Origin of the sequence: Maribacter aquimarinus, assembly GCF_047345505.1 — a bacterium.
Classification (GTDB): domain Bacteria; phylum Bacteroidota; class Bacteroidia; order Flavobacteriales; family Flavobacteriaceae; genus Maribacter.
Genome location: NZ_JBLFEO010000003.1, coordinates 1 through 115,343, shown reverse-complemented (window position 1 = coordinate 115,343; position 115,343 = coordinate 1). Strand labels below are relative to the sequence as shown.

Sequence of the window (115,343 nt, the reverse complement as noted above, 5' to 3'; positions counted from 1 at the left end):
ACCAAGGTTACGGGCCCTTTGCCCATATTGCTTATGAAAACAAAAGCCCTGTTGTTGGTATTTCTTTTTGGCCTTTTTCCCCTGGTGCATGCCCATATTGGAGCCCTTCCGGAAAGTGATGGCAACAAGCCCTTCATTGTGGTGCTGGACGCCGGTCATGGCGGCCACGATCCCGGAAATTTGGGCAATGGCTATCTGGAAAAGAACATTGCCCTGAACATTGTGCTCCAAGCGGGCGCCATCTTGGAAAAGAACCCCAACATTAAGGTCATTTATACCAGAAAGGACGACACTTTTGTAAATCTGTACAAGCGGGGCGAAATAGCCAACAAGGCCAACGCCGATCTCTTCGTTTCCGTGCACTGTGACTCCCACACCTCGGATGCGCACGGGGCCGGCACCTTCGTTTTGGGACTTCACGCCAACAAACAGAACTTTGAAATTGCCAAAAAGGAGAACTCCGTGATCTATTTGGAAGACAATTATGAGACCCGCTACGCGGATTATGACATCAATTCCCCAGAATCCGTCATTGGCCTTACCATCATGCAAGAGGAGTTCTTGGACCAGAGCATTGCCCTGGCAAAAATGATACAGGACAATTTCTCGGGCAAGTTGAAACGCAACGACCGAAAGGTGAAACAAGCCGGTTTCATTGTGTTGCACCAAACCTTTATGCCCAGCGTTTTGGTGGAATGTGGCTTCTTGACCAATAAGCAAGAGGGTGCCTACCTCAATTCTGCCAAGGGACAGGCAGAAATGGCAACCGCCATTGCAGATGCCATTAAAAAGTACCACCAGAGTGTGGCCCCCACCGAAGCAACCCCAGTAGCGGAAAATGCCCCGCCCAGCAAGCAGGAGCCCGAAAAGGACAAAGCGCCCAAGATGCCCACGGAAGAAGTTGTGGAGGTCGTGGAAAAGGTCAAGGCCAACGTGCCGGAAGAAAAGGGGGCCAAAGAGACGCCCGTGGAGGACGAAAAAGGAAAGATAGCGGCGGTAGTGGTGCAACAAAAGCAAAGCCCTGCCGGGGAAGCGGCCTCCGTAGTTCCGGAAGACTATACCTTTAAGGTACAACTTTTGGCCAGCAGTCGGGACCTTTCCTTGGTGCCCAACAACTTCAACGGACTGGGAAATATTTCAAAGGAGCCCTACAAGAACATGTTTCGCTACCTGTACGGTGAGACCAAGTCTTACAAGGCGGCAGAAAAGTTAAAGGCCAGCGCAGCGCTAAAAGGCTATACCACCGCCTATATCGTTGCTTATAAGGAAGGGAATCGAGTCCCAGTGCCTGAGGCTTTGAAATAGGCCCATCCGCGGCAAGGGGCGTGTTGTTTTTAATTTCTAACTTTGTTCATCATTCAAAATAAGTCCATTTGAAACTATCTAGGGAAATCAAGACCGGAATCATTGTAGTTGGAGGCATCCTATTGTTCATCATGGGCTTTAGCTATTTAAAATCCTCCCCTCTCTTTGATGACAGTAAAATATTGTACGCCGTGTACCCCGATGTTGGCGGGCTGCAAGCGGGCACGGTGGTCTCCATAAACGGATTTGGGGTGGGCAAAGTGAGCAACATCCGGTTTTTGGACAGCAAGGGGAACCTGGTGGTGACCTTCTCCGTGAACAGTGATTTCAGTTTTTCCAGAAACAGCACCGTAGAACTATATGACACCGGTATCATTGGAGGCAAGGGACTGCAGATCATACCCATTTTTGACAACGGCGCCGAGGCGGTTTCCGGAGATACCCTGAAGACCTCCACACGCCCAGGGCTCACCGAGTTGGCCCAGCAGGAACTTACCCCGATCATAAAAACATTCGAATCCGTTATGACCGATGCCGATTCCGTGTTGATCAACGTGAACCGGGTACTGGACGATGAAACAAAATTGGAGCTGCAACAGGCGGTCAAGGGGCTGAACGAACTTATGGGCACCCTAAACGGAAGTGCTTTGGTGTTGAATAGGTTAATGGCCAACAACGAACAAAAATTGGACAGCTCCATGACCCATTTTGAGCACCTCACGGCCAACTTTGCAAAATTGTCCGATTCCCTGAACAATGCCGGCCTTGGCCGCACCTTGGCCAGCTTGGAAAGCACCATTGCCAATGTGGACCAACTCATGGCCAAAATGGAACGGGGAGAAGGCACCCTGGGCAAGCTAATGAACAATGAAGAGCTCTACACCAACCTGAGCAGCGCCTCCCGTGAACTGGATTTGTTGCTGCAAGATTTTAGGTTGAACCCCAAACGTTATGTCAATGTTTCGGTTTTTGGGAAGAAGCAGCAAGAATATGAACTGCCGGAAGACGACCCAGCCCAAAAATTAGAAGAATGATCATGGAATACCTGCCCAACATCCTCTTTGTGGCCCTGCTCGTGGTGGCCATAGGATACTTTGCCCGTAACGTAAAAAAACTAAGGAGAAACATTCTTTTGGGCAAACAGGTGGATGTTTCCCAAAACAAGGGCCAGCGATGGAAAAATATGGTTATGATCGCTTTGGGCCAGCAAAAGATGGTGGTGCGCCCCATAGCAGGACTGTTGCACATTGTGGTCTATGTGGGTTTTGTGATCATTAACATTGAGGTTTTGGAAATTGTGATCGATGGTGTCTTTGGCACGCATCGGGTCTTTGCCGGTCTCGGTGCCCCGTACGATGTGCTCATAGGCTCTTTCGAGGTTTTGGCCCTCCTGGTCATTGTAACCGTGGTGGCCTTTTGGGTACGGAGAAATGTCATAAAATTGAAACGCTTTTTTAAGCCCGAAATGCAAGGGTGGCCCAAAAAGGACGGAAACCTGATCCTGTACATTGAACTTATTTTAATGGGGCTGTTCTTGACCATGAACGCGGCAGACCAGCAGTTGCAGCAAATGGGCGCGGAGCACTACGTGCAGGCCGGCGCGTTTCCCGTGAGCAGCCACATTGCCCCATTGTTAGACGGGATGTCCCAGCAGGCTCTCATTGTCCTGGAGCGTTCCGCCTGGTGGCTCCACATTGCCGGGATCCTGTTTTTTTTGAACTACCTGTATTATTCAAAGCACCTGCACATCCTATTGGCCTTTCCCAACACCTACTACGGCAAACTGGAGCCTCAAGGGCAGTTCAGGAACCTGGAAGCCGTTACCAATGAGGTGAAGTTGATGATGGACCCCGATGTCGACCCTTTTGCCGCACCCGCCGAAGATGCAACGGAACCAGGGAAGTTTGGCGCATCGGATGTGCAGGACCTGAACTGGGTACAGCTCTTGAACGCATATACCTGTACCGAATGTGGGCGTTGCACAAGTGAGTGCCCGGCCAACCAGACCGGCAAGAAGCTATCGCCCAGAAAGATCATGATGGACACCCGTGACCGACTGGAGGAAGTGGGCCGGAACATGGATGCCAACAACGGTGTGTTCCAAGAAGACGGCAAGCAGCTTTTGGACGACTACATTACCCGGGAGGAACTCTGGGCCTGCACTACCTGCAACGCCTGTGTGGAAGCCTGTCCGGTGAGCATAGACCCCTTGGCCATCATCATGGACATGCGCCAGTATTTGGTAATGGAGCAGAGTGCGGCGCCCTCTGAGCTCAACAACATGATGGGCAATGTGGAAAACAACGGGGCACCATGGCCCTTTAACCAAATGGACCGCCTCAACTGGGCCAAAGAATCATAACCCTTACCTATGGCAGAACAAATGAACGTACCCACCATGGCAGAGATGTTTGCCGCGGGCCAATCTCCCGAAGTGCTTTTTTGGGTGGGCTGCGCCGGCAGTTTCGACGATCGGGCCAAAAAGATCACCAAGGCTTTTGTGAAAATCCTGAACAAGGCCCAAGTGTCCTTCGCCGTTTTGGGAACCGAAGAGAGCTGTAGCGGCGATCCCGCAAAAAGGGCGGGCAACGAGTTTTTGTTTCAGATGCAGGCCGTGACCAATATAGAGGTAATGAATGCCTATGGGGTAAAGAAGGTGGTAACCGCCTGTCCCCACTGCTTCAATACCTTGAAGAACGAATATCCCGGTCTGGGGGGCACCTATGAAGTGGTGCACCATACCCAATTTTTAAAACAATTGCTAACCGAGGGGCGCATTGCCATGGAGGGCGGCAGTTTTAAGGGCAAGCGCATCACCTTTCACGACCCCTGCTACTTGGGAAGGGCCAACGGCGTCTATGAGGCCCCCCGTGACCTCATTAGAAAGCTGGATGCCGAGTTGGTGGAGATGAAGAGCTGCAAGCAGCGCGGGCTATGTTGTGGTGCCGGCGGGGCACAGATGTTCAAGGAGGCAGAGCAAGGAAACAAGGAAGTGAACACAGAAAGAACCGAACAGGCCTTGGAGACCCAGCCCGAGATCATTGCCGCTGGCTGTCCCTTTTGCAACACCATGATGACCGATGGGGTGAAAAACAAGGAGAAAGAGGGCAGCATTGCCGTAATGGACGTGGCAGAACTCATAGCCCAGGCCGAAGATCTTTAACGAGTAAGAAAAAACGAGAACCGTGTTAGTGACATTCAATAGTTTGCCCAGCGAGGCCAGAGTGTGGATATACCAGTGCAACAGGACTTTGACCGAAACTGAATTGAGCGAGATAGATGTGGCCCTCAAGGATTTCTTGTCCCATTGGACGGCCCACGGTGCAGATCTAAAAGCGGGATTTGAAATTAGGTACAAACGTTTCTTGGTCATTGGCCTGGACCAAAGCGGACAAGCGGCCACCGGGTGTTCCATAGATGCCTCGGTACATTTTATCCAGGCCTTGGAAAAAAAATACGACGTTCTGCTTTTGGACAAAATGAACGTATCCTACAAGCAAGGGGAGTACATTGCCTACAAGCCCTTGATAGACTTCAAAAAGATGGCCAGGCAAAAGGCCATTTCTGCAAAAACCGTGGTCTTCAACAATTTGGTGGCCACCAAGGGAGAGTACCAAGAGCACTGGGAGGTGCCGGCCTCCGAAAGCTGGCACGCCCGTTTCCTGTAGCCCCCAATCGCTTCAAAAGCATTGGTTTTTCTATGTTTTGTCGTCGAAATGCAATATTTTTCCACTTCCTAAGTTATCCCCATACACAAGAAAAAATATGCGCTACATCCTTGTTTTTGTCTTATTTTTTGTCTTTCCACCTAGCACAACTGCCCAAGACCCCCTTGTTGCCCCGGACAGTTTGGCGCAAGCACAATGGGTACATTCAAAATACGGTTCAATGACCTTGGATGAAAAGTTGGGCCAGTTGTTCATGGTGATGGCAAACTCCAACAGTGAAACCACCGGTGTACAGTACATAAAAAAGCTGATCCGGGAGGAGCATTTGGGCGGCATCATCTTTTCCAAGGGCGGCCCGGTAAGACAGGCCAAACTTACCAATGCCTTTCAGGAACTCGCCAAAACACCCTTGATGATCGCAATGGACGCCGAATGGGGCCTGGCCATGCGCCTGGATTCCACCTATGCCTTTCCCTGGAACATGACCCTGGGCGCCATCCAGGACAATGCCGTGGTGGAAAAGGTGGGGAGGCAAATAGGCCGGCACGCCAAGAGGTTGGGGGTCCACATAAATTTTGCCCCAGTGGTGGACATAAACACTGATCCCAATAATCCGATCATAGGGAACAGGTCCTTTGGGGAGAGCCGCGAACTGGTGAGCGCAAAGGGCATCGCTTTTATGAAGGGGCTCCAGGCCGAGGGCATTTTAACCAGTGGCAAGCATTTTCCAGGGCACGGAGACACCGCGGTGGACTCCCATCACGACCTGCCCATTATCCCGTTCTCCAAAAAAAGGTTGGACAGTTTGGAACTCTATCCCTTTAAACAGCTCATTGGTTCCGGGTTGGAGAGCGTCATGGTGGCCCATTTGGAAGTGCCCGGTCTGGAGCTCCAAAAAGGGCTTCCCTCCTCACTTTCCGAACAGATCATATCCAGTGTGCTCCAGGAAGAAATGCAGTTTAAGGGCTTGGTTTTCACCGACGCCCTGAACATGAAAGGCGCCACCGATTTTGGGTCGGACGGGGAAGTGGCCTTGAGAGCCTTTATGGCCGGCAACGATATGCTGCTCATGCCCAAGGATGTCATTGCCGCAAAGAGAAGTCTTGAAAAGGCATATGCTTCCGGAAAGATATCCGAGCGGAGATTGGCCCGGTCCGTCAAGAAGATTTTGATGGCAAAGTACAAGGCGGGACTCCATGATCACAAGCCCATAGCACTGGAGAATTTGTATGCAGATCTTAATTCAAGGGATGACGACTTGATCTATGAGGAGGCCATGGAGCATGCCGTTACCGTGGTTAAGAACAACCTGAACCTGCTGGGGCTGAAAAATTTGGAGAACAAGAAGATCGCCTATGTGAAATTTGGCAACGCCCCGCACGACACTTTTTTGAACACGCTGAACAAGTACACCAGTGTTACCGAGGTACGAGGGGCCAATTTGGCGGTGTTGAAAAAGAATCTGGCCAATTACAATTTGGTCATTGTTGGGCATCATAAGAGCAATGACAGTCCGTGGAAATCCTATAAGTTCACCCAGACGGAACTTGGTTGGCTAAAAGGACTGGCAGACGATCGCGGCACCAACTTGGTGCTCTGTGTTTTTACAAGGCCTTATGCCCTGTCCCAGATCACTTCTTTCCAGAACATAGACGCCGTGGTCATGGGGTATCAAAACAGTGATCTGGCCCAACAGAAAACCGCCGAACTGCTCTTTGGTGCCATACCTGCCCAGGGAAAACTTCCCATATCCATCAAGGGGCAATTTCCCCTGGGAACCGGCATGGAACTAAAGTCCCTGAAGCGTTTGGGCTACAGTATTCCAGAGCGCGTGGGCATGGATTCCAACCGGTTGGCCAAAGTGGATCGATTGGTGAACAATGGGCTGGACAGCCTTATGTTTCCCAGCGCCCAGGTCCTTGTGGCGCGAAAAGGGAAGGTGGTGTACAACAAGAATTTTGGCTCGCCCACATACACATCCCAGGAAAGGGTAGGCAGTTCACATATCTATGATTTGGCCTCGCTGACCAAGATTTTGGCCACCTTGCCCATGCTGATGAAAATGGAGGAGGAGGGTAAGATAGACTTGGCCAATACCTTTGAGGAATTGGTTCCGGATTATTCCAATACCGAGATCAAGAACGTAACGGTGCTCAAGGCCCTTTCGCACTACGGCAGGCTGCCTGCTTGGATTCCCTTTTACATACGGACCCTGGACAAGGAGCGCAAACCCTCCAAGGAATTCTACAGGACACAGCCCACCCCTGGGTTTTCCACAAAAGTGGCAGACAACCTATACTTGACCGACGCCTACAGGGATTCCATTTACAACAGGATCGGACGGCAAGATTTAAAATCCAACAGGTATCGTTACAGTGATGTGCCCTATTACGTCATGAAGAAGTACGTGGAGGACAGCTATGGTAGTGGATTGGACCACCTCATTAGCGAATTTCTTTACAAGCCCCTTGGCGCCAATTTTACCACATACAATCCCTTGGAAAAGTTTCCAAGAAGTCAAATTGTGCCCAGTGAGGAGGACAATTATTACCGTTACCAGACCGTTCAGGGCTACGTGCATGACATGGGAGCGGCGATGCAGGGCGGAGTGGGCGGCCATGCCGGCCTTTTCAGTAATGCCAATGATGTGGCCAAGATCATGCAGATGTACCTACAGGACGGCTATTACGGGGGGCGTAGGTTTTTTGGCCCCCGTACCGTAAAAAAATTCAACACCTGTTATTTTTGTGACAAGAACGTGCGCCGCGGTGTGGGCTTTGATAAGCCCCAGTTGGAACACAGTGGGCCAACTTGTGGCTGTGTCTCCCGCAAGAGTTTTGGGCACAGTGGTTTCACGGGCACCTATACCTGGGCAGACCCAGAGGAGGAAATTGTCTATGTTTTTCTCTCCAACAGAACCTACCCCACGGCGTCCAATACCACCCTGGTAAAATCGGGCCTTAGAACCCGAATCCAAAAGGCCATATACGATTCCATTATAAATTAATGCGTAGCTTTGGGCGCATGAAAATAGCCATTGTTTGTTATCCCACCTTTGGGGGAAGCGGTGTAGTGGCCACGGAGCTTGGCATTGCTTTGGCCAAGCGTGGCCATGAAGTACATTTCGTAACCTACAAACAGCCCGTGAGGTTGGGGCTGTTGGGGAACAACATCCACTTTCATGAGGTGCATGTTCCCGAATACCCCTTGTTCAAGTACCAGCCCTATGAACTGGCCTTGTCCAGCAAATTGGTGGACACCATAAAAATGAACGGTATAGAGCTGCTGCACGTGCACTACGCCATTCCCCACGCTTATGCGGGCTATATGGCCAAAAAAATGTTGGAGGAGGAAGGCATCTATGTGCCCATGATCACCACCCTGCACGGTACGGACATTACCCTGGTGGGAAAGCACCCTTTTTACAGACCCGCGGTAACCTTCAGCATCAACCAGTCAGACGTGGTCACCTCTGTTTCCGAGAACTTGAAACAACGCACCAAGGAGATATTCAACATTACCAAGGAGATCGAGGTGATTCCCAATTTTATTGACAAAGAAAAATATGACCATTCCTTTACGGATTGCCAACGTTCCAACATGGCCAAGGAAGAAGAACGGATCGTTACCCACATAAGCAATTTTAGAAAAGTTAAACGGATTCCGGATGTCTTGCAGGTTTTTTATCGCATACAAAAAGAAGTGCCCGCCAAATTGGTCATGGTGGGTGAGGGGCCCGAAAAGGAGGCAGCCGAGCTCTTGTGTGAAACCTTGAACATCTCGGATAAGGTGCTTTTTTTGGGCAACAGCAATGAAATAGATAAGATCCTATGCTTCTCCGATCTGTTTCTCTTACCGTCAGAATCGGAAAGTTTTGGTTTGGCGGCCCTTGAGGCAATGATCAACAGGGTGGCGGTTATTTCCAGCAATACGGGCGGTATTCCAGAAGTGAACATTCACGGCACCACCGGATACCTTAGTGATGTTGGTGATGTGGACGCCATGGCCAAGAACGCCATAAAGATCCTATCCAATGACGCCGTTTTGTCCCAGTTTAAGGAAAATGCGGCCCGTGAGGCAAAGAAGTTCGATATTCTGCGCGTGCTGCCGCTTTATGAGGCGATCTACCATAAAGCGTATGCGGGCAGGTTTAAAACGGTATAGGCTTTAACAAATCGGTCCCAGATGTAAAAGAGCTTCGGTTTGGCCTGACCTTGTTGGTTTTCAACCACTTCATTGCGCAAAAGGCCTTGTATGGAGGGTTCTTTGAATGCAGTTTTTTCCTTATTTCGGCATAAATTATCTTCATAAAACCCCGAATTTTTTAGTTAATCCGATTTTTGTCCGTTTTTGGCGAAATATCGGTTCAATTATATCCATTGGAGCGTTTTAAGTCCTAAATTTGGCCACTGGGAAGAACATCTTTTTGTAAGTTCAACCCGACCCTTAATCAAGATATTGCAACCAACTTAACCACTAAAATAATTGGAAACTAAAACTTTAGATAAAATTTGGTTATCTTCTCCCCATATGGGAGGATCCGAGCAAGCGTATGTGAAAGAAGCCTTTGACACCAATTGGATAGCACCCTTGGGTCCCAATGTCAATGGTTTTGAAAGTGCCATAGCGAATTATTTGGGCAATGGGGTGCATGTGGGCGCCCTGAGTTCCGGCACCGCTGCCATACACCTGGGCCTTGAGATTTTGGGGGTTTCCCCGGGAGACGAGGTCATTTGCCAAAGTTTTACCTTTTCCGGCTCTGCCAATCCCATAGCTTACTTGGGCGCAACGCCGGTGTTTGTGGACAGCGAGGCAAATACTTGGAACATCTGCCCCAAAATGTTGGAGGAGGCCATTGTGGACCGGATCCAGAATCACAGAAAACCAAAGGCCATTATTGCCGTTCACCTCTATGGAATGCCCTACGACGTGGATGGTGTTAACGCAGTGGCCCAAAAATACGATATTCCCGTGCTCGAAGATAGTGCCGAAGCGCTCGGCAGCACGTACAAGGGACAAAACTGTGGCAGTCTTGCCGAAATTTCCATACTTTCATTTAACGGAAACAAGATCATCACCACTTCTGGTGGAGGTGCCTTGGTGGCCAAAAACCACGAACATGTGGCCAAGGCCATACACCTTTCTACCCAGGCCAGGGATGAAGCACCGCACTACCAGCATTCCAAGATAGGTTACAATTATAGGATGAGCAATGTGCTGGCGGGCATAGGGCGCGGGCAAATGGAAGTGTTGGACCAGCGTGTGGCCTCAAGAAGGGCCAACCATGAGCACTACCTAAATGCACTGGGCGGTTTAGATGGGATCGAGTTTCTCTTGGAGCCGCCAAATGTGACCAGCAACCGCTGGCTGTCCTGCATATTGACCCCCTCTTTTGAGGTCCGCGAAAAACTCCGTTTGGCCATGCAGGAAGAAATGATCGAATCCCGGCCTTTGTGGAAGCCCATGCACATGCAACCCGTGTTCAAGGATTGTCCCAAGTACACCAACGGCACTTCCGAAGAGCTTTTTTATCGCGGATTGTGCCTGCCCAGTGGTTCCAATTTAACCCAGGCCGACCTTGATCGCGTTGTTGCCATAATAAAAAAGACGTACTGATATGATTCAAAAATACATAACCTACGGAGCGCAGCGTTATGCTTCCAAGTGGTTGGTGTTGGTCATTGACATCCTACTGGTTGCTTTTTCCCTTGTGCTTTCCTATTTGATCCGTTTTAACCTTACTCTTAACTTTGAGGTGCACCAACTCGTGGTGCAGCTGCCTGTTGTTACCGGTGCAGCTTTGATCGCCTTTCTTATCGTGGGCTCCTACAAGGGTGTTGTGAGGCATACTGGTGTACGGGATGTTTACAACATTTTCAACGCTGTTTGTCTGTCCAGTATCTTGGTCATTTTTCTGGTGATCGGAAACCGCCAACTGGGTTATTTGGGCGATTTTTCCATTCCCATTTCCATCATCATCATCAATAGCCTGATAAGCTTTATGCTGCTTACGGCCGCTCGCTATGTTTTCAAGGCACTTTACGATCAAATCACCGGGGGCATCTCCATTACCAAGAATGTGCTCATTTACGGGGCCGGGGATTCAGGGATACTAACCTATGGTGCCTTGAGCAACCATGCCAAGAGCGATGCCAAGGTGGTAGGCTATATTGACAATGACAATAAGAAAGTGGGCAAGAACATCAATGGGGTGCCCGTGTTTTCTGATAGTGTACTGCAAAAGGGCTTTATTGACAAAAACAATATTTCCGAGGTTATTTTTTCCATTCAAAATATTGAAAGTAAGGCTTTAAGAGCCAAGGTTGAGGGGTTGGTGGATTTGCCCATAGCGGTTAAGATCGTTCCGCCCATTGAAGATTGGATCAACGGGGAGCTCAAGGTCTCCCAGATCAAGAATGTCCAAATAGAGGACTTGCTCGATCGTGCGCCCATACAGATAAAGAACAGTAAGATAGAAGTGGAGCTCCTGAACAAGAGCATCTTGGTCACCGGGGGCGCGGGATCTATTGGAAGCGAAATAGTTAGGCAGATCTGTAATTATTCCTACAAGTCGCTCATTGTGATCGACCAGGCAGAATCGGCCCTATATGATTTGCAGCAAGAGCTCAAACAGAATGGTTTCCACAACTTTATCCCCTTGGTGGGCGATATTCGGGACAAAAACAGAATGAATCAGATTTTTGCCGAGTATGAACCCGACATGGTCTTTCATGCCGCGGCCTACAAGCACGTTCCTTTGATGGAATACAATGCGTATGAGGCCATAAAGATCAATATTGCCGGAACCAAGACCATAGCCGACCTATCTGTGGTGCACGGGGTTTCAAAATTTGTTTTCGTATCCACGGACAAGGCCGTGAACCCCACCAATGTCATGGGGGCCAGCAAACGCATAGCCGAAATGTACATTGGCTGCATGCAACAAGAAAACAAGACAAAATTCATAACCACTCGGTTTGGGAATGTGCTGGGATCCAACGGTTCTGTCATCCCGCTATTTAGAAAGCAGATCGAGAACGGTGGTCCCTTGACCTTGACGCACAAGGACATTACCCGCTATTTCATGACCATTCCGGAAGCTTCCCAATTGGTGTTGGAGGCCGGGGCAATGGGCAAGGGCGGGGAGATCTTTATTTTTGATATGGGCGAATCTGTTAAAATATTCGATTTGGCCAAGAACATGATCAAACTTTCCGGATTGCGCTATCCTGAGGACATTGATATCAAAATCACCGGTCTGCGCCCGGGCGAAAAATTGTATGAGGAACTGCTGGCCAACGGAGAGAATACCATGGAGACCTACCACAAAAAGATAAAGATCAGTAAGGTTCGGGAGTTGGATTACCCTAAAATACGCTCTAAAATAGACGAACTCTGCATTACCAATATGTTCTTTAACGGAAATACCGTAAAGATCATGAAACAGATTGTGCCCGAGTACGTTTCAAACAACTCGGACCTATGTGCCTTGGACAAGAAACAAGACAACGGAGGGCAAAAAGAAAATAAGACCAACCTCAAGATTGTGCAGTCTTGAATTTTTAGTAATCTTGCACTTTTAAAATTGTAATCATTTTATTATCCCTTTTTTATGAAAAATGTCTTTAGATTGATCGTCCTTGGCGCTGTGTTGGCCTCATGCGTGTCCAAACAAGAAGTGGTTTATTTTCAGGATGCCAAAGACTATGAGACCATAGTAAGCGATAATAGCAGTGTTAACAAGTTTAAGGTGGATGATGTGGTGAGTATTCACGTCTCCACTCTAAATCCCGAGGCAAGTTTACCTTTTAACCTTTACAGGGGCGGACAAGAGGGGGAGATCAGGCCGGAACAAATAGACTATATTGTGAATAAGGAAGGTGAAATAAACTTTCCAGTATTGGGAAACATCAAGATTTTGGGACTTAGCCCAGAAGAGACCAAAGCCTTGTTGAAGGAGAAGCTCTCACCATACCTTAAGAACCCCATTATAAACATTAGGTTAAAAAATTTCACCGTGACCGTATTGGGTCAGGTAAAAAAACCGGGGACCTACCCTGTGAACGGGGAGCAGATCACGATCTTGGAAGCGCTTGGCCTGGCCAATGACCTTGATATAAAGGGTATGCGAAACAACGTACTCGTCATAAGGGACTTTAATGGTACCAAGGTTTACTACAGAATAGACTTGACCACAAAAGAATCCTTGAGCTCACCGGTTTACTATTTAACCCAAAATGATGTGGTGTATGTAGAGCCAAATCAATCTGCCATTAAGACATCTGCTCTGGACAACCGGGCATCCATAGCCGTCTCAATTGCTTCCGTTCTCATTACATCCACCGTTCTTTTGGTGACTAGACCCAATCGCTAAAATGAGCCCCAAAAGGGATTGAAATTGTGACTCACTGTTTGATCTTTAGTACCACAAATTGCTTAACAATCATAGAAAATGAGTAGCTTTTCTCAGGCAGGCAACGATTTAAGTGCCGTTTTAAAGACATATACCAAACATTGGAAATGGTTTGTGTTGTGCGGCTTTTTAGGAATGGTGATGGCGTTTGTTTATCTGCGCTATGCCACTCCAGAGTATGAAATTCAGGCCAAAATCCATATTTTGGATGACAAGAACGCCTCCTCTGAGCTGGCAGCCTTTAGCGATTTGGATATCTTGGGCGTGGGAGGGTCCAATAAAGTCGAGGATGAAATAGAAATACTGAACTCACGCTCCAATTTTTTGGAGGTGGTGGAGGAACTTAAGCTAAATATTAAGTTTAGGGTTATTGGAAAAGTAAAGAGTACCGAGATTTACAGGCAGCGCCCGTTTAATTTAAATTTCATTGTCAGTGATTCCATAATAAATGAGTCAAGGCTCTCTTTCTTTGTGGAGATCTTGGATGCCAATTCCTTTGGATTGCGATATGAAGAGGATGATCCGGTCATGAAATATTCTTTTGGAACCAACATTGAATCTCCCATTGGAAATATTGTCTTGACCCCAAATCTTGAGTATTTGGAAGCTTACCGGGGCAAATTGCTGCAAATTGATATCCTCCCGGTGTTCGCAGTTGCCAAAGGTTATCAAGCAGCGGTACTCATTCAATCCGTAAACGACAAGTCCAACATCATAAATTTATTGTTGAATGATCCAATTCCTGCCAGGGGCTTGGACGTGCTCAATGGTTTGATCAGGGTCTATAATGAAAATGCCATTGAGGACAAGCGCATAATTGCGGATCGGACTTCTGATTTTATCGATGACCGCATTAAGGAAATTTCCCGAGAATTGAGCAGTGTGGATCAGAGTGCCCAAGATTTCAAAACCGAAAGAGGTGTCACCGACATAGTGAATGAATCCAACATAGCCCTTAACCTCAGTGCCTCGAGCAGACAACAACTCGAAAATGCAAGAACACAACTGAACATCGCTGGAGGTATGAAAGAATACCTTAAAGAAGAGGGAGGTTTTGAAGTGCTCCCATCAAATGTTGGACTTGCGGATCCGAGCATTGCAAACGCCACCGCAAGGTATAATGAATTGGCTCTTGAAAGAAAACGTTTATTGAAAAGCGCGGACTCCCAGAACCCGGTCATTGTAAACTTGGACCAAGAGCTGTCTGGCCTTAAACAAACCATATCCTCAAGTTTGTCCGGTATAGAGAGAAACTTGGGAATGGAGGTTAACAACCTGTCCAGTCAGTTGTCCCGAATAAACTCAAAGATTTATTCTGCACCCAGCACCACAAGGGGGCTAAGGGACATTGAACGGCAACAACAGACAACAGAGTCTTTGTTCTTGTACCTATTGCAAAAAAGGGAAGAGTCCCAAATAACAATGGCCTCCAGTTCGCCAAAGTCCAAGATTATTGACAATGCCTATATGACTTCCCAGAACCCGGTTAAGCCTAAGAGAACAAGCGTTTATTTGGCTTTTCTTATCCTGGGTCTGTTGGTGCCCTTTGGCGTGGTTTATGTCAATGATTTAATGGACACTAAAATACACAACAAACATTCCCTGGAAAGCATTTCAAAAGATGTGCCCGTTCTAGGGGAACTTCCCAGTCTTGGTAAAAAGGATAAAAAGTTGATCATTAAGGACGATCGCTCCGTATTGGCAGAGGCCTTGCGAATATTGCGCACCAATTTGGATTATCTTATAAAGACCAAGAAAGTTGGTGATACCGGAAATAAGAACAACGTGGTTTTTATTACCTCCAGTGTGCCCGGGGAAGGAAAAACATTCATCTCCACAAACCTGGCAATGATCTTGGCCAGTACCAACAAAAAAGTACTCCTCATTGGTGCAGACATACGAAATCCAAAATTTTATACCTTTTTTACAGGCGGTGATATAGATAAGATGAAAAGACCGGAGCGGAACAAGGACGCCGGCCTCACCGAATACATCTTTGATGAAAAAATTCAGGCAGAGGACATTATAAACCCCATGTTGGTGCACCACAACACCATAGATGTCATCTATTCTGGCAAGATCCCGCCCAACCCAGCAGAGCTTTTAATGAGTGAAAGGGTAGGGGAACTTATTTCAAGTATGTCCCAAATGTACGATTACGTCATCGTGGATACGGCACCAATGATGGTGGTGAGCGATACCTTGCTGATCAGCCAGCATGCCGATCATATTGTGTACGTTACCAGAGCCGGCGTAACCGAGAAGAATGCCATTGAGTTTCCCTTGCAGCTACTTGATGAGGGCAAGGTGAAAAACATATCCTTTGTGGTGAACGATGTAAGTTTGGACAATCTTGGCTACGGAGGCAAGTACGGTTATGGGTACAGTAAGACCACCAAAAAATGGTGGAAGTTCTCCTAACCTCATTTAACCAATGGGAGGTTACGTTTAGTGGCAACGGAACAACTGTCTGGAGGGGCCATCGACCCTGATGCGTCCCATATATCACCTTGACCGCCTTGGTTCATCCCGCCTGGGATGTTTAATGTTCCAAGCCATCGTCAAACCTGCAGCACCCCCATGTTAAAAGGTTTTTCCAAGGGCGCATGGTTGGCTGCGGAGATGCCCAAGGACAGCCATTTTCTTGTTTCCAAGGGGTCTATGATGGCATCGGTCCAAAGACGCGCCGCCGCATAGTACGGTGATACTTGATCGTCATAGCGTTTTTTTATCTTGTTGTACAGTTCTTTTTCCTTGGTCTCCGTTATGGTCTCTCCCTTTTTCTTGAGCGAGGCGGTTTCAATTTGCAAGAGTACCTTGGCGGCCGAGTTGCCGCTCATAACGGCGAGTTCTGCGCTGGGCCAGGCCACAATGAGACGCGGGTCATAGGCTTTCCCGCACATGGCATAGTTTCCCGCGCCGTAACTGTTGCCAATGATCACCGTAAACTTGGGCACAACGGAATTGCTGACCGCATTCACCATTTTTGCGCCATCTTTTATGATGCCTCCGTGCTCACTTTTACTGCCCACCATAAATCCGGTGACATCCTGCAGAAAGACCAATGGAATTTTCTTCTGGTTGCAATTGGCAATGAAGCGCGTGGCCTTGTCCGCCGAATCTGAATAAATGACGCCGCCAAACTGCATTTCCCCTTTTTTGGTCTTCACCACTTTCCGGTGGTTGGCCACGATGCCCACGGCCCAACCGTCTATCCGGGCATACCCGGTAATGATGGTCTTTCCGTAACCGGCCTTGTACTCTTCAAAATCCGAGTTGTCCACCAAGCGCTCTACTATGGCCATCATATCATACTGTTCAGAACGGGACTTTGGCAATATGCCGTAGATATCCTCCTCCTTTTTCCTGGGCGCCCGCGGTTCTGAGCGGCTAAAACCGGCTTTTGTAGCATCTCCCATTTTGTCCATAAGGTTCTTTATGGTATTCAGGGCATGGGCGTCATCCTTGGCTTTATAGTCGGTTACCCCGCTGATCTCGCAATGGGTGGTGGCACCTCCCAAGGTTTCATTGTCCACCTGTTCTCCAATGGCCGCCTTTACCAGGTAACTGCCCGCCAAAAAGATGCTCCCGGTCTTTTCCACGATCAAGGCTTCATCGCTCATAATGGGCAGGTAGGCCCCGCCCGCCACACAACTGCCCATTACCGCTGCTATCTGGGTAATGCCCATACTGCTCATGATGGCATTGTTTCTGAAGATACGGCCAAAATGCTCCTTGTCCGGAAAAATCTCATCTTGCATGGGCAAATAAACGCCAGCACTGTCCACCAGGTAAATGATGGGCAATCTGTTTTCAATGGCCAGTTCTTGGGCGCGCAGATTTTTTTTGGCGGTAATGGGAAACCACGCCCCGGCCTTTACGGTGGCATCGTTGGCCACCACAATGCATTGTTTCCCGGATACGTACCCCATTTTCACCACCACGCCGCCCGAGGGGCATCCGCCGTGTTCCCCGTACATTCCGTCTCCCACAAGGGCTCCCACTTCAACGGCCTCTTTGTCCTTGTCCAAGAGATGGTCTATACGCTCACGGGCCGTCATCTTGCCCTGTGCGTGCTGTTTTTCAATCTTGCCCTTGCCACCGCCCAGGCTTACCTTGGCCAAGCGCCTTTTAAGGTCGGATAGCATCATTCTGTTGGCATCTTCGTTCTGATTGAATTTTAGGTCCATTTTACTCTGGGTTTACGGGTGTTAAAGATAAGGATGAAAATTGATTACATTTGGGTTTATTGGAACGTAAAGAATGGAGACATGATCAGATGGGGAATAGCCGGAACGGGCAAAATTGCACACAGCTTCGCCAACGACCTTGCCCTTTGTGATGGGAACAAGTTAATGGCGGTAGGATCAAGGAGCCAAGAAAGGGCAGATCTTTTTGGGAAGGAATTCAAAGTGCCCCATTGCTACCCGGGTTATGATGCCCTTTTTGAAAGCAAAGAGGTGGATGTGGTGTACGTGGCCACACCACACACCTTTCACAAAACAATGAGCATCGGGGCCATACGTGGGGGCAAGCATGTCCTGTGCGAAAAGCCCTTGGGGATGAACGTTGAAGAGGTGAAGGAAATGCTGGCGGTGGCCAAGGAGAACAACGTTTTTTTGATGGAGGCCCTATGGTCCCGCTTTAACCCGGCCATACGCCGGGCCATGGAACTGGTGGAACAGGGAACCATTGGAACCATTGGACATTTGTATGCAGATTTCGCTTTCTTCGCCCTGGACCGCGATGAACGGGGGCGCCTCTTAAATCCTGATTTGGGTGGGGGTTCCCTGTTGGACATCGGTATTTACCCCATATTTTTGAGCTACCTTTTTTTGGGAATGCCCAAGGAGATCCTGGCCACTTCCAAGTTTCACGGAACGGGTGCGGAGATTCAGACGGCAATGACTTTTGTGTACCCGGAAGCTTTTGCATCCCTGTACAGCGGTCTCAGTTCCCATTCCAAAATGGAGGCCATCATTGGGGGCAGTAAGGGAACCTTGTGCATAAAACCCAGATGGCATGAGGCCACGGCACTGGAGTTGTATCTCAACGGGGAGAAACAGGAGATCGGGGCAACCAAACGGGGCAGGGGCTATGTGCACGAAATCTTGGAAGTGCAGCGATGTTTGCAAAACGGGAAAGTACAGAGCAATTTGTGGACGCATGACAACAGTCTTGAACTCTGTACGTTGCTGGATAAGGTAAGGAAGATGGCCGGAATTGAATTTCCAGAGGCATGATAATTCTCAAAAAAAAGGGGCCGGGTGTTAAAAATTTACGATATTTGAAATTACACCAAATTCAACTGATATGGGCATGAACAAGAATACCGTGCTGGCATGGGCCACCTTTATCATGATATGCGTGGGCTGTGCCTTGATCGCCCTGGGCGCCTTTAGATATGACGATGTGGCCGGTTGGGGCTTTGCCTCCGTGGGCATTGGTTTCTTTGCCATTGCATGGGTTTTCAATGCCTTAAAGGGGCGGGTATGATGTAAGGATAAGGGAGCGAAACCGCTTTGGTGCAAAGTGGTTTTAGAGCTTGCCCCGGTCTTTTAGCTGTCTCCATTGCCTCCCGTCCGTGCATTGAAACCAGATCAAAATCTTAACCACACTTTTTTGGGCTTTGATTGAAAAGGCCACTAATTTAGCAGCAAACTTCTAAACACCAATTTTCCATGTCCGACGATAAAAAGGTCATTTTTTCAATGTCAGGGGTCACCAAGACGTTTAAAAGCGCCAACACCCCAGTTTTAAAGAACATTTACCTCAGTTTCTTTTACGGAGCCAAAATTGGTATTCTGGGCCTCAATGGTTCCGGGAAGTCCACCTTGTTGAAAATCATTGCGGGGGTGGACAAGAATTTTCAGGGAGATGTGGTTTTTTCACCAGGCTACAAAGTGGGCTACCTGGAACAGGAGCCTCAATTGGATGGCGACAAGACCGTGCTGGAAGTGGTAAAGGAAGGCGTTGCGGAAACCGTTGCCGTCTTGGACGAGTACAATAAGATCAACGATATGTTCGGTCTTCCCGAGGTGTACGAAGATGCAGACAAGATGCAGAAGCTCATGGACAAGCAGGCGGTGCTTCAGGACAAGATCGATGCCAGCAATGCCTGGGAGCTGGACACCAAATTGGAGATTGCCATGGATGCCCTGCGCACCCCCGAGCCAGATAAGAAGATCGCTGTGCTCTCGGGCGGTGAACGGCGACGCGTGGCCCTTTGCCGCTTGCTTTTGCAGGAGCCCGAGATCTTGTTGCTGGACGAGCCCACCAACCACTTGGATGCAGAGTCCGTGCATTGGTTGGAGCACCATTTGGCGCAGTACAAGGGCACCGTCATTGCGGTGACCCATGACCGCTACTTTCTGGACAACGTGGCCGGATGGATCTTGGAACTGGACCGTGGGGAGGGCATTCCCTGGAAGGGGAACTATTCCTCTTGGCTGGATCAGAAGTCCAAGCGTTTAGCACAGGAATCCAAAACGGCCTCCAAAAGGCAAAAAACACTGGAGCGGGAGTTGGAGTGGGTACGCCAGGGCGCCAAGGGCCGCCAGACCAAACAGAAGGCAAGGCTCAAGAATTATGATAAGCTCATGAGCCAGGACCAGAGGCAACTCGATGAAAAATTGGAGATCTACATTCCCAACGGCCCGCGCTTGGGCACCAACGTCTTGGAAGCCAAGGGTGTGAGCAAGGCCTACGGGGACAAGCTGCTTTATGAAGATCTGAACTTTAACCTTCCACAGGCGGGCATTGTGGGCATCATTGGTCCCAATGGGGCCGGGAAGACCACTATCTTTAGGATGGTCATGGGCGAAGAGACACCGGACAAAGGATCCTTTACCGTGGGTGAAACGGCCAAAATAGCCTATGTGGACCAAAGCCACGCCAACATAGATGTGGAGAAGACCATTTGGGAGAATTTCAGTGATGGGCAGGAACTGGTGATGATGGGCGGAAGACAGGTAAATTCAAGGGCTTATCTGAGCCGTTTCAATTTTTCTGGAAGCGAACAAAACAAAAAGGTGGGCATGCTATCCGGTGGGGAACGCAATAGGCTGCACCTGGCCATGACCTTAAAAGAAGAAGGAAACGTCCTTCTTTTGGATGAGCCCACCAATGATTTGGATGTGAACACCCTGAGAGCCTTGGAAGAAGGCTTGGAGAATTTTGCCGGCTGTGCCGTGGTGATATCGCATGACCGATGGTTTCTGGATCGGATCTGCACCCACATCCTGGCCTTTGAAGGAGATTCCCAAGTGTATTTCTTTGAAGGGTCCTTTTCGGAATATGAAGAAAACAAAAAAAAGCGATTGGGTGGGGACATTATGCCCAAGCGCATCAAATACAAAAAACTTATCCGTTAAGATCAAGCCCTCCCCAAGCTGCTGTGGGACCTAGAGTGCTGTTGTTATGATTATTTATCAGCAAAAAATCTAAAAACCCCAACCGAACGTATATAAGAGCGAAAGCCTAATTTTCATTCAGAATCAAATCAAAACTTAAGTTATGACAGAAACAAAGAACAACAATGGCCTAAAGGTTTTGGCAGCCCTGTTGGGCGTTATTTTATTGGCCACCATTGTGTACACGGTAACCCTTTACCAAGACAAGAAAAAGACGGAAACAGCCTTGATCAAGGAAAAGGACCTGGTGGTGGAAGACTTGAACAGCCTAAAGTCTGAATATGACAAGGCCATACTGGAGAGCAACGCCACCAATGAGGAGCTGGTCACGGCCCGGGACAACATTGCCAAGTACATTGATTCGGTGCAATCCATGAAAGCCGATATTTCGGCCTTGTCAAGATACAGAAGGCAAGTGGGCGTGCTAAAGGCAGAGCGGGAGCAGCTGTTGAGGCAAGTGGATTCCCTGCAACGATCCAACATCATGATCGCGATGCAACGGGACAGCACCTATGTGGAGTTGGAGAAGCAGACCGTTTTCAACGATTCCATAGTGGTGCAGAACACCCAGTTGGCCCAAGTGGTGGAGAAGGGATCTGCCCTGAACCTTTCCAAGATCAACGTGGATGCGGTTAGGGAGAGAAACAATGGAAAACTGGTTTCCACCAGCCGGGCGAGGGCCACGGACAAGTTCAAGATCTGTTTTACCGTGGCGGACAATGTCATTGCACAGGCCGGGGACCGTACCTTCTACATTGAAACCCTGGACCCACAGGGCAATGTCCTGGGTCAGAGCTTTAGCAAGACCAATGACAATGGCGCCTCCATCACCTACAGCAAGACCACTGATTTCTATTATGAAAACAAGTCGTTGGATATCTGTGATTACATAGACAGGCCTTCGGATGAATTTCAAAAGGGACAGTACATGGTAAATGTGTACGATGATGGTTTAAAACTTTTGGGAACTTCACAGTTCACCTTGAAGTAATGGAATGAACATTTACCATTGACTAACTTAAAAAGGGCTGTCCGTTTAAACGGACAGCCCTTTTTCATTGCCACTGCCATAAAATCCTGATGCTTGCCTCCTTGGGCCTTCTCAGGTTTCGCGGTTTTTTGTGCCTACGTTGCCCATATGGGGCATGACAATCTTTAATCTTTACAGATACCTCACTTTAGGCTTCCCACCATATCTTCCGGACGGACCCACTGATCGTACTCCTCTGCGGTGACATAGCCCAAGTTCACGGCCTCCTCTCTTAGGGTGGTTCCATTTTTATGGGCCGTATTGGCGATCTCAGCGGCCTTGTAATACCCGATCTTGGTGTTCAGGGCAGTGACCAGCATAAGGGAATTGTTCAACAACTGCGTTATCACCTTTTTGTTGGGTGCTATGCCGCTGGCGCAATGGGCCTCAAAGCTGGTACAGGCATGGCCCAAAAGTTCTGCAGATTGCAGGATGTTCGCGGCCATCATGGGCTTGAACACATTGAGCTCATAATGGCCTTGGGTACCGCCCACCCCAATGGCCACATCGTTGCCCATCACTTGGGCACAGACCATGGTAAGCGCCTCGGCCTGGGTAGGGTTCACTTTGCCCGGCATAATGGAGCTGCCCGGTTCGTTGGCCGGGATGGTAATTTCCCCTATTCCGGATCGGGGACCGGAGGCCATCATCCTAATGTCATTGGCAATTTTGTTAAGGGACACGGCCAATTGTTTCAAGGCCCCGTGGGTTTCCACAATGGCATCGTGGGCCGCAAGCGCCTCAAATTTGTTTTCCGCGGTTATGAAGGGCAAACCCGTAAACTGGGCAATGTACTTGGCCACCAAAACGTCATAGCCGGCGGGCGTGTTCAGGCCCGTGCCCACGGCCGTGCCGCCCAGGGCCAATTGCGCCAAGTGGGGCAGGGTGTTGTTCAGGGCCTTGATGCCATGTTCCAATTGGGAAACATAGCCAGAGAGTTCTTGCCCCAAGGTGAGGGGCGTGGCATCCATTAAGTGCGTGCGGCCTATTTTTACCACGTGTTTGAATTCTTCGGATTTTGCCTTTAAAGTGTCCTTTAATCTGGTGACGCCCGGCAGGGTCACCTCCACGATCTTTTTGTAAGCGGCAATGTGCATCCCGGTCGGGAAGGTATCGTTGCTGGACTGTGATTTGTTCACATCGTCGTTGGGCTGTATGGTTTTTTCCCCTTCCCCAATGGTTTTTCCTGCCAGTTCATGGGCGCGGTTGGCCACCACCTCATTCACGTTCATGTTGCTCTGGGTGCCCGATCCCGTTTGCCAGATGACCAAGGGAAATTCATCATTGTGCTTGCCCGCCAAGATTTCATCGCAAACTTGTGAGATCAGGTCCCGTTTTTCCTCGGAAAGCACCCCGAGTTCACAATTGGCATGGGCGGCAGCCTTTTTTAGGTAGGCAAAACCGTAAACAATGTCCAAGGGCATGCTGCCGGCCGGGCCTATTTTAAAGTTGTTTCTTGAACGCTCGGTCTGTGCTCCCCAATAGCGGTCTTTGGGCACCTTTACCTCGCCCATGGTGTCTTTTTCCACTCTGTATTCCATTCCTATCAAGTTTTTTATGGTTCAATGGGTAAATTTAAGGCTTCCCAACGAGCCTTAAAACTTCACTTGGTCCTATTTGCCACAAACTTCTTCATAATTTTTTTGGAACATGATTTGCGGAAGATGGTGGGATTATGGTATCTTTGTTGTACTAATTGTTGAAATTATGTTCGAGTTCGATCAATATTTGGGATTCTTGGCGTTTATGACCATTCTTACCATTGGCTTCTGGTTGATGATATTTTTGCTCACCTTCGTGGTGCCCTATTGGTTGATCGGAAACATCCGTGAATTGCTAAAAGAGCGAAGCGACAAGAAAAAGGCGGCTGCGGCAGCACGGGAGTAGCTGTTTGCACCCTTATAAAGATATGTTGTGAAGAGACCTTTTTGGGTCTCTTTTTTGGTTGTGCCCAGGCCATTCTTTTACGGGGATACGGGAAATGGACTTGTTCATCTACGTCCCCGTTCACGGGATTGCATGAACATCCATATAACCTATGGTCCTCGCTGTGGTACGCGCTTGGCAAGCGGAAGCCGGGAATTAGTGCGTTGCCATACCAAGTGCCAAAACAACCGGGTTGGCTTTGCTTAGGTTAAGATTTTTCGTTCTTACGTTTTTTCTTCTTTTCCTTTTTCTTCTTTTTAATGGTCTTGGACAGCCCTTCTTCCTGAAGCTTTAAAAAGGCATCATATTTTTCCGGGGGAAGGCTGCTTTTTATTTCTTCATCTTGGCGTTCTGATATGTCCTTGTACACTTCCCGCATCTTCTCCGGGGTCAGCTTCAGGATCTGGGCCTCTATGCGCTCTTGTACGTATCTTTTGAGAATGGAACCCATTATGGCCGTTTCAAAATCGTTCAGCTCCAAGGCCTGTGTTATGGAGGGCATCTGGTCGTTTACAATTTGATCGGCCGTTTTTGGCTCTTCCTTTGGCGGTGCGTGCTGGGCCTGTGGTATGGCCGTTCTCCTGCCCATACCGCGGCCCATGCCCATGCCCCGATTGAACTGGGCATAGCAGTCCGCTCCAAGGAGAAGGAAAAGGAACAAAAAGCAAACTTTACAGTGATCAAGATAAGTTGGTGTTTTCATGATAGTTGTTCTAAAACGTTGTTTTGTGTATTTTTCAAAAATAGTTTTTGTCTTTAAAAAGTGCGCCCAAGGGGTTCGCTTGTTCACAAAATGTCCTCAATGCGTTCCTTTGGTCTTCCGATCACCGCTTTGTCTTGGTGTATGACCACAGGGCGCTCCATCAGTTTGGGGTGGTCCACCATTGCTTGCACAATTTCTTCATCGTTCAGGGCTTTGCCCTTGTAATGCGCTTTCCAAATGGCTTCGTTCTTACGGATCAGCGCTATGGGCTTTACGTTCAATAGCTTTAAGATTCTTTCTATGGTTTCCTTGGAGGGGGTGTCTTCCAGATATCTTATCACTTCAAATTCCTTGCCAGAATTTTCCAAGAGGGCCAATCCTTCCCTGGATTTTCTGCATCTTGGATTATGGTAAATGGTGATCATGACATGGTTATTTTACGTTCTTGTTAATGGGCCAAGGGGCGTACGGCCCCATTTCAGTGCCAAAAACCCACAGCTTTGCCGGTGGTTCTTGGATTTGGGCCAGGCTGTTGGCGGTTTTGTCCCCATCGTATCCCAAGCAAAGGGTCACTCACTTTCCTCTTTTTGTCCCATCATCATTAAAAATGCCTTTAGGAAACGATCAATGTCCCCGTCCATAACGGCGTCCACATTCCCTGTTTCCTCGGCCGTGCGCACATCCTTTACCAATTTGTAGGGATGCATCACATAGTTTCTGATCTGGGAGCCCCATTCGATCTTCATTTTGGACGATTCTATCTCTTCCCTGGCCTCCATCTTTTTGCGCAGCTCCAGTTCGTACAACTGTGATTTAAGCATTTTCATGGCCGTGGCCCTGTTATCGTGTTGGCTTCGGGAGTCCGAACAGCTGATCTGTATGCCCGTTGGGTGGTGCACCAACTGCACCTTTGTTTCCACCTTGTTCACATTTTGCCCGCCGGCACCACTGCTACGGGCGGTGGTTATGGTAATGTCCGCCGGGTTCACTTCAATGGCAATACTGTCATCCACCAAGGGATATACGTAAACGGACACAAAGGAGGTATGTCTCTTGGCATTGCTGTCAAAGGGCGAAATCCGTACCAGGCGGTGAACGCCATTTTCGCCTTTGAGCCAGCCAAACGCATAGTCCCCGGCAATTTCCAGGGTCACGGTTTTTATTCCGGCCACATCGCCCTCTTGGTAATTGAGCTCCTTTACCTTGAACCCATTTTTTTCGGCCCACATCATGTACATCCGCATCAGCATGGCCGCCCAGTCGCAGCTCTCCGTGCCTCCAGCGCCTGCGGTGATCTGCAGCACCGCGGTAAGCTCGTCTCCCTCTTCGGATAGCATGTTCTTGAACTCCATCTTTTCTATGGCGTCCAGTGCTTTTTGGTACTGGACCGCCACTTCCTCGTCCGAGACGTCGCCCTCGTCCCTGAAGGCCAAAAGAATCTCCAGGTCGGTCACAAGTGCCTTGGCCTTTTCATAGTCGTCCACCCACTGTTTCTTGCTCTGTATGAACCTCATGTGGGCCTGGGCCTCTTGGGGGTTGTCCCAGAAGTCAGGGGCCAGGGTTTTTTCCTGTTCGTTCTCAATCTCTATAAGCTTGGCATCTATGTCAAAGATACCGCCTTAGCGAACCAAGGCGCTTTAATAGACCGTTGTAATGGTCCGTTCCGATGTTCATAAACTCAAATTTTTTCAAAAATAGGATTTATAAATACCAAAGTCTTTGTTTTTACATATTTTTAGGGGTCAAAAACAGAATTATGAAACAAAGTGCCCTTGTTGTTTTCCTCTTGATGTTCCTACAATGGGGAAACGCTCAATTTTTGGAAGGTAAAAAGAGTTTGGACCGCTATGCGGGCTTCTTTGATTTCTATGTGGACAATGCCGAGGACAAGGTGTATTTAGAGGTGAAGGAACTGGAGAAGGAGTTTCTTTACGTCTATTCGCTGAGCAGTGGTATTGGGAGCAATGACATAGGTCTGGACCGTGGGCAGTTGGGCAATGAACAGTTGGTCTATTTTAAGAAAGCGGGCAACAAGCTGTTGTTGGTGCAGCCCAATCTAAAATACAGGGCCTTAACGGAAAACGACCTGGAGCGCACTTCGGTGGAGCAGGCCTTTGCCAAATCCATCTTGGGCGGCTTTACCATCAAGGAAGCGCATAATGGAACTTACCTTATAGACCTGACCCCTTTTTTGATGCGCGATGCCCATGGGGTGGCCAACCGGTTGAAGAGCAGGGGCCAGGGCACCTATGCCTTGGACAAGGAGAAGAGTGCCCTGGCCCGGGAGCGTACCAAGGCCTTTCCCCGGAACGTGGAGTTCGATGTTACCATGACCTTCGCCGGAGAGCCCAAGGGGCAATGGATCCGATCCGTGGCACCCAACCCCCAGTTGGTTACCGTGGCACAGCACCACTCCTTTATAGCCCTTCCGGAGAAGGGTTATGAAAAACGTGTTTTTGATCCCAGGAGCGGCTCTTATCCGTTCTCCTACTATGATTATGCAACGCCGGTACAGTCATCTATCCTAAAGCGTTACGTTACGCGGCACCGCTTGGAAAAGAAGAACCCGGAAGCTGAGATGAGCGAGGCCGTGGAGCCCATTGTGTATTATTTGGACAATGGAACCCCCGAGCCGGTGCGTTCTGCCCTATTGGAAGGGGGGCGCTGGTGGAACGAGGCCTTTGAGGCCATTGGATACAAGGATGCCTTCCAGTTAAAGATACTGCCGGACGATGCAGACCCCTTGGACGTCCGTTACAACGTGATCCAGTGGGTACACCGCTCCACCCGGGGCTGGAGCTACGGCAGTAGCATTACCGATCCCAGGACCGGGGAGATCATCAAGGGCCACGTAAGCTTGGGCAGCCTGCGCATTCGCCAAGATTTTCTCATTGCGCAGGCACTGATGAACAAGCCTTTTGCCAAGCGGGACAACAATGATGACCAGATGTTGGAAATGGCCCTGGCCCGGATCAGGCAGCTTTCGGCCCACGAGATAGGGCATACCCTGGGCTTTGCCCATAATTTTGCCGCCAGTGCCAATGGCAGGGCCTCGGTAATGGATTATCCGCACCCTCAGTTCTCGGTAAAAAGCGGCCGTATAGATTTCTCCAACGCCTATGCCACCGGGATCGCCCCTTGGGACAAGGTGACCGTGGCCTACAGTTATTCTGATTTTACCGAGGGCACGGACCAGCGCAAGGCACTGAACGCCATATTGGAGAAGGCTCAGGACCAAGGACTTCGCTATATTTCCGATCAAGATGCCCGGCCTATGGGGGGTGCCCACGCCTACGGGCACTTGTGGGACAACGGCGAGAATGCCAGTAGGGAGCTTAGGGACGTCCTGCGGGTAAGGGAAACCGCCATTAACAATTTTTCAAAGGACAACATACGTGCCAACGAGCCCTATTCCGTCTTGGAAGATGTGTTTGTGCCCCTTTATTTTTTTCACCGCTACCAGACCGAGGCCGCGGTAAAGCTCATTGGGGGCTTGGAGTACAACTATGCCGTAAAGGGAGATGGGCAACTGGTGGTAAAGGACGTGGATCGCGCCACCCAGCGCCAGGCCCTTGAAGCATTGTTGCTCACCTTGGACGCCGAAACGGTGGCGGTGCCCCAAGAAAAATTGTCCCTTTTTCCGCCACGGGCCATAGGCTACGCCCGCAGCAGGGAATCCATTAAAGGGAGGTCCGGTGTCTCTTTTGATGCCTTGGCCGCCGCGGAAACGGCCGCCGATATGACCTTGGCCCTGTTGTTGCACCCCGAGAGGGCCTCTAGGCTCATTCAACAGGAAAGTATGCAGAACAACAACCTGGGGCTCAAAGAGGTCTTGGACAATTTGTTGAAGGCCACCATATTTACCGACCACAATAATGACTATCTGTCCCGGGTGCAGCAGAGCATCAACTTTAGGGTGCTCTACCACCTCATGAACCTCGCGCTGCATACCGAGGTGCATCCGCAGGTAAATGCAATGGCCAACATCAGCTTGCAAGACCTGAAAAGGAAACTCGCCTCACAGAAAAACAACGCCATTGCCGCAGAGATGGTGCGCCGTATCGATCGGTTTACCGAAGAACCCTCAACCTTCAAGGTGGTGCCATCGCCCAAAATTCCGGATGGCTCCCCCATAGGAATGGATTGTTTTCACTAAAACCCAATTAAAGGCAATACGGACGTTACCAAGTTCTTGTATCCAAGGGGGATGGAATTCCGGATGCGTTCACCATATACGACCATGGAAATAAATTTGATCAGTGACACGGTTACCCGGCCCACCAAGGGGATGTTGGCCGCCATGATGGCGGCCAAAGTGGGGGACGATGTGTTCAAGGAGGATCCCACCGTGAACGAGTTGGAGGAAAAAGTGGCCAAAATGTTCGGCAAGGAGGCTGCCCTGTTCTTTCCCAGCGGTACCATGGCCAACCAAACGGCCATAAAACTGCACACCCAACCAGGGGAACAGTTGATCTGCGACAAGTATGCCCACGTCTATAACTACGAAGGTGGTGGCGTAAGTTTTAACAGCGGGGTTTCCTGTAAATTGGTGGATGGCCATAGGGGGACCATGACCGCCGAGCAAGTGACCGCAGCCATAAACCCTCCCGATTTCTACCACAGTCCGCGCACCACCTTGGTCTGTATTGAGAACACCACCAATAAGGGCGGCGGGGCCTGTTGGGAGTTCAATGAGCTGGAACGCATACGGGAGGTCTGTGACGCTAACGGCCTGGCCTACCACTTGGACGGCGCCCGCTTGTGGAACGCGATGGTGGCCACCGGGCAGACCCCAAAACAGTACGGTGCCCTTTTCGATACCATTAGCGTGTGCCTGAGCAAGGGACTGGGTTGCCCCGTGGGCTCCCTTTTGGTGGGCGCTTCGGAGTTGATCACAAAAGCCATTAGGGTACGCAAGGTATTGGGAGGGGGCATGCGCCAAGCCGGCTATCTGGCCGCAGCAGGTCTGTATGCCTTGGAGCACCACGTGGAAAGACTGGCGGAGGACCATTACCGGGCGGCCGAAATAGGTCAGCTGCTAAAAACCCTTCCCATGGTAAAAAAGGTGGAGCCCATAGCCACCAACATTGTGATCTTTGAACTGGATACCGAGGTGGTTCATGGAGACGATTTTTTGGCGCTCTTGAAAAAAAACAACATCCACATCATTGGAATGGGCCAGGGCAAGTGGCGTATGGTGACCCATTTGGACTATACCGCCGCTATGCACCACGCCCTATTGGAGCGGTTGGCCTCACTTGGTCAGCGGGCCGGAATCCGATGAGGAAAGGCTGTGCCTAAAATTTTTGATGCCGTTCTCCATGCCCGCCTCCGAGCTGTAGAGCCCGCTGGACGCAAGCTGCCCCCCTTTTTTGTCCTGGACCTTAAAGACAAACTTTCCCGCTGTGGTGGTCTGTCTCCTGATGCTGTGCTCCACATCCAATTGGGTGCTTAGCCGCTCCACCGTTTTTAATGCCGCTTTCTTGTTGGCAAATGGCACGCTGCGCACCAGGGTTTGGCCAGAGGCTGCCTTTACCTCGAACATAAAGCTGTTGTCACCGTCTTTTGTTATCGAAATCATACCCCGTAAGATAATCATTCCCAAAGGCTTGACCTTATTGCTAAAGAAAAAATTAACTTTTTGTTCCTGAAATGTGACCACTGCTATTTTTTGGTTTCCTATATTGTAGCGAGAATTTTTTAACCATTAATTAAATTAAACTGACCAAAATGAAAAAAGTACTATTTGCACTTGCGTTTATGACCGCCATGACCACCATGGCCCAAGACCTGCCAGCCAATCCGGAACCCGGAAAATGTTATGTGCGCTGCACCACTCCAGATGTTTACGTTAACGAAACGGTAACCGTTACCATTAAGCCCGCGTACAAGGTCCTTAAAACCATCCCCGCCACTTTTAAGGAAGTCACCGAAAGGGTCATGATCAAGCCAGAGGGCAAGAAATTGACCGTCATTCCAGAGAAGTGGGGCACCGAGACGGTAACCTACGTCTCCAAGGAAGGGGGCAATGTGCTCAATGTGGTGCCCGCCACGTTTAGGCCAAGTTCCGAAACCATTGAGATCAAGCCCGCCTATGCCCAATGGGAACTGGGTGCCGCTGCGCCCGACTGTGAGTCTGGAAATCCGGACGATTGTAGGTATTGGTGTTACAAGGGATATCCGGCGGAGTTCACTACCGTTGATCTTGAGGTTTTGGGCAGTGATGCGGCCACGACCTCCACGCCCATTCCCTCCAAAAACGCCACCTACGTAAAACAGGTGCTCTTGGAGCCCGCCAGGGTGGTTGAGGAAATTATTCCTGCCGAATATGCCACCATCACCAAAACCGTATTGGACAAAGATGCCTACACGGTAGAGGAGATCGTGCCCGCTGTGACCAGGACAGTGACCAAGGAAGTATTGCAGACCAAGGGCGGCCTTACCACATGGAAGGAAGTGGAGTGTGCCTTGGTGGAGTACCAGGCTTTGCCCATAAACTGGAACTTGGGCAGTGCCACCCTTACCAACGAGGCCAGAAGAATCATCGATACCAGGCTCATGCCCGTATTGCAGCAGAATCCTGGGGCCAAATTGGAAATTGCCTCCCATACGGATGTAAGGGGCAATGCCGCATCCAACCAGGATCTTTCGGAAAGAAGGGCCAAGGCCGTGGCAGATTACCTAATTTCCAAAGGTGTCAATTCCAGTCTTTTGGTGGCCAACGGCTACGGGGAGAACAGGGTTAAGAACAGGTGTAAGGAAGGTGTTAGCTGTACCGAAAGGGAGCACGCCGTGAACAGAAGGACAGAATTTAGATTGATCAACAACTAAGCTTTCCCGAGCTCAATTGATCAGGAGATCCCCCAGCAATGGGGGATTTTTTTTGCCGATTTTTACCGCTACCTTGGTTTCCATTGCACGTGGTAGGCCATGGCACAGGGGCAATGGCCATTGGCAATGATGGGCCCGGCAGTCCTTTGGAGCTTGTTTGCAGATGTTGGGTGGGGGTGGTTCCAAGACCATTCCCGGTCCCAGTTGATGTTTGGAACGCTGTTAATGGGGGTGAAACCCCAACAAGATGAAGTGTTTGCATTTGGGCAAAGCCAGCCATCAATTTTACAGGAATTTGTGGCCAATTATGGAATTTTTCCGCAGGAACTGGGTCTATGGCTTTTGGCCTCGCCTTAACGGCCGTCCGGGCCCACCGGCCCGTACCGTCCGGATATCGTTAAAGGGTAGAGCCAAACCCTCTCCGTCATGGGTTAAGGAGACACGCAAGAAACGGGTGGTCTTCCCGCTTGTTTGGAGGGTGTCATTCTGGGACGTGGCCAAACCCCCAGGTGCCAATGGCTCCAAGGGAGGAAATGAAGTTTGGAGAAGACGCCAGGGATATGCACGGCGCTCTGGGAGAACGCTACAAAAAGGTAAGGCTGTCTTTACCCCTAGTTTTGGCTCCCAGGGATACTATGTTGAGGTGGGGTCACAAAAAAGTTCGGGCCGGTAACTACTTGTTCTTCTCCAGAAGGTCCACGTGGTAGCGCACATCCCCGTTCATGGCATAGCCGGAGTATTCGTCCAAGGTCTTGCCACGGTCGTCCAATACCTTTAGCAGCGGGAACACCCCTTTTTTGTTGTGCTTGGCAATGACTTCCTGGTTATGTTGGCGCTGCTTGGTGGAAAGAAGGTCTTGGTTTCTGGGAAAATCTACATAGACCAGAACATAGGGTTCGGAAATTTCCTGAAATGTGGGGGTATCAAAAAAATCTTTCTTCAATTGTTTGCAGGGCATGCACCAGTCGCTCCCAGTGAAATAAAGGAGCACCTTCTTGTCCTTTTTCTTTGCTTTTAGAAGGGCCTTTTCCAGGTCGTAATTCCAGTCATTGCTGTTTTTCGTTGCCTCGGGTGCCTGGGCCAAAAGGGCCAAGGGAATCAACAGGCAGGCAAAAAGTATGGTTTTCATATGTTATGATGTTATCGGAGCGTTCCGTTATTTCAATAACGCATCCATTCCGGGAATATTGGGCATCCCTTCCTTGGCAACCGCCGCCAGTTCGGCCTCCTGTACTTTGGTGGCCTTTTCAATGGCCTTGTTCAGGGTAAGGATAAGGTAGTCTTCCAATTGTTCCGCATCTTGCAAAAGTTGGGGCGCAATGTCAATTTTTTTCAATTCACGGTTGGCGGTGATAGTTACCGTAATGTCCCCATTGGGGGCGCTTTCGGAAAGAACAACGGTATCCATCCGTTTTTTTGTCGCTTCCACTTTCTTTTGGGTCTCCCTTAATTTGCCCATCATTCCCATCATATCTCCAAACATCTTGCCAGTTTTTGGTTACACCGCAAAAATAAGCAATGCCCCGCTAATGCCGAAAGCAAATTGTGGTTGGCGGTGGCGGTGGGTTCCCTTGCTTTTTCAGTATTTTTGCACGTTCGGAACACAAAAGCACCTGCCATGAGCAATATCATTCCCCCAAAAGCAAAAAAAAGACCCAAAACCCTGGAGACGCACGGTCATGTGCGCCAAGACCCCTACTATTGGCTCAACCAACGTGAAAACCAAGAGGTTTTGGACCACCTTTGGGCAGAAAAGGAGTATTATGAAAAAATGACGGCCCACACCCTACAATTTCAGGAGCAATTGTTCCGGGAGATGAAAGGGCGCATTAAGCAAGACGATGAAACCGTTCCTTACAAACAGAACGGATATTGGTACGTGGTTAAATATCGCGCAGGACAGGAATATCCCATCTATTTTAGGCACAAGGATCAATTAAGTGCCCCCGAGGAACTGCTTTTTGATGGCAATGTGATGGCCAAGGGGCATGATTATTTTAACCTTGGCGGCATTGCCGTGAGTCCGGACAACGCCTTGGCGGCCTTTGGCGTGGATACGGTCTCCAGAAGGCAATACACCCTGCGCATCAAGGATTTGGTCACGGGGTCCATCTTCCCGGAAACCATAAAGAACACCTCCGGTGGGGCCGTTTGGGCCAATGACAGCAAGACGCTTTTTTACACCAAGAACGACACCCACACCCTGCGGGCCCATAAAATCTACAAGCACGTTCTGGGCACTTCCCCCAAGGAAGATGAAATGGTGTACCACGAGACCGATGAGGCCTTTAGCACCTTTGTGTACAAGAGCAAATCCAAAAAGTACATCATCATTGGTTCGGTGAGCACCCTTACCTCGGAATACAGGATTCTCCCGGCCAATGATCCCAACGGTGCTTTCCAGATTTTTTCAAAAAGGCAGCGGGGCCTTGAGTACGACATTGCCCATTACAATGACCATTTCTATATCCTCACCAACAAGGATGGCGCCACCAACTTTAAACTGATGCGCGCAGGGGAGGGCAACACCGGTGCCGATCATTGGGAAGAGTTCATTCCGCACAGGGATTCCGTTAGGTTGGAGGATGTGGACATTTTCAAGGAATATTACGTGCTTTCGGAGCGGGAAAACGGCCTCTCCCGCCTAAGAATCGTTCCGTGGGACGGTAGCGAGGCCTATGACCTGCCCTTTGAAAGTGAAACCTATACCGCCTATGTGGGCACCAACCCGGATTTTGACACCCCCATTCTAAGGTATGTGTACAATTCGCTCACCACGCCCAGCTCCGTCATGGATTTCAATATGGCAACCAGGCAAAAGGAGGTTAAAAAAGAACAGGCGGTGCTTGGTGGCAGCTTTAAAAAGGAGAACTACAGGGAAGAACGTATTTGGGCCCCTGCCGCAGATGGTACCTTGATTCCCATGTCGGTGGTACGGCACAAGGATACCGTGCCGAGTTCGGGAACACCCTTGCTGCTGTATGGCTATGGCGCCTACGGGCACACCATAGACCCCCATTTCTCCAGCGTAAGGCTCAGTCTTATGGACCGCGGTTTCATATATGCCATTGCCCACGTAAGGGGAGGGGAGTACTTGGGAAGGAGCTGGTACGAGCAGGGCAAACTGATGCACAAGCAGAACACCTTCAGTGATTTTGTGGACTGTTCCCGATTTCTAATCTCAAATGCCTATACCTCCCCGGACCATCTCTATGCCATGGGCGGTTCGGCAGGGGGCCTTTTGGTGGGCGCCGTGATGAACATGGCACCGGACCTTTTCAAGGGCATTGTTGCCGCGGTGCCCTTTGTGGATGTCCTTACCACTATGTTGGACGATACCATTCCCTTGACCACCGGCGAATACGACGAATGGGGAAACCCGGCGCAAAAAGAGGCCTATGAGTATATGGAATCCTATTCCCCCTATGACAATGTAAAGGCGGGAAGCTACCCCCATCTCCTGGTCACCACGGGCCTGCACGACTCCCAGGTACAGTATTTTGAGCCTGCAAAGTGGGTGGCCAAGCTCAGGGAGCTCAAGACGGACAACAATAGCTTGCTCATGGACATCAATATGGATGCGGGCCACGGTGGCGCTTCCGGGAGGTTCGAGGCGTTAAGGGAAAAAGCAAAGGAATATGCCTTTTTGTTGGATTTGGAAGGAAAAATCCGATAAAAAAAAATATAGTAGCTTTGCACGGAATATGGTTGGGACTGCCATTTGGCGCCCTTCCAAAAAACAGCGTCCAACGCTTATGGAAAATAAGATAAAGGCCTACGACAATATCCTAGCGCTTGTGGGCAACACGCCACTGGTTAGGCTCAACCGCATCACCCAAGAATTTACCGGAAGTTTTTATGCCAAGGTAGAGGCCTTCAATCCCGGGCACTCCGCCAAGGACAGAATTGCCTTGCACATCATTGAGGAGGCCGAGCGGAAAGGGCTCCTTTCCGAGGGCAGTACCGTCATAGAGACCACTTCGGGGAACACGGGCTTCAGTATCGCCATGGCGAGCATCATCAAAGGGTATGAATGTATCCTGGCCGTGAGTTCCAAGAGTTCCAAGGACAAAATAGACATTCTGCGTTCCATGGGGGCGCAAGTATATGTGTGCCCCGCCCATGTTAGTGCGGACGACCCCAGGTCTTACTACGAAGTGGCCAAGCGCCTGCACAGGGAAACCCCCGGGTCCATATACATCAACCAGTATTTCAACGAGCTCAACATAGAGGCACATTATAGGTCCACCGGCCCCGAGATCTGGGAACAGACCGGAGGCCAGATCACCCATTTGGTGGCCTGTAGCGGCACCGGTGGCACCATTTCCGGTACGGCGCGCTACTTGAAGGAACAGAACCCGAACATACGGGTCATAGGCGTGGACGCCTATGGCTCTGTCCTAAAAAAGTACCACGAGACCGGGAAGTTGGACCCCAACGAGATCTATCCCTACAGGATAGAGGGGCTTGGCAAAAACTTGATTCCCGGCGCCACGGATTTCAATATCATAGATGAGTACATCAAGGTAACCGATGCGGAGAGTGCCCACATGGCCCGTAACATTTCCAAGACCGAGGGTATTTTTGTAGGCTACACCAGCGGTGCCGTGGTCCAGGCCCTTAAGCAGTTGGATGCCCTGGGTGCATTTGCTCCGGACAGCAAGGTGGTGGCCATTTTTCCCGACCACGGATCACGTTACATGAGCAAGATCTACAGTGATGAGTGGATGCGCGACCAAGGCTTCCTGGAATCTGCCAAGGAGGTACGTCCGCAGGAGGTGCAATACGTGAAATAAAGGTCTTCCCGGATCATATGTCTAAAAAAAAGCGGGCCTGGCCGGCTTTTTTTGTTGCCCGAATAAGTTATGCTTACTCCTCAAAAATTTCTACTTTTGCATTTAGAATCGCAGACTTATGAGAGATTTATTCGATAGAATCATTGAAAACAAAGGCCCCTTGGGAAAATGGGCGTCACAGGCGGAAGGCTATTTTGTTTTTCCCAAGTTGGAAGGCCCCATTTCCAATAGGATGAAGTTCCAGGGCAAGGAAGTGATCACTTGGAGCATCAATGATTATTTGGGACTCGCCAATTTGCCGGAGGTGAAGAAAGTGGACGGGGACACCGCGGCCGAGTATGGTTCTGCCTACCCAATGGGTGCCAGGATGATGAGCGGCCATACGGATTATCACGAGCAATTGGAAAGGGAATGCGCGGCTTTTGTGAACAAAGAGGCCGCTTACCTGCTTAACTTCGGCTATCAGGGCATTATGTCTGCCATAGACGCCTTGGTGTCCAAGGACGATATCATTGTGTATGATGTGGATTGCCACGCCTGTATCATTGACGGTGTTCGCTTGCACATGGGCAAGCGTTTTACCTTTAAGCACAACGACATTGAGAGTCTGGAAACCAATTTGGAACGGGCCTCGAAAATGGCGGAACAGACCGGGGGAGGCATCTTGGTCATTTCAGAGGGTGTCTTTGGCATGCGCGGCCAACAGGGCAAGCTCAAAGAGATCGTGGCCTTGAAGAAGAAGTACAAGTTCAGGTTCTTGGTAGATGACGCCCACGGCTTTGGTACCTTGGGAGAGACCGGCGCAGGGGCCGGGCAAGAACAAGGCGTTCAGGACGATATCGATGTATATTTTGCCACCTTTGCTAAATCCATGGCCAGTATAGGCGCTTTTTTGGCGGCGGACAAAGAGATCATAGACTATCTTAAATACAACCTTCGTTCGCAGATGTTCGCAAAATCGCTTCCCATGGTCTATGTAAAGGGCGCCTTGAAGCGTTTGGACATGCTGCGCACACAGCCAGAATTAAAGGCCAAACTATGGGAGAACGTAAACGCGCTCCAGAACGGGCTAAAGGACAAAGGCTTTGATATTGGCACCACTACCAGCTGTGTAACCCCGGTGTACCTCAATGGCAGTATCCCCGAAGCCATGGCCTTGGTAAAAGATCTTAGGGAAAACTATGGTATTTTCTGTTCCATCGTGGTCTATCCGGTAATTCCCAAAGGATTGATCTTGTTGCGCATGATCCCCACGGCCACGCACACCATGCAGGACATTGAGGAAACCTTGACCGCCTTTTCCGCCATACGGGAACGCTTGCAGAACGGTACCTACAAGAGGCTTTCTGCAGCTGTTGCCGCGGCCATGGGAGAATAGGCCGGTACCTATAAAACGTAAACCCCTTACTTTCGGTTGGAAGTACAGGGGTTTTTCTTTTTTCCTGTGGTGCCCCAAAGGTTTGGGCATCAACCGATGTCAACCAAGGTCTGCGCGGGGCGCTGCCCTTACAGGTCTTTGCGGTAGGTGCGCCTTCTTTTGTACACCACGGGATCAAAATGTTTCCACATCTGTTTTATGGCCACATTTTCTTCAAGTTCCGGGGTACGGTAGCACATATCAATGTTCTTCTGGGTAAAGGTCTTGTGGTATTCGTTGAAGATAATGGCCGTGACCCCTTTGTTCTGGTATTCCGGTTGAATGCCAATGAGGTAGAAAATAACGTCCTTACTGTTCTTTTTGGCCTTTAGTAAATGATAAAAGCCAAAAGGCCACAGTTTTCCCTTTGCCTTTTGCAGGGCCTTGGAAAAAGCCGGCATCACTATGGCAAACGCAATGAGCCGGTCCTCTTTGTCCTTGATGAACTTGATGTACTCCGGGTTAATGAAACTGATGTACTTTTTTTTGAAGTAGGCCTTTTGCCTTTCCGTGATCGGCACAAAGGAGGAGAGCTTGGCGTAGGTGTTGTTAAAAAGGTCGAACATTTCATCGGCCAGGGGCATGACATCCCTGGTCCTGGTAAAGTTCACTTCCCTTAGGCCGTAGCGTTTTTTAACCAGTTCGTTCAAGCGGGTAAAGAGGGCGGGATCGGCATTCTTTGCCGGGAATTTATTTTCCATATACTCCTTTTCCTTCACAAAGCCCAGGCGCTCATAATGCTGCACATAGTAGGGGTGGTTGTACCAGGTGACCATCGTGCCAATATGATCGAAACCTTCCACCAGGACACCCACCTTGTCCAGGTTGGAAAAACCCACGGGGCCTTCCATAAAATCCAGGTCATGACGCCGGCCTATCTCGGCCACTTTGCCGAGCAGGGCCTCGGAAACCCTGGCATCGTCCACAAAATCGAACCATCCAAAGCGCATTTTCAGCAAGCCCTGTTCCTTTACTTCCCACCAATTGATGATGGCCGCCACCCTGCCCACGATCTTATCGTTGTCATAGGCCAAAAAGAACCAGGCCTCCGCATCCTTGAACGCCGGGTTTTTGGTCTTGTCAAAGCTTTCAAGCTCGTTCGCTATGATGGGGGGCACCCAATACGCCGAGTTTTCGTAAAGGGAAAAGGGGAACATGACAAATTGCCTCAGTTCCTTCTTCCCAACAGCCTCTTTTACCCTGATCATTTCCCTCTTTTTATGGTGATATGGTACATGACCAAATCCCTGCCCGAAAGGTAGTGAATTCTAGGGTTCAAGGGTAGGTAAACCCCATATTTCGGTATGGTTCCCTGCGGGATGTGTTGCTTACCAAAAAATAATTGAAGGTTTGCCCTCTTATGGGGCAATGGTGGTGCGTGGTGCTTCAATGGAAGGCACGGATCACCCATTTGGGGGTCTAAAAGCCGGGGAGTGGCGGTAGGTGTCCCGCAAGAGGAACGTGCCATTGCCGGTGTCAGGGGCCATGCGCCGCGATGCTATGGGCCAAGGGAAGGGTGCGGGAAGATGAAAGGGGCGTGCCCGCTAGAACTCAATTTCTCCGTTACGCTCTTTTTTCTTTTTTTCGGCCTTTTTCAATTTCCTCAACTGTTTTTTTGATGGTCCAAGATCAATGTCCTCCGCACCGCGACCCGTGTTCTTGTTCCTCTTTTTGTTCTTCAGGGAGGTTTTTTTGATGGCGCCCCCGTTTTCGTCCGCTTTTTGGTCTTTTATGGGTACCAGTTTGTCCTTGTGGAAATCAAAGCGGTAAGAACCGCCAATGTTCATGAAAATACGACTTGGGGTATTCTTGAGACTGGCCCCCATGTTCATGTCCACCTGGAGGTCTTCACTCAGCAAATGGGCAATGCCGCCCCGTAACAGCAAATCGCTGTAGCGATTGCTCTGTATGCCCTGGTGCTCCACAAAGACGCTCCATTTGGGATTGCGGAAGGCGTGGGACAGGGAGATCACGTAGTTTAGCTCGGGATCTTCCGTGCCGATCCGGTCATAGGCCACATTGGTGATCAGTACGGACCGCGGGGTAACCCGGCTCTGGGTGCTGATCATTCCCCGTGGCGACATGGTGGGGTCGCCCACGTAGAAGGGATTGTCTCCCAGCACAAAATTGGCCCCGGCATAGACGGAAACGGCGGGCAAGAGATTTTTTAGTTGAAATTTGTTGTTGGCGCGCCAACTGTAGAGGTTGGGCTTGTTGCGTTCGGGATTTTTGTAGGGGTCGTACACCAAAAATTTGAGCCCCAGCCTATTTCTGGACAGATCGCGCCGTTGTGCCTCAATGTCAAAATTGTTGAACAGCACGTTCTGATCCAAAAAGGACACCTCATATTTAAGCTCAAGGCGTTCAAACAGCAGGCCATAGCGCAGGGACAGGTCCGTGCCCCACATATCGGATTCGGTGTTTAAGAGTGCGTGGTCCCGCTGTTCATAGAAAAGTCCCATTTCTGCCTGTACCACATTTCTGCCCACCGCGTAGGCGCTTACCGAGCGGCCCGGGCGGTTGGAGTTGATGACGTCCGTGTACTGTGAAACCCCTAAAAAAGGGGCCAATACCAGGCAAAAAAGGGCCATGCAGAGGTGCTGGGGGCGTACAAACTGTTGGGTCATAAAACCTACTTTATCAATTTTTTAATACTTGTGATCCACTAATACAACGTTAGAATTGTATTTTTGATATATAGCACAGGTATAAATGACTTTATTAAAAACCCTTTTATTCATCGTATTGGGCTATTATCTGCTCAAGTTGTTGGTGCGGATGTTCGCCCCCAAGATCCTGGGCTATGCGGCCCGAAAGACCGAAGAACGTTTTAAAGAGGCGTTCCAGCATTTTGAACAGCGGGACGGCCACCAAGAAGACCGGGTGGGCAACGTGATCATTGAAAAAAAGACCCCAAAAAGGCGCAAGGGAACCGAAAAAGTGGGGGAGTATGTGGATTTTGAAGAAGTGGACTAGGCATTGTTCACCATTTCAAGTTTAAGGAACACACCCCGGGGCCCATGTCCCCAAAGTCCAGAAAGCACGGTTAAAACTTGGCTTCACATAATTTTTTCACCACGCTGTGCCGCAAAACGAGCATTGTACTGGGGGTGGATTGTAGCTTAACCTAACTGTGGTTATATTTGCCCACGGCAACCATAACCCACCCTATGAAAAAAGGCCTCTCGTTTTTTATCATCCATTTTTTTGTGCTGGCGCTTTTTCTGTTGGCGTCCCTGGCCTATTTCCATCCCGTTTTACAGGGCAAGGTCATCTATCAGGCAGACATTGCCCAATATACGGGTATGGCCAAGGAACAGAACGATTTTCGCAAACTTAAGGATGCCGAGCCCTATTGGACCAACAGTGCCTTTGGTGGCATGCCCACTTATCAATTGGGCGCCAACTATCCGCATGACTACATAAAACAATTGGATCGCCTCATCCGGTTCTTGCCCAGACCGGCAGACTACCTCTTCCTCTATTTTATTGGCTTTTATATCCTGCTCTGCTGTCTAAAAGTGGATTATCGCTTGGCGGTGGTGGGCGCATTGGCCTTTGGTTTTTCAACCTATATGATCATCATCTTGGGCGCGGGCCATAATGCCAAGGCACACGCCATTGGCTACCTGCCCCTGGTACTGGCGGGAATTGTCTTGGTGTTTCGGAAAAAATATTTATGGGGCTTTGTGCTCACGGCCTTGGCCATGGCCCTGGAGATCACCGCCAACCATTACCAGATGACCTATTATTTTATGCTCTTGGTGTTGGTTTTGGGCGTGGTTTACCTGGTGGATGCCATTCGTAAAAAGTACCTGAAACATTTCTTTACCTCCGTGGGCCTTTTGCTATTGGCCGTGGGCCTGGGCATTGCGGCCAATGCCACCGGATTAATGGCCACCAAGGAATATGCGGACTGGAGCACGCGCGGAGAAAGTGCGCTCACCATTGAACCCGATGGTTCCCCAAGGGAGAATACAGGGGGGCTGGACAAGGAGTACATTACGCAATGGAGTTATGGCATTGCAGAGTCCCTAAATCTTTTTGTGCCGCGGCTTTTTGGGGGAGCCAGTCAGGAAAATCTCGGGGAAGACTCCAAGTCCTTCACCTATTTGGTAGACAAGGGCCTTCCCCGCAGCAGTGCCCTTGATTTTGTTGGTGGCCTTCCCTTGTATTGGGGCGATCAACCCGGGACCTCGGGCCCGGCCTATATTGGGGCCATTATCTTTTTCCTCTTTTTCTTGGGGCTCTTTTTGGTAAAAGGGAAGCACAAGTGGTGGTTGCTTTTCGGCACCCTGTTGTCCTTGGTACTGTCCTGGGGAAAGAATTTTGCTTTGCTCACCGACCTCATGATCGATTATTTTCCCTTGTACGATAAGTTCCGGGCCGTGTCATCGGTACAGGTGGTGCTGGAGCTCTGTGCCCCCATTTTGGCCATTTTGGCCCTAAAAAAATGGTTCATGGACAAGGTGCCCCAAGAAGACAAACTAAGGTCCCTGAATTACGCCGCCGGCATAATATTGGGAGTGGCAGCCCTCTTGTTCTTGTTCAAGGGAACGTTTTCCTTCGAGGGCCCCGCGGACGGGCGCTTGCGCATGACAGGGCTGGAGGAACTGACTGAAATGCTGAAGCTGGACCGCAAGGCCGTTTATACCAGCGATCTGCTCCGTTCTTTGGGCTTTGTCCTGGCCGCTGCCTTGCTCCTTTGGGGATACGTAAAGGGGGCATTGAAGCAAAATTTGGTGCTTGCCGCCGTGGGGGTGCTCATTGTCATTGATCTGGTGGGGGTGAACAAGCGCTACGTAAATGCGGATAATTTTGTGTCCAAGCGGCAAATGTTGCAGCCGTTCCAGCCCAGCGCGGCCAACAAGGCCATTTTGCAAGATGAGGGGGTGTACCGGGTCTTTGACCAGACCGATGGTTTTGACTCCGCCAAGACAGCCTATTTCCACCAGGCCATTACTGGATACCACGCCGCCAAACCGGCAGGGATGCAAGACCTGTTCAATTTTCACCTGTACCGGGGCAACCTTGCCGTTTTCAATATGCTGAATGTTAAATATGTGATCCAGCAGGACGATGAGGGCAATACCTTTCCGTTGGAGAACCCTGATGCCAATGGCAACGCCTGGTTCATTTCACAGCTACGGCCCGTGGCCTCGGCCAATGACGCCATAATGGCCCTGGACAGCTTGGACACCGGGAATGTCGCGGTCTTGAACACCTCCGCTTTTCAGGATATTGAACCCAAGGACTATGCAAAGGACTCCACCGCCACCATAGCCCTGACCTCCTATGCCCCCAATCATCTGGTCTATGAATCCAGCAATGACAACGATGGTGTTGCCGTGTTCTCCGAAATGTACTACCCCCACGGGTGGCAGGCCTATCTGGACGGACGGCCCGTAGCGCATTTTAAGGTGAACTATGTGCTTCGTGCCATGGAGGTGCCCCGGGGAAAACATACCATAGCGTTTAAATTTGAGCCCCAAGTGGTGGCCCAGGGCAGTAAAATTGTCCTGGTCAGTACCCTCCTGCTGGGCCTTGTTATTGTGGGGGGCATTGGGTTTTCCGTGTACAGGGGCAAAAACCGAAACGCAAGTCCGGAAGAGCCGCAGCGGCCGTAGGCCCAGTGCCAAGGCCGGTCTTTGTCCAGATGCAACGGAAAGCGAATTGTGAACAACGGGTGCCGATCAATGGAAAACGTTATGAAAAAGGTATTGGTCATTGCCTATTATTGGCCACCTGCGGGCGGTCCTGGCGTACAACGATGGCTAAAGTTTGTAAAATACCTACGGGAGTTTGGGGTAGAGCCCGTGCTTTATGTGCCCCAAAACGCGCAGTACCCCATAACGGACCACTCTTTGGCAAACGAGGTGCCCAAGGACATCAAAATATACAAACAACCCATTTTTGAGCCCTACCGTTTTGCCAGCTGGCTTTCTGGCAAGAAGACCAAGCAAATAAGTTCGGGCATCATTAAGACCAAAAACCAGTCCCTCACGGAAAAACTGCTGTTGTGGGTACGGGGCAATTTTTTTATCCCGGATGCCCGTAAGTACTGGGTGCGCCCCTCGGTGCAATTCCTGCACGGGGTGCTTCGGGAAGAGGGCATTGACACCATCATCACCACGGGTCCGCCCCATAGTGTACATCTCATAGGGCATCAATTAAAACAGCACAATGAGGTAACATGGCTGGCAGATTTTCGCGACCCCTGGACCTCCATTGGCTACCACAAAAAATTAAAACTTACCGCAATGGCCAAGAACAGGCACAAGGAATTGGAGCAAATGGTGCTCACCGGTGCCGATACCGTAGTGGTAACCAGCCAAACCACCAAACGGGAGTTTTCCAAGATCACCCGCAGACCCATTTCGGTCATCACCAACGGACACGATATCCCGGCAATGGATGCCGTTCCCTTGGATGAAAAGTTTACCCTTTCGCACATAGGCTCCATGCTCAGTGAGCGCAACCCGGAAAACCTGTGGCAGGTGTTGGCCGAGCTTGTGCGGGAGAACCCGGCGTTTCGGGAAGCTTTGGAGCTGCGTTTCATTGGGGTGGTGGGCAAAGATGTTTTGCAACGTATAAAGGCCAATGGCCTGGAGCCCTACACCAAGGTGCTGGGCTATGTGCCCCATGATCGCGCCGTAGTGCACCAGCGCAGATCGCAGGTACTGCTATTGGCAGAAATAGATGTTGCCGAGACCCGGGGCATCATTCCCGGTAAACTGTTTGAGTACATGGTCTCCGGCAGGCCCATTTTGGGCATTGGGCCCAAGGGATGGGAAGTGGCAGACCTGGTGGCCCATACCAAAACCGGGACCGTTTTTGAACATGTTGGCCATACCGAATTAAAAAACGTACTTTTAAATTGGTTTGGCCAATACCGAAAAGGAAGTTTGCGGGTGGCCTCCCAAAATGTGGAACAATATGCCAGGCGGGAGCTCACCGGGCAATTAGCGCAGTTGTTGTAATGGGCATCGTACTGAAACAATCGTTGAACAATACCGTGGTCACCTATTTGGGCTTTGCCATTGGTGCCGTGAACACGCTGTTCCTATACACCAATTTCATGACCCCGGAACATTACGGCCTGGTACAGGTGGTGCTGTCCGTGGCGGCCGTTCTTATGCCCGTTTTGGCCTTTGGTGTGCCCAATGCCCTGGTAAAGTTCTACAGTGGGTTTGCTTCAAAAACGCAACAGGAATCCTTCCTCACCATGATGCTGCTGTTGCCGCTGTTGTTCATTTTACCGGTGGCCCTTTTGAGCCATTTTGCAAACGCCGCGATCGGGGCATTTTTGTCCAACAGGAACCCCATTGTAGAGGATTATGTATGGCATATCTTCTTCATAGGAATGGCCATGGCCTATTTTGAGGTCTTCTACGCCTGGGCCCGCGTGCGAATGAAGTCGGTCTTTGGAAATTTTTTAAAAGAACTTTTTTGCCGATTGGGGCAGAGCCTTCTGTTGTTGTTGCTGTATTTTGATATCATAGGCATGGACCTCTTTATCTTGGGGCTGGTTGGTTTTTACCTTTTGCGCACCTTGGTCATGAAATGGTACGCCTTTGCCCTGCACATGCCCCGCATAACGTTCTCCCTGCCAAAGAATTGGAGGGAAGTCTTGCGCTACAGTGCGCTGATCATTTTGGGCGGGTCCACCGCCATTGTGCTGATGGAGGTGGACAAGGTGATGCTGAACCATTTCCTGGACCTGGAGAATGTGGCCTACTACGCCGTTGCCGGTTTTATGGCCACCTCCATTGCCGTACCCTCCAGGGCCATGCACCAGATCACCTATCCCATGACGGCAAATTACCTCAACAACCATGCGGTGGGGGCACTGCGGCAGTTGTACCAAAAAAGCTCCCTTACCCTGTTCATTGTGGCCGGTTTGCTTTTTTTGTTGATTGTACTCAATATAAATGACCTGTACCAACTGCTTCCCGCGGGCTATGCGGGTGGTGTCATGATCGTTTTTTGGTTGGGTCTGGCCAAGGTGTACGATGCCCTCTTGGGAAACAACAATTCCATTCTCTACAACTCCCGCTATTACCGTTCCATTTTGTTTTTCGGGGCCTTCTTGGCCGTTTTGGCCATTGGCTTCAACCTGTGGCTCATTCCCAGGTATGGCATCAACGGGGCCGCCATTGCCAGTTTTTTGGCCTACTTCATTTACAATTCCCTAAAGCTCTACTACGTAAGGCGCGTTTTTGGGCTGTCGCCCTTCACTGGGGAGACCCTAAAAGTGACCGCCCTGCTCCTCATTGTAGGCGTGCTTTTTTATACGTTTAACTTCAGCTTTCATCCTTTGGTGAACATTCTTCTTAAAAGTGCATTGATCATTGCCATTTACCTAGGTGTGCTGTACCGTTTTAAAATTTCTGAGGACGTCCACGGGCTATTGTCCAAATTTTTAAAGAGATAGTGGCCGTCATTGCGCGCCATACCGTTGGGGTTTTGTCCGCACCCGCGCGCTTGCAGGAGTACGGTGTGGGGATTTTTGAGGTGTTACGGACAAAATCGGCCTTAAAAAAAGCGATCAAAAAAGAACGGGTATGGGTAAATGGTGCGGTGGCCAGCACGGCCACCTACATCAAGGGAGGCGAGTGCATTGAGTTGATGCAGGACGCTGCCAACGGCCCCATACTGCGGGTAAAGCTCCAAGTGCTCTATGAAGACCAACATCTGGCCGCGGTGTACAAACCCGCGGGACTGGTGGTGAGCGGGAATCGGTTTTTTACCTTGGCCCATGCACTGGGGTGGCAAATACGGCCCAGCGAAGAACCCGATGCCGTGGCCCCAGCGCCCGTACACCGATTGGACTGCCCCACCACCGGCGTGGTCTTGGTGGGCAAAACAAGTGGCGCAATTTTAAAACTGAACCAATGCTTCCAAGAACGGGCTATTGAAAAAGAGTATGTTGCCGTGGCCATTGGCGCCATGACGGCAAGTGGAACCATTCGCGAGCCCGTGGACCACAAAGAGGCCGTTACGCATTACGAGGTACTGCACCGTTTGCCTTCGGCCCGTTTTGGTGTTCTCAATTTGGTGCGCTTACGGCCCCAGAGCGGTAGGCGGCATCAATTACGGAAGCATTTGGCACATTTGGGCCATCCCATACTTGGTGATCGTGACTATGCCAAAGAGGGGCTGTTGCTCCGAGGAAAGGGCATGTACCTGCATGCATGCTCTTTGTCATTTGCACATCCCGTTACCGGAGAACGTATGCACATTGAAGCGGAATGGCCCAAGAAGTTTCGGAAACTGTTTCCGGATAGCTAGCCATTGTTTCTTTGGTCAAGGATGGGTTTTACACGTAAAAAAGCCCCGTGGCGGATACATCCGCCACGGGGCCAAACAACTAACCAACCTAAAAATCATTCTTAAAACAGCCCGTTGGTCCCGGGGCTTTTATTACTGTCTTCCGCGGCTTCTTGTGGCCGATGACCTAGAGGAGCTGCGCGGCTGTGCCTTTTGCACGGACCTACTGCTAGAGGGTCTGGCCACGCTGCGCTGTGTCCTGGAAGGCGCTTGGTGCACCGAGCGGGCAGACGTACTTCGCTGACTTCTTACCACATTGTTCTGTGTACGTGCCGTACGCGCAGTTGGTCTGGTGTAGGTACCGCGATTTCTGCTCACGGTCTTGTTTCTGGGCGTTGCGCGCAGCTCTCGCTGTACGGTGGCCCGGTTGCGACCGTTCCTGGCACTTTCAGTACTTCTGCGGGTGGTGGCCGTACCGCGATTAACGTTGGTACTTCTACCGTTGTTCCTCTTTACGGTGGCATTTTCCCTTTTAATATGGGTGGACCTAGGGTTTACCGTACGCCTGCTGGTACGCTCGTTTCCGGTTCTGGCCACGGTTCTGTTGGACCTGACGCCCTCCGTCCGGGCCACGCTGCCGTTGCGGCTGGCAGCGCTTCTGCCATTGGCCACATTGGTGGTTCTTCGCAGGGCCCTATTGTCCCTCACGGCAACGCGCCTGTCATTTTGGTAAATGGCCGCCCGTCGGGTGCGGTTAAAGCGGTATTCCCTGCCTCTTTGGGCCCACGCACGTCTCACGTTGTTTCGGTAAGGTCTGTGCCAGGTATATCTAATGGGCTGGTAAAACCTTCGGTATGGGGTGTCCCACACATTGAAGAAACCAATGGCCGGCCTGGTGAACCACCTAAAATGCGGCCTGAAAAGGAAATTGCGGTTATAAATGTTCACAAATCCTGTATGGTGGCTAAAAACACCCGCGTTGTAGAAGATGTTAAGGCCTCCAATGTGCCTTACCAGACCACGGCGGTAGTTAAGGTTCACGGAACCAATTTGGGCCACTCGGCCATAAAAGTCATAAAAGATGGGCACGTTTTCCACTTGGATGACGGCTCCATAGTCATCAAACTGAACAAAGGGGTTATAGTTGAATCCTGAGTTAAAGGTGATGCCCACGTTCCCCACACGGGCACCGACACCTACATTAACCCTGTTATCAATGTAAAAATCAAATTCCCCGTCTGGATATACTGAAAACGTTACGCCATTTTCCACGAAAATGAAGGAGTTTGCAGCATTGAAATTAACGGTGGCAACCTTATTCCCAGATGTGGCGGCATGGCCCATTGCTGATCCAAAAAGTACCGCGGTAACGATAAGTACGAACTTTTTCATAATATAAGGTTTACGTTATGGAGGTAACCATTTACACTCCACCCAGTAAAATGCAAACAGCGTGCCAAAAAAATAATTTTGAATTTATATATTTGATTTTCAATATTTTAAATCCTTTCAATTTGAGCAATGAACGACCTAAGTTTAACCCAGATTATGCACTAGTCCCCTGATGAATGGCTTCATAATTTTTCAAAGGATAACTTGGTTGCTTGAGTGTTATATAGTAGACTTTCGTGTTGAGGGTGTAAAGCCCAAAGAAATCAAGACTTTTGCGATTGAGGCGTAGCCATCGCTACGGTGAGTGAGCAAAAGTCAGTGCAACGATTGATTTTGAAGGGATTTGCAGCCGTAATACCTGCCCGTTCCTTTCAGGCGGGGAATTTCTATTGCTTCATCTGGGTTTAAAATGGATAGGAGTTCTTTTTGGCTTTGGTACAATTTTGGGCTCCTATTTTTATGGTCCACTGATCAAAAGATCAAATGTTTTGAAACCATCCCAATGCCATCTCATTTTCGTTCTGTGTTCTTCCCCCGCTAGGGGAAGGAGCCATAATGGAAACAGTCTGTTCCATAAAAAGGGGCACCTGTAGCGGAAAATGGATAGTTGACCCATGGTCCATGGTCCCGGGAACATTGGTCACATCTCTTTACGTTCTTTTTGATGCAGCCTGCCAACGGCCCCAAGTGGGTGGCCATGGGTTGGCAAAAGCTTTTCAACCTGGCACCGAGGCGTGTAGCAAGGCCTAAAAAATGCTACGCACCTTACTTTTCTTAAAACCTGGACCATCACCTTACAAAGCTAAGAAGTAATTTTGGGCACCATCAACCTAAAAAACCTTGTCCAAGAAGGTATCTTAAGTGCTCTTTTGAGCCGTGCACGGTGGCCTTGGGAAGCGGTGGCCCTATCTTGGACCAGACTTGCACCATCTCACAATTTTTCTTTGAGGTAGGCTGCGGTGTACGATTTTTTGTTTTGCACCAACTCTTCCGGGGTGCCCTGGGCCAAGAGTTGTCCTCCGTTTTCACCCCCACCGGGCCCCAGGTCAATGATGTGATCGGCACATTTTATGAGCTCCACATTGTGCTCAATGACCACAATGCTGTGACCTTTTGCAATAAGGGCGTTAAAGGATTTCAATAGTTTTTTTATGTCGTGGAAATGAAGTCCGGTAGTGGGTTCGTCAAAAATAAAGAGGGCCTTGTCCTGGGTGCTTCCCTTTACCAGAAAGGAGGCCAGTTTAATGCGCTGTGCCTCGCCACCGGAGAGGGTAGAGGAAGACTGCCCCAGGGTAACATAGCCCAGCCCCACATCCTGTAAGGGTTTCAGTTTGGACACAATGCGGGGCTGCTCGCCCTTTTCAAAGAACGCGATGGCATTGTCAATGGTCATGTTCAGGACATCGTCTATGTTACGGCCCTTGAAAAGCACTTCCAGCACCTCTTTCTTAAAACGCTTTCCTTTGCAGGCATCGCACTCCAGATGCACGTCTGCCATGAACTGCATTTCCACGGTGATCTCGCCCTCGCCCTTGCATTTTTCACATCGGCCGCCATCCACATTGAAGGAAAAGTGCTTGGCCTGATAGTTTCTGATCTTGCTCAGCTTCTGGTTGGCAAAAAGGGATCGGATGTCGTCATAGGCCTTGATGTAGGTCACGGGATTGGAACGTGAGGATCGCCCAATGGGGTTTTGGTCCACAAATTCCACTTGTTTCAGGTGTTCGTATTTCCCTGAGAAGGCGGTGTGTTCCCCCGCTTTTTGGCCATAGCCACCCACCTCTTTCAGCAGAATGGGGTAGAGTAATTTCTTTACCAAGGTGCTTTTGCCACTTCCGGATACCCCGGTGACCACGGTAAGCATGTCCAAGGGAAAGGTTACGCTTATGTTCTTTAGGTTATTGGCCCTGCACCCCGTAATTTCAATATGGTTCTTGGAGCTGCGCCGTTCTTTGGGCACTTTTATTTCCAGGGCGCCATTGAGGTAGCTGGCGGTTAGGGAAGCGGAATTGAGAATATGCTCCAGGCTGCCTTGGGCCACCACTTCACCGCCTTGTGTACCGGCTTCCGGTCCTATGTCAATGACCTCGTCGGCGGCCTTCATGATATCCTCATCGTGTTCCACCACGATCACCGTGTTGCCCAGGTCGCGCAGGGAAAGGAGCACCTGGATCAGGTTCTCGGTGTCCCGGGGATGCAGGCCAATGCTTGGCTCGTCCAAAATGTACATGGAGCCCACCAGACTGCTGCCCAGGGAAGTGGCCAGATTTATGCGCTGGCTCTCCCCGCCCGAGAGTGTGTTGGATTTTCGGTTCAAGGTTAGGTAGCCCAGGCCCACTTTTTGTAAAAATCCCAGTCGGGTCTTGATCTCCGTGAGCAGCCGATCGGCAATATGTGCGTCATGCTGTCCCAGCTCCAGTCCTGAAAAATGGGCCACCAATTTTTCAATGGGAAGTTCCACCAATTCCGAAATGGAGGTGCCGCCCACCTTAACATAATCCGTTTCGGGGCGCAGCCGTCTTCCCTGGCAGGTGGGGCACAGGGTTTTTCCGCGATAGCGGGAGAGCATGACACGGTTCTGTATTTTGTAGCTCTTCTCTTCCAGCATTTCAAAGAACTTGTGCAATCCTATAAAGTGGTCATTGCCTTTCCATACCAATTGCCGTTGTTCCCTGGTAAGCTCAAACCAGGGTCTGTGAATGGGAAAGTTGAACTTGTAGGCGGCATTTACCAATTGGTCCCTATACCATCCCATACTGTCTCCACGCCAGGGAAATATGGCATTTTCATAAATGGAAAGACCGGTATTGGGAACCACAAGGTCTTCATCTATACCAATGACATCCCCGTAGCCCTCACATTTGGGGCAAGCCCCATAGGGATTGTTAAAGCTGAACAAGTGCACGTTGGGCTCCAAAAAGGGTGTGCCGTCCAGCTCAAACTTATTGCTGAAATGGGTTTGGGCCCCATCGGAGAGGGACTCGACCACGCACTGTCCCTTGCCCTCAAAAAAAGCGGTGTCCACGGCATTGGCCAAGCGGTTGTAAAAATCCTCGTCGTTTTTGGTGACAATGCGGTCTACCACCAGGGAAAAATCCCGGCCCATGTCTTGGGGCGCTTGGTCTATTCTAATGACCTTGCCCGAGTGCTTTATGCGGGCATAACCCTGTTTGGAGAACAGTTGCAGGGATTTGTGTACGTCCCGGTCCTCCCTGATGTGTACGGGTGCAAGCAGCAACAGTTTGGTGTTTTCCGCAAAGGCCCTTACGTGTTCCACAACATCGGTGACCGTGTCTTTTTTTACCTGCCGTCCGGATACGGGCGAGAAGGTCTTGCCAATGCGGGCGTAGAGCAGTTTAATGTAGTCATAGATTTCCGTGGTGGTCCCCACCGTGGACCTGGGGTTGGTGGAATTCACCTTTTGCTCTATGGCTATGGCAGGGGCTATGCCCTTGATGTAATCTACCTTGGGCTTGTCCAGTTTTCCCAAAAACTGCCTGGCATATGAAGACAGGCTCTCCACGTAGCGGCGCTGCCCTTCGGCATAGAGGGTATCAAAGGCCAGGCTAGACTTTCCGGAGCCGGAAAGACCGGTGATCACCACCAGTTTGTTCCTCGGAATGACCACATCAATGTCTTTGAGATTGTGCAGTTTTGCCCCTTTGATGATGATGTTTTTTTTGGGGTCTATTTGGGTTAGATCAGCCATATTTTTTTCTAGGCCGCAAAGATAGGGGTTGCGGTTTTATGAACCATAAAAAGGACGCATTAGCCTGTAATTCATCGAAAACCTTTCACATTTCTTTTGGAGTGTCATAAATTTTCTATCTTTGGACTTCACTAAAAGATAGCACTGCCTATAGGATACCTTTACTTTAAAACAATTCTACATTGAACATAATGCCCATTGCCCTTGCAACTGGAGGCCAAGGTTCAACAAAAAAGTAAAGGGATGCAGTTGGATATCAAAGATTCTGAATTGGTCAGCAACTATATGAACGGCGATGAGCGCGCCATTGAAGTGCTCATTAATAGGCACAATGCCCGTTTGAGCGGTTTCATATATTCCAAATTGGGAGACCGTGAACTTACCGAAGATATTTTTCAGGACACGTTTATGAAGGTCATACGCACCTTAAAGCGCGGGGCCTATAACGAGGAGGGCAAATTTCTGCCATGGGTGATGCGCATTGCACATAATTTGATCATTGACCACTTTAGGAAGCACAACCGAATGCCCACGTACGACAGTACGGACAGTTTTGGGGTTTTCTCCATGCTGGGAGATGATGAGCTCAATGCCGAGCGGCAAATCATCAAGGACCAAATAGACAGTGATCTGGCCAAGATGATCAAACAATTGCCCAAAGACCAACAAGAAGTATTGCACATGCGCCTGTACAAGGACATGAGTTTTAAGGAAATTTCGGAGAATACGGGAGTGAGCATCAACACTGCCTTGGGAAGAATGCGGTATGCGCTCATCAACCTCAGAAAACTGGTGGAGGCCAATAGTATAGTTTTAACGAATTAATTTACCTTAGGTCGAGCATTTCCATTATCTTACCCACCCGTACGTTTACCTTACAAACCACTAAAACGTAATGTATATGGCGCAAAGTTACTCCAAGACAAGAAAAAGAATACAAAAGGTCAAGGCCAGTCCCAAGACCATTGATTTTCTATTGAACTATTCCAGGTCACTCCATATCACCGAAAGCAAGGGAATGCAGTTCGAGAGCAATTTAAATTAAAGGATTTGCAATGATTACCAAAAAGCCTCTGGCCTCGGCAAGGGGCTTTTTTGTTGCTCTTTTTTGGGAAAGGCTTTATGGGATGAAAGTTGACGCAGCGGGGAGCCTTCCATAGGTGGTACCGAGCCCAGTGTTTCCCTTTTTTTTATAGCGACTTACCCGTACTCGGTGCTTTGGGTCCATTGGGGCTATGGGGCCTGTCTTTGATCTCCTCTTGGGCCACCGGCCATTTACCTTGCTTGTTCCCATATTTTTTTTGGATAGCGGTCAGTAGATGAATACGTATTCATGTAACAAGGTAATTATATGATTATCATATGGATAAAAATTTTTACTGTTGTCGGTTCGAGCGCCCGCCTACCGGACGGGCAGGCAGTCGAGAACTTTTAGCCGGCCAAAGGAGGCTTCGACTGCCTGCCTCGACTACAATTTAGGCCGGCGCTCAGCCTGACATTCTGGCCATCAACTCCAATTAAAATGAGTAACTATATACGGACCTCCATTTTTGGAATTTAGGGTTGGCACAGGGCAAAGAAATCCATCACAATGATTTTACGGGATATTTATGGGCCTGGCGCAGCGATGCCAGCATTCCGCGGGAAAAAGCTGTGAACATCTTCCTACAAAGGCCCCTTGTTCTTTAGTTGCGCATATTGGCCTACAGCCCGGTAAAATATGGCCCCGGCCCAAACCCTAAGCCAGGGCTGGGAAGGTCTGTCCCCTGGGGTTGCCTTTTGATGGTGGGCCAAAAGAAGGTGTTGGGGTGACTGTCAGTTTTTTCGGCCCTAACTGGTAAATAGGGGCTTTATTGTCCTGAAATCCAAGTTTTCGTTGTTTCACATCATAAAAGAGCGGTTTTACAACAATGTTTTTCTGGCAGGGGCCCATTTCAATAGTTTTATATCAGAATTAAGAAAAAGGCATAGTAAAAAACAAGTTACCCCAAACTTAAACCTTAAACAAACAACTGATATGGAATTACAGATTAGCGACTCAGAATTGGTAAGGGATTACATTAGTGGCGATGAAAAAGCCTTGGAGGTTTTGATCAATAGGCACAACCAGCGCATTACCAGTTTCATCTATTCCAAGGTGTTGGACCGTGATGTTACGGAAGACATTTTTCAAGACACCTTTATAAAGGTCATTAAAACCTTGAAAAAGGGACGGTACAGTGAAGAGGGAAAATTTTTGCCTTGGGTCATGCGCATAGCCCACAACCTTATCATAGACCATTTCAGAAAGAACAAGCGGATGCCCATGTTCGAGGGTAGTGACGATTTCAATATTTTCTCTGTCATTGGCGATGATAAGCCCAATGCGGAGAAACAGTTGATCAAGGAACAGATAGACAGTGACCTCCGCTACTTGGTGGAAGAACTGCCAGATGACCAAAAGGAGGTTTTGGTGATGCGGATCTACAAGGACATGAGCTTTAAGGAAATCTCTGAAAATACCGGGGTAAGCATAAACACCGCCTTGGGCAGAATGCGCTATGCCCTGATCAACCTTAGAAAGATCATTGAGAAAAACAACATTGTGCTCACCAATTGAGCCGATGCCCAAATGGGCAAAACAATATTATTGGACCTGTTGCGTTATTTCAATGTAACAAGTCTGACAATATGGAAAAAATTTACCCTCAGTACCAAGATAACGCAACTTTTAACAAGGTTTGCCCCAGGACCATCAACTTTCTTTTGAGTTTTTCCCAGGCCCTCTATGAAATAGAGCACAAAGACATGCGCTTTGAGGTTTTTTTAAACTAAGCCAATGTATTAGGGGCTCCCATTGGTGGCGGTGTGGCAGCATCCCTGCATCATAGGGTGTTTGCCCCATTATTTCTTGCCGGGATTTCCCTTATTTTTCTTTTTGTAATAGTCAGTCAAGACTGTTTTTCTGCCAATGGTCTTGGTAATGATGTCCTTTTCCAAGTCCCAACCCCTTGCCGGGCAGTACTCCCTACCGTACCAAATGATCTGCAAGTGCAGATCGTTCCACAAATGTTCTGGAAAGAGCCGTTTGGCATCCCGTTCGGTTTGTACCACATTTTTTCCATTGCTAAATCCCCAACGGTACATGAGCCTGTGAATATGGGTGTCCACCGGAAAGGCGGGGATACCAAACGCTTGGGCCACCACCACACTTGCGGTTTTATGGCCCACGGCGGGCAGTTCTTCCAACTGGGCAATGCTTCGGGGCACCTCGCCGCGGTACTTTTCCACTAAAATCTTGGAAAGGCCGTAAATGCCTTTGGACTTCATGGGGGAGAGCCCCACGGGCCTAATGATCTCCCTTATTTCCTCTACGGACAATTTCACCATATCAAAAGGATTGTCTGCCCTGGCAAAGAGCAAAGGGGTGATCTGGTTTACGCGCACGTCTGTGCTCTGGGCAGATAACAGTACCGCTATAAGCAGGGTATAGGGGTCCTTGTGGTCCAGTGGAATGGGTATTTCGGGGTATAGGGCTTGCAATTTGGAAATCGCGAAGGTTACTTTTTCGGCCTTTGTCATTTATTGTTTAACTTTGATGTTAAAATATTGAACAAGATAACATTTTACTATGAACACATTGCAAGTAGGGGATAAAGTTCCCGCATTTTCCGCAAAAGACCAAGATGGAAACACGGTAAGTTTAAGCGACTATGAAGGCAAGAAACTGGTGGTTTTCTTTTATCCCAAGGCAAGCACCCCGGGTTGTACCGCCGAGGCCTGCAACCTAAGGGACCATTATGCCGAATTGAGTGCCGAAGGTTACTCCCTTCTCGGCGTCAGTGCAGATTCCCAAAAGCGCCAGGCCAATTTCAAAAACAAACATGACTTTCCCTTCCCCTTGTTGGCAGATGAGGAACACGAGGTAATCAATGCTTTTGGGGTATGGGGTCCCAAAAAGTTTATGGGAAAGGAATACGACGGTATCCATAGAAAGACCTTTGTGATTTCTCCCGAAGGAACGGTAGAACGGGTGATCGACAAAGTGAAGACCAAAGACCATGCGGCCCAGCTGTTGGAATAAACCGCAACTGGCCGGGGCAAGGTTAACATGCTCCTTGCGCGCAAGCGTCATAGAGGGCATTTGACCTAAAAGACGGCCCAAATTATGGGGTGCCGTCCGATCTCGGGCGGCACTTTTTTTTGTGGATGGGCGGTGGTTCCGTGCTGGGTAAGCACCAAGAGACCTGGGTGGGCGGCCATTTCATTGCGCTATCAACAATTTTTTGACGCTTAGGGCCAAGTGCGCTGGCAAAGCGCCTGCGATGAACGGACGGAGATATGCAGCACTAGGCTTTTTCCTTTTCTGGATTCACCGTTTCGCCCTTTCTCACAAAAAGGCTTTTCTCTTTGATGATTTCTGCAATGCCTTCGGGCAGCATCTCTTCCCATCCGTCTTCCCCGTTGGTTATTTTTTTGAGAACGTCTCGGGAAAAAATGTGCATGATCTCTGGTTCGTAGTCAATGATGTCCATCACCTTGCCGTTGTACTTAAAGAACTTGTAGAGCTCTTTCATCCGCGGGTGCACCTTTACGTTGTTGCTGGTCATGATCTGGCCGGTCTCCGGATTTTTCATCGGGTAGAGGTACACCAGTAAATCCTTGAAGAACAGTTTGCCAAAGGCTTCCAGGATACCGCCGCTCAAATGACGGTAATACTTTTCATCGAAGATGTCAATAAGGTTGTTGATGCCCATGGTGAGGCCGATCCTGTTTTTGGTGTAGTTGTTAAAGTACTCCACCAACTTGTAGTATTCCTGGAACTTGGAAATCATCACGGTATGGCCAAGGGAGCACAGCAGTTCTGCCCGATCCATAAAATCTTGTTCATCGATTTCCCCACTGGCCTTGAGGTTGCTCAGGGTGATCTCGAAGATAACAATGGTCTTCTCCTGGTCCACTTGGGGATCCCGCACAAAAATGTCGTAAGATTTTTGGAACATGTCCATATTTACCTTGGTCACCGGCCTAAAACTGCCCCGCAGCGCCAGGATGTTCTTTTTGTACAAGATGGCGGCGGGAAGCAGGTTGTTGCCGTCCGGACCGAACATCACGGCATCTGTCATATTGTTCTTAATGAGCTGAAGGCTCATCAACCTATTGTCCACATGTTGGAAATTGGGTCCTGAAAAGTTTACCATGTCAATTTCCAAGGTATCCCGGTCAATGTGGTCCAAAAGGTACTTTAACATTTTTCGGGGCTTGTGGTACTTGTAAAATGCCCCGTAGATAAGGTTTACCCCCAAAATGCCCAAGGTTTCCTGTTGTAGCCGCGCCTCGTTCTGTTTAAAGCGTACGTGCAGGACGATCTCGTCCAGTTCCTTTTGTTTGGGGTCCAGTTGGTACTTTATGCCCACCCAACCGTGGCCTTTGTACCGTTTGGAGAAATCTATGGTGGCCACGGTGTTGGCAAAGGAAAAGAAGATGCGGTCCGGATGGCGCTCCCGGCTTATGCGCTCTTCCATCAGTTCCATTTCATAGGACAGCATGGTCTTTAAGCGGGCCTGGGTAACATAGCGCCCGTCTTTTTCTGCACCGTAGATGGCGTCGCTGAAATCCTTGTCGTACGCGCTCATGGCCTTGGCAATGGTGCCGGAGGCCCCCCCGGACCTGAAAAAATGTCTGGCCGTCTCCTGTCCGGCCCCTATTTCGGCAAAGGTGCCGTAGATATCGGGGTTAAGGTTGATCCGCAGGGTCTTTGCCTTTATGGAGGGAATGTTTTCGAAAGCGGTTTCTTTTCTTCGCACTGAAGCCATTGGTAACGCGTTTGTTGGGTTACAAAGTTATGAATATAGATAGACCTAGGGCCTAATTGGAAACAAAAAAATACCTCCTTTGTACAACCCGGGGCGGCCGTGGTGGGGCCCTTGGTCTTTCCCCATCATTCTTGGCCGTACAAATCCCCGGTTTTGTCAAATAAGGCTTAAATTTGTGGTCATGCAGAAGGCGCTCCAGATTACATTTTTGGGTACCGGGACCTCACAGGGCATCCCGGTCATTGGAAGCGATCACCCGGTATGCCTCAGCGCTGATCCCAGGGACAAGCGGCTCAGGGTATCTGCCCTTATTTCTTGGGACGACAAGAATTATGTGGTGGACTGTGGGCCCGATTTCAGGGAGCAGATGTTAAGGAGCGGGGTAAAACGCTTGGATGGCGTGCTGTTCACCCACGAGCACGCGGACCATACCGCCGGTATTGATGACATCAGGCCATTTTTTTTTCGGCAGGGAGATATTCCCATCTATGCCCATGAGCGGGTGGTGCGGGAACTCAAAATTCGTTTTGCCTATATTTTTGATAGTGAAGATCGCTATCCAGGGGCCCCTGGCGTGGACATTAACCTGGTGAACAAGGACATCCCTTTTTTTTTGGGAGATAAACGTGTAGTGCCCATAGAGGCCTCGCACAACCGCATAGACGTGTTGGGTTACCGCATAAACGGGCTCACCTACCTCACGGACGTGAAACGTATGGCGGAGGAGGAGGAAAAAAAGGTACGGGGCTCCAAGGTATTGGTGGTCAATGCCTTGCGAAAAGAGGCCCACCATTCGCACTTCAACTTGGAGGAAGCCTTGGCCTTTGTGGAGCGCGTAGCCCCGGAAAGGGCCTATTTTACTCACATTAGCCACCATTTGGGCTTTCACCAGGACGTACAGGCACAATTGCCAAAGAATGTTTTTTTAGCGCATGACAATTTAACCGTAACCGTTTGAGATGAAAAAGAGTCTTTTTCTTTACCTGTTTGTATTTGCGGCACTCATTGCCCTTTACCTCTTTGTGAGCAGTGGTAAACTGGCCAATGCCAGCAACCAGCGCATAGGCGATCTAATGGAAGAGGTGGAGACCCTAAAGGAGTCCCTACAGGCCAGCGAGATCAAAAACCTGGAAATGCAGTACTTCTCCCTGGAGAACAATGACGATGCCCTTGCCTATATGGAAGATGTTGACCTGGAAAACCCCAGCCAGTACATTGCCGATAAACTGTTGGAGACCAATGAGCCCAAGGGGGACAACCCCTTGGTGCCCTACGCCGGTATGGAGGGCAATTTTAAGATAAACAAGATCAAGGTACTGAACCACAAATGGATCTTGGCCGATTTTTCCGATGGCAAATTTTGGGGAGAACTGCTCATTCAATATGAATTGAAACAAGATCTTGGGGTAGATTTTACCACCCTGGACCACTTGTTGTACACCAAGGGACAATAGGCGCCCGCCTCCGCCAGCCAATCCTGGCAGGGCAATCCTTTTTTGGCGGATATCGTCTGCTTGGGATGGTTAGAGGCGTTCCCTGAGCCAGGCATTAAAGGCGTGAAAATTTTGGGGAATGACCCCGTGACCGGAAGGGAACTCTTGGTACAAATGGGAGATGCCCAAACGGTCCATCAACCCTGGGGAACGTTGGGCCCATTCCACTGGAATCACCTGATCCACCTGGCCGTGCGAGGCGTAGATCTGGAGCGATGAAAAATCGTTCTCCTCGTAGCCCTTCTTCAATATGCCCTCATTGATGTAGCCGCTCAGGGCAATGACCATTTTTACTTTTTCCGGATGGGAGAGGGCCACGGCATAGCTCAGAATAGTGCCCTGGCTGAATCCAAGGAGGGTCACCCGGTCCGCATCCAGGCCGTAGGTACTGCAGGCCTCTTGCATAAAGGCAACGATCTTGTCCCTGGAGGCCACGGCCTGTTCATCATCGCTCCATTTGCCTTTATCGGCATCAAAGTTAATGGCATACCAGGCGTATCCAAAAGGTTCCAAGGGGTAGGGCGCCCTTACCGAGATGATGCAAAGTTCCGGTGGCAGTTCGGGGGCAAAGGAGAAGAGGTCTTCCTCGTTACTGCCATAGCCGTGCAGCATAAAGAGCACGGGTGGCTTGCCTTCCCTGAGGGAAGCGGGCCTAATGATATGTTCCAGGGAGAGAGGGGCGGTGGTCATGACGATCTATTGGATAAAGGTGAACCATTTTTGAAAAGCATTCCCAAAGATGGGTATGCGCTGTTTTTTTTCCTTCAGCGCCCCCGAAAAACCATAGGCAAAAAGGACCAAGTAGCCAAGGTAGAGCCCAAAAAGTGCATAGGGAACATACCAAACGCTGTTAAAAATGGCGAAGGCGTGAAAGAGCAAGTGAATGCCAAAGGCCTGTCTTATGTGAAAACGGGCAAAATCGCGTTTGGGCTCCAGATTCATGGTTATGGCGATCAGGGCGCCCACAATGGTAAAGTAGGCCACAATGGCCGTGGTCTTTCCTGCTATGGGTTGCGGGTGGTCCATGGGCATCAATTTAAAATGAGCTGATCGTTGTTCATGCTGCCCAACACGCTTCCCTTCATAAAATGCCCAAGGAAGAGGCTGTTCTTGGAGGTGCTGTGCACATGCCTTTCCGTAAAGGTGTAATGCGCCGTGGGGTCAAAGAGGGTTAAACAGGCGGGGCTTCCCACGGACAAGGTGGGCTCGGGAAGGGCAAATGTAGATCGCCCCTTGGTGAGCAGGGCTATGGTTTCCTCCAGATCAAAAATACCGCTCAGCGCCCCAAAGGCAGATTCAAGGCCAATGGTGCCATAGGCGGCATTGTCAAACTCCACTTGTTTCAGTTCAATGTTCATGGGCCTGTGATCTGTGGTCACAAAGTCTATGGTGCCATTTTTTAGGCCTTTGATCAGGGCTTTCTGGTCCTCTTTTTCCCGCAATGGGGGCATTACCTTGTAACGGGGGTCAAAATCGTTCAGCACGGCATCGGTCATGGCCAGGTGGTGCACCGCCACACTGCAGCTTACCTGCAATCCTTTTCTTTTGGCGTTGGCAATGAGGGCCACCGATTTGGCCGTGGAAATGGTGGGGATGTGCAAGCTGCCCCCGGTGTATTCCAAGATGAAGAGGTCCCGGGCCACTTGGAGTTCTTCCGCCAGTGCGGGAATGCCCTTGAGGCCCAATTTGGTGCTGGTGGGTCCTTCGTTCACAATGCCCTTTCCGGCAATGTGGCCGTCCAGCGGAAAGGAAAACAGCACCTTTCCAAAATCCTTGGTGTATTGCAGCGCAATTTTTAGGAGGTTGGGGTTCGCAATGGCGGTCTTGTAATCATAGAAGCCATGGGCGCCCGTTTGTTGCATATCGTAGAGTTCGGCGAGCTCCTGCCCCTTGCCGCCCACACTCACGTTGGCCAGCGGGTACATATTGGTGAGGTGTCCCTTGGCGGCGTTCTTAAGAAAGGCAATGTGGGCCGCCGCGTCTGGCAGGGGATGTCCCGTGGGGTTCAGCAGCACATCGGTAAAGCCGCTTTTGGCGGCGCACCGTAAACCATGGGCAATGGTCTCGCGCTCCTCGTGGCCGGGTTCGCCAAAAGCCACTCCGCTGTCCATCCATCCCACGGATACGTGCAGGTGCTTGTGCGATATCACTTTGGTGCCCTTTTCCGGGCCCTCCAAGGTTGGGGCAATGGCTTTGATGGTCCCTTTCTGTATGAGGATATCCCGCTTTTTAAGATGAAGCTTTTTATCTGCCGCGTGCACGATCTTGGCCTTTTTTAGAAGTACGTCCATCTTTTTAAAAATTCTTCTTTTGTGGTTATTTCAAAAACTTTTGCAGTGCCATTTCCAGCAAAACAAACCCCAAGGCTAAAATAACAAACCATTTCCAGAACTCGTTTACGGCACTGTTTTTTTGCAATTCCCCAAAAAAGCCTTCCAGGGAGCCATACAGCGGGTAATCTCCCAGCGCACTGCGATCGGTGTAGGCCAAATGGCTCTCTGCCCTATGGTAATTGAAGCTGATGTCCTGTAACGCGCCCTCCTTGTTTTCTATGGAGTACTTCCCATCTTGTTCCGGAAGCTCGTTGAACTGCATCGTCACTTTTTTGCTCAGCACCTGCTGCTGCGGAATAAAGGAAGTGGCCGCGTTGCGCACCGTGAGCACATCGTCTTCTTGCAGGGCAATGGGAATCTCTACCTTGTGGTCGCTGCCTATGGTGCTGAACAATGGTGGCAATTGCAGGCTTCCCACCGCCATATTGTAAAAGGTGGGCACGATCAGCGGGCCATATTTAAAGTTGGAGTTGTCTTCGGACAAGGCAGCGGTGAAAAGGTACACCGGGCCGTTGCCCAAAAGAAAGCCGTCCCCGTTCTTGAAGCCCAGGGCCATTTCTTCATTCCGGCCGGTGGGGTAATAGGTCTGTACCGTGGGGTACTGGAAATTGGCCACATCGGCATCGAACACATTGGAAAAAAGGGGGTGTGCGGTGTTCACCTTGGCAATCTCGGAGGTTACGGCAACAGCCTCTTTAAAGGTGTTTTTTGCAATGGCGGACAGGAGAGGGTTCATTTCCGATGGCGCGCTGTCCGGGGCCGGGACAATGGCCACCGATCCCCCTTTGTCCACAAAGGTGCGCAGGGCCATGATCAGGGCATTGGGCACGGCCGGCACTTCGTTGAGTACAATGAGATTTTGTTCCTCCAGGGAACTGTAGTTCAACTGATCCAGGGTGGTGTGCGACAGTACGAACGCGTCCTCGGCAAAAAGGCGGTCCAGAAAGCCCTTTGGGGCCCCATTGATGGACAAGATGCGTATCTTTTGCCGTTGGTCCTTGGTAAAGTAAAACTGGTTGTCATATTCCAGGCCATTGTCCGTCACCACCAACTTGCCATTGATCAGATCGGCCTCTGGGAGGGAGAAGCGCACCTTGGCCCTGTTGTTGCTAAATGTGGCCGCCGTCTTTGCCATTAACTTGTCCTGCTCATATAGGGAGACCGCGGTGTTTTCGGTATCGCCATTGCTGCTCAGCAGGGCCACGAGTTCATTGTTTCCTTCCATAAAAACGGAGTCTATGGCCAAATTTTCGGGAAGGTCCGGCCGTACGGGCACCAGGTGAAGGTGGGCCATATCTTCCCTTTTTGCATCAAATTTCAAGCGCTCCTGAAAGTCGGAGATGAGCACAAGATGTTCTTGGCCTGCGCCGGTGCCAAAGCGCTTTTTGGCCTTAAGGCTTATTTCAGGGTGGGTCAGCTGCGTTGCGGTAAAGGCAAGGTTCAACAATTGGACCTTGGCCTCTTCCACGGTTACATCAATGAGTTCATCGTTGTTGGTGATCAGGTCAAACCTTAGATCGGGCGGCACATGGCGCAGCAAGTCCTGCACCACTTGTTGCAGCACGGTGGCATCCCCTGTTTTTGCCTGCATGCTAAAGGAATTGTCCAGATAGAAGATGTATTGTTTTTCCACCAGGGCGTTGGGGTTCGCCGTGAAGGGGCCGGCAAAGGCCAGGATGAGAAAGGTAAGGATGCCCAATCTTGAAAAGAGCACCAGCCACTTTTTCAGGGTGCTGCTCTTTCTGGAGGCACTCACCACCTTTTTTAGGAGCTTTACATTGGTAAAGGGCGTCTTTTTGAAGCGCCTAAGCTGAAAAAGGTGTATCAGGATAGGAATCAAAAGTAGGAATAGGGCCCAAAGAAGTTCCGGATGTTTAAACTGCATTCCAAAGATTCGTTGGTCAAAGATAGGCAAAATGCCAACGAGGGGCATTGAATTTATCGGGGAAAAGGTCCGGCGATCAAAGAGGGATTCCCCAGGGCGGGAAGGCCCCCTCAACAAAAGAAGAAATGGTCCTGCATGGGTTTTGGTTCCCGGGCATGGAAATAAGCGCGAATGTCTGCCTGGGCGTCTTCATTGGCCACGGTAACAATGCTCTGGGCGCGGTCCAATTGATTCAGCGCGGCCACAGATCGCATCAGCTTCCCGTAAATGGTCTTGCCAATTTTGTTGGGATTGTCGCAGATCCAATGAAAGTCCACCCCTTTGTGCACCAGGGCCTTGGCTATGGTCTTGCCTTTGTTCCCGGCGCCCCAAACCACCAGCGGAACGGAAGGGTCCCGGTCCAACATCAGGAAATAGTGCAACTTAATGTCCAAAAAATAGTTTTGGGCGTAATGTTCGCTGGTGCGGGATGTCCGGGTATCATAATCCCGCCATAGGTGCAAGACCTGGTCGCAGGGGATGCAGGCCAGTTGGGCCTCATAGAACCTAAAGGTAAGGTCATAGTCTTCCGGATACCGGTTGGGCTCAAAGGCCCGTACCTGCAAGAGGTCTTCACGGTGCACCATCCAGCAAGGGGAGGGCACCACACATTCCTTGTAAATTTCGCTGTAGTTGCTCCCCGTTGCCGTTAGGCCGTTGAGCCAGGCTTCGTAACGGGCGTACCCATTGCTGATGCCGCGGTGTGAAAAATAACGTACCTGTCCAATGGCAAGGTGTTTTGGTCCGTGCGCCTGTAGGGCCCGGACCATGACCTCCAGTTTATTGGGTTGCATGATATCATCGGAATCCATCCGGGTGATCAAATCCCCGCCACTCTGGGCAAAGGCCGCGCGCAGCGCGGGGATAATGCCCTTGCCCTGGTTGTCCAAGAGCGCAATGCGCCCATCTTTTTGGGCATATTTGGAAACAAGGGACCTGCTTTGATCGGTAGAGCCATCGTTCACGGCAATGACCTCCCAATGCGCATAGGTCTGGGCCAAGACGGAATCCAGGCATTCCGTTACGTACTCGGCGGTGTTTTTAAACGGTACCAGAATGCTCACCAAGGGTTGCTTCGTCATCGGGGTGGTTTTGAGCTTTGCCCTTGTTGCCGCAGCAAATTTTAGGGCGTTTCCACAAAAGTAAGGCAATTGCGTCTAGGGTGAAAAGGGACAAATTAAATGGGCAAAAGATTGTTTTGGATACCAAAATCATTCTATATTTGCAGCCGCATTGGAGGAATGGCAGAGCGGTCGTCCCGAAGTCTCGGGAGCGGCCGTCTTGAAAAAGACTCCACACTTTTTGGAGGAATGGCAGAGTGGTCGAATGCGGCAGTCTTGAAAACTGTTGAGGGTCACACCTCCGGGGGTTCGAATCCCTCTTCCTCCGCTTAGTGCAAAGCTCGATTTTCAAAAGAAAATCGGGCTTTTTGTTTTTAGGGATATTCAATCCCTCTTCCTCCGCTAAGGGCAAAGGCCCGGTTTTTAAAAAAAACCGGGCCTTTGCTTTTTGGGGCGGTAAAAAGCATCAAAAAAAAATAGGGAGGCCTTTTGGGCCTCCCGTTACTTATGGGTTGGGGTCTTGCAAGACCCATAATTTGATTTTCTGAATCAATCCGTGGCGTACCCGGGATTTTGCGTCAGTGCTTCGCTAACTTGCAGTTCCGTTCTTGGGAGGGGCAATATTTGCCTAAAACCTTCCAGGTTCAGTACGGTCTCGGCCCTGTCCAAGCGCACCAGGTCAAAAAAGCGGTGGCCTTCAAAATTCAATTCGGCCCGCCTTTCGTAGAGCAGCGCATCCAAGAACACGGGAATGGAAGCAATACTTGCAATGGGGGGCAAACCTGCACGCTCCCTTACCGCGTTGATGTCTGCCGTGCCCGCATCGGGGTCATTGGTGGCAAAGACCGCGGCTTCTGCCCTGATGAGGTAGAGCTCAGCCAGGCGAAATACCTTAAAATTGTTGGCATTGGTGTTGTCATCATATTTCATGCTTCGATCACGACCGCGCAATTCCGTAAAATAATTGGCGCGCAGGTCGCCATCCTCAAAAGAGGCCAGGAGATCGGCGTCCACATTGTACTCATCCCGGCGGTATAAATAGGTGTTGAAGCTGCTTTGGTCCTGTTCATTGAAGACCACCTCAAAAATGGACTCATCGCTTGGATCGGTGGTAAAGAACACATCATCGAGGTTGGGCTCCAAGATGAAAGGACCTGAGCTTATCACGGCATCCGCATCATCAAAGGCTTGTTGGTGGGCACCACGGTAAAGGTTTACCCGGGCGCGCAGGCTCAATGCGGCCCAATAGTTCATCGTTTCCACATCACTGTTGCCCTCCAGTAGGGGTATGGCAATGTTCAGGTCCGAAATGATCTGGTCATAGGTCTCTGCCACGGTGCTTCTTGGCAGATCGGGCACTTGGTTAAAATCATTGTTCGGAATCGGTTCCAAGAGCAGCGGTATTCCAAATGTGGAGGCCGTATCATAGTGCTCGCCAAAGTAACGTAAAAGATCAAAATAGGCCAAGGCCCTAATGGCGTGTGCCTCTCCAAGTACGGCATCATTGTCCAGACCGGGATCGTCAATGTCCGGAACATTGGCAATGAGGAGGTTTGCGGTATTGACCACCACATAAATATCTGGCCAGATGTTGGTGATGAAGAGGTTGGTAATGGGCACTGCCTTCTGATCCAGTTCAAGCTGGGAATCAAAAAAGCCCTCAAAGACGGCGTTGTCTGCCAAAAGGTCACTGTTCAAGGGGTATTCCAGCCCATAGTAATCCGTATCCTGCAATAGGGAGTAGGTGCCGGCCAGGATCAGGTTGGCAGATTGGGCGTCCGAAAGCGCCGTGGCGGCGTCCAAGGACTGTTGTGGCTCTGGTTCAAGGATGTCACAAGAGAAGAAAAGTGACATTGCTAGTGTTATGATATATCTATTTTTCATTTTGCTGATTTTTTAGATTCCAATGTTAATGCCCAAGGTATAGCTTTTGGCCTGGGGCAGGGTGCCAAAGTCGGCTCCGGCCAAACGGGGATCCCTTGCGTTTTGGCTTACTTCTGGGTCAAATCCGGTGTAGTTGGTAAAGGTAAGGAGGTTTTGTCCTTGCACGTAGAGCCGTAGATTGCTCAGACCAATTCTGGAGGTGACCTCTGTGGGGAAGTTGTACCCCAGGTTCAAGTTTTTTAGGCGTAGGAAAGACCCGTCTTCCAACCATCTGGAAGAATATTCCCTCCAGTTGCCGTTTTCAAGTGAAGCTCGGGGAATGTCCGTGACATCGCCAGGCTGCTGCCAACGGTCCAGTGCCAGTACGTGGTTGTTGCCATCGGGCAGTGGAAATCCGGTGCCAATACGGCTCCAGCCCAAGTTTTCGTAGTGGGCCCTGCTGTGGTTAAAGATTTCATTGCCAACAGAGAATTGGAAGAGGAAGCTCAGGTCAATGCCCTTATAGCTGAATGAATTGTTGAAGCCGCCAAAAAAATCGGGCTGTACGTTCCCCACAATTTGCCGGTCTCCCGAATTGATGTTGCCATCACCATTGAAATCGTCCCAAATGATGTTTCCGGTCTGTGGGTCTACACCATCTTGATCGATGAGGAAAAAGGTGCCAATGGGGTGCCCCTCCGAAAGGATGTGCGAGTCTGACAGCACCTGATCGTTAACGGCCAGTTGTTTCACTTCGTTACGTATGAAGGAAATATTGAAGGCAGAATTCCATTTTAGTTCTCCAGTGAGAATGGTACCGCCAAGGGACAGTTCCAGGCCCTTGTTCTGCACGGCGCCAATATTGTCCAATACACTGCTAAAACCGGAGATGCCGGGAATGACCCTGTTCAGCAAAAGATCGTCCGTATCCTTCACAAAGTAGTCTGCCGTAAGGGTAAGCCTGTTTTTAAACAGTCCAAGATCCAACCCTATATTGTATTGTGAAGTGCTTTCCCACCCCAGGTTCTGATTGCTCAGCTGCGTGGGCACCAAGGTGGCACTGGCCCTATAATTCCCCACTCCAAAGAGTCCTCGGGAGGCAAAGTTCCCAATGCCGTCCTGGTTTCCGGTAACACCGTAGCTGGCACGCAGTTTAAGGTCGCTCACGGTTTTGGAATCCTTTAGAAAATTCTCTTGGCTCACCCGCCAGGCCACGGAGCCCGAGGGAAAGAATCCGAACCTATTGTCCGCGCCAAATCGCGATGAACCGTCAGCACGCCCGGTCAGGGTTATGAGATATTTGTTGTCATACCCATAGTTGGCCCTGAAATAATAGGAAGACAATCCCCACTGTGTCCCGGAGGTGGAGGCAGCGGTGACCTCTGCGGCCACGGCTATCTTGGTAAACTGATCGCTCGGGAACTGTTGCGCATTGATACTGGCAAAATTTCTGTCCGAGGCCTGGTAGGAAGTGCCCAATATGGCGTTGAGACTATGTTTTTCACCAAAATCCCGATCATAGGAAAAATAGTTTTCCGTAATCCATGTAAAATCTTCCGTACTCCCGTAAGTGCCCAAGCCGTTGGCACTGGCGTTACGGGACTCCCTGGAGATGATGGGTGTGTAGGCCTCATCCACCAAGCTGGTGTAATCAATGGAAGTGGAGTGCCTAAAGGTGAGTCCCTTGAAAAGGTTCACTTCTGCGAATATGGATCCCAATCCCCTGGTGGTATTGGTGGTCCGTTTGTATTCGTTGGCCACCAGCACGGGATTGTCCAACATCCACCAGCCAAAATAGCTGAAAGGGTCTGCATAGGTGCCGTCTTCCTCGCGAACCGGCATCAAGGGGTCGCCCGCCAACGTGTTTATCACCACCCCGTAGAGCGAGTTGTCGTTGATCGTACGATCTTGGTTGGTACGGCTCACCGAGATGGTGGTGCCTATCTTTAACCAGTCGTTGATCTTACTGTCCAAATTGGCCCGTCCGCTGATTCTTTCAAAGCCTGTGCCCAGTTGGGTGCCCTCTTGGTTAAAGTAGGCCAACGAGGTAAAGTACTGGGTACGCTCCGTTCCTCCGGAGATGGCCACATCTTGGCTTTGGATGGGTGCCGTTCTGAAAATGGCATCGTACCAATTGGTGTTTTGCAGTTCTGGATCCCCTGGGTCAAAGCCCCAAATGTCAGATACATAATTGTCCGCATAATTGGTGCCGAGGTCAATGTTGTCCTGCGCTGCGGCGTCGTTCATCAGTTCCAGCTGTTGTTGGGAGCTGAGCATGTCAATGGTATTTGTCACCGTTTGAAAGCCGTAGTAGGAATTGATGTCGATTTTTGGTGCACCGGTCTTCCCCCTTTTTGTGGTGATCATGACCACCCCGTTGGCACCTCGGGATCCGTAGATCGCCGTTGCCGAGGCATCTTTCAAAATTTCTATGGATTCAATGTCCGTGGGATTGATGTCTGCCATCGAATTTGTTCGCTGACCGCCCGTGAAAAGGCCGGACAGGTCTTCGGATATCATGGGTATGCCATCTACCACATATAGTGGTTCGCTACTGGCGGACAAGGAGGTGTTTCCCCTGATCTGAATACTGATGCCCGCACCCGGCGTGCCGGAAGGGGAACTTACAAAGGTGCCCGCAGCGCGGCCTTGCAGCGCGTTGTCCAAACTGGCTACGGGCAGGCGGGCAATTTCATCCCCGTCCACACTGGCCACGGAGCCGGTAAGGTCGCTTTTTTTCTGGCTACCGTAACCCACTACCACAACCTCATCCAATTGGGCACTGTCCTCTTCCATTTGTACGTTTATGGTTGTGTTGTTCCCAACGGCGCGTTCCACGGTTTTTTGTCCCAGGTAGGAAAAAACAAGGGTGTTGTTGGCAGTGGCCACAATCGCGTACTTGCCATCAAAATCGGTTTGTGTACCTGTTGTGGTGCCTTTGACCACCACGTTCACTCCCGGCAAAGGCAGTCCGGATCCATCCGTGACCGTTCCTGTTACTTGCTGTCCGTAGCCTATGGCACCTATGAGCGCCAATAGGAGAAACAGCGGTAAACGAATCGTTTCTCTTTTCATCATCAATGTAGTTTAGATTAGTTAAAAATTAAAATTGGATATTCGTCAGTCATTATGTTTTTGTGCTTATAAATGGGTCTTTTGTTCAATCTCGTTGAGCGCAGACTGAAATATGTTAAGGGCATCACTGATTTCATACGCTGTAACCACCAACGGCGGTATCCAGCGCACCACGTTTTTGTAGGTGCCACAACTAAGTAGCATCAGACCCTTCTCAAGGCACAATTTCACCACAGCTGCGGTGGTTCCGGCATCGGGATTTCCGTTTTCAGAAGTGAACTCCACGGCCACCATCAACCCCAAGCCGCGCACGTCTCCCATTTGTGGAAACTTGCGCTGTATTTTTTTCAGCCCTCGCATCAATTGTTCCCCACGTTCTTGGCTATTGGCAACGAGCCCCTCTCCCTTAAGTGTTTTTATGGTGGCCAGGGCCGCGGCGCAGGCTATGGCACTGCCCCCGCCGTAGGTGCCACCGTGTGTGCCGGGCGGCCATTTGTCCATAAGCCCGTGGCTGGCGGCCACGGCAGAAATGGGCAGCCCGCTTCCCAGACCTTTGGCCATTACGATAATGTCCGGGGATACATTGGCGTGTTCGTAACAAAAGAATTTTCCCGTCCTGCCAAAGCCGCTCTGAACCTCATCAATGATCAATAAGATGTTATGGTCATCGCATATCTTTCTCAGTTCCAAGAGAAACCTTGGTGGTGCCGGCACATATCCTCCTTCACCTAGCACGGGCTCAATGATAATGGCCGCCGTCTCATCCGGGGCCGTTTGGCCGTGCAACAAAAGGTCTAACTGCTTAAGGCAGAAATTCACCGTGGTGTCTTTATCCCAGCCATAGTAATAACTGTTTGGAAATGGGGCCACAAAAATACCGGAGGGCATTGGTTGATATTTATGCCGGTACACCGTCTTGGACGTTGTCATCGCCATCGCGAGATGGGTACGACCGTGAAAACTGCCTTGAAAGACAATCACGTTCGTTTTCTCGGTAGCCGCTTTGGCCAATTTTACGGCACTTTCGGTGGCCTCCGCACCGCTGTTGGAGAAAAAGAAACGATCTATGTGGCTTGGTGTTACCGTGTTCAGTTCCTGTGCCAGGCGAATGGTGGGTTCACCCACCGAACAGTTGATCTGGGCAAACAACAACTCTTGGGCCTGTTGCTTTATGGCCTTTACCACCTTGGGATGGCAATGCCCCGTGTTCACCACGCCTATGCCCGAAGTGAAGTCCATCATTTTCTTGCCCTTGGCATCATACAGGTACACCCCTTGGCCGCGAACCGGATTAAAAGGGGAGAGGTGCGTCCAAACGGGCGCCAGTAATCGGGTTGTCAGTTTTTCTTTAATCATTCTTTCCGTCGTCATTTTACTTAGAGCACTGCCCAAACGGCCTTTTCCTTGGTGTACAGTTCAATGGCGTTGATTCCCATTTCCTTGGCGTTGCCGCTTTCCTTGAAGCCTCCAAAGGGCACGGCAGCATCAAAAAGGTCGTACCCGTTGATCCACACCGTACCGGCATCCACGGCATTTGCAAATAGATGGGCTTTGGAGAGGTCTTTGGTCCAAACTGCCGCAGCGAGCCCATAACGGGATGTGTTGGCCTTGCCAATGGCATCATTAAAATCCTTAAAAGGGGACACGACCACCACGGGGCCAAAAATTTCTTCCTGGACAATGGACAGGTCCTGCTTGTCGGTCGCAAAAATGGTGGGCTCCATAAAATGGCCCTCCTCAAGATTTCCGTACAGTTTGGACCCACCGCAGACCAATTTGGCACCTTGTCTCTTACCGGCTTCAACGAATGACAGTACCGTATCCATTTGTTTTTGACTGATGAGGGGGCCCAGATCTAAATCTTCCCATCCCGGACCAATGGTCATCTTCGATGCTTTGTCCCGCAACGCCGCTACCACCTTGTCAAAAATGCCCTCTTGTATATAGATCCGCGATCCCAAGGTACATTCCTGCCCGGAATTGTAGAAGCTGCTCCATTGAATACCATCCAGTACCGCATCTAGATCAGCATCCTCAAAGATCACGTTGGGAGATTTGCCTCCAAGCTCTAGGCTCACTTTTTTCAGGTTGCTCTGCGCTGCGGCCTCCAAAATGCTCTTTCCCACTGGCGTAGAACCCGTAAAACTTACTTTGTCTATGTTCGGATGAGCGCTAATGGCTGCTCCGGCCTCCTTTCCAAAGCCAGTGACAATGTTCACCACGCCTTTCGGGAATCCTGCCTCAAGAATCAACTTGCCCAAATAGAGTGCGGTCAGCGAGGTTTGTTCGGCGGGCTTTAGGATACAGCAATTGCCACAGGCCAGGGCCGGGGCCAGTTTCCATACGGCAATCATCAACGGAAAGTTCCAGGGAACGATAAGCCCCACCACCCCCAAAGGTTCCTTTTGGGTGTAGACCAATTTTCCTTGTCCCACGGGAACGCAGGACCCGGTTAACTTGGTGGCCCAGCCTGCATAGTATTCAAAATGTGCAATGGCAGCTTCCACATCATACTTGGCCTTGGACAAGGGTTTGCCGTTGTCCAAGGTTTCCAATTGTATCAGAACTTCCCTGTCCCTTTGCAGTAGCGAGGCCAGTTTCCAGAGTAGGCGTGACCGCTCCTTGGGTGCTGTGCCCTCTTTCCACACTTTTGCAAACGCTTCCCTAGCGGCCTTCACCGCAAGATTCACATCTTTCTTTTCTGCGCGGGCGATTTTTGCAATGAGCGTATTGTTGGCCGGATTATAACTGTTAAAGGTTTGTCCTGCTTCGGCACGTACCCACTCGTTATTAATCAATAAGCGTTGCTTCTCGCCAAGGAAGGCCCTTGTTTTTGGAGATAGGTTCTGCGGAAGTTTTATGGTTGATGTCACGTTGTCCAATGTCTATTGTTTTGTGGTGCTTTCCTTTTCATTTGCTGTCCTGAGCACTGATTGCAATAGGACATTGGTCCCATTGATGATGTCATTTTTATCGGCATGCTCCAACTCATTATGGCTCAATCCATCCTTGCAAGGAATAAAGATCATGGCCGTGGGAGCCACTTTGGAGAGATACACAGAATCGTGCCCGGCGCCGCTAACGATCTCCATTGCAGGGATGTCCAAGGATTTTGTAGCGTCCCTTACGGCACCAACACATTTTTCATCAAATTGTACCGGTACGGAATGCCATACCTCTTCAAGGCTCGCAGAAACGCCAAATTTGCCATTAAGGCTACTTACCAGATCATAGGTCTCTTTGTTCAGCTCCGCCAACCGATCGTTCTCCGGATGCCGGATATCGATAGTGATTCGTACCTCTCCCGGTACTGTGTTTCGCACGCCTGGCCTGGCGTCAATATGGCCAATGGTGATTTTGGCATCTTGCCCTTTCTTCTCAACAAGGGCGTAGAGTTCCGGTAGCAGTCGGGACAATAACTGCATTGGGTCTTTCCGGAACCGCATGGGAGACGGTCCTGCGTGTGTTTCTTCACCCTTCAATACAAGGGTGTACCATCGTATGCCCTGTACCCCGGTCACAATGCCCACGGATATTTGTTCGGCCTCCAAAATGGGGCCTTGCTCAATATGAAGTTCAAAAGCGGCTTTATAGTCCCTGTTCCCCACTGGAGCATCACCTTTGTATCCAATATCTTCCAGGGCCTGCTCTAGGGTTATGCCTTTGTTGTCCTTTTGGTTGTAGGCGTAGTCCAGTGAAAAGTCACCAGAAAAGACACCGGACGCAATCATGGCCGGGGAAAACCGGGCCCCTTCCTCATTGGTCCAGGAAACAAGTTCCAAAGGGGCTTGGGTGAGCACGTTTGCCTCGTGCAGGGTATGTATCACTTCCAGCCCTGCCAAAACGCCCAGCGCCCCATCGAACTTTCCTCCGGTGGGCTGTGAGTCTAAATGGCTGCCCATGAGCACGGCAGGTGCATTGGGTTCAAGGCCGCGGCGTCTGGCAAAAATAGAGCCCATTTTATCTACCGTTATCTGGCAGTCCAATTGTCTGCACCATTTTACAAAAAGGTCCCGTCCCAGCCTGTCCTCTTCGGTCAATGCAACACGGCAAACCCCACCCCTGATAGTGGCGCCAATCTGTGCCATTTCCATTAACCTTCCCCACAACCGATCGCCGTTTATGCGTAACATTTCAATTTTTTTCAGAGTTTGTCTTGGCCGTGTCCGTTTCCGCAAAGGGCAAATCCACAGCATGGTCTGCCCATTTGTACACGTTGTAGTAAACAGTGGAGTGCGTGTTCTTTACACCTTCTATGGTAAAAATCCGTTTTTGCATCACTTCCAACAAATGTCTGTTGTCTTTACAGATCAGGTTGATCTCAATATCCGCGGGCCCGGAGGTAAGGGCTAGAAAAGAAACTTCCTTGATCTTGATCAATTCCTTGGCCACCCTCTCAATGAGGTGGGAAGGGCTTATTTCTATGGTTACCCTGTTGTAGGCATTGAAACCTGTTTTGGTGGGGTCGATCCAGCCGAGAATGTGCAGTACGCCTTCTTCCACCAGTTTGTTGTACCGGTTCCTTACCGTGGAAACCGAGAGGCCCAGCTTGGCGGCCACATCGGTAAAAGAGATCCTACCATCTTTTTTGAAGAGGTTTACCAAGGTTTTGTCCCCCTCGCTGAGTTGAAACAAATTTTTCCCCATACTAGGTCAATTTTAAAATAATACAACATGATGCTTCAATTATATGCAAAATTTACAAAAAAATAGCACAAAACAATTTTTTTTATAAAAATAGTGTTCATTTTGATATTTATTTGCGTAATTGCAGTTGGGTCGGATGATTTATGCGAATCTGACAATCACAGTAATCCAGATTAAGGTATGCGTAAGACTATAGAGAGTACCACATTAGGTGTTTCCGCTTGGCAGCAGGACAAAGACCACGTGATACACCCCTACGCCAATTTTGAACATTTTGCCACCGAGGGTGCCACGGTTTACAATCGGGGGCAGCGCCATTTTATATTTGATGACAGAGGGAATGAATACATAGATGGGATTGCAGGACTATGGTGTGTGAACATAGGACACGGCAATGAGGAACTTGCCCAACATATAGGAAATCAGGCAAGAAATTTGGCCTACTTCAATACCTTTGAGGATGCCACCTCACCTTCTGCCGCCCAATTGGCGGCCAAGCTTGCACAATTGTGTCCCGGAGACCTGAACCATACTTTTTTTGGTACTGGTGGGTCCTTGGCCAACGATACGGCCGTAAAAATGGTGCATTATTATTTTAATATGCTTGGCCAGCACAAAAAGAAAAAGATTCTTTCGCGCAACTTGGGATATCACGGTAGCACCTATTTGGCCCATGCCCTTACCGGGATTGCTTCCACACACTTGGGTTTTGACCTTCCCCAGGATGACATCACGTATCTGGACACGCCTTATCCCTATCGGAGGCCGGAGGGAATGGATTTGGAAGTCTATTGCGATCATCTCATTGAAAAGATGGAGGAAAAAATATTGGAAATAGGGCCAGAGCACATTGCGTGCTTCATTGCCGAGCCCATCATGGGGGCTGGGGGCGTGATCGTGGCTCCGGACGGCTATTTGCCAAGAGCCTATGCCCTTTGCAAGAAGTATGGAATACTTACCATTTCAGATGAGGTGGTCACCGCTTTTGGGCGTTTGGGCAAAATGATCGCATCCAAGGAAATGTTCAACGTACAGCCAGATATTATGGTATTGGCCAAGGGGCTGTCCTCTGGCTACGTGCCGCTCGGGGCAACAGTAATCTCCTCGGAGATGTACAAGGTCATTGGCAGGCCCAAACCGGAGAATCCATATTTTTCCCACGGCTTCACTTATTCTGGTCACGCCCTGGCATGCGCCACAGGTCTCAAGAACATTGAAATTATGGAGCGAGATGGATTTTGCGACCATGTGGGCACTTGGGGACCTTATTTCAAAGATCGCTTATGTACATTGGCAGATTTGCCCATAGTGGGCGAAGTGCGAGGCAGCCATTTTATGTTGGCCTTGGAATATGTCAAGGACAAGCGTACCAAAGAGCCGTTTCCAAATGACATCAACATTGGAAAAATGGTGTACCGATCGGCCAAAAAGAGAGGGCTCATCATAAGGCCCATTGGCCCCCTTAACGTGCTTTCGCCCCCGCTTACCTTTGATAAAGAGGCCATAGACCGCACGGTTCACATTATGCAGGAGAGTATTTTGGAGACGGTGGCGCATCTGCACAAAGAGGGGGCGTTATGAAGCAAACCAGTGGCAACGGTGCATTGGAAAACCGGCAAACAGCATCATTGACGGATTCTTTGATGTGGGTCCATTCGGTTCTAAAGGATATGTGCATGCCATTGCTGATGCTACTTTTCCTTGGTGCGTGCAAAGAAACCGTCCCGAAGACCAATGGCCAAAGCCTGGAACCAGTGGTGTTGAGACAGCCTGCGGAGTATGAGGAACAGAGTGCCGTTTGGCTCATTTGGCCTCCCGATGATCACCTAAGAAAATATTCAAACGAAGAGGTTACCCTCCAAGTTATTGAGGCCTTGGCAGGTAGGGAGAGGCTTATGATCACCGCCGCCAATGATTCGCTCTTGCAAAGGGCCAAGGCCAAAGTGCCCCGTGAATACCTGGAAAGGGGATGGGTGCAATTAATGAATATTCCTTCCCAAGAATTTTGGGTCAGGGACATGGGTCCCAATTTTGTGCAATTGGTCAATGGGCAGAAAGCCATCGTGGATTTTGGTTTCAACGCCTGGGGCTATACCGATACCCAGGCCATGGACGACTACACCATTTTAATGGAAAAATACGACGAGGCCCTGGCCCAACATCTGGGCCTTCCTTTGCTGCAAACAGAGATGATCAGCGAGGGAGGCAACCGCGAGGTCAATGGAAAAGGGGTGCTCTTGGTGGCAAAAACGGTGGAACAGGGCAGAAATCCCAATATGACCCTGAACCAAATGGAAAAGGAGTTTAAGCGGTTGCTGGGCGTTGAGAAAACCATTTGGCTCGAAGACGGTCTCGTGGAGGATGACCACACATTCAAAGGGCCCAAAAGACTGGAAAATGGCACAATGGCCTATACCGCCGTGACCACCAACGGACATATTGACGAGTTTGCCCGTTTTGTGAATGATTCCACCATTTTGCTGGCCTATGTTAAACCTGAGGATAGGATAGATGCCATTGGTAAGGAAAACCACAGGCGGTTAGAGGAGAATTATCATATCTTGAAGAAGGCAACGGACCACAATGGCAATCCCTTCAATATTGTAAGGATGCCCCTGCCAGAGCTCATCATTGAAGAAATGGCACCGGGAGATACGGTGTACGACTATATAAGCACCCTATCTTTTGAGAATGGCTGGGAGTTTCCCAGGGGGGATACCATACAGGTCATGGCCGCGGCAAGTTACCTGAACTTTCTCATAACGGATGAGGTGGTGCTGGGCCAAAAGTACCATAGGGAAGGAATGGATGTATCATTTGCAGTTCGGGACGGGGAGGCAGAGGAGGTTTTACAGCAGGTATTCCCTGACCGAGAGATTCTGATGATCAATGCCCTTTCAGTAAATTTTGGCGGTGGAGGCCTTCATTGCATTACCATGCAAGAGCCCTTGTTGAATCCCTTAAAACCAAAAAAATGACCTCTATGCCAAAGGGTATCGTTGCTTTCCTCTTGTGCTGCCAGATATGGATTCTTGGCTGTGCAGACCCCTCCAAGAAAAACGAAAACGAGGAGGCCATAACACTTGCGGGCCTAGAGGGGCAATTGACAGGGCTAATCAAGGCTTATGATCTAATGGGCATGTCCGTGGTGCTACTGGCCAATGGCCAAATAGCATGGCAAGGTCATTTGGGAACGGCAAATTTGGAAAAGAACACTCCCATTGGGGAACATACCCATTACCGGGTAGCCTCCATTTCAAAGACGGTGACCGCGATGGCCCTTTTGCAACTATGGGAAGCCGGGAAGGTAGATTTGGACAAAGATGTTGGCCATTATTTGGGTTGGCCCCTAAAACATCCCGATTTTCCCGAAACGGACATTACCCTTAGACACTTGCTTACCCACACCAGTGGTATTCGGGATGGGGAAGGTTATGCCCGTTTTTCGGGCGAGATGGTGGCCAAGCATTTGAACATACGGGAGCTTTTTGTGCCCAACGGGACAAATGTTACCAAGGACCAATTTGCGTCCCATAGACCCGGAACGTACTTTTCCTATGCCAATTGTACCTGGGGCCTTATTGCCTCTGTGGTGGAAATGGTGTCTCAAAAGCGCTTTGACACCTATTGTCATGACCATATTTTTAAACCGATGGGGCTCACGGCCCATTTTAACGTCTCCGAGTTAAAAGATTTGGATTCACTGGCCGTGCTATATCGGTACAAAGAGGGCAAGTGGGTTCCCCAGGCAGATGACTACAGCAAGGGTCTGCCCCCTTTGCGTGCCCCAGAAAACTACGAACTTGGAAAGAACGGACTGCTTTTTGGGCCGCAGGGAAGCTTGCGAAGTACGGCCAAGGATTTGGCCAAATTGGCCTTGATGCTCATACGGGACGGTACTTACAACGGCCAGCAAATATTGGAAAAAAACACGGTGGATGTCATGCTCAAAAGCCACTGGACCCATAACGGAGAGAATGGCGATACTTGGGACAACTTTTTTCTGTCCTATGGGCTGGGCACCCATCAGACATTGAACAGGGAAGGTGGGGACGTCCTGTTCCCAGATAGGGAAATGGTGGGCCATCCGGGCATTGCCTATGGGCTGTTGAGCGATATGTACTTTGAAAAAGAGGGGAACAGTGGCATCGTCTTTATCACCAATGGCAGTAAACATGACTTTAAATATGGGCAAAATACGTCCTTTTACGAAGTTGAGGAAGCGGTGTTCCAGGTTGTCTTTCCTTTTTTAAAGGCCCTGGAGAACAAAGAACAAAAAGAAGCACGGTAGCAGATGGGAGATTGGGGCATCATAAGCTTGGTACCCACGGTGGTGGTGATTCTTGTGGCGTTGATCACAAAAAAGACCTTTGAAGCCCTATTGGGCGGTTCCTTTGTCGGTTTTTTGCTGCTCTCCTTCAAAAAGTCTTTTTCAGAATTCACCCACTCACTTCTCAAAGTGATGCAGGACCCCACCATTGGATGGATCATTCTTGTCTGTGGCCTTTTTGGTTCCCTTATTTATCTTTTGGCCCAAGCCGGTGGCACAAATGCTTTCTCCCGATATTTATTGCGATATGTTAAAAACAGAAAAACGGCGCTTTTGGTCACCTGGCTACTGGGGCTCTGCATTTTCATAGACGATTATCTCAATGCCCTTACCGTGGGCACGTCCATGAAAAAAGTGACCGATCGTTTCAAAGTGCCACGGGAAATGTTGGCCTATGTGGTAGATTCCACCGCCGCCCCCATTTGCGTGCTCATACCCTTGTCTACCTGGGCCATTTACATTGCCGGACTTTTGGAAAGTGAAGGGGTGGTGCCGCCAGGTGAGGGCCTTAGTGGATATCTTCAGGCCATACCCTTTATTGTCTATGGATGGGTTGCGGCCATTCTGGTCCCCTTGGTGGCCATCGGGGTGGTTCCGGCACTGGGGGCAATGAAGAGGGCGGAGGAACGGGCACGCGCTGGTGTGCTCATTCCGCCGGGCTCTGCGGGCATTGGACTGGAAATACCAGAGGGTCCTTCGCCGGACACGCCCGCCAAGTTGGCCTACTTTGTGCTACCGATCCTGGTGCTCATTGCGGCCACCGTATTTTTTGATATTGATGCACTGAAAGGGGTCATTGCCGCTGTGGTGTTCACGGTGGCCTATTTTGTCATGGGCAATCTCATGACCTTCCATAACGCCATGGACGGTGTCTTCAAAGGATTTAAGACCATGCTCTATGCCCTTGCCATTGTGGTGATGTCCTTTGTGCTAAAGGATGTAAACGAGCAATTGGGACTAACTCCCTACATCATAGACCTGGCCACCCCCTTGATCAGCAAGGCCTACCTACCTCTCGTGGCTTTCGTATCCTTGGCCCTCATCACTTTTGCCACGGGTTCGTTTTGGGGGGTGTATGCCATTGCCTTGCCCATTATGGTGCCCCTGGCCCAAAGTATGGAGGTGAACATCTGGTTGGCCGTAGGAACGGTGATCAGTGCAGGGGCATTTGGCTCCCATGCCTGTTTTTATGGCGATGCCACCGTGCTCTCCGCTTCGGCAACGGAGTGCAACAACGTGGCCCACGTCACTACCCAATTGCCCTATGCCTTAGTGGCGGGAGTTGCTACTTGTATCATTTATGTGGTCTTGGGGCATGCCATGGCCTGAGCCCATTATGGTGGCAAAGGCCAACCCCTGGGGCTGACCATAGAATCAAGGAACAAAGGTGATGATTTCCTTTTTGTGCGTTGAGGATATCGCTAAAAGTGGGATGGACCCAATGTTTTAAATGATGAAAGGGACAAGAGTTGCCCTACCATCAAAAATAAAATACCGTAAAATGAGGAGTCTCTCTTGTAAGAAAAATATTATCGCTGCTTATGGAACAGCGCGGCAATCATTGTTTGCTCTATGTTGTGCGGTTGTTCTGGTGTTCTGTTCTTGCACCCCCAAAGCGCCTGCGGACCATGTGTTGCTCCGTGGCAAGTTGTACACGGGCAATGACACCGAACCTTGGGCAGAGGCCATCGTTTTGCAGGGAGGCACCATCGTTTATGTGGGTAACAATGGGGAAGCAGAAAAATTTATCGGTCCAGACACAAAAATTCTCCATTTGAACGGCAAACTGGTGTTGCCCGGACTGCACGATGCCCATGCCCATCCCATACAAGGCGCCGAAGCATCCGGGCATTGTCAGCTCACTGGGCTACAAAAAGTGGCTGATATCAAAGAGGCCTTGATCCAGTATGGAAACCAAAATGATTCTCTTGAGGTCATTCTGGGTCGGGGCTGGGAGCTTACCGCTTTTCCCAACGGAAATCCGCGTAAAGAACTGCTCGATTCCATTTTTCCCGATAGGCCCGCCATATTGACATCATGGGACGGCCATAACGCCTGGGTAAACTCCAAAGCTCTTGAAATGGCGGCAATCACGGCCCAAACACCGGATCCAAAAAACGGGCGCATCGAGCGAGATCAAGAGACAGGCATGCCCACTGGAACGCTAAGGGAAACCGCAATGGGTTTGGTGCAACATCTTTTGCCTAAAAAGACAGGGGCAGACTATGAACATTTTTTGAAAATGGCAATGAGAACCGCCAATGCGCACGGTATCACCGCTATGGTGGATGCCACCGCGGGCGAGGCTTATCTCAGGGCATACAGGGCATTGGATGAAAAGGGACAATTGAGCATAAGGGTCACGGCTTGTCTGGATATGGGGACAGAGGCGCCCATTTCCTTGAACCAATTGTTGGAACTACGGCGAAAGTATATGGGACAAAGACTCAATACCAATGCTGTAAAGATTTATGCAGACGGCGTGCCGGAGGCCAAGACCGCGGCTCTTTTGGAACCTTACCACACCCCTGACGGCATTCAGGATTATGGTATCCTGAACTATGCTGCAGAGGAACTTAAGGCGAGGGTGGACAGCCTGGACCATCATGGCTTTCAGATCCATGTGCATGCCTTGGGAGACAAGGCGGTACGCACTGCCTTGGATGCCTTGGAAGGCACGGACAGGGGAAACAGGCATCATTTGGCCCATTTGCAGATCGTTCACCCAAAGGATGTGCCCAGGTTTGGCCAACTGGGGGTTATTGCCAATTTCCAGCCCTTTTGGGCAAAAGGAGACCCCTTGAACCTGAAAACCATTGTACCGCTCGTGGGAGAGGAACGATCACGAAATATGTATCCCATGGGCAGTATGGCGGCCACCAAGGCGGTTCTCGTGGCCGGTAGCGATTGGCCCGTTTCCACCTTAAATCCTTGGGAAGCCATGCAGGTGGCCGTTACAAGAAAGCTCATAGGGACCCCAAGCGAGAGTTGGCTTCCCAACGAAAGGATAGACTTGACCACCGTTGTTGCGGCCTACACCAAAAATGCCGCCTATGGCATGCATTTAGATGATAGGACGGGTAGCCTGGAAGTGGGCAAGGATGCAGACCTCATTGTGCTTGACCGCGATATTTTTGAGATCCCCAATCAGCAAATACACAAGACCAAGGTACTGCTTACGATGTTGGAAGGAAAAATTGTGCACCGAGCAGCGTCTTTTAAGGAACCGAAATAGCTGACCAAAGTTCCTTTTCCAGGAGGCTTCCCAAAGAAACACCCCACCTCCGGGCCGATGGTGTTTTGCCATGCCCCAAGCCGTTGGGCCTGTGGTGGCCTTGCCCCCGACCCTGTTCCGGGCACTACAACTTTTGCCAGTCCCCACTAAAATAGGTGGTTCTGCCGCCCACTTTTATTTTTTCCAATTCCTTTCCGGTATGGTAACAGTGGTCGCGTCCCTTGCGGTTGTGGATCAAAAAATAGTCGGGAAATTCGGTGTAGCGGGCTTCCAGGCTTATGGCCACCTCCAGGACGTGCTGTAGCTTGTCGTAAACGGTCCTTAGTTCCTCCATATTTAATGCGTTGGCCTTTTTAAGGGGATGTACCTGGGCCTGGTAGAGCACATCATCTGCGATCCAATTGCCCACTCCCGTGGTAACGCTCTGGTTCATCAATACATTCTTAATGGCTGTTTTTCTGTTGGCCACGGCCGCCATGAACTGATCGAACGTAAGGTCCCTTGCATCAACGTTCAGCTTGTGCTCCTTGCAATATTCGGCCACGCTCTCCGTGATATCCCACCAACCAAATTTTCGCTTGTTCTCAAAGGCAAAGTGGTACCCATTGTCAAAACCGAGGTCAATGTGCCCAAAACGGGGCCGCTCCACGGAGCCATGATAATAGGTGGGTCTGCCGGTCATGCCAAAATGCAGCACCAGAATGGGCCCCGACCCCAGGTGAACGAACAGGTATTTTCCAATACGGTCGGTGTGGTTCAGGGTGTTTCCCAGCAACAGTTTTTTAAATTCGCGTCGTGGCTTTTTTAGCATTCGCTCATCACGCACATCAAAGGACAGGATGCGGTGTCCCAGACAGGTTTTGTCAATGTACTGCTGGTAACCGTGCACTTCTGGTAATTCGGGCATTGGGATAAGGTTTGTGTTAAATGATCTATATGGAACCTTGTTTTTACTTTACTTGAATCGTGCAAAGGCATAGCCCCTTTCTTTAAAATGGAGGATCAATGTCTCTAGATGGTGGTATAGCTTGTCCTTTCTTTTGTCACTGGTTCCCGGGTGAATCAATAAATGAAAACCGTTCATTCCTTGTTCCTTCTCAAATGAGTAAATACTGTTAAGAATGTCCTCGCTAGACATATAATTGTCCATTTCCGGGGTGGTATAGTCCGCATTGGAACGGGTACCGGGCGAAAAGTTTACGGTGGTCTGGCCCAAGGCCGTGGCCAGGGCAACGATTTCTTTGTTGTACCATTCATAAGGAGGCATAAAATAAGTTGGATCAAGGTTCAACTTTTTCAGTTCCAAGAGGTTGTTTTCAATATCCCTTTTTATTTCCGCCTTGGTATAACGCAGGCTGTCCCTGTTTTCCCAAGCGTTGTAGAGGAGATGCCGGTCTGAATGGGCACCTATGTAATGACCACTAGCCGCCCAATCTTGAATCATTTTTTTATGTTGGCGAACAAAATCCCCAGTTAGAAAAAAGGAGGCCTTGATGTGGTGTTTGTCCAAAACATAAAGCACGTGGTCAAACCCGTCAATGAACTCGTGGCCCGTAAAACAAAGATAGATGGTGTTTTGAGTGGTGTCCGATCGTATCAGCGCCCCGTGACCATCAATAATTTGTTGTGCGTGCAACTGAAAACCGCACAACATCAAGAGAAATGCCAAGCCCCGTTCAATCATTGCTCAAGAAGGTAAAAAGCATCAATAGTTCTGCCGAACCGTCCAAAGTGGGCTCGTTGGTACTGTAGTCGGCCCAATCATCATGATATTTCACATGCTTGGGCTGTAGGTGTGCAAACTCATCTGGTTTGGATAATTGAATTCCGATCATGTCCGTATGTACGGTGGCCCAGAGCGGACCATCCACCAAACCTCCCTTTATCTTATCTTGGTTTATGCGCCAAAAGGGCATGTGCACATCCACAGGAGTATCCGCATTCGCCGGAATTTCCGTAATCATACTGGAGTTCCAGGGGTTGGTGCCCAACAACCAGTCCACGTGGTGTTGCATTAGGGGCCTATATTTTTTTGAGCCCGTCATTTCTTCGTACAGCATGGCCTGGGTGGCCACGGCAGCGGCCAGGTTGTTGCTGCACCAAATGAACAAATGGCCCACACCGTAGGGATTGTTTTGGGCACGGGCCTGAATATTTTCCAGATTCTGTTCAAAATAGGCCACGGTCTGCTTTTTGTCTTCCTCGTTGCCCACTTTCCATAGGGCATAATGTCCCATATTTACGTAAGGGTACATTTCATAGTGGCTGGCCGTGTCCCGTTCCATCCATGACCAGGCGCCAATGGTTTTGGCATATCTTCTGGTATCCTCCAGGTATTGTTCTTCTTTGGTAAGCTCATATAGTTTGGCCGCCGCCCATTCCATATCATCTGCCCATGTGTTTTCCTCGTACCGATAGGGCGCGCCAAAACTGTTTCCTTGCTGATAACCTTCTTGTTTTTGCCCCATTTGGTATAGTTCTATGGCCGCTTCCTTGCACTGTTCTGCAAAGACAAGATGTTGGGGAAAGCCGCGTAACACCTGATGCCCTAGGGCCAGGGTGGCCGCCGATCGCCCCGCTAGATTTGCGATGCCAGTGGCCTTGCTCTTGTATTTGGAAAGTCCTTGCGGTTGGCCCGTGGCAAAATAGACCGGTCGGAAACTGTTGGCTCCCCAACCATAGTCCGCATTGTCCTCTGGGGGCAGTTTAAAGCCACGGTGATCTCGATCATCGGCTACTTGGTGGTACAGTTCGTCCGCGCTGGGGTGCATTTTTAAAATCCATTCCAGGCCCCATTTGGCTTCATCAAGAACATCGGGCAGGCCATTGGGACCTTTGTGCCCTCTGGCATCTACTTCGTCCCTGAATCTGTCCGGGGCCATTTGATAGGCCATCAGTAGCCTAGCCGTGGTATTGCTGCTTGTAATGAGGTACTTGAGCTGGTCTCCGGCATCGTGCCATCCGCCGGTGGCATCGATTCGGGTGGAATCTGGGCGTTTGCCAAAAAAACTCAGTCCGTCGTTTTGGTGGCAGAAGGCCTTTATATGTGGGTTGTAACCACATCGCTGGGTTCGTATGAAGTCCACAATGTCTTCCTGCCATTTGGGATAGGCACCAACCGTAAAGGAATGGCTTTTGGCATTTCCATTCTTCACCTCAAAATAATAGTCGCCCGGCTGGGTTAGTTCTGAAAAATCCACGGAATAGTAATGCGAAAAGGGATGCCAATTGGTTTTTTCTTTCTGGGCCCTAAACGCTTTCACGGTTTGTCCGTCTTTGTTTTTGAGCACCAAAGTATGGTTGCGCAACTTTTTGTGGCTCATTATGCGTGCCGTTTTGGGCATTTCGGCTCGGTATCCCTGTAGATTTATCCTTATTTCTGTGCTTTGCTGTCCCGTGCCCGCAAAGGGGAGCATCAACCAGAAAAAAATCAAGGTCAAGTTGTTCTTTACAAAGTTCATGGTACATTGTGTTTTATGTTTTCGTATCCTCACTGCCCCAGCACCTGCTCATAGGCCTGTTTCATTTCTTCCAATTTCTCCGGGCGGGATGCCGCCAGATTGTTCTGTTGTCCCAGATCGTCCTTCAGGTGGTAGAGCTGGTAATTGGGATCATTGCCAAGCTCTATGTTCACCAAGGTGTTTTTGGCGCGTCCGTTGTGTGGGGGTATCATGACCCAGTCTCCTTGGCGCAGGGCGGTTCTTCCCGTGGCCTCCAAGACCAGCTGCGCCCTGCCTTCGTTGCCCTTGCCCAGAAAGGTGTCCATCAGGGCCTTGCTGTCCGGCGCCCGTACATCACTTTCCGTCAATTGGGCCAGGGAACTCAAAAGGTCGAGTTGGGACACCAGTGCATCCGATACCCCAGGGGAGATCTTTCCTTTCCAATAGGCAAGGAAGGGCACCCGGGTTCCCGCCTCGAACAGGCTGTACTTGCCCCCGCGCAACGGCCCCGCGGGAATATGGTTTCCCAGTCGCTCCACGGACTCGTCCATATAGCCATCATCCACCACCGGGCCATTGTCACTGCTAAAGATAATGAGGGTGTTTTCCAGGATGCCGGCGGTTTCCAGGGTGTTTAGGAATTGGCCCACGCACCAATCGGCCTCCACGATCACATCGCCCCTTGGGCCCATTCCGGAACTCCCCACAAAGCGGGGGTGCGGGGTTCTGGGCACGTGGGGCTGCTGCAGCGCATAATACAGAAAAAACGGGCGGGCCTTGTGTTGGTTCACATAGGCTTGGGCTTCCTTTAAAAAAACATCGGCCATGTCCTCGTCGATCCACTTCGCGGCCTCGCCGCCCTTCATATATCCAATGCGGGATATGCCGTTAACAATGCTGTTGTCATGTCCGTGGGAGGGTTTCATTTTCAACAGCTCGGGCCGTTCCTTGCCGGTGGGCTCGCCCTCAAAATTTTTCTGGTAGTCCACCTGGATGGGGTCGTCCGCTTCCAAGCCCACTACCTTGCCGTTTTCAATGTACACGGTGGGCACCCGATCTTGGGTGGCCGCCATGATAAAGCTCTCGTCAAAGCCCACTTCGTTGGGCCCTGGCCCAATGGGTTCGTTCCAATTTACGGTGCCGGTGCCCAGTCCCAAATGCCATTTCCCCACAATGCCGGTGGCGTATCCCTGTTGTTTTAACATTTTTGGGAGGGTCATTTGGGCCGTGTCTATGATCAAGGGCGCCGTGCCGGGCAAGATCTTCGCCCTGGTGTTGCGCCACGGATAGGTGCCGGTGAGCAGGGCGTAACGACTGGGCGTACAGGTGGCGGAAGCGGCATGGCCGTTGGTGAAGCGCATGCCCCCATGGGCCAGACGGTCCAGATTTGGGGTCTCCAGTTCGGTGGCCCCATAGGCACCGAGTTCGCCGTAGCCCAGGTCATCGGCATAAATGATGACAATGTTGGGAAGCGCCCGTTCCGGTTTTTCTTCTTGCTTTTTACCTTTTTCTTGGCATGCGTTCATAAGGAACAGTGAAATAAGGGCCATAAGGCCCAAGGGAAGGCGCGTTTTCATAGGGAGTTGTTCTGCTGTTTTATGATGGTCCCTAAGATAGCAATACTTTTACACTGCCCGGGCTTTTGGGCCCTTGGTTTTTTGTGTCACGCAACGGTTGAAAAAATGGGGTCGCAACGGCTTGGCGATCAGGTCAAAAGGCCAAAGGGCTTTTTACATGTTGATAAAATGAAGTCTCCCCTTTCCCCAAAAAAGGCACCAACCCCTATTTTTGCGCCCTTTGGATTGTATGATGAGAAAATTACGGGTAGGGGACAAGGTGTACAACGCCACACAGAACGGTTTTTCAGATTTTGTGCGGTATTCTTTCTCGGAGGTGGTTTCTTTGACCAAGACCTTGGCCGTTCTCAAGAATGGGGTAAAGCTGTACAATGAGCCCAGGATATCCTATATCACGGAAAGTGTGGGGTATTCCGTTTCAAGACAAAAGGGAAAGCACTGGCACCTGGTGTCCCTGGAGGCCATACGAAAGGCCCAGTTGGAAAACGAGAACATTGCGGCCCACGAGTGGTTCCAGAAAAAGGAGTTTACCCTGGAAGAGAAGAAGCAAATCTACGCCCTGTTTGGGCAGCAAGGGGAAATTGTTCCCTAGGCCGGCCGTGGCATTACCGTCCTTAAACCTTACTTTTGCCCTATGGAAGAATGGTATCATTATCCCTTGCTGGTGTTGGTGGGCTTTGTGGTGGGCTTCATCAATACCCTTGCCGGTGGCGGATCCCTGTTGTCCCTTCCCATCTTAATTTTTGTTGGTCTGCCCAGCAACGTGGCCAATGGCACCAACCGGGTGGCCATCATTGTACAGACGGCCCTGGCCACGGCCGGCTTTAAAAGTAAGGGGGTTTCCACGGCCCCGTTCAACATCTATCTTGGCATTTCCGCTTTCTTTGGCTCCATTATCGGTGCCTACATTGCGGTAGATGTCTCGGGAGAGCTGTTTAACCGGATATTGGCCATTGTCATGATCTTGGTGGTCACCGTCATTGTGCTGAGCCCCAAAATGGGCAAAGGCCCCATGGAAGAGCGCCTAACGGGCAAGTACCTCTGGCTGGGCGTGATCGTCTTCTTCTTTTTTGGCATCTATGGGGGCTTTATCAATGCCGGCCTGGGGTTTTTAATGATCCTGTTCCTGCACTATGTGAACCGCATGTCCCTGGTGCGCGTCAATGCCACCAAGGTGGCGGTGGTGTTCATGTACATGCTCTCTGCCCTTGCGGTCTTTGCCTACAACGACAAGGTGAACTGGGGGGTGGGCCTTGTTTTGGCCCTGGGCAATGGGACAGGGGCTTGGGTGGCCAGCAGGGTCTCGGTCAGAAAGGGAGACGGCTTCATCAAGTTCTTTTTGGTGGTGATGGTGGTGGCCATGGCCGTAAAACTGTGGTTTTTTTAAGGTTTTGTTTCCAAATTCCGGGGTTGCGGTTGTGCCGGTACTGGGCTACCTTTGAACATAGGGATGAAGGTCGATGTGGGTTACCGCGGAACATCGGCCCATAAAAAGAGAATTATGCCAGGATTTGAATTGTTTGGGGAACGGGAACGGGAGCAAGTGAACGAAGTATTGCAGACCGGCGTGTTGATGCGCTATGGTTTTGATGGCATGCGCAACAACGTCTGGAAGGCCAGGGAACTGGAAGAGGCGGTGGCCAAAAGGATGCAGACCCGTTACGCCCAAGCGGTGAGCAGTGGCACGGCGGCCCTTACCGTGGCCCTGCAGAGTGCGGGCGTTGGCGCCGGGGACGAGGTCATTATGCCCACCTTTACCTTCGTGGCCAGTTTTGAGTCCATCCTCGCCATTGGGGCCGTTCCCATTTTGGTGGATGTGGACGATACCCTTACCCTGGACCCAAAGTGCGTTGCCAGGGCCATTACCCCGCGCACCAAGGTGGTCATGCCGGTGCACATGTGCGGATCCATGGCCGACCTGGACGCTCTAAAGGAGATTTGCGACACCCACGGACTCTTGTTGTTGGAAGACGCCTGCCAGGCCATTGGTGGCAGTTATGGGGGCAAGCCCCTGGGGAGCTATGGCGACCTGGGCTGTTTTTCTTTTGATTATGTGAAGACCATTACCTGTGGGGAAGGTGGGGCCCTGATCACCGATAATGAGCGCTTTCACAAGAATGCCGACCATTACTCCGATCACGGGCACGATCACCTTGGGAGCGATCGCGGGGCGGATGCGCATCCGTTTTTGGGCTATAACTTTAGGATATCCGAGCTCAATGCCGCCGTGGGATGCGCCCAGATCAAACGTTTGGACGAGTTTTTGGCCCTACAGAAAAGGCATTATGACATCATGCGCAAGGCCATTGGCCCCATTGAGGGCATTGCCTTTAGGCGGGTTCCAGCGGGGGGCGTGGAAAACTATTCCTTCCTCAATTTCTTTTTGCCCAGCCGGCCATTGGCCCAAAAAGCACAACAGGCCCTCACGGAGGCCGGGGTGGACGCTTGTTTTTATTGGTACGATAACAATTGGCACTATTACAGAAAATGGGCACATCTTACTCATTTGACCTCCCTGGGCAAGTTGCCCCAGGAAATAGTGCAACAGTTGCCAGATTATGAAAAGTCGAATTTCTCGCAGTCCGATCACTGGGTGGGGCGCACCCTGTCCTGTTTGGTTAAAATTGGCTGGACAAGGGCCGAGGTGGAAGAACGCGCACAAAAAATGGCCCAGGTACTGAAAAGGGTATTGGCGGCACCGCAATGATTTGGCCCTGGCAACCACCCTTACCGGGAAAGTAAGGTCAGATGTGGTACGCTCCCTTCATTGGCACCGCCAAAGGGTTTGATGCTCCTAGGCCTGCCTGGAAATTAAAATTCAGTTTTTTGTTAATGTCTTGTGGGCTTGCCCCCAGGTAGTCTGCTCGTGTGTGGTAGTCCCGTTTTTGTGGGGGATGGCCACCTGCCAATGGAGCCCTTTCCGTTAAGGGGTTTACGCCTTTTTTTGGCCACCACTTCATCCATGTGATCCCGTACCGCCCAAACGGTGGTTCAGCGGCCTGTTTTGTGTGCGATGTACAAGGGCATCAATAGGATACGTACTCCACGATCTCCAGTCCATAACCAACAATGCCCACGCGTTTGGCCTGTGGATTGTTGGTGAGCAGCCTTATCTTTGAAATGCCCAGGTCATGCAAGATCTGCGCCCCAATGCCAAAATCACGGGCATCCATCTCTATTTTGGGGGCTTTGTAAATGCCCTTTTTTTGCAGTTCCTTCAGTTCCGAAAGTCGGGAGAGAATGTTCAGGGAGCCCGTATCCTGATTGATGAACACTATGGCGCCCTTGCCCTCTTTTTCAATGGCGGCGAACATGTCTTCCAGCTTTTGGTCCGGACGGTTGGTCAAGGTGCCCAAAATATCGTTGTTGATCAGGGTGGAGTTGATTCGGGTGGGAATGCCCTCTCCCTTGTCCCAACTGCCCTTGGTCAGTGCAATGTGCACGTGGTTGTTGGTGGTCTGTTTGTAGGCCCTGAGCCTAAACTCCCCGAAACGTGTTGTAATGTCAAAGTCATGGGCCTTTTCAATGAGGCTGTCGTGTTCCATTCGGTAGGCCACCAGGTCCTCTATGGAGACAATCTTGAGATTGAACTTTTTGGCCACCTCCATCAGTTGGGGCAGGCGGGCCATGGAGCCGTCCTCGTTCATGATCTCCACGATGATGCCGGCGGGCTTTAGCCCGGCCAAACGGGCAAAATCTATGGCCGCCTCGGTATGCCCGGTTCTACGGAGCACCCCGCCTTCCTTGGCCACCAGGGGAAAGATGTGCCCCGGCCTGGCCAGGTCGTGGGGTTTGGTGTTTTGGTCCACCAGGGCGCATACCGTCTTGGAGCGGTCCGCGGCAGATATGCCCGTGGTAACCCCGTGGCCCCTGAGGTCCACCGATACCGTGAAGGCGGTTTCCATGGGGTCCGTATTGTTGTGCACCATCATCTGCAGCCCAAGTTCTTGGCACCTGCCCTCCGTCAACGGGGCGCAGATGAGACCTCTGCCGTGCTTGGCCATAAAGTTCACGGTCTCTGGGGTGGCCAGTTCTGCCGCCGCCAGGAAATCGCCCTCGTTTTCACGGTTTTCATCGTCCACCACGATAATGACCTTACCGGCCTTGATGTCCTCAATGGCCTCGGCTATGGTGTTCAGTTGTATGGTGTTTGTTGTCTTAGTTGTCATCTGCAGTACTTCGCTTCTTGAATAGGTTTGTAAAGAAATCGGTCATCGCTCCAAAATTAACCATGCCCTTGTCCTCGGTGGCCCTTTTGGTGAGGTAAATGCCCAGGGGCAGCATGATCAAGGTAGAGAGCCAAGCACCCAATATGGGGTGTATGTTGCCCTCCTTGGCGTAGTTGCCGGCAAACACCCCAATGAAGTAATAGATCAAAAACAGGATAATGGCCACCACCATGGGCAGTCCAAGGCCTCCTTTTCTGATAATGGCGCCCAAGGGGGCCCCCACAAAGAAGAGGATGATACAGGAAAAGGCCAGGGCGTATTTGGTGTGCAGTGACAGAATGTGCATGTTGTAGTTCTTGTAGCGGTTCTGCATCTCGTTCTTTTTGCCCTTCACAGAGCCCAGAATGCTGCTCACGGCATTTTTGGCATTGCTCATGATCTGTACTTTCTGCCAGTCTTCATAGATGTTCAAAATATTTTCCCTGGCCAGTTTTTGCTTGGCGGTGTCTTGCCGGGTCAGGGCATATTTTGCTTCCCTGATGGAGTCGTTTCTTTTGCGAACCGCATTTTTGGTGATCAAGGTGTCTTCCTGCGCCAGCGGCACAAAAGCGCCCATACGGCTTTTGATGTTTTTTGAAAAGGCCCTGACAATGCGGTAGTTGTCATTCTTTATGGAGTCAATGTCCTTGACCAGCCGGTTAATGTTCTTCATCTTGGCCGTACTGATGTCCCGTTCCTCTTCGAGGTCCACATTGTTGAGCTCGCTCAGGTCAATGTTCATGATATAGGTATCAAAATTGGCCTGTGCAAAAGGGTATTTCAATTTGGAGCCGGTGTTGTTGGTAACGATGTCCTTGTAATAATGCCCATCGGTTAGGATAAGTTGAAGGATATCTGAATTCTTGCTGCTCACCAATTCCCCCGTCCGGGCCTTGATCACCGTGGTGTTCACTTTTGTTTTGGATTTTTCATGGATGATGACGTTGCGCAGAAAGCGGTCGTTCTCGCCGTACTTCTCATCTACCTTAATGTTCATGTCCGCGGCTTCAAAATCACTGAAAACCCCTTCGGTCACGGCAGCGGCGGGCTTTACCTTGGCAATGTTCTTCCTAAGGTTGTAGATCTTGCGCTGGGAAAGGGGGATCACATTGTTGGCAAAGAAGAACGTGACCCCGCCCAAAATGGTGACAAAGATGATGAGGCTGGCCATGGAGCGCTGCAGGGAGATGCCCGAAGCCTTCATCGCGGCAAACTCATAATTTTCCGCAAAGGTGCCAAAGGTGAGGATGGAGGATAGCAGTACCGTTAACGGGAGTACTTTCTCGGTAAGGTCGGGCATCAGATAGAACAAAAACTTGCCAATGATCACAATGTCCAAGCCCTTGCCCGCCAAGTCGTCTATGAACAGCCAAATCGTCTGAAAGATGAAAATGAACATCAGTATAACGAAAGAGCTGAAAAAATTAAAGGCAAATCTTGACAGTATATACCGATCCAGTATTCTCAAAAGTCCTAATTTCTTATAATGTAGTAGCCCTCTTCCTCGTATTTGGAAGCGTCAAATTTAAATAAGGTTTCCGAGAGGGGCTGGTCCGTTTTAAAAGAATTAACAGTAATGGTGGTCACCGTTCCGTTCTTTCCCGTTTCAATGAGCTTGTAGATGTGCTTGGTGCCCATATCAATGCCCAACAACCTTGACTTTATCTCGGAGTCGCTGTCAATGGGGGTGAGCTTCACATATTGGATTTTTCTTCCCTGTACGTTCTGCAGTATGTCCCAGGCGTAGTTGTGGCCCTCTTGGTAAAAGGTGAGCATTTTGGAAGGGGTCATGGCATCGGTCTCCTCAGATTTGCTCTCCATGACCACTTCTTCGTTTTCCGGGACTATGGTGTACACCTGTTGGCCATCGTACATCTGCTGGGAGCCCAAATAATTGAAGAGGTATTTGTCCCCTTTCAAGGTCACGTCGCCACGGGTCTCCTGGTTGATGCCCGCCTCCGCATTTTTCAGGTCGAAACGGAAATCGACATACACATTGTCATAGCTTTTGACCTTGGCATATACCTCATCCAAAAGGGCCTTGGCCTTGTCCGCACCTTGGGCGTTCACGGCATGGGCCACAATGGCAAAGAAGAGCGGAAATAGTATTTTTTTCATTGTTGTTCGTTTAAAATGGTTTGGCCCATAGGGCTCATAAAGCGTTCTTTTGATCGTTCGTTATAATTTTACCACCATGCCGGTTCTGCCCCTGTTTTTGTACGGGGCCCAAGGCTATGCGCCACCGGGCAGTCGGTTGGCTTCATCGTCAAAAAACTGTTGCAGGGCCTGTAGGTCCGGGATGATCACCTGTCTGGCCTTACTGCCTTCAAAGGGCCCCACGATACCGGCGGCCTCCAATTGGTCCATAATGCGGCCCGCCCGGTTGTAGCCCAGCTTTAACTTCCTCTGTATGAGGGATGTGGATCCCTGTTGTGCTATGACCACAACTTCTGCGGCCTCTCGGAACATGGGGTCGCGGTCGCCAATATCATTATCAAGACCTGTGCCAGAATCTTCCCCGGCATATTCCGGTAGTTCGTGGGCGTCTGGGTAGGCACGCTGGCTCCCTATGTAATCCACTATTTTGGCCACTTCGGGCGTGTCCACAAAGGCACACTGAATACGGGTAACGTCATTGCCCTGGGTATAGAGCATGTCGCCACGGCCTATGAGCTGATCGGCCCCTTGGGCGTCCAAAATGGTGCGCGAATCTATTTTAGAGGTGACCCTAAAGGCAATGCGTGCCGGGAAGTTGGCCTTGATCAGGCCGGTGATCACATTCACGGACGGCCGTTGGGTGGCCACGATGAGGTGTATGCCAATGGCCCGGGCCAATTGTGCCAAACGGGCAATGGGCCCCTCCACTTCCTTGCCGGCCGTCATGATCAGATCGGCAAATTCGTCTATGACCAGTACAATGTAGGGCAGGAATTTGTGGCCGTCATTGGGGTTGAGCTTCCGTGCCTTGAACTTGGTGTTGTATTCCCTAAGGTTGCGCACCATGGCCAGTTTCAGCAGTTCGTAGCGGTTGTCCATTTCTATGCACAGGGAGTTCAGGGTATTGATCACCTTGGTGTTGTCGGTGATAATGGCCTCCTCGGAATCGGGGAGCTTGGCCAGGAAGTGCCGCTCTATTTTGTTGTACAGCGTCAGTTCCACTTTTTTGGGGTCCACCAAGATGAACTTCACCTCGGCCGGATGCTTTTTGTAGAGCAGGGAGGTGAGCACGGCGTTGAGGCCCACCGATTTCCCTTGCCCGGTGGCGCCGGCCATCAAGAGGTGCGGCATCTTGGCCAGGTCCACCACAAAGGTCTCGTTGCTAATGGTCTTGCCAAAGGCTATGGGCAGTTCCATCTCGGCACCCTGGAATTTTTTGGAGGCGATGACCGAGCGCATGGAGACAATGGTGGCATTTTTGTTGGGCACCTCTATGCCTATGGTGCCCTTGCCGGGAATGGGGGCAATGATGCGTATGCCCAGTGCGGCCAGGGACAGGGCAATATCGTCTTCCAGGTTCTTGATCTTGGAAATGCGAACGCCGGCCTCGGGCACAATTTCATAAAGGGTCACCGTGGGGCCAATGGTGGCCTTGATCTGGGCAATGCCAATTTTATAGTTTTTCAAGGTATCCACAATGCGGTCCTTGTTCTCTTCCAGTTCCTCTTGGTTAATGGTGATGCCGCCGGTAACGCCGTGGGGATCCAGGAGGTCCAAAGTGGGGAACTTGTAGTTGCCCAGTTCCAGGGTGGGATCAAATTCCCCAAAATCTTCCACCAATTTGCTGGCCAGGGCATCGGTTTCCAAAGGCTCCTCGGTGGTGGTGGCCACTTCCATGTCCAGGGAGGGCCCATGGTCCTCGTCCGTGGTCGGGGTGATCTCCAGGTCCTTGGAGGGCTCCTCCTTTTCCAGGGCGGGAATGTCCTTCTTATGGGTATAGGTGTCCAGCACCACCGGAACTTCCTCTTCCAGCGGGGTCACCGGGTCTGGCTCCTCATAAGGACTTTCGGGCTCTTTTTTAAAGGATTCCCGAAGGGCCTTCCCTTTGCCTTGGGCATAGGACACCACCATGTCCGGGGTAATGTTGAACAGCCGCACCATGATGAACACAAACCCGAAGATGAGCAGCAGCACCACGCCGATCTTCCCGGTGTAGTCTTGCAGAAAATCGTTCATTTCATAGCCCACCAGGCCGCCCAATAGGGGGTGCTCCGTGGCAAAGAAGCCTAGAAAAATGGAAATCCAAACCACGAAAATGAGGCCCCAAATCCAAAGTTTCCACAGTTTTGCCTTCTTCCAGCCCATGAACATGAAAATCCCCGTAGTGCCCGTTAAGAGGGGCAGCAGCATGGCGGCAAGGCCAAAGCCCCGGTACACAAAGAAATGGCCCGTGGCCGCTCCAAATTTGTTCAAGAGGTTCTTGGTCTGTTCGTTGCGATCGGCAAACGTACTGAGCTGGCTTTGATCGTACTGCCAGGTAGTGTAGAACGATGCAAAGGCTATAAGGAGGGCAATACTTAGCAGTGCCACCAAACTCCCCAGAATGATTTTGTTCTGTTTGGAGAGTTTAAAAGACGTCTTTTTTTTGGGGGGTGCAGGCTTTCTTTTGGATGCCTTTTTTGCCATAGCGCTCTAATTCTCGGCTAAATTACAAATTTAGGCACGTTGCCAAAGTAAACCGGGCACTAAAAAAATTTGGGCAGGTAAATAATGGCACCAATGAGCACGGCCCCAATGGAGACCAGCATAACGGCGCCCGCAGCAACATCCTTGATCAGTCCAATTTTGGGTTCATGGCCGGGGTGCACAAAATCGCACAGTTTTTCCACGGCGGTGTTCAGGCCCTCCACGCCCATGACCATGGCAATGGCGGTGATCTGGAACATCCATTCCGTGGCCGAGATGTCCATGACAACACCAAGGACGGTCATAAGAACGGCCAGCCCCATCTGTATCTGAATGCTGGGTTCGCTGCGCAAAAGCAGTAAAGCGCCCCGAAAAGCATAACCAATGCTTCTGAGGCGATTTACCACAAGGGATTCCTTTGTCATCAGGGGAAGGTGCTAAGCGGTCTTAAGGGCTTCCAGGGCGGCCTTGTAATTGGGCTCGTCCACAATTTCGGCCACTTGTTCGCTGTAGAGGACCTTTCCGTTCTCGTCCAAGACCACCACGGCGCGCGAGTGCAGGGGGGCCAAGGGGCCATCCGTAAACGTAAGGTTATAGGCCGATCCAAAATTACCATCCTTGAAATCGCTCAACATTTCCACGTTTTCAATGCCCTCTGCGCCACAGAAGCGGGCCTGGGCAAAGGGAAGGTCCTTTGAGATGCAGAGCACCTTGGTGTTCTCCAGTGCCGCCGCTTCTTGGTTAAACTGCCTCACGGATTGGGCACAGGTACCGGTGTCCACACTGGGAAAGACGTTCAGGATCACCCTGGATCCGGCATAGTCCGATAATTTGGCCGCGGAAAGGTCGTTCTTGGTCAATTCAAAACCAGGTGCCTTGCTGCCGTTGGCGGGCAATTGTCCCTTGGTGTGTATTTCACTTCCTTTAAGTGTTACTGTTGCCATTGTATCAATTTTAAAATTAGGAGGGAAAAATAAAAATAAAAAAGGGATACCCCGCCGATCATTTAGCTAAAAGTATCCCAAAATGGATGCTGCCCGGCAGGGGAACGGGTCGGTGCGCGTCACCAAAGATGGCGCGCCCTTGAAAAGTTGAACCCAAAACCGACAGTGTGGAGTGGATGAGGCACATGAAGCCCTTGGAGGTGACGGATTTTTTATGCGCCGCGCACGCCTCAGGCATCAATGGCCCCGGTGACCCGTTGCATGAACTGGTTCAGGGCCTCTTTTTTGGGGGTGCCCTCCTTCACGGCCCTGTGCACTTCCAGGGCGCCGTACATGTTGGAGATCACCTCGCCCAAAACGTCCAGATCCTGGTCCTTTAGGGAACCCAGTTCCGTAAGGTCTTCCAATGTGGCAATGGTTTCCACCACAAAGTCCTCATCGTTCCGTTCTATGAAATTTGTAAGGTGCTTAATTACTGGAAGCTTCATGTACCAATTCTTTTAGAACATCATACTTATTGGTCTGCACCTGATTTTTGAATTCCCCTGAGGAAAACCGCGCAAAGGTGGGCAGGTTGTCCACTTGCGCCAGTTTGCGCGATTCGGGGAATTTTTCGGCATCGGCCAGGACAAAGGTGATGTCTTCGTTCGCGGCCGATTCCTTTTTGAACTTTGGCTTCATGATGCGGCAATTTCCGCACCACGTGGCAGAGTACTGTACGATCACATTTTTGTGCTCCGCCACAATTTCCTGGAGATTGTCTTTTTCCAATTCTACTAACATACTATAAGGTGTTGAAAAGCCCCGCCCAGAAGAGGCGGGGCCCAAGGTTTTACTTTTTTTAGTTGGAGTGTGCGGCCAAATATTGGGCCACCCCTTTACGATCGGCGGTCATGGCTTCTTTGCCCTCTTCCCAGTTTGCCGGGCACACCTCGCCTTTTTCCTGGACGTGGGTGTAGGCGTCAATGAGCCTTAGGTATTCGTTCACGTTACGGCCCAGGGGCATGTGGTTGATGCCTTCGTGGAAGACGGTGCCCTCCTCGTCAATGAGATAGGTGGCGCGGTAGGTCACGTTGTCGCCCTCTACCGTCAAGATACCGGTATCTTCATTGTACTTCTCATCCGTAATGTCCAAAATGCCCAAGGTGTTGGCCAGGTTGCGGTTGCTGTCTGCCAGCAGCGGATAGGTAACGCCCTCAATGCCGCCGTTGTCCCTGTCGGTGTTCAACCAGGCAAAGTGCACTTCGGCCGTATCACAAGAGGCGCCGATCACCTTGGTGTTCTTGTCCTCAAAAGCCTTCAGGGCATCCTGAAAGGCCAAGAGCTCCGTGGGGCACACAAAGGTAAAATCCTTGGGATACCAAAAGAGCAGTACTTTTTTGTTGTTCTTTTGGGCTTCCTCCAAGACGTTGAGCTTAAAGGTATCGCCCATTTCGTCCATTGCGTTTACACTGAGGTCTGGAAATTTTTTTCCTACAAATGTCATTTTCAAAAATGTTTAGTTCGTTAACAGATTCTGGTACAAAGGTAGTCCGGAAGTGGGGCGGGGCCCAGCTTGCCAAATTGGAAAATCCAATGAAAGGATAGCCTTGGGATATGGCGCAAAATTTAAGCGAGCATCACTATCATTTCCATACCAATGTAAGGTGATTCTTAGGGAATCCACAGCAATGCACACCTATATTTGACGTCCTCATAAAAGTGGAAATTTTGCGAATTTTTCCCCTGATTTTAGCCCTGTCGCACCGCTTTTTTGGGTAAGGTTTTTTTAGGTCGATGGGCCATTCCGTTATCCCCTTGAAAATGAGCTGATGGAAGGTTTCATCTTGGGCCTTGCATCAAAAAAAGAAGGGCACCTATGTTTGCCATGGTCCATTTTTCTTTTTCGAGGGCCCAACAAAAGAATTCAATTTCTTTGGCCAATCTCCAAACGAGAACTGGCATAAGAGGACACCGCCGGGATGGGCCGCCAAAAAGCCTATGGCTCGGGTTGGCATTAACGGGGTTTAAAAACGAAAAGGGCAAGCTGTTTTCCGTACAGATTGATGCTAACGGAAATTTAACTTCCCAGAATGCGGATTATGGAGTGGTTTCGGGAACGGGCCGAACCTTTTTGTGCACCAGTTGTTTTATCTTAATGTTGAAGGCCGCGAACAAAAGGGTCATGATCGGGCTTAGCCAGTTGAAAACGGCATAGAAGAAATAGTCCGTTACACCTACGCCCAGGACACCGCTGTGGTAGGCACCACACGTGTTCCACGGAATGAGCACGGAGGTCACGGTCCCCGAGTCCTCCAAGGTGCGGCTCAGGTTCTCCGGGGCAAGACCTTTATCGGCGTAGGCCTTGCTGAACATTTTGCCGGGCACCACAATGGCCAGGTACTGATCGGAGGCCGTGACGTTCAGGGCCAGACAGCTGCCCACGGTACTGGCAAAAAGGCTAAAGGTGCTGGAGGCCAGGGAAAGCAGGGCTTTGGTAATACGGGCCAAGGCCCCGATACCGTCCATGACGCCCCCAAACACCATGGCACAGACAATGAGCCAAATGGTGCCCAGCATCCCTGCCATGCCCTTGGCCGCAAAAAGGTCGCTCAGGGCCTGGTTGTCCGTGGGAATCTCCGTGCTTACGGTTATGGCCTCCAAAATGCCCCGATATCCGGACTGTAGGTCCAACTGCTGGGCGCCCGCAATGCCGGCTACCACATTGGGCTGAAAGATAAGGGCAAAGAGGGCCCCCAACAAGGTGCCCACCAACAGGGCGGCCAAGGGCGGTGTTTTTTTTATGATAAGGCCCACCACCACCACGGGCACCAAGAACAGCCAACCATTGATGTTGAACGAGGCCTCTATGGAGGTAAGGATCGAGGCCACATCGGCCTGGCCGCTGGTGTCAATGTTCAGGCCAATGATGATGAACACCAGCAGGGTAACCGAGATCGTGGGCACGGTGGTATAGAGCATGTACTTAATGTGGGTAAAGAGTTCGCCCCCGGCCATGGCAGGAGCCAGGTTGGTGGTATCGCTCAAGGGGGAGAGCTTGTCCCCAAAATAGGCCCCGGAGAGGACGGCTCCCGCGGTCATTCCCATGCCAATGCCAAGGGCCTCCCCAATGCCCACCAGGGCAATGCCCACGGTGGCGGAGGTGGTCCAGCTGCTGCCGGTGGCCACTGAAATGACGGCACATATAATGACGCAGGCCGCCAAAAAAATGGTGGGGTTCAGTACTTGCAACCCGTAGTAGATCATGGCTGGGATAATGCCACTGGCCAGCCAAGTGCCCGCCAGCGCGCCCACCATAAGGAGGATCAGCAGCGCCCCGGTGGTGCTTTTTACGTTCTCCGCCACTTCGGCCAACATCCTTTTATAGGGCACTTTGTTGCGTATGCCAACAACGGCCGCCACTGCGCCCCCCAAAAGCAAGATGAACTGGTTGGAACCGCTCAGGGCATCGTCTCCAAAGACATAGACATTGTAGGCCAGCATGGCCACCAGTACCACCACCGGGATCAGGGCCTCAAAAATGCTCAGTTCGTTGTTCTCGTTCACTGTGGCATTTTGTTGCTGCTCCTTTGGTTTGGGTTTGGCCATTCTGTTTCCGTTTGGTTCTGGGGTAATATTACGATTTAAGCCACGAATGTGCAACTTTGATCGCCCGGGGACTAAGACCGTTGTTTTTCGGAATCCAAAATGTGCAGCTGCCGCATACAGTCCCGCATCATTTGGTAGGTACGTTCAATATCGTCGTCCAGGCCAATGGAGAAACGGATCAGCCCTTCCCCAAGTCCCATTTCTTTTTGTTCCTCCAAGGGGATTTCCGAAGAGGTGGAGCTTCCCGGTGCACTGAAGAGGGTTTTGTAAAAACCAAGGCTCACCGCCAGATAGCCCAGTTTTTTGTCCTGCATTCGCTCCATCAGGGCATTGGCCTTTTCCAAGGAGCCCACATCCAGGGTCAGGAGGCCGCCAAAACCATAATCGCGGTTCATCTGGTCTTCCATGATCAAGTGGCCCGGGTGCGAGGGCAGTCCGGGATACATGACCCTTAGGCCATCTTCTTGAAACCTTTGGGCCAGGTACAGGGCATTTTGGCTGTGTTTTTTCATGCGAAGGTGCAGGGTGCGCATGTTCTTGAGGATGGAGGCTGCCCGTAGGCTGTCCAACGTACTGCCCAGCAACATCCCCGCCCCACTGTTCACATCCTTGAGCGATAGGCAAAAGTCCTTGCTCCCGCAGATGGCCCCCGCCACGCAATCGCTCGTGCCGTTGATGAACTTGGTCAGGCTGTGGATCACCACACTGGCCCCCAGTTTTGCCGGCGAAATGGAAAGTGGTGAAAAGGTGTTGTCCACCACCAGGGGGATGTGGTGCTCCTTGGCCAAACGGGCCAGTGCGGCCAGGTCTGCCACTTCCAGGAGCGGATTGCTCACACTCTCGCAGTAGATCATTTTGGTCTTTGGCGTAATGGCCGCTTTCACCGCCTTGAGGTCGGTAATGTCCAAAAAGTGGGTCTGGATGTTGAATTTCTTGAGAAAATTCTTCATGAGGGCGTAGGTGCCGCCATAAACGGTGCGGCTGCTCACAATGTGGTCATTGGCCCCGCAGAGCTCCATGATCACGGCAGAAATGGCCCCCATACCGCTGGCGGTGACATTGGCGGTCTCCGTGCCCTCCAGGGCGGCAAGCGCCTCTCCCAGGTACAGGTTGGAGGGCGAGGAGTGCCTGCTGTAGAGGTAGCAGCCCTCGGTATTGCCCTCAAAGGTATCGAACATGGTCTTTGCCGATAGAAACGTGTAGGTAGAGGAGTCCGATATGGACGGGTTCACGCCCCCGTACTCTCCAAAATACTGAAGGTCCTGTAGATCGTTAGTGGCTTTTTTGCTCATTTTTATCAACTTTTATCATTCATAAAAATAGGAATTTATCGAATGAATTACAACATTGATTGGTTTAAGCCGATATATTATCTAATTTTATAGAAAATTTAGAATATTAATCCATAAAGCAGGGCTTTCCTGCTCGGATGTGGAAAAAACGGCACCGATGATGTTGGACATTCACGATCTTAAGTTGTTGCAGCTGTTGCAACAGAACGCCAAAAGGACCACCAAGGAGTACGCCCACCGTTTGGGCCTTTCCACCACGGCCGTTTACGAGCGCATCAAGAAATTGGAACGCCAGGGGATGGTGTTGCACTACGTGGCTTTATTGGACAAGAAGAAGGTAGCGCTGGATTTCGTGGTCTTTTGCCATGTGCGGCTTACCCGGCATACCCAGGCAAACATTGGTTATTTTGAAAGGGAGGTGATGAAGCTTCCGGAGGTCATGGAGTGCCACCACCTCAGCGGGGACTATGACTATCTTTTAAAGATCGTGGTACGCGATATGGAGGCCTACCGGCACTTTATGGTGGCAAAGCTCACGGCCATAGAGCACATTGGCAGCACCCAGAGCTCCTTTACCATTAAGGAGGTTAAGCATACCACCGCACTGCCACTGCTGCCCTAGGGGTGCCGTTTGCCCACAAAGCTGGCCCATCCGGGCCAAATGGGCACTTGTGGCAGCTTTAAAACATTCGTACTTTTGTCATCAAACAAAAATCAAAAACATTCCATATATGAATCAATATGATGTAGCCGTGATCGGCTCCGGACCAGGAGGTTATGTTGCGGCCATCCGTTGCGCGCAATTGGGCATGAAAACGGCCATAATAGAAAAATACGCCACTTTGGGCGGCACCTGCCTCAATGTGGGCTGTATTCCCTCCAAGGCCCTGTTGGATTCTTCCCACCACTATGAGGATGCCGTTAAGCATTTTGCGGAGCACGGCATTGAGGTGCCCGGCGAGGTCAAGGTAAACCTGGAGAAGATGATCGCCCGGAAGCAGGGCGTGGTGGACCAGACCACCAAGGGCATCCAGTTTTTAATGGACAAGAACAAGATCGACGTTTATGAGGGCTTGGGCAGTTTTAAGGATGCCACCACCATAAACATTAAAAAGAACGATGGCAGCACGGAGCGCATCGGGGCCAAGCACATCATCATTGCCACAGGCTCCAAGCCGGCCACCTTGCCCTTTATCTCGCTGGACAAGGAGCGCATCATCACCTCCACGGAGGCCCTGGAGCTCAAGGAGATTCCCAAGCACATGATCGTCATTGGTGGCGGGGTCATTGGTTTGGAGTTGGGGCAGGTCTATAGGCGCCTGGGCGCCGAGGTCACCGTGGTGGAATATATGGACCGCATTCTCCCGACCATGGATGCGGCACTGTCCAAGGAAATGATGAAGGTGCTCAAGAAACAAAAAGTGAAATTTGCGCTTTCCCACAAGGTGAAGTCGGTACAGCGCAGGGGCAAGACCGTGACGGTGAAGGCCGATGACAAAAAAGGGGAAGAAGTGGTTTTCAAGGGCGATTATTGCCTGGTCTCCGTGGGCAGGAGACCGTACACCGACGGGCTTGACCTGGAGGCCGCCGGCGTTAAGGTCGATGAGCGGGGCAGGGTGGCCGTGGATGCCCACCTAAAGACCAATGTGGACAACATTTACGCCATTGGCGATGTGGTAAAAGGTGCCATGCTGGCCCACAAGGCCGAAGAGGAGGGCACCTTGGTGGCCGAGCAGTTGGCCGGCCAGCAACCGCACATAGATTATAACCTCATTCCAAATGTGGTCTATACCTGGCCCGAGGTGGCGGCCGTGGGCAAGACCGAAGAGGAGCTGAAGGAGGCCGGTGTGCCCTACAAATCGGGCCAATTTCCCATGCGGGCATTGGGCCGGTCCAGGGCCAGTATGGATCTGGACGGTTTTGTGAAGATTCTGGCCCACAAGGACACCGATGAGGTCTTGGGCGTGCACATGATCGGCGCCCGCTGTGCCGATCTTATCACCGAGGCCGTGACGGCCATGGAGTTCAGGGCCTCTGCAGAGGACATTGCCCGTATGAGCCATGCGCACCCCACCTATGCGGAGGCCGTTAAAGAGGCCGCACTGGCCGCCACGGAAGACCGAGCGCTACATATCTAGAAAATTGGAAGCAATATCAAATTAAAAAAAGCAGCCGTACGTACGGCTGCTTTTTTTGTCCCGTATTCGGTGATGTTGTGCTGCGACCATAGCGATGGAAAGTTGAAAATCGAGAAAAAACCAATCTTTGTGGTATCTCGAAACTTCATAACAATAATGCAATGCATAAATTGGGCGCAGCACCAAAAAGCAGGCATGGCCAAACTTGTGAGGGATGTGGCTCAATTGGCAAAAAGGGTATGGGCCGCTATCCGTTGTGGGAACCGTCGCAATAGGGCGGGTTACCCGTTTTTTTACAGGTACAGAGAAAGGCACTTCTGTCCTCATCCACGGTAAAGGCCAAGGAGGGTGGTTTGTTGTGGGCCCTGTGGGCACCGTCACAAAAAGGTTGGTTGGCACTGTGGCTACAGGTGCACCAGGCGTAGCGCTTGTCTTTTTCCAGCGCCACTTGAATGGGGGCGTACTCTTTTTCGCTCATGGTCTTTTAATTTTTGGTACAAGGTACTTTATCAAAACCAAAATTGCGAGGGGCCTCCTTAATTTTTAGCGGTTCCAAATAATCTGGACATCTTTGGGAAATGTGCCTTGGCATTGCGCTTTGACCAGCCCCATGCCGAGCGTGCGCCCATTTTTAGCCGTACCTTGTTGTTCTCGTAGGCAAGCGCCAGGAGACAGCAGCCAAAGGTGAATCCCAGGGCCCCAAGGATGGTGGTCCACACACCAAGCTGGTGATGAAAATAATGATAAAGCCCCAAACCTGTAAAACTGCCATAGAGCACTATGAAGTGAATGACGTAGATGGACAGGGTGGACTGCCCCAGCTTGATCAGGGTGGGGTTGCGCAATCCTTGTCTTAAAAACATGAACAAGGCAAATACCAGGAGCACGTCGCCCAGGCGCATGTAGAGGTAATTGTTGTGCGCCACCGCATTGAAAAGGGGCAGGTTGAGGGTGTCATGCAACAAAAGAAAGATACCGGAAGACCAGCCAATGAGCGCTGCCCCGAGGCCCAAGCACAGTGGTATGCCAAGGGCATAGAGCCGGGGATGGTCCTTTTGCGAGCGGAACACCTTGGAAAGGAAGGCACCAAAGGCGGCATAGCCCAACCAAGGGACAAGGGTGAACACGGACCCGTTGGCCTTGGTGAAGTAATTGGCGATCCAATGGGGCAAGAGCCCATAGTCCAGGGTCTTGTACCAGGGTTCCAAGGTAAAGAGCAGCAAGGTGGTGCCCAAGAGCGCCATGGTAAAGCCCCAAGATGGCAACTTGATGGTAAGAAGGTACAAGGCAATGATGCCCAATAGGGAGAGACCAATGATGTGCAGCACGTCCACCACAAAAAAAGAAGGATAGATACTCCCCTTGAGCAGTCCAAACAGGTTGATGCGCAGCAGATACCCTATGAGCAACAGTTCCAGTCCGCGCTTGATGCCCCTTTTTACCCTGGGATTTTTAAGTCCCTTGGCCCCCGGCCGCAACAACAGGTAGGTAAAGATAAAGCCAGATACCGTAAAGAAGACCGGAGCGGTTATGCCCCTAAAGTATTTCCAAACACCGTACGCACCGCTCTCCGCGTTTCTAAAGACAGGATCCAGCAGGCCGTCCACAAAGTGGCCCTGTAGCATCATGACAATGGCCCAAGCCCGCATGGCATCAATAAAGTACAGTCGGTTGTCCCTTGTTTGCATCATCTCAAATAAAATCCCTATACCTCTTGCTTACAGCGGGTTATGGGTTATGGGGTGCAAAATTAGATAAATTAATGGCAACCATGGACAATTTCATTTATTTTCGCCAAATAACACCACTACCCAACAATGGCCCAGATTTTAGCCTTTGCCGGCAGCAATTCCTCCTCGAGCATCAATTTCCGATTGGTAAAACATACCGTTTCCCTGGTGGAGGGGCACGAGGTGCACCTCTTGGATCTGGCCCAGACTCCGCTGCCCATGTACAGTGAGGACGAAGAGCGTGACAATGGATTCCATCCCAATCTAGTGGCCTTGCGAGAGGCTTTCCAACGAGCGGACGGCGTTCTTTTCTCCGTTAACGAGCACAACAGCAACCCTTCGGCCTTTTTTAAGAATACGTGGGACTGGCTTTCTCGCGTGGATAGGGACTTCATTGCCGGAAAAAAAGTGTTCCTGATGTCCACTTCGGGAGGAAAGCGGGGCGCCATTGGGGCCTTGGGGGTGGCCGAGCAGTTGCTGAAACGTTTCAAGGCCGATGTCACCGGAACGTTTTCCCTCCCCAATTTCAACACTTCCTTTAGCGATGCCGAAGGTATCTTGGACCAGCAGCTGGCCAAGGCCCACCGCAGGGAACTACAGCAATTTTTAAGGGCCCTGCGTACCTAGTATGGCCCTTCTGCCAGATTTTAAGGTTCTATACTTCTGGAAATAGATATATAAGAAGTACTGTAATCGCCCAATAACAAAGTAGTTGTGCGTTTACATCATACTATTGGGCCGGCCACCTTATGTTGGTCCTTTATCATCAAGGAAGGCCAGGCCCAGTTTTTTTAAGGGGCAGTTCCATAAAACCTGGCCTGTGGAGGTCAAATTAGTATCCGAGGTGGCGCAAGGGAAGCACCCTTCATCCTATGAAGACAAGTTCCTTTGCCAAACATCGCGCGGCGCGGCACAAAGACCAAAGGGGGCATTTGGGCACCCGATTTCCATCGACCCAAATAAAAATGCCCTCCCCAAATCTTGTCTATATTTGCAGCGTGTTAGCTCAGTTTAAAGAACATCTCAGGGCAGTTTTTCCACGCGTTTTGGAGGGGCCCTTTTTGGTGGCCTGCAGTGGAGGCTTGGACAGCGTGGTCTTGGCGCGGCTGTGCAGGGACATGGGGCTCAATTTTGCCCTGGCCCACTGTAATTTTCAGCTTCGCGGCGGTGACAGCGATGCCGATGAGGCCTTGGTCAGGGACCTGGCCCATCAATGGGAGCGCCCTTTCTTTGTAAAACACTTTAAAACAAGGTCATACGCCAAAAAAAGCGGGCAGTCCATACAGATGGCCGCGCGGGAACTCCGCTACCAATGGTTTGCTTCCCTGATGGAAGCAGAAGGATATGACCATACGCTAACGGCCCATCACGCGGACGATACCCTGGAAACCATGCTCATTAACCTTTCCAGGGGAACGGGCATTCAAGGGTTAATGGGCATCCCGCCCGTGAACGGTGCCATTGTGAGGCCCCTTTTGCCCTTTTCCCGGGACACCCTGGCCCATTACGCCAAGGGGCACAAGGTGGTCTGGCGGGAAGATGCCAGCAATGCGGAAACCAAGTACCTGAGAAACAAGATACGGCTGCAGATCGTACCCTTGCTCAAACAACTGCACCCCACCTTTTTGGAGAACGTGACCCGCACCCAGAACCACTTAAGACAGACGGAAGCCCTCACCGAGGCCTACACGCGGCAGCTCAAGGAGCGATTGTTCCACGGCGCCAAGGGCCGTATTGAAGTGGATCTGGAAGCCCTTAAGGCCCTTGAGCCACGAGATACCCACCTCCACGCCCTGTTCAGGGATTACGGATTTACCGATTGGGAGGCGGTTACCGCCCTTCTGGACGCCACGAGCGGTAAACGGGTTAGATCGGGAACACATCTGCTCTTAAAAGACCGCGATGCCCTGTACCTAGATCGAGCGAACAAAGATGTCCCCGATGATGCGCACTATTCAATTGCCCAGGGGAACACCCATTTGGAACATCCCGTGCGGTTGACCATCGCTACTGAAAAAGAGCTGAAAGTGGCATCAAAAAATATAATTTATGTGGATAAAAGTGCGTTAAAGTTTCCGTTGCGGTTAAGGAAATGGAAAAATGGCGACTACTTTTATCCCATTGGTATGAAAGGAAGGAAAAAACTGGCCAAATTTTTCAAGGATGAGAAAATGAACTTGTTCGAAAAGGAAGACCAATGGCTCCTGTGTTCGGAATCGGACATTGTCTGGGTAGTGGGCCGGCGCATGGACGAAAGATTTAAAGTGAAGGAATCCACAGAGGACATCATTAGCATAGCATATACGGAATGAAGCAGCTCATTACATTATTTTTTGCACTTTTTGTAAGCGCCAATTTGGTCTCCCAGACCGATGAGGACCCCGTGGCCTGGTCCCACGAGGTGAAGCAAATTTCGCACACGGAATACGAGCTCATCATCAAGGGCGATATCTTTGAGGGCTGGCACGTGTATTCCCAATACACCGCAGATGGTGGGTCGCTGCCCAGCGAGTTTACCTATGATGGGGCAGGGGAGGCCTATGAGCTTTTGGGGCCCACACGGGAAAGTGCCACCATTGACGAATACAGTGACATTTTTGAGGTAGAGGAGACCTTTTTTAAGAAAGAGGCCATTTTTACGCAAAACATCAAGTTGTTGGACCCCGCGGTGAACCAGATCAAGGTAAATCTCTTTTACCAGGTCTGCAAGGAGGTCTGTATCCCGGCCGACAAGGACTTTGTGTTTTCCCTGGACGGTTCGGCCGTGGAGGAGGAGGCCGTGGTGCTGGACGAACGTTCCAGGGCCCTGACCGCCGCATTGAAAATAGACCTTAAGAACCGAGAACGCCTAAACCAGGGCCAGGCACACGTGGATGGCAACAGCAGTATATGGGTCATTTTTGCCCTGGGGTTTTTGGGCGGGCTCATTGCCCTGTTGACCCCCTGTGTGTTTCCCATGATCCCGTTAACGGTATCTTTTTTTACCAAACATTCCAAACAGCGCTCCAAGGGCATTGTCAACGCCCTCTTGTACGGTTTCTTCATTGTGCTCATCTACTTTTTGTTGAGCCTGCCCTTTCACCTTTTCGATTCGGTCGATTCCCAGATCCTGAACACCATTGCCACCAATGTTTGGGTGAACCTGGCGTTTTTTGTGATCTTTGTGTTCTTTGCCTTTTCCTTTTTCGGGTACTATGAGCTTACCCTGCCCAGCTCCTGGGCCAATAAGATGGATGCGGCCTCTTCCAAGGTGGGCGGGGCCATGGGCATCTTTTTTATGGCGGTGACCCTGGCCATTGTCTCTTTTTCCTGTACCGGCCCCATCTTGGGCGGGCTGTTGGGGGGCACCACCATGGCCGAGGGCGATGTGGCCTGGAACCTCAGTGCCGGGATGACGGGCTTTGGCGTGGCCCTGGCACTTCCCTTTGCCCTTTTTGCCCTGTTCCCGGCCTGGCTGAACAGTCTTCCCAAAAGTGGTGGGTGGATGACCACGGTAAAGGTGGTACTGGGCTTTTTGGAATTGGGCCTGGCCCTGAAATTCTTGAGCAACGCCGATATGGTGGCCCACTGGGGCATACTGAAGCACGAGGTGTTCTTGGCACTATGGATCCTACTGGGCCTTTTAATGACCCTCTATCTGCTGGGATGGGCCCGGTTTCCCCATGATGGTCCCAAGGCACCCCTTTCCACTGGCAGAAAGGCATGGGCGGCACTGAGCGCGGCCTTTACCCTCTACCTTGTATTGGGCCTGGCCAAGGTGACCCACCTAAAGCTGCTGAGCGGTTTTCCCCCTCCGCAATTTTACAGTGTCTTTGAAACGGAGAGCGATTGCCCCCTGGGCATTGAATGTTTTAAGGAGTTCGATGAGGGCGTGGCCCACGCCAAGGCAGTGAACAAGCCCATTCTGTTGGATTTTACCGGTTGGGCCTGCGTCAATTGCCGCAAGATGGAAGAAAACGTTTGGAGCGAGCCCGATATCTTTCCCATCATCAACGAGGAGTATGTGCTCATATCCCTGTACGTGGACGATCGCAAGGCCCTGCCCGAAGCGGAACAGTTCACCTTTTTGTACGATTCCGGGAGAACCAAGCGCATTGAGAACATCGCCCAAAAATGGGGCACCTTCCAAGACGTGAACTTCAATGCCGTTTCCCAACCCTACTACGTGCTCTTGTCGCCCGATCTGGAGGTGCTCAACACCGCCATACAATCTGCCGATGCGGACACCTACCGGGACTGGCTCTTGGAAGGCCTTGGGAACTACCGCGACTGAGCGCTTGGGCCATCATGGCGGTGCATCTGGATGTCACCGTGTTTTAATGGGCCGCTGGCTTGTGCCCAAGCTGATAATTATACTACCTTAGAGGGCAGAAACCCTCAAAGAGACCTCAATGAAAACAGTGAAGAAAATAGGCTTGGCCCTACTGCTCGTCCTAGTGGTGGCCGCGGTGGGCCTTGGCGTATTTGTGGGCGCCCACACCACCGATTACAGCGGGGAAAAGACCTTGTCTTCCCTGGCTGCCCCCGTGGAGGTATATCACGATGCCTACGGGATCCCCCATATCTATGCCCAAGAAGAGGCCGATGCCTTCCGTGCCCTGGGCTACCTCCACGCCCAAGAGCGCCTGTGGCAAATGGAGCTGTTGCGCCGCATTGCCACGGGGAGGCTTTCCGAGGTCTTTGGGCCCGATTTGTTGGAGACCGATAAGTTCATGCTTACCCTGGGCATTGATGACGCCACGGTGGCCACGGTGGCCCGTGTGGACCGCAACAGTCCCGGGGTACGGCTCACCGAGGCCTACCTGGACGGGGTGAACCAATTTGTGGCGGTAGGGTACACCCCAGTGGAATATCACCTTACCGGACTGGAAAAAACCCCCTTTGCCCTCAAGGACGTGTACAACACCCTGGGCTATATGGCGTTTAGCTTTGCCATGGCGCACAAGACCGATCCGCTCCTGACACAAATAAAAGAGGAATGGGGAGCGGACTACCTCAAGGATCTTGAGACGCACTCCAGTGAGGATCTGGAATGGATCAAGACGCATGACCCCGCCAAGGCGCGGGACACCTTGGGCAATTCCGTGGCGGGCTTGGTGCACAAGGCCTTGGGGCCTTTGGGAATCCCTTTGTTCGAGGGGAGCAATAGTTGGGTCTTGGCGCCCGAAAAGACCAAGAACGGCAAGGTCATATTCACCAACGATCCGCACATTGGCTTTGCCCAGCCCTCCGTCTGGTTCGAGGCGCATCTGGAAACCCCCACCTATCATAAATACGGCTACCATTTGGGGGGCATTCCGTTCCCGCTATTGGGGCATAGCCGGCAACTGGCCTACGGGATGACCATGTTCCAAAACGATGATGTCAATTTTTATTACGAAGACGTGCATCCGCAGGACACAAACAAATACAGGTGGGGCGGGGCTTGGAAGACCTTTGAAACGGTATCCAAGACCATTGCCGTGAAAGATGGCGAAGACGTGGCCTTTTCCTATAAGAAATCGGAGCATGGGCCCATTTTGAACGGGATTGCCCGTCAGGTCACCGGAGAGCGCCCGGTGGCCATGTCCTGGGTCTATACCCAAAAGGAAAACCAGGTGATGGACGCCTTGTATGAACTGAGCCACGCCCAAGACCTGTCATCGTTCCAAAAGGCATTGCCCAAAGTGCACGCGCCCGGGCTCAACATCATGTACGGGGACGCGGAGGGCAATGTGGGCTGGTTTGCCACTGCCGCCCTCTACCGCATCCCGGACAGTGTAAACACCAAGCTCGTTTTTGAGCCGGGGCAAGGCCTCCCCCTGCAAAAGGATTGGTTGCCGTTTTCGGCCAACCCAAAGGCGGTGAACCCGCCTTGGCACTATGTCTATTCTGCCAACAACCAGCCAGATAGCATTGCCGGCATGCTCTATCCCGGCTACTACCTACCGGAAAACCGGGGCCGGCGCATCGTGGAGCTCTTGGAGCCCAAGAACAATTGGGACCTGGAAGCCACAAAGACCATGCTCACCGATGTGAGCTCTTCGGTGAACAGGGAAGTGGCCACCAATTTTTCCAAACTTATGGACGTGGCCGATCTCACGGAGAACCAATTGCTGTCGTTGGACACCCTGGCCCTTTGGGACGGCAATTACCCGTTGGGCAGTGTGGCGGCCACACTGTTTACCCGTTGGGAATACAGGGTGTTGGAAAATACCTTTGCCGATGAAATGGGAAAAACAAAGTTTGAACAGTTCCTGGGCACCCATTTTCAAAAGAGGGTCATTGCCCCGATGTCTGGCAAACCGGAATCCGTCTGGTGGGACAACAGCAACACCCCAGACAGCGTGGAGACCCAGAAGGGCATCGTGCAGACCTCCTTTCTGGAGGCCATAGCCTCCTTGGAGCAAGAATTTGGCCCAGACCTTGCCCAGTGGACCTGGGACAAGGTGCACACCCTGGAGCATCCGCATCCCATTGGGCAGGTGGCGGCCCTGCGCGGTTTCTTCAATGTGGGCCCTTTTCCCATACACGGGACCCGCGAGGTCATAAACAACATGGCCTTTAATTTTGACGGTACGGGACACTACAAGACCTCGTCCGGACCCTCCACGCGCAGGATCGTGGACTTCTCGGACGTGGAGAACGGCTATAGCATCTTGCCCACCGGCCAATCCGGCAACCCCTTCAGCAAACATTACAAAGACCAGGCGGCGCTTTACAATGCAGGCGGCTACCGAAAAATGATGATGAACGAGGCCGAAATAAAAAATGCATCAGAATTGCTTATTTTTAAGCCAAAGGAATGATGCATGCTAACAAAAGTGTACGGTAGTGCCGTATTTGGGGTAGAGGCCACCACGGTCACGGTGGAAGTGAACATTGACAAGGGCATAGGCTACCATCTGGTGGGCCTTCCGGACAATGCCATCAAAGAGAGCAATTACCGCATTGCCGCGGCCCTGAAGAACAACGGCTACAAGATTCCCGGTAAAAAGATCACCATAAACATGGCGCCGGCAGACCTCAGGAAAGAAGGCTCTGCCTATGACCTTACCTTGGCACTGGGCATTTTGGCGGCCTCGTCGCAAATCCAATCAGAGGAAATAGACCAGTACCTGATCATGGGCGAGCTGTCCCTGGATGGCAGCCTACAGCCCATAAAGGGTGCCCTGCCCATTGCCATCAAGGCCCAGGAAGAAGGCTTCAAGGGGTTTATCCTGCCATCGGAGAATGCCCGCGAAGCGGCCATTGTGGGCGATTTAAAGGTGTACGGCGTGGAGAACATAAAACAGGTCATTGAATTTTTTGACACTGGTGCGCCCTTGGAGCAGACCATTATAGACACCCGGGCGGAGTTTTATAAAACCCTGGATTTTCCCGAGTTCGATTTTGCCGATGTCAAAGGTCAGGAGAGCATTAAACGCTGTATGGAGATTGCCGCTTCGGGCGGGCACAACATTATCTTGATCGGTCCGCCAGGGGCGGGGAAGACCATGCTGGCCAAGCGCCTGCCCTCCATCTTGCCGCCCATGACCCTGCAAGAGGCCTTGGAGACCACCAAGATCCACAGTGTGGTGGGCAAGATCAAGAACATGGGCCTTATGAACCAACGGCCCTTCAGGAGTCCCCATCATACCATATCGGACGTGGCCTTGGTGGGCGGGGGCGCCTACCCGCAACCTGGGGAAATCTCCCTGTCGCACAATGGCGTGCTGTTCTTGGACGAGCTGCCGGAGTTTAAGCGCGGGGTCTTGGAAGTCATGCGCCAGCCTTTGGAAGACCGGGAGGTTACCATTTCCAGGGCGCGCTTTACGGTTACCTATCCCAGCAGCTTTATGTTGGTGGCGAGCATGAACCCCAGTCCCGGCGGCTATTTTAACGATCCGGACGCCCCTGTGACCTCTTCCCCGGCAGAAATGCAGCGCTACCTAGGTAAAATTTCCGGTCCGCTGTTGGATCGCATAGACATTCACATAGAGGTGACCCCCGTGCCCTTTGAAAAACTCTCCGAAGACCGCAAGGGAGAGAGCAGTGTGGCCATCAGAAAACGCGTTACCGCCGCCCGTGAGATCCAGACCGCCCGGTTCAACGGATTGGAAAATGTGCACTACAACGCCCAGATGAACACCAAGCAGATCCGCGAATACTGCCGTATGGACGAAGTCTCCAAGGCCCTGCTCAAAAACGCCATGGAACGCCTCAACCTCTCTGCCAGGGCCTATGACCGGATACTGAAAGTGGCCAGGACCATTGCCGATCTGGAGGGCAGCGAAAACGTCAATGGCACCCATATCTCAGAGGCCATCCAATACCGCAGCCTGGACCGGGAAGGTTGGTTGGGGTAAGGGGAAGGACGAAGTGGGAGATATGAAGTACGAAGTTGGAAGTACGAAGTACGAAATACGAAATGGCAAATTAGAAGTGAGAAGTGCGAAGTTGAAAATTTGACGTTGCCGTTATGATATTTCTAGTTGCACATAACCCTTTTTTTGGATAAATAAAGGGAAAGGTGCACCGCTAAAAAAGAGCACCTTATAAGGCACGAGCGTGACGCTCGCGTTAGCGGGGGTAAGGGGGGGTGTACGAAATATAAAATTAGAAGTACGAAATGGGAAATACGAAGTACGAAGTTGAAAATTTGATGTTGCCGTTATGATTTTCCTAACTGCACTTGATCCTTTTTTTGGGTAAGTAAAGGGTAGGGGACACTGCTAAAAAAGAGCACCTTATAGAGCACGAGCGTGACGCTCGCGCCAGCGGGGGTATACTATGCCCGTTTTTTGCAATTGATACATATTTGCACAATTCCTGTCTAGATTTTACGTTAAAAATTAGTGTCAACCAAAAGCTATCCAAATGTCAATACTTAAAAGCGCAAAGCCACATCTTTTAACCCTCCTAACAATATCGTTTTTCTTTCTGAGCAGTTGTTCATCGGAAGACGGAGAACAGGTATTAGATAACAGCAATGTTTCACGAGAATTACTTATCGGTACTTGGGAAACTTCAACTGAAACCGTTCTTATAACATATACATTCAATGATGATGGTACGGGAATCAAATTCGGAAGAGATAACTACACTTGGCGTTTAGATACCAATGTTTTAACCATTACAAGAAATGGAAGAAAGGATATTTCTCAAATTATCGAAATAGACAATCAGACTATGCTGCTACAGGATGCTAATGGAGGAAGAGCAGAATTCACAAAACAATAAGAATCATGAAAAAATTATTCGTCTTATCAGCCTTGTTTTTGATGATGGCATCAGCTTATGGTCAAGAAAAGGTCATTGACAGCACCTTAGCAAAAAAGGGCTACACCAAAACGGAACAAACAGTAAAGATTGAAGATATAACCTACTTCGTTTATCGCTACAAGACAGGAGAATATTTTACAATTAGGGAGAATAAAAAAACTGGTAGAAAATATTGGCAACCATTGGAAAAATCAAACGTAACAGCTAAGAATGAAAATCATCAAAAACAACAATAAATGAGTATTGCCTTTATTTTTGGAGTTCTTTTTTTTGCTGCAATTTACTTTTTCGATAAATCAAAACATGAAAAAATGGTTGAGGTATCGATGCTTAAAAAGCAAGTCCAGAAACAAAATCTAGATAAGATTGAAGAAAAAGAAGCCACATATAAACGCCAAGTTAATAATTTTAAGAATTCGGTTTCCTATGATTTAGTTGGTTTTGTTTGGGATAAAACTTCTCATAAGAATTACCCTAGATATATTAATGGTATTCCTACAGGATATGATTATACAGAAATATCTACGAAAGGAAGATTTGATGATGGCAAAGCTGTAATTTCAATTCTTTTAATAGAGGAATATCCCAATCTAAATATTCATTATTCGGTAAGTGCATTTGAGAAACATAAACAGACAGGACATTCACACGAAATACTCAGGCTACATTCAATAAATGAAATGAACGATATTTACCTTACCTTTCTAAAAATGGCAATGAAGAACAACAAGGAGGCAAATTTGCAACACAATCTGTTTGCTATTGACCGAACTGTTTAGGAATTAATTTACTTATTACTTAAAAGAAATCTAACCATCCCCCGAAAAAAAGATGGATAGTTTATGAAAGCCTTGGTTTTATTGATGTTCCGGGAGGTTCTAAAATAGGAAAACTGTTTTAAAAGTGGTAAATTGTAATAGCAAAAACGAACA

Annotated in this window: 94 protein-coding genes and 1 tRNA gene; 52 read left to right on the top strand and 43 right to left on the bottom strand. The window is 50.5% G+C overall.

The features are described 5' to 3' along the window. The first annotated feature begins 33 nt into the window (after nt 1-33). The 11 genes from ACKWCC_RS03245 (at nt 34) to ACKWCC_RS03195 (ending at nt 15,807) form a co-directional block, all read left to right on the top strand. Nucleotides 34-1,305 (top strand): N-acetylmuramoyl-L-alanine amidase, encoded by a 1,272-nt coding sequence (locus tag ACKWCC_RS03245; protein WP_413994465.1) that lies wholly within the window; start codon nt 34-36, stop codon nt 1,303-1,305. Nucleotides 1,306-1,373: 68 nt separating this feature from the next. Continuing rightward, nucleotides 1,374-2,339: an MlaD family protein gene (locus tag ACKWCC_RS03240; protein WP_413994464.1), complete on the top strand. Its 966-nt coding sequence runs from the start codon at nt 1,374-1,376 to the stop codon at nt 2,337-2,339. Between the two features lie 2 nt (nt 2,340-2,341). After that, on the top strand, nt 2,342-3,667 hold the full coding sequence (locus ACKWCC_RS03235; protein ID WP_413994572.1) for a 4Fe-4S dicluster domain-containing protein: 1,326 nt from the start codon (nt 2,342-2,344) through the stop codon (nt 3,665-3,667). Between the two features lie 9 nt (nt 3,668-3,676). After that, a complete protein-coding gene (locus tag ACKWCC_RS03230; protein WP_413994463.1) occupies nt 3,677-4,468 on the top strand; it encodes a (Fe-S)-binding protein in 792 nt (263 codons plus the stop codon). A 22-nt stretch (nt 4,469-4,490) separates the two neighbouring features. Continuing rightward, nucleotides 4,491-4,973: an ABC transporter ATPase gene (locus ACKWCC_RS03225; protein WP_413994462.1), complete on the top strand. Its 483-nt coding sequence runs from the start codon at nt 4,491-4,493 to the stop codon at nt 4,971-4,973. A gap of 97 nt (nt 4,974-5,070) precedes the next feature. Continuing rightward, the gene (locus tag ACKWCC_RS03220) at nt 5,071-7,980 is read left to right on the top strand and encodes a glycoside hydrolase family 3 N-terminal domain-containing protein (protein WP_413994461.1); all 2,910 of its coding nucleotides are present in this window, start codon (nt 5,071-5,073) and stop codon (nt 7,978-7,980) included. Between the two features lie 17 nt (nt 7,981-7,997). Continuing rightward, the gene (gene bshA / locus ACKWCC_RS03215) at nt 7,998-9,137 is read left to right on the top strand and encodes an N-acetyl-alpha-D-glucosaminyl L-malate synthase BshA (RefSeq protein WP_413994460.1); all 1,140 of its coding nucleotides are present in this window, start codon (nt 7,998-8,000) and stop codon (nt 9,135-9,137) included. Nucleotides 9,138-9,503: 366 nt separating this feature from the next. Further along, nucleotides 9,504-10,589, top strand: a complete 1,086-nt coding sequence (locus tag ACKWCC_RS03210) for a DegT/DnrJ/EryC1/StrS family aminotransferase (protein WP_413994459.1) — start codon at nt 9,504-9,506, stop codon at nt 10,587-10,589. Between the two features lies 1 nt (nt 10,590). Further along, entirely contained in the window at nt 10,591-12,531 is a 1,941-nt protein-coding gene (locus ACKWCC_RS03205; RefSeq protein ID WP_413994458.1) for a polysaccharide biosynthesis protein, read from the top strand. 54 nt (nt 12,532-12,585) lie between these two features. Then, complete coding sequence (locus tag ACKWCC_RS03200) at nt 12,586-13,347, top strand: polysaccharide biosynthesis/export family protein (RefSeq protein ID WP_413994457.1); 762 nt, start codon at nt 12,586-12,588, stop codon at nt 13,345-13,347. Nucleotides 13,348-13,425: 78 nt separating this feature from the next. After that, entirely contained in the window at nt 13,426-15,807 is a 2,382-nt protein-coding gene (locus tag ACKWCC_RS03195; protein ID WP_413994456.1) for a GumC family protein, read from the top strand. Between the two features lie 140 nt (nt 15,808-15,947). Here ACKWCC_RS03195 and ACKWCC_RS03190 read toward each other — a convergent pair whose 3' ends face one another. After that, nucleotides 15,948-17,576 (bottom strand): acyl-CoA carboxylase subunit beta, encoded by a 1,629-nt coding sequence (locus ACKWCC_RS03190; RefSeq protein WP_413994455.1) that lies wholly within the window; start codon nt 17,574-17,576, stop codon nt 15,948-15,950. Between the two features lie 81 nt (nt 17,577-17,657). On the opposite strand from ACKWCC_RS03190, the gene ACKWCC_RS03185 reads away from it, so the two are divergent. The 4 genes from ACKWCC_RS03185 to ACKWCC_RS03170 all read left to right on the top strand — a co-directional run bounded on the left by ACKWCC_RS03185 (nt 17,658) and on the right by ACKWCC_RS03170 (nt 21,789). Further along, the gene (locus tag ACKWCC_RS03185; RefSeq protein WP_413994454.1) at nt 17,658-18,629 is read left to right on the top strand and encodes a Gfo/Idh/MocA family protein; all 972 of its coding nucleotides are present in this window, start codon (nt 17,658-17,660) and stop codon (nt 18,627-18,629) included. A gap of 70 nt (nt 18,630-18,699) precedes the next feature. Next, nucleotides 18,700-18,882 carry a CAL67264 family membrane protein gene (locus ACKWCC_RS03180; protein ID WP_027076178.1) on the top strand — a complete coding sequence of 61 codons (183 nt, stop codon included), beginning with the start codon at nt 18,700-18,702 and terminating at the stop codon, nt 18,880-18,882. 185 nt (nt 18,883-19,067) lie between these two features. Next, entirely contained in the window at nt 19,068-20,759 is a 1,692-nt protein-coding gene (ettA, locus tag ACKWCC_RS03175) for an energy-dependent translational throttle protein EttA (RefSeq protein ID WP_413994453.1), read from the top strand. Nucleotides 20,760-20,901: 142 nt separating this feature from the next. Beyond that, nucleotides 20,902-21,789, top strand: a complete 888-nt coding sequence (locus ACKWCC_RS03170; RefSeq protein ID WP_413994452.1) for a hypothetical protein — start codon at nt 20,902-20,904, stop codon at nt 21,787-21,789. Nucleotides 21,790-21,971: 182 nt separating this feature from the next. On the opposite strand, the gene fumC is transcribed toward ACKWCC_RS03170, so the two are convergent. Then, nucleotides 21,972-23,369, bottom strand: a complete 1,398-nt coding sequence (gene fumC / locus ACKWCC_RS03165; protein WP_413994451.1) for a class II fumarate hydratase — start codon at nt 23,367-23,369, stop codon at nt 21,972-21,974. A 166-nt stretch (nt 23,370-23,535) separates the two neighbouring features. Here fumC and ACKWCC_RS03160 point away from each other — a divergent pair, with 166 nt between their 5' ends. Continuing rightward, nucleotides 23,536-23,715 carry a hypothetical protein gene (locus tag ACKWCC_RS03160; protein WP_413994450.1) on the top strand — a complete coding sequence of 60 codons (180 nt, stop codon included), beginning with the start codon at nt 23,536-23,538 and terminating at the stop codon, nt 23,713-23,715. A 247-nt stretch (nt 23,716-23,962) separates the two neighbouring features. Here the strand turns inward: ACKWCC_RS03160 and ACKWCC_RS03155 are convergent, their stop codons facing one another. From ACKWCC_RS03155 to prfB, 3 genes are all read right to left on the bottom strand, one after another. After that, entirely contained in the window at nt 23,963-24,415 is a 453-nt protein-coding gene (locus ACKWCC_RS03155; RefSeq protein WP_413994449.1) for a hypothetical protein, read from the bottom strand. 125 nt (nt 24,416-24,540) lie between these two features. Continuing rightward, a complete protein-coding gene (arsC, locus tag ACKWCC_RS03150; RefSeq protein WP_413994448.1) occupies nt 24,541-24,882 on the bottom strand; it encodes an arsenate reductase (glutaredoxin) in 342 nt (113 codons plus the stop codon). A gap of 144 nt (nt 24,883-25,026) precedes the next feature. Continuing rightward, nucleotides 25,027-26,131 (bottom strand): peptide chain release factor 2 gene (gene prfB / locus ACKWCC_RS03145; protein ID WP_413994447.1). Its coding sequence is split into 2 segments (ribosomal slippage): nt 25,027-26,064 and nt 26,066-26,131, totalling 1,104 coding nucleotides; the frame shifts between segments, so codons are not numbered across the junction. 82 nt (nt 26,132-26,213) lie between these two features. Here prfB and ACKWCC_RS03140 point away from each other — a divergent pair. Next, entirely contained in the window at nt 26,214-28,613 is a 2,400-nt protein-coding gene (locus ACKWCC_RS03140) for a zinc-dependent metalloprotease (protein ID WP_413994446.1), read from the top strand. A gap of 84 nt (nt 28,614-28,697) precedes the next feature. Beyond that, nucleotides 28,698-29,741 (top strand): threonine aldolase family protein, encoded by a 1,044-nt coding sequence (locus ACKWCC_RS03135; protein WP_413994445.1) that lies wholly within the window; start codon nt 28,698-28,700, stop codon nt 29,739-29,741. On the opposite strand, the gene ACKWCC_RS03130 is transcribed toward ACKWCC_RS03135, so the two are convergent. Next, nucleotides 29,712-30,038: a YegP family protein gene (locus ACKWCC_RS03130; RefSeq protein ID WP_413994444.1), complete on the bottom strand. Its 327-nt coding sequence runs from the start codon at nt 30,036-30,038 to the stop codon at nt 29,712-29,714. The two genes, ACKWCC_RS03135 and ACKWCC_RS03130, sit on opposite strands and share 30 nt — an antisense overlap. Nucleotides 30,039-30,187: 149 nt before the next feature. Between ACKWCC_RS03130 and ACKWCC_RS03125 the strand changes: the two genes are divergently transcribed. Next, nucleotides 30,188-31,288, top strand: a complete 1,101-nt coding sequence (locus ACKWCC_RS03125) for an OmpA family protein (RefSeq protein WP_413994443.1) — start codon at nt 30,188-30,190, stop codon at nt 31,286-31,288. Between the two features lie 673 nt (nt 31,289-31,961). On the opposite strand, the gene ACKWCC_RS03120 is transcribed toward ACKWCC_RS03125, so the two are convergent. Both ACKWCC_RS03120 and ACKWCC_RS03115 read right to left on the bottom strand, forming a co-directional pair. Beyond that, on the bottom strand, nt 31,962-32,417 hold the full coding sequence (locus ACKWCC_RS03120) for a thioredoxin family protein (protein WP_413994442.1): 456 nt from the start codon (nt 32,415-32,417) through the stop codon (nt 31,962-31,964). Nucleotides 32,418-32,444: 27 nt separating this feature from the next. Further along, on the bottom strand, nt 32,445-32,771 hold the full coding sequence (locus ACKWCC_RS03115; protein ID WP_413994441.1) for a YbaB/EbfC family nucleoid-associated protein: 327 nt from the start codon (nt 32,769-32,771) through the stop codon (nt 32,445-32,447). 135 nt (nt 32,772-32,906) lie between these two features. Here ACKWCC_RS03115 and ACKWCC_RS03110 point away from each other — a divergent pair, with 135 nt between their 5' ends. From ACKWCC_RS03110 to ACKWCC_RS03100, 3 genes are all read left to right on the top strand, one after another. After that, complete coding sequence (locus tag ACKWCC_RS03110) at nt 32,907-34,964, top strand: S9 family peptidase (protein WP_413994440.1); 2,058 nt, start codon at nt 32,907-32,909, stop codon at nt 34,962-34,964. A gap of 79 nt (nt 34,965-35,043) precedes the next feature. After that, on the top strand, nt 35,044-36,084 hold the full coding sequence (locus ACKWCC_RS03105) for a PLP-dependent cysteine synthase family protein (RefSeq protein ID WP_413994439.1): 1,041 nt from the start codon (nt 35,044-35,046) through the stop codon (nt 36,082-36,084). Between the two features lie 118 nt (nt 36,085-36,202). Continuing rightward, complete coding sequence (locus tag ACKWCC_RS03100; RefSeq protein WP_413994438.1) at nt 36,203-37,462, top strand: aminotransferase class I/II-fold pyridoxal phosphate-dependent enzyme; 1,260 nt, start codon at nt 36,203-36,205, stop codon at nt 37,460-37,462. A 128-nt stretch (nt 37,463-37,590) separates the two neighbouring features. Here ACKWCC_RS03100 and ACKWCC_RS03095 read toward each other — a convergent pair whose 3' ends face one another. Next, nucleotides 37,591-38,709 carry a GTP cyclohydrolase gene (locus ACKWCC_RS03095; RefSeq protein ID WP_413994437.1) on the bottom strand — a complete coding sequence of 373 codons (1,119 nt, stop codon included), beginning with the start codon at nt 38,707-38,709 and terminating at the stop codon, nt 37,591-37,593. Between the two features lie 336 nt (nt 38,710-39,045). Continuing rightward, nucleotides 39,046-40,128 carry a transporter gene (locus ACKWCC_RS03090; RefSeq protein WP_413994436.1) on the bottom strand — a complete coding sequence of 361 codons (1,083 nt, stop codon included), beginning with the start codon at nt 40,126-40,128 and terminating at the stop codon, nt 39,046-39,048. An 85-nt stretch (nt 40,129-40,213) separates the two neighbouring features. On the opposite strand from ACKWCC_RS03090, the gene ACKWCC_RS03085 reads away from it, so the two are divergent. The 5 genes from ACKWCC_RS03085 (at nt 40,214) to ACKWCC_RS03065 (ending at nt 46,792) form a co-directional block, all read left to right on the top strand. Beyond that, complete coding sequence (locus tag ACKWCC_RS03085) at nt 40,214-40,477, top strand: DUF4834 family protein (protein ID WP_413994435.1); 264 nt, start codon at nt 40,214-40,216, stop codon at nt 40,475-40,477. Between the two features lie 194 nt (nt 40,478-40,671). Next, nucleotides 40,672-43,128, top strand: a complete 2,457-nt coding sequence (locus ACKWCC_RS03080) for a YfhO family protein (protein WP_413994434.1) — start codon at nt 40,672-40,674, stop codon at nt 43,126-43,128. 81 nt (nt 43,129-43,209) lie between these two features. Further along, on the top strand, nt 43,210-44,481 hold the full coding sequence (locus tag ACKWCC_RS03075) for a glycosyltransferase (protein ID WP_413994433.1): 1,272 nt from the start codon (nt 43,210-43,212) through the stop codon (nt 44,479-44,481). Further along, nucleotides 44,481-45,935: an oligosaccharide flippase family protein gene (locus ACKWCC_RS03070; protein WP_413994432.1), complete on the top strand. Its 1,455-nt coding sequence runs from the start codon at nt 44,481-44,483 to the stop codon at nt 45,933-45,935. Before ACKWCC_RS03075 ends, ACKWCC_RS03070 begins: the two co-directional genes overlap by 1 nt. A gap of 32 nt (nt 45,936-45,967) precedes the next feature. Next, entirely contained in the window at nt 45,968-46,792 is an 825-nt protein-coding gene (locus ACKWCC_RS03065) for an RluA family pseudouridine synthase (protein ID WP_413994431.1), read from the top strand. 132 nt (nt 46,793-46,924) lie between these two features. On the opposite strand, the gene ACKWCC_RS03060 is transcribed toward ACKWCC_RS03065, so the two are convergent. Together ACKWCC_RS03060 and uvrA are read right to left on the bottom strand one after the other, a co-directional pair. Continuing rightward, entirely contained in the window at nt 46,925-48,163 is a 1,239-nt protein-coding gene (locus ACKWCC_RS03060) for a hypothetical protein (RefSeq protein ID WP_413994430.1), read from the bottom strand. Nucleotides 48,164-49,094: 931 nt separating this feature from the next. After that, entirely contained in the window at nt 49,095-51,872 is a 2,778-nt protein-coding gene (gene uvrA / locus ACKWCC_RS03055; protein ID WP_413994429.1) for an excinuclease ABC subunit UvrA, read from the bottom strand. A gap of 243 nt (nt 51,873-52,115) precedes the next feature. On the opposite strand from uvrA, the gene ACKWCC_RS03050 reads away from it, so the two are divergent. The 3 genes from ACKWCC_RS03050 to ACKWCC_RS03040 all read left to right on the top strand — a co-directional run bounded on the left by ACKWCC_RS03050 (nt 52,116) and on the right by ACKWCC_RS03040 (nt 54,471). Continuing rightward, nucleotides 52,116-52,697 carry a sigma-70 family RNA polymerase sigma factor gene (locus tag ACKWCC_RS03050; protein WP_413994428.1) on the top strand — a complete coding sequence of 194 codons (582 nt, stop codon included), beginning with the start codon at nt 52,116-52,118 and terminating at the stop codon, nt 52,695-52,697. A gap of 76 nt (nt 52,698-52,773) precedes the next feature. Next, nucleotides 52,774-52,917 (top strand): hypothetical protein, encoded by a 144-nt coding sequence (locus tag ACKWCC_RS03045; protein ID WP_413994427.1) that lies wholly within the window; start codon nt 52,774-52,776, stop codon nt 52,915-52,917. Nucleotides 52,918-53,889: 972 nt separating this feature from the next. After that, a complete protein-coding gene (locus tag ACKWCC_RS03040; RefSeq protein WP_413994426.1) occupies nt 53,890-54,471 on the top strand; it encodes an RNA polymerase sigma factor in 582 nt (193 codons plus the stop codon). A 284-nt stretch (nt 54,472-54,755) separates the two neighbouring features. Here the strand turns inward: ACKWCC_RS03040 and ACKWCC_RS03035 are convergent, their stop codons facing one another. Continuing rightward, a complete protein-coding gene (locus tag ACKWCC_RS03035) occupies nt 54,756-55,433 on the bottom strand; it encodes an endonuclease III domain-containing protein (RefSeq protein ID WP_413994425.1) in 678 nt (225 codons plus the stop codon). Between the two features lie 49 nt (nt 55,434-55,482). Between ACKWCC_RS03035 and bcp the strand changes: the two genes are divergently transcribed. Further along, nucleotides 55,483-55,935 carry a thioredoxin-dependent thiol peroxidase gene (gene bcp, locus ACKWCC_RS03030; RefSeq protein WP_413994424.1) on the top strand — a complete coding sequence of 151 codons (453 nt, stop codon included), beginning with the start codon at nt 55,483-55,485 and terminating at the stop codon, nt 55,933-55,935. A 265-nt stretch (nt 55,936-56,200) separates the two neighbouring features. On the opposite strand, the gene ACKWCC_RS03025 is transcribed toward bcp, so the two are convergent. Continuing rightward, entirely contained in the window at nt 56,201-57,667 is a 1,467-nt protein-coding gene (locus ACKWCC_RS03025) for a TonB-dependent receptor (protein ID WP_413994423.1), read from the bottom strand. Between the two features lie 181 nt (nt 57,668-57,848). Between ACKWCC_RS03025 and ACKWCC_RS03020 the strand changes: the two genes are divergently transcribed. Then, nucleotides 57,849-58,625 carry an MBL fold metallo-hydrolase gene (locus ACKWCC_RS03020; protein ID WP_413994422.1) on the top strand — a complete coding sequence of 259 codons (777 nt, stop codon included), beginning with the start codon at nt 57,849-57,851 and terminating at the stop codon, nt 58,623-58,625. Nucleotide 58,626: 1 nt separating this feature from the next. Continuing rightward, nucleotides 58,627-59,121 carry a hydrolase gene (locus tag ACKWCC_RS03015; protein ID WP_413994421.1) on the top strand — a complete coding sequence of 165 codons (495 nt, stop codon included), beginning with the start codon at nt 58,627-58,629 and terminating at the stop codon, nt 59,119-59,121. Between the two features lie 69 nt (nt 59,122-59,190). Here the strand turns inward: ACKWCC_RS03015 and ACKWCC_RS03010 are convergent, their stop codons facing one another. The 5 genes from ACKWCC_RS03010 to ACKWCC_RS02990 all read right to left on the bottom strand — a co-directional run bounded on the left by ACKWCC_RS03010 (nt 59,191) and on the right by ACKWCC_RS02990 (nt 64,499). Continuing rightward, nucleotides 59,191-59,850 carry an alpha/beta hydrolase gene (locus ACKWCC_RS03010; protein WP_413994420.1) on the bottom strand — a complete coding sequence of 220 codons (660 nt, stop codon included), beginning with the start codon at nt 59,848-59,850 and terminating at the stop codon, nt 59,191-59,193. Nucleotides 59,851-59,856: 6 nt separating this feature from the next. After that, nucleotides 59,857-60,186, bottom strand: coding sequence for a hypothetical protein (locus ACKWCC_RS03005; protein ID WP_413994419.1), 330 nt, complete (start codon nt 60,184-60,186; stop codon nt 59,857-59,859). A gap of 5 nt (nt 60,187-60,191) precedes the next feature. After that, on the bottom strand, nt 60,192-61,451 hold the full coding sequence (locus tag ACKWCC_RS03000; RefSeq protein ID WP_413994418.1) for a dihydroorotase: 1,260 nt from the start codon (nt 61,449-61,451) through the stop codon (nt 60,192-60,194). A gap of 25 nt (nt 61,452-61,476) precedes the next feature. Then, on the bottom strand, nt 61,477-63,378 hold the full coding sequence (locus tag ACKWCC_RS02995; protein WP_413994417.1) for a BatA domain-containing protein: 1,902 nt from the start codon (nt 63,376-63,378) through the stop codon (nt 61,477-61,479). A gap of 110 nt (nt 63,379-63,488) precedes the next feature. Further along, entirely contained in the window at nt 63,489-64,499 is a 1,011-nt protein-coding gene (locus ACKWCC_RS02990) for a glycosyltransferase family 2 protein (RefSeq protein ID WP_413994416.1), read from the bottom strand. 222 nt (nt 64,500-64,721) lie between these two features. On the opposite strand from ACKWCC_RS02990, the gene ACKWCC_RS02985 reads away from it, so the two are divergent. Further along, a tRNA-Ser gene (locus ACKWCC_RS02985) sits at nt 64,722-64,806 on the top strand. Nucleotides 64,807-65,027: 221 nt separating this feature from the next. Here ACKWCC_RS02985 and ACKWCC_RS02980 read toward each other — a convergent pair. From ACKWCC_RS02980 to ACKWCC_RS02955, 6 genes are all read right to left on the bottom strand, one after another. Further along, nucleotides 65,028-66,362, bottom strand: coding sequence for a RagB/SusD family nutrient uptake outer membrane protein (locus tag ACKWCC_RS02980; RefSeq protein WP_413994415.1), 1,335 nt, complete (start codon nt 66,360-66,362; stop codon nt 65,028-65,030). Nucleotides 66,363-66,374: 12 nt separating this feature from the next. Then, complete coding sequence (locus ACKWCC_RS02975) at nt 66,375-69,416, bottom strand: SusC/RagA family TonB-linked outer membrane protein (RefSeq protein ID WP_413994414.1); 3,042 nt, start codon at nt 69,414-69,416, stop codon at nt 66,375-66,377. A 66-nt stretch (nt 69,417-69,482) separates the two neighbouring features. After that, a complete protein-coding gene (locus ACKWCC_RS02970) occupies nt 69,483-70,772 on the bottom strand; it encodes an aspartate aminotransferase family protein (protein WP_413994413.1) in 1,290 nt (429 codons plus the stop codon). Between the two features lie 20 nt (nt 70,773-70,792). After that, entirely contained in the window at nt 70,793-72,289 is a 1,497-nt protein-coding gene (locus ACKWCC_RS02965; RefSeq protein WP_413994571.1) for an aldehyde dehydrogenase family protein, read from the bottom strand. 12 nt (nt 72,290-72,301) lie between these two features. Continuing rightward, on the bottom strand, nt 72,302-73,549 hold the full coding sequence (locus tag ACKWCC_RS02960; RefSeq protein WP_413994412.1) for a Zn-dependent hydrolase: 1,248 nt from the start codon (nt 73,547-73,549) through the stop codon (nt 72,302-72,304). Between the two features lies 1 nt (nt 73,550). After that, entirely contained in the window at nt 73,551-74,063 is a 513-nt protein-coding gene (locus ACKWCC_RS02955) for an Lrp/AsnC family transcriptional regulator (RefSeq protein ID WP_413994411.1), read from the bottom strand. A 180-nt stretch (nt 74,064-74,243) separates the two neighbouring features. Here ACKWCC_RS02955 and ACKWCC_RS02950 point away from each other — a divergent pair, with 180 nt between their 5' ends. The 4 genes from ACKWCC_RS02950 to ACKWCC_RS02935 are packed head-to-tail and all read left to right on the top strand — an operon-like array spanning nt 74,244 to nt 79,722. Beyond that, nucleotides 74,244-75,644 carry an aminotransferase gene (locus tag ACKWCC_RS02950; protein WP_413994410.1) on the top strand — a complete coding sequence of 467 codons (1,401 nt, stop codon included), beginning with the start codon at nt 74,244-74,246 and terminating at the stop codon, nt 75,642-75,644. Beyond that, entirely contained in the window at nt 75,641-77,041 is a 1,401-nt protein-coding gene (locus tag ACKWCC_RS02945) for an agmatine deiminase family protein (protein ID WP_413994409.1), read from the top strand. Before ACKWCC_RS02950 ends, ACKWCC_RS02945 begins: the two co-directional genes overlap by 4 nt. Next, nucleotides 77,038-78,354 carry a serine hydrolase domain-containing protein gene (locus ACKWCC_RS02940; protein WP_413994408.1) on the top strand — a complete coding sequence of 439 codons (1,317 nt, stop codon included), beginning with the start codon at nt 77,038-77,040 and terminating at the stop codon, nt 78,352-78,354. The genes ACKWCC_RS02945 and ACKWCC_RS02940 overlap by 4 nt, the downstream gene beginning before the upstream one ends. A 3-nt stretch (nt 78,355-78,357) precedes the next feature. After that, nucleotides 78,358-79,722: a Na+/H+ antiporter NhaC family protein gene (locus ACKWCC_RS02935; RefSeq protein WP_413994407.1), complete on the top strand. Its 1,365-nt coding sequence runs from the start codon at nt 78,358-78,360 to the stop codon at nt 79,720-79,722. A gap of 241 nt (nt 79,723-79,963) precedes the next feature. Here ACKWCC_RS02935 and ACKWCC_RS02930 read toward each other — a convergent pair whose 3' ends face one another. After that, complete coding sequence (locus tag ACKWCC_RS02930) at nt 79,964-80,167, bottom strand: hypothetical protein (RefSeq protein WP_413994406.1); 204 nt, start codon at nt 80,165-80,167, stop codon at nt 79,964-79,966. On the opposite strand from ACKWCC_RS02930, the gene ACKWCC_RS02925 reads away from it, so the two are divergent. Beyond that, nucleotides 80,168-81,628, top strand: coding sequence for an amidohydrolase (locus ACKWCC_RS02925; protein ID WP_413994405.1), 1,461 nt, complete (start codon nt 80,168-80,170; stop codon nt 81,626-81,628). 124 nt (nt 81,629-81,752) lie between these two features. Here the strand turns inward: ACKWCC_RS02925 and ACKWCC_RS02920 are convergent, their stop codons facing one another. Genes ACKWCC_RS02920 through ACKWCC_RS02905 form a run of 4 tightly spaced genes read right to left on the bottom strand, consistent with a single transcriptional unit; the run spans nt 81,753 to nt 86,594 of the window. Continuing rightward, entirely contained in the window at nt 81,753-82,535 is a 783-nt protein-coding gene (locus ACKWCC_RS02920) for an Fpg/Nei family DNA glycosylase (RefSeq protein WP_413994404.1), read from the bottom strand. A gap of 48 nt (nt 82,536-82,583) precedes the next feature. Further along, nucleotides 82,584-83,312 (bottom strand): polysaccharide deacetylase family protein, encoded by a 729-nt coding sequence (locus ACKWCC_RS02915; RefSeq protein ID WP_413994403.1) that lies wholly within the window; start codon nt 83,310-83,312, stop codon nt 82,584-82,586. Next, nucleotides 83,305-85,089, bottom strand: a complete 1,785-nt coding sequence (locus ACKWCC_RS02910; RefSeq protein WP_413994402.1) for a glycoside hydrolase family 9 protein — start codon at nt 85,087-85,089, stop codon at nt 83,305-83,307. The genes ACKWCC_RS02915 and ACKWCC_RS02910 overlap by 8 nt, the downstream gene beginning before the upstream one ends. A 29-nt stretch (nt 85,090-85,118) precedes the next feature. After that, nucleotides 85,119-86,594: a sulfatase family protein gene (locus ACKWCC_RS02905; RefSeq protein WP_413994570.1), complete on the bottom strand. Its 1,476-nt coding sequence runs from the start codon at nt 86,592-86,594 to the stop codon at nt 85,119-85,121. Nucleotides 86,595-86,877: 283 nt separating this feature from the next. Between ACKWCC_RS02905 and ACKWCC_RS02900 the strand changes: the two genes are divergently transcribed. The 3 genes from ACKWCC_RS02900 (at nt 86,878) to ACKWCC_RS02890 (ending at nt 89,352) form a co-directional block, all read left to right on the top strand. After that, nucleotides 86,878-87,237, top strand: a complete 360-nt coding sequence (locus ACKWCC_RS02900; protein WP_413994401.1) for a pyruvate kinase — start codon at nt 86,878-86,880, stop codon at nt 87,235-87,237. Nucleotides 87,238-87,279: 42 nt separating this feature from the next. Further along, nucleotides 87,280-88,032: a sulfite exporter TauE/SafE family protein gene (locus ACKWCC_RS02895; RefSeq protein WP_413994400.1), complete on the top strand. Its 753-nt coding sequence runs from the start codon at nt 87,280-87,282 to the stop codon at nt 88,030-88,032. A 114-nt stretch (nt 88,033-88,146) separates the two neighbouring features. Beyond that, nucleotides 88,147-89,352 carry a DegT/DnrJ/EryC1/StrS family aminotransferase gene (locus ACKWCC_RS02890; RefSeq protein ID WP_413994399.1) on the top strand — a complete coding sequence of 402 codons (1,206 nt, stop codon included), beginning with the start codon at nt 88,147-88,149 and terminating at the stop codon, nt 89,350-89,352. A gap of 319 nt (nt 89,353-89,671) precedes the next feature. On the opposite strand, the gene ribB is transcribed toward ACKWCC_RS02890, so the two are convergent. From ribB to ACKWCC_RS02835, 11 genes are all read right to left on the bottom strand, one after another. Further along, nucleotides 89,672-90,814: a 3,4-dihydroxy-2-butanone-4-phosphate synthase gene (ribB, locus tag ACKWCC_RS02885; RefSeq protein WP_413994398.1), complete on the bottom strand. Its 1,143-nt coding sequence runs from the start codon at nt 90,812-90,814 to the stop codon at nt 89,672-89,674. Continuing rightward, nucleotides 90,804-92,252 carry an LptF/LptG family permease gene (locus ACKWCC_RS02880; RefSeq protein ID WP_413994397.1) on the bottom strand — a complete coding sequence of 483 codons (1,449 nt, stop codon included), beginning with the start codon at nt 92,250-92,252 and terminating at the stop codon, nt 90,804-90,806. The genes ribB and ACKWCC_RS02880 overlap by 11 nt, the downstream gene beginning before the upstream one ends. A gap of 74 nt (nt 92,253-92,326) precedes the next feature. Beyond that, nucleotides 92,327-92,971: an outer membrane lipoprotein periplasmic chaperone LolA1 gene (locus ACKWCC_RS02875; RefSeq protein ID WP_413994396.1), complete on the bottom strand. Its 645-nt coding sequence runs from the start codon at nt 92,969-92,971 to the stop codon at nt 92,327-92,329. A 114-nt stretch (nt 92,972-93,085) separates the two neighbouring features. Continuing rightward, nucleotides 93,086-95,476 carry an FtsK/SpoIIIE family DNA translocase gene (locus ACKWCC_RS02870; RefSeq protein ID WP_413994395.1) on the bottom strand — a complete coding sequence of 797 codons (2,391 nt, stop codon included), beginning with the start codon at nt 95,474-95,476 and terminating at the stop codon, nt 93,086-93,088. 59 nt (nt 95,477-95,535) lie between these two features. Further along, the gene (locus ACKWCC_RS02865) at nt 95,536-95,901 is read right to left on the bottom strand and encodes a diacylglycerol kinase (protein WP_413994394.1); all 366 of its coding nucleotides are present in this window, start codon (nt 95,899-95,901) and stop codon (nt 95,536-95,538) included. Between the two features lie 12 nt (nt 95,902-95,913). Beyond that, nucleotides 95,914-96,420 (bottom strand): thiol peroxidase, encoded by a 507-nt coding sequence (tpx, locus tag ACKWCC_RS02860; RefSeq protein ID WP_413994393.1) that lies wholly within the window; start codon nt 96,418-96,420, stop codon nt 95,914-95,916. 230 nt (nt 96,421-96,650) lie between these two features. Then, the gene (locus ACKWCC_RS02855) at nt 96,651-96,908 is read right to left on the bottom strand and encodes a DUF6952 family protein (RefSeq protein WP_413994392.1); all 258 of its coding nucleotides are present in this window, start codon (nt 96,906-96,908) and stop codon (nt 96,651-96,653) included. Continuing rightward, on the bottom strand, nt 96,889-97,203 hold the full coding sequence (locus tag ACKWCC_RS02850; protein WP_413994391.1) for a thioredoxin family protein: 315 nt from the start codon (nt 97,201-97,203) through the stop codon (nt 96,889-96,891). Before ACKWCC_RS02850 ends, ACKWCC_RS02855 begins: the two co-directional genes overlap by 20 nt. 58 nt (nt 97,204-97,261) lie before the next feature. Next, nucleotides 97,262-97,906, bottom strand: a complete 645-nt coding sequence (locus ACKWCC_RS02845; RefSeq protein WP_413994390.1) for a peroxiredoxin — start codon at nt 97,904-97,906, stop codon at nt 97,262-97,264. A 593-nt stretch (nt 97,907-98,499) separates the two neighbouring features. Beyond that, nucleotides 98,500-100,008 carry a Na+/H+ antiporter NhaC gene (gene nhaC / locus ACKWCC_RS02840; protein WP_413994389.1) on the bottom strand — a complete coding sequence of 503 codons (1,509 nt, stop codon included), beginning with the start codon at nt 100,006-100,008 and terminating at the stop codon, nt 98,500-98,502. Between the two features lie 71 nt (nt 100,009-100,079). Further along, nucleotides 100,080-101,300: an aminotransferase class I/II-fold pyridoxal phosphate-dependent enzyme gene (locus ACKWCC_RS02835; RefSeq protein ID WP_413994388.1), complete on the bottom strand. Its 1,221-nt coding sequence runs from the start codon at nt 101,298-101,300 to the stop codon at nt 100,080-100,082. Between the two features lie 157 nt (nt 101,301-101,457). Here ACKWCC_RS02835 and ACKWCC_RS02830 point away from each other — a divergent pair, with 157 nt between their 5' ends. Together ACKWCC_RS02830 and lpdA are read left to right on the top strand one after the other, a co-directional pair. Next, entirely contained in the window at nt 101,458-101,922 is a 465-nt protein-coding gene (locus tag ACKWCC_RS02830; RefSeq protein ID WP_413994387.1) for an Lrp/AsnC family transcriptional regulator, read from the top strand. Between the two features lie 109 nt (nt 101,923-102,031). Then, complete coding sequence (lpdA, locus tag ACKWCC_RS02825) at nt 102,032-103,438, top strand: dihydrolipoyl dehydrogenase (RefSeq protein WP_413994386.1); 1,407 nt, start codon at nt 102,032-102,034, stop codon at nt 103,436-103,438. Between the two features lie 247 nt (nt 103,439-103,685). Here the strand turns inward: lpdA and ACKWCC_RS02820 are convergent, their stop codons facing one another. Both ACKWCC_RS02820 and ACKWCC_RS02815 read right to left on the bottom strand, forming a co-directional pair. Beyond that, entirely contained in the window at nt 103,686-103,916 is a 231-nt protein-coding gene (locus ACKWCC_RS02820; protein WP_413994385.1) for a CDGSH iron-sulfur domain-containing protein, read from the bottom strand. A 58-nt stretch (nt 103,917-103,974) separates the two neighbouring features. Next, nucleotides 103,975-105,126: an acyltransferase family protein gene (locus ACKWCC_RS02815; RefSeq protein WP_413994384.1), complete on the bottom strand. Its 1,152-nt coding sequence runs from the start codon at nt 105,124-105,126 to the stop codon at nt 103,975-103,977. Between the two features lie 129 nt (nt 105,127-105,255). On the opposite strand from ACKWCC_RS02815, the gene ACKWCC_RS02810 reads away from it, so the two are divergent. From ACKWCC_RS02810 to ACKWCC_RS02775, 8 genes are all read left to right on the top strand, one after another. Beyond that, nucleotides 105,256-105,795, top strand: coding sequence for an NADPH-dependent FMN reductase (locus ACKWCC_RS02810; protein WP_413994383.1), 540 nt, complete (start codon nt 105,256-105,258; stop codon nt 105,793-105,795). A gap of 245 nt (nt 105,796-106,040) precedes the next feature. Next, nucleotides 106,041-107,480: a tRNA lysidine(34) synthetase TilS gene (gene tilS / locus ACKWCC_RS02805; RefSeq protein ID WP_413994382.1), complete on the top strand. Its 1,440-nt coding sequence runs from the start codon at nt 106,041-106,043 to the stop codon at nt 107,478-107,480. Then, nucleotides 107,477-109,441, top strand: a complete 1,965-nt coding sequence (locus ACKWCC_RS02800; RefSeq protein WP_413994381.1) for a protein-disulfide reductase DsbD family protein — start codon at nt 107,477-107,479, stop codon at nt 109,439-109,441. The genes tilS and ACKWCC_RS02800 overlap by 4 nt, the downstream gene beginning before the upstream one ends. A gap of 118 nt (nt 109,442-109,559) precedes the next feature. After that, nucleotides 109,560-111,956 (top strand): penicillin acylase family protein, encoded by a 2,397-nt coding sequence (locus ACKWCC_RS02795; RefSeq protein WP_413994380.1) that lies wholly within the window; start codon nt 109,560-109,562, stop codon nt 111,954-111,956. A 3-nt stretch (nt 111,957-111,959) separates the two neighbouring features. Then, the gene (locus ACKWCC_RS02790) at nt 111,960-113,495 is read left to right on the top strand and encodes a YifB family Mg chelatase-like AAA ATPase (RefSeq protein ID WP_413994379.1); all 1,536 of its coding nucleotides are present in this window, start codon (nt 111,960-111,962) and stop codon (nt 113,493-113,495) included. Nucleotides 113,496-114,006: 511 nt separating this feature from the next. Then, nucleotides 114,007-114,369, top strand: a complete 363-nt coding sequence (locus tag ACKWCC_RS02785; RefSeq protein ID WP_413994378.1) for a hypothetical protein — start codon at nt 114,007-114,009, stop codon at nt 114,367-114,369. Nucleotides 114,370-114,374: 5 nt separating this feature from the next. Continuing rightward, complete coding sequence (locus ACKWCC_RS02780) at nt 114,375-114,647, top strand: hypothetical protein (protein WP_413994377.1); 273 nt, start codon at nt 114,375-114,377, stop codon at nt 114,645-114,647. Next, the gene (locus tag ACKWCC_RS02775) at nt 114,648-115,190 is read left to right on the top strand and encodes a hypothetical protein (RefSeq protein WP_413994376.1); all 543 of its coding nucleotides are present in this window, start codon (nt 114,648-114,650) and stop codon (nt 115,188-115,190) included. Nucleotides 115,191-115,343: the final 153 nt, after the last annotated feature.

What these genes read in the sequence shown, in the direction of transcription:
- ACKWCC_RS02880 (WP_413994397.1), bottom strand. Translation starts at nt 92,252, where the DNA reads ATGTTCATTTTCATCTTTCAGACGATTTGGCTGTTCATAGACGACTTG.
- ACKWCC_RS02835 (WP_413994388.1), bottom strand. Translation starts at nt 101,300, where the DNA reads ATGAGCAAAAAAGCCACTAACGATCTACAGGACCTTCAGTATTTTGGA.
- lpdA (WP_413994386.1), top strand. Translation starts at nt 102,032, where the DNA reads ATGAATCAATATGATGTAGCCGTGATCGGCTCCGGACCAGGAGGTTAT.
- ACKWCC_RS02855 (WP_413994392.1), bottom strand. Translation starts at nt 96,908, where the DNA reads ATGAAGCTTCCAGTAATTAAGCACCTTACAAATTTCATAGAACGGAAC.
- ACKWCC_RS03160 (WP_413994450.1), top strand. Translation starts at nt 23,536, where the DNA reads ATGTTCGAGTTCGATCAATATTTGGGATTCTTGGCGTTTATGACCATT.
- ACKWCC_RS02845 (WP_413994390.1), bottom strand. Translation starts at nt 97,906, where the DNA reads ATGACATTTGTAGGAAAAAAATTTCCAGACCTCAGTGTAAACGCAATG.
- ACKWCC_RS02895 (WP_413994400.1), top strand. Translation starts at nt 87,280, where the DNA reads ATGGAAGAATGGTATCATTATCCCTTGCTGGTGTTGGTGGGCTTTGTG.
- ACKWCC_RS02785 (WP_413994378.1), top strand. Translation starts at nt 114,007, where the DNA reads ATGTCAATACTTAAAAGCGCAAAGCCACATCTTTTAACCCTCCTAACA.
- nhaC (WP_413994389.1), bottom strand. Translation starts at nt 100,008, where the DNA reads ATGGCCAAACCCAAACCAAAGGAGCAGCAACAAAATGCCACAGTGAAC.
- ACKWCC_RS03110 (WP_413994440.1), top strand. Translation starts at nt 32,907, where the DNA reads ATGAGCAATATCATTCCCCCAAAAGCAAAAAAAAGACCCAAAACCCTG.
- tpx (WP_413994393.1), bottom strand. Translation starts at nt 96,420, where the DNA reads ATGGCAACAGTAACACTTAAAGGAAGTGAAATACACACCAAGGGACAA.
- ACKWCC_RS03135 (WP_413994445.1), top strand. Translation starts at nt 28,698, where the DNA reads ATGGAAATAAATTTGATCAGTGACACGGTTACCCGGCCCACCAAGGGG.
- ACKWCC_RS03185 (WP_413994454.1), top strand. Translation starts at nt 17,658, where the DNA reads ATGATCAGATGGGGAATAGCCGGAACGGGCAAAATTGCACACAGCTTC.
- ACKWCC_RS02975 (WP_413994414.1), bottom strand. Translation starts at nt 69,416, where the DNA reads ATGAAAAGAGAAACGATTCGTTTACCGCTGTTTCTCCTATTGGCGCTC.
- ACKWCC_RS03025 (WP_413994423.1), bottom strand. Translation starts at nt 57,667, where the DNA reads ATGGCTTCAGTGCGAAGAAAAGAAACCGCTTTCGAAAACATTCCCTCC.
- ACKWCC_RS02875 (WP_413994396.1), bottom strand. Translation starts at nt 92,971, where the DNA reads ATGAAAAAAATACTATTTCCGCTCTTCTTTGCCATTGTGGCCCATGCC.
- tilS (WP_413994382.1), top strand. Translation starts at nt 106,041, where the DNA reads ATGAAGACAAGTTCCTTTGCCAAACATCGCGCGGCGCGGCACAAAGAC.
- ACKWCC_RS03245 (WP_413994465.1), top strand. Translation starts at nt 34, where the DNA reads ATGAAAACAAAAGCCCTGTTGTTGGTATTTCTTTTTGGCCTTTTTCCC.
- ACKWCC_RS02955 (WP_413994411.1), bottom strand. Translation starts at nt 74,063, where the DNA reads ATGGGGAAAAATTTGTTTCAACTCAGCGAGGGGGACAAAACCTTGGTA.
- ACKWCC_RS03220 (WP_413994461.1), top strand. Translation starts at nt 5,071, where the DNA reads ATGCGCTACATCCTTGTTTTTGTCTTATTTTTTGTCTTTCCACCTAGC.
- ACKWCC_RS03230 (WP_413994463.1), top strand. Translation starts at nt 3,677, where the DNA reads ATGGCAGAACAAATGAACGTACCCACCATGGCAGAGATGTTTGCCGCG.
- ACKWCC_RS03005 (WP_413994419.1), bottom strand. Translation starts at nt 60,186, where the DNA reads ATGGACCACCCGCAACCCATAGCAGGAAAGACCACGGCCATTGTGGCC.
- ACKWCC_RS03235 (WP_413994572.1), top strand. Translation starts at nt 2,342, where the DNA reads ATGGAATACCTGCCCAACATCCTCTTTGTGGCCCTGCTCGTGGTGGCC.
- bshA (WP_413994460.1), top strand. Translation starts at nt 7,998, where the DNA reads ATGAAAATAGCCATTGTTTGTTATCCCACCTTTGGGGGAAGCGGTGTA.
- ribB (WP_413994398.1), bottom strand. Translation starts at nt 90,814, where the DNA reads ATGACAACTAAGACAACAAACACCATACAACTGAACACCATAGCCGAG.
- ACKWCC_RS03140 (WP_413994446.1), top strand. Translation starts at nt 26,214, where the DNA reads ATGAAACAAAGTGCCCTTGTTGTTTTCCTCTTGATGTTCCTACAATGG.
- ACKWCC_RS02930 (WP_413994406.1), bottom strand. Translation starts at nt 80,167, where the DNA reads ATGGAGAATTTTTGTGTCTGGACCGATAAATTTTTCTGCTTCCCCATT.
- ACKWCC_RS03125 (WP_413994443.1), top strand. Translation starts at nt 30,188, where the DNA reads ATGAAAAAAGTACTATTTGCACTTGCGTTTATGACCGCCATGACCACC.
- ACKWCC_RS02920 (WP_413994404.1), bottom strand. Translation starts at nt 82,535, where the DNA reads ATGCCCGAATTACCAGAAGTGCACGGTTACCAGCAGTACATTGACAAA.
- ACKWCC_RS03195 (WP_413994456.1), top strand. Translation starts at nt 13,426, where the DNA reads ATGAGTAGCTTTTCTCAGGCAGGCAACGATTTAAGTGCCGTTTTAAAG.
- arsC (WP_413994448.1), bottom strand. Translation starts at nt 24,882, where the DNA reads ATGATCACCATTTACCATAATCCAAGATGCAGAAAATCCAGGGAAGGA.
- ACKWCC_RS03040 (WP_413994426.1), top strand. Translation starts at nt 53,890, where the DNA reads ATGGAATTACAGATTAGCGACTCAGAATTGGTAAGGGATTACATTAGT.
- ACKWCC_RS03100 (WP_413994438.1), top strand. Translation starts at nt 36,203, where the DNA reads ATGAGAGATTTATTCGATAGAATCATTGAAAACAAAGGCCCCTTGGGA.
- ACKWCC_RS03045 (WP_413994427.1), top strand. Translation starts at nt 52,774, where the DNA reads ATGGCGCAAAGTTACTCCAAGACAAGAAAAAGAATACAAAAGGTCAAG.
- ACKWCC_RS02915 (WP_413994403.1), bottom strand. Translation starts at nt 83,312, where the DNA reads ATGATTGAACGGGGCTTGGCATTTCTCTTGATGTTGTGCGGTTTTCAG.
- ACKWCC_RS03090 (WP_413994436.1), bottom strand. Translation starts at nt 40,128, where the DNA reads ATGACCCAACAGTTTGTACGCCCCCAGCACCTCTGCATGGCCCTTTTT.
- ACKWCC_RS03095 (WP_413994437.1), bottom strand. Translation starts at nt 38,709, where the DNA reads ATGATCAGGGTAAAAGAGGCTGTTGGGAAGAAGGAACTGAGGCAATTT.
- ACKWCC_RS02790 (WP_413994379.1), top strand. Translation starts at nt 111,960, where the DNA reads ATGCTAACAAAAGTGTACGGTAGTGCCGTATTTGGGGTAGAGGCCACC.
- ACKWCC_RS03190 (WP_413994455.1), bottom strand. Translation starts at nt 17,576, where the DNA reads ATGGACCTAAAATTCAATCAGAACGAAGATGCCAACAGAATGATGCTA.
- uvrA (WP_413994429.1), bottom strand. Translation starts at nt 51,872, where the DNA reads ATGGCTGATCTAACCCAAATAGACCCCAAAAAAAACATCATCATCAAA.
- ACKWCC_RS03130 (WP_413994444.1), bottom strand. Translation starts at nt 30,038, where the DNA reads ATGATTTCGATAACAAAAGACGGTGACAACAGCTTTATGTTCGAGGTA.
- ACKWCC_RS02780 (WP_413994377.1), top strand. Translation starts at nt 114,375, where the DNA reads ATGAAAAAATTATTCGTCTTATCAGCCTTGTTTTTGATGATGGCATCA.
- ACKWCC_RS02850 (WP_413994391.1), bottom strand. Translation starts at nt 97,203, where the DNA reads ATGTTAGTAGAATTGGAAAAAGACAATCTCCAGGAAATTGTGGCGGAG.
- ACKWCC_RS03205 (WP_413994458.1), top strand. Translation starts at nt 10,591, where the DNA reads ATGATTCAAAAATACATAACCTACGGAGCGCAGCGTTATGCTTCCAAG.
- ACKWCC_RS03120 (WP_413994442.1), bottom strand. Translation starts at nt 32,417, where the DNA reads ATGAAAACCATACTTTTTGCCTGCCTGTTGATTCCCTTGGCCCTTTTG.
- ACKWCC_RS02935 (WP_413994407.1), top strand. Translation starts at nt 78,358, where the DNA reads ATGGGAGATTGGGGCATCATAAGCTTGGTACCCACGGTGGTGGTGATT.
- ACKWCC_RS02990 (WP_413994416.1), bottom strand. Translation starts at nt 64,499, where the DNA reads ATGACGAAGCAACCCTTGGTGAGCATTCTGGTACCGTTTAAAAACACC.
- ACKWCC_RS02890 (WP_413994399.1), top strand. Translation starts at nt 88,147, where the DNA reads ATGCCAGGATTTGAATTGTTTGGGGAACGGGAACGGGAGCAAGTGAAC.
- ACKWCC_RS02870 (WP_413994395.1), bottom strand. Translation starts at nt 95,476, where the DNA reads ATGGCAAAAAAGGCATCCAAAAGAAAGCCTGCACCCCCCAAAAAAAAG.
- ACKWCC_RS02830 (WP_413994387.1), top strand. Translation starts at nt 101,458, where the DNA reads ATGATGTTGGACATTCACGATCTTAAGTTGTTGCAGCTGTTGCAACAG.
- ACKWCC_RS02800 (WP_413994381.1), top strand. Translation starts at nt 107,477, where the DNA reads ATGAAGCAGCTCATTACATTATTTTTTGCACTTTTTGTAAGCGCCAAT.
- ACKWCC_RS03085 (WP_413994435.1), top strand. Translation starts at nt 40,214, where the DNA reads ATGACTTTATTAAAAACCCTTTTATTCATCGTATTGGGCTATTATCTG.
- ACKWCC_RS03035 (WP_413994425.1), bottom strand. Translation starts at nt 55,433, where the DNA reads ATGACAAAGGCCGAAAAAGTAACCTTCGCGATTTCCAAATTGCAAGCC.
- ACKWCC_RS03170 (WP_413994452.1), top strand. Translation starts at nt 20,902, where the DNA reads ATGACAGAAACAAAGAACAACAATGGCCTAAAGGTTTTGGCAGCCCTG.
- ACKWCC_RS02980 (WP_413994415.1), bottom strand. Translation starts at nt 66,362, where the DNA reads ATGAAAAATAGATATATCATAACACTAGCAATGTCACTTTTCTTCTCT.
- ACKWCC_RS02940 (WP_413994408.1), top strand. Translation starts at nt 77,038, where the DNA reads ATGACCTCTATGCCAAAGGGTATCGTTGCTTTCCTCTTGTGCTGCCAG.
- ACKWCC_RS02775 (WP_413994376.1), top strand. Translation starts at nt 114,648, where the DNA reads ATGAGTATTGCCTTTATTTTTGGAGTTCTTTTTTTTGCTGCAATTTAC.
- ACKWCC_RS02865 (WP_413994394.1), bottom strand. Translation starts at nt 95,901, where the DNA reads ATGACAAAGGAATCCCTTGTGGTAAATCGCCTCAGAAGCATTGGTTAT.
- bcp (WP_413994424.1), top strand. Translation starts at nt 55,483, where the DNA reads ATGAACACATTGCAAGTAGGGGATAAAGTTCCCGCATTTTCCGCAAAA.
- ACKWCC_RS03200 (WP_413994457.1), top strand. Translation starts at nt 12,586, where the DNA reads ATGAAAAATGTCTTTAGATTGATCGTCCTTGGCGCTGTGTTGGCCTCA.
- ACKWCC_RS03115 (WP_413994441.1), bottom strand. Translation starts at nt 32,771, where the DNA reads ATGTTTGGAGATATGATGGGAATGATGGGCAAATTAAGGGAGACCCAA.
- ACKWCC_RS02995 (WP_413994417.1), bottom strand. Translation starts at nt 63,378, where the DNA reads ATGCAGTTTAAACATCCGGAACTTCTTTGGGCCCTATTCCTACTTTTG.
- ACKWCC_RS02910 (WP_413994402.1), bottom strand. Translation starts at nt 85,089, where the DNA reads ATGAACTTTGTAAAGAACAACTTGACCTTGATTTTTTTCTGGTTGATG.
- ACKWCC_RS03080 (WP_413994434.1), top strand. Translation starts at nt 40,672, where the DNA reads ATGAAAAAAGGCCTCTCGTTTTTTATCATCCATTTTTTTGTGCTGGCG.
- ACKWCC_RS02820 (WP_413994385.1), bottom strand. Translation starts at nt 103,916, where the DNA reads ATGAGCGAAAAAGAGTACGCCCCCATTCAAGTGGCGCTGGAAAAAGAC.
- ACKWCC_RS03070 (WP_413994432.1), top strand. Translation starts at nt 44,481, where the DNA reads ATGGGCATCGTACTGAAACAATCGTTGAACAATACCGTGGTCACCTAT.
- ACKWCC_RS02945 (WP_413994409.1), top strand. Translation starts at nt 75,641, where the DNA reads ATGAAGCAAACCAGTGGCAACGGTGCATTGGAAAACCGGCAAACAGCA.
- ACKWCC_RS02810 (WP_413994383.1), top strand. Translation starts at nt 105,256, where the DNA reads ATGGCCCAGATTTTAGCCTTTGCCGGCAGCAATTCCTCCTCGAGCATC.
- ACKWCC_RS02905 (WP_413994570.1), bottom strand. Translation starts at nt 86,594, where the DNA reads ATGAACGCATGCCAAGAAAAAGGTAAAAAGCAAGAAGAAAAACCGGAA.
- ACKWCC_RS03060 (WP_413994430.1), bottom strand. Translation starts at nt 48,163, where the DNA reads ATGAAAAAGTTCGTACTTATCGTTACCGCGGTACTTTTTGGATCAGCA.
- fumC (WP_413994451.1), bottom strand. Translation starts at nt 23,369, where the DNA reads ATGGAATACAGAGTGGAAAAAGACACCATGGGCGAGGTAAAGGTGCCC.
- ettA (WP_413994453.1), top strand. Translation starts at nt 19,068, where the DNA reads ATGTCCGACGATAAAAAGGTCATTTTTTCAATGTCAGGGGTCACCAAG.
- ACKWCC_RS03180 (WP_027076178.1), top strand. Translation starts at nt 18,700, where the DNA reads ATGGGCATGAACAAGAATACCGTGCTGGCATGGGCCACCTTTATCATG.
- ACKWCC_RS03020 (WP_413994422.1), top strand. Translation starts at nt 57,849, where the DNA reads ATGCAGAAGGCGCTCCAGATTACATTTTTGGGTACCGGGACCTCACAG.
- ACKWCC_RS02795 (WP_413994380.1), top strand. Translation starts at nt 109,560, where the DNA reads ATGAAAACAGTGAAGAAAATAGGCTTGGCCCTACTGCTCGTCCTAGTG.
- ACKWCC_RS03000 (WP_413994418.1), bottom strand. Translation starts at nt 61,451, where the DNA reads ATGGACGTACTTCTAAAAAAGGCCAAGATCGTGCACGCGGCAGATAAA.
- ACKWCC_RS03210 (WP_413994459.1), top strand. Translation starts at nt 9,504, where the DNA reads ATGGGAGGATCCGAGCAAGCGTATGTGAAAGAAGCCTTTGACACCAAT.
- ACKWCC_RS03075 (WP_413994433.1), top strand. Translation starts at nt 43,210, where the DNA reads ATGAAAAAGGTATTGGTCATTGCCTATTATTGGCCACCTGCGGGCGGT.
- ACKWCC_RS02970 (WP_413994413.1), bottom strand. Translation starts at nt 70,772, where the DNA reads ATGATTAAAGAAAAACTGACAACCCGATTACTGGCGCCCGTTTGGACG.
- ACKWCC_RS02960 (WP_413994412.1), bottom strand. Translation starts at nt 73,549, where the DNA reads ATGTTACGCATAAACGGCGATCGGTTGTGGGGAAGGTTAATGGAAATG.
- ACKWCC_RS03010 (WP_413994420.1), bottom strand. Translation starts at nt 59,850, where the DNA reads ATGACCACCGCCCCTCTCTCCCTGGAACATATCATTAGGCCCGCTTCC.
- ACKWCC_RS02900 (WP_413994401.1), top strand. Translation starts at nt 86,878, where the DNA reads ATGAGAAAATTACGGGTAGGGGACAAGGTGTACAACGCCACACAGAAC.
- ACKWCC_RS03105 (WP_413994439.1), top strand. Translation starts at nt 35,044, where the DNA reads ATGGAAAATAAGATAAAGGCCTACGACAATATCCTAGCGCTTGTGGGC.
- ACKWCC_RS03015 (WP_413994421.1), top strand. Translation starts at nt 58,627, where the DNA reads ATGAAAAAGAGTCTTTTTCTTTACCTGTTTGTATTTGCGGCACTCATT.
- ACKWCC_RS02815 (WP_413994384.1), bottom strand. Translation starts at nt 105,126, where the DNA reads ATGCAAACAAGGGACAACCGACTGTACTTTATTGATGCCATGCGGGCT.
- ACKWCC_RS03050 (WP_413994428.1), top strand. Translation starts at nt 52,116, where the DNA reads ATGCAGTTGGATATCAAAGATTCTGAATTGGTCAGCAACTATATGAAC.
- ACKWCC_RS02950 (WP_413994410.1), top strand. Translation starts at nt 74,244, where the DNA reads ATGCGTAAGACTATAGAGAGTACCACATTAGGTGTTTCCGCTTGGCAG.